General features: G+C 50.2%; 110 protein-coding genes, 6 tRNA genes and 2 pseudogenes (1 of these 118 running past the window's edge). 62 read left to right on the forward strand and 56 right to left on the reverse strand.

Annotated features, from left to right (window positions below):
* The first annotated feature begins 4 nt into the window (after positions 1-4).
* Positions 5-89: transfer RNA gene (locus BZG25_RS04365), tRNA-Tyr, on the forward strand.
* 57 nt (positions 90-146) lie between these two features.
* Here the strand turns inward: BZG25_RS04365 and BZG25_RS04370 are convergent.
* Positions 147-1,124: a glutathione S-transferase family protein gene (locus tag BZG25_RS04370; RefSeq protein ID WP_077578545.1), complete on the reverse strand. Its 978-nt coding sequence runs from the start codon at positions 1,122-1,124 to the stop codon at positions 147-149.
* A gap of 210 nt (positions 1,125-1,334) precedes the next feature.
* Between BZG25_RS04370 and BZG25_RS04375 the strand changes: the two genes are divergently transcribed.
* Positions 1,335-1,688 carry a DUF4168 domain-containing protein gene (locus BZG25_RS04375; protein ID WP_046073635.1) on the forward strand — a complete coding sequence of 118 codons (354 nt, stop codon included), beginning with the start codon at positions 1,335-1,337 and terminating at the stop codon, positions 1,686-1,688.
* A gap of 47 nt (positions 1,689-1,735) precedes the next feature.
* Here BZG25_RS04375 and arsJ read toward each other — a convergent pair whose 3' ends face one another.
* From arsJ to BZG25_RS04400, 5 genes are all read right to left on the reverse strand, one after another.
* Positions 1,736-2,959, reverse strand: a complete 1,224-nt coding sequence (gene arsJ, locus BZG25_RS04380) for an organoarsenical effux MFS transporter ArsJ (RefSeq protein WP_077638637.1) — start codon at positions 2,957-2,959, stop codon at positions 1,736-1,738.
* Between the two features lie 73 nt (positions 2,960-3,032).
* Positions 3,033-4,040 carry an ArsJ-associated glyceraldehyde-3-phosphate dehydrogenase gene (locus tag BZG25_RS04385; protein WP_077638572.1) on the reverse strand — a complete coding sequence of 336 codons (1,008 nt, stop codon included), beginning with the start codon at positions 4,038-4,040 and terminating at the stop codon, positions 3,033-3,035.
* Between the two features lie 11 nt (positions 4,041-4,051).
* Positions 4,052-4,393, reverse strand: coding sequence for a metalloregulator ArsR/SmtB family transcription factor (locus BZG25_RS04390; protein ID WP_077638573.1), 342 nt, complete (start codon positions 4,391-4,393; stop codon positions 4,052-4,054).
* 106 nt (positions 4,394-4,499) lie between these two features.
* Positions 4,500-5,561: an ACR3 family arsenite efflux transporter gene (arsB, locus tag BZG25_RS04395; protein ID WP_077638574.1), complete on the reverse strand. Its 1,062-nt coding sequence runs from the start codon at positions 5,559-5,561 to the stop codon at positions 4,500-4,502.
* Between the two features lie 64 nt (positions 5,562-5,625).
* On the reverse strand, positions 5,626-5,967 hold the full coding sequence (locus BZG25_RS04400) for a metalloregulator ArsR/SmtB family transcription factor (RefSeq protein WP_198535204.1): 342 nt from the start codon (positions 5,965-5,967) through the stop codon (positions 5,626-5,628).
* Between the two features lie 532 nt (positions 5,968-6,499).
* Between BZG25_RS04400 and BZG25_RS04405 the strand changes: the two genes are divergently transcribed.
* Complete coding sequence (locus BZG25_RS04405) at positions 6,500-6,700, forward strand: hypothetical protein (RefSeq protein WP_046073639.1); 201 nt, start codon at positions 6,500-6,502, stop codon at positions 6,698-6,700.
* A 118-nt stretch (positions 6,701-6,818) separates the two neighbouring features.
* Positions 6,819-7,628: an exodeoxyribonuclease III gene (gene xthA / locus BZG25_RS04410; protein ID WP_046073640.1), complete on the forward strand. Its 810-nt coding sequence runs from the start codon at positions 6,819-6,821 to the stop codon at positions 7,626-7,628.
* 93 nt (positions 7,629-7,721) lie between these two features.
* Here the strand turns inward: xthA and BZG25_RS04415 are convergent, their stop codons facing one another.
* The 8 genes from BZG25_RS04415 to BZG25_RS04450 all read right to left on the reverse strand — a co-directional run bounded on the left by BZG25_RS04415 (position 7,722) and on the right by BZG25_RS04450 (position 15,136).
* A complete protein-coding gene (locus BZG25_RS04415; protein ID WP_046073641.1) occupies positions 7,722-8,792 on the reverse strand; it encodes a trans-acting enoyl reductase family protein in 1,071 nt (356 codons plus the stop codon).
* Positions 8,792-9,730, reverse strand: coding sequence for an NAD-dependent epimerase/dehydratase family protein (locus BZG25_RS04420; RefSeq protein WP_046073642.1), 939 nt, complete (start codon positions 9,728-9,730; stop codon positions 8,792-8,794). Before BZG25_RS04420 ends, BZG25_RS04415 begins: the two co-directional genes overlap by 1 nt.
* A gap of 87 nt (positions 9,731-9,817) precedes the next feature.
* Positions 9,818-10,258: a MerR family transcriptional regulator gene (locus BZG25_RS04425; RefSeq protein ID WP_046073643.1), complete on the reverse strand. Its 441-nt coding sequence runs from the start codon at positions 10,256-10,258 to the stop codon at positions 9,818-9,820.
* 121 nt (positions 10,259-10,379) lie between these two features.
* Positions 10,380-11,057, reverse strand: coding sequence for an ABC transporter permease (locus tag BZG25_RS04430; RefSeq protein ID WP_046073644.1), 678 nt, complete (start codon positions 11,055-11,057; stop codon positions 10,380-10,382).
* A gap of 6 nt (positions 11,058-11,063) precedes the next feature.
* Positions 11,064-11,804, reverse strand: a complete 741-nt coding sequence (locus BZG25_RS04435) for an ABC transporter permease (protein WP_046073645.1) — start codon at positions 11,802-11,804, stop codon at positions 11,064-11,066.
* 38 nt (positions 11,805-11,842) lie between these two features.
* Positions 11,843-12,619: an ABC transporter substrate-binding protein gene (locus BZG25_RS04440; RefSeq protein WP_046073646.1), complete on the reverse strand. Its 777-nt coding sequence runs from the start codon at positions 12,617-12,619 to the stop codon at positions 11,843-11,845.
* Positions 12,620-12,703: 84 nt separating this feature from the next.
* Positions 12,704-13,474 (reverse strand): ABC transporter ATP-binding protein, encoded by a 771-nt coding sequence (locus BZG25_RS04445; protein WP_069361038.1) that lies wholly within the window; start codon positions 13,472-13,474, stop codon positions 12,704-12,706.
* A gap of 432 nt (positions 13,475-13,906) precedes the next feature.
* Positions 13,907-15,136: a lipopolysaccharide assembly protein LapB gene (locus BZG25_RS04450; RefSeq protein WP_077638575.1), complete on the reverse strand. Its 1,230-nt coding sequence runs from the start codon at positions 15,134-15,136 to the stop codon at positions 13,907-13,909.
* 427 nt (positions 15,137-15,563) lie between these two features.
* Here BZG25_RS04450 and BZG25_RS04455 point away from each other — a divergent pair, with 427 nt between their 5' ends.
* Together BZG25_RS04455 and pflB are read left to right on the forward strand one after the other, a co-directional pair.
* The gene (locus BZG25_RS04455) at positions 15,564-17,075 is read left to right on the forward strand and encodes a DUF3360 family protein (RefSeq protein WP_046073649.1); all 1,512 of its coding nucleotides are present in this window, start codon (positions 15,564-15,566) and stop codon (positions 17,073-17,075) included.
* 133 nt (positions 17,076-17,208) lie between these two features.
* On the forward strand, positions 17,209-19,485 hold the full coding sequence (pflB, locus tag BZG25_RS04460; RefSeq protein WP_077638576.1) for a formate C-acetyltransferase: 2,277 nt from the start codon (positions 17,209-17,211) through the stop codon (positions 19,483-19,485).
* Between the two features lie 165 nt (positions 19,486-19,650).
* On the opposite strand, the gene BZG25_RS04465 is transcribed toward pflB, so the two are convergent.
* Positions 19,651-21,273 carry a methyl-accepting chemotaxis protein gene (locus BZG25_RS04465; protein WP_241828647.1) on the reverse strand — a complete coding sequence of 541 codons (1,623 nt, stop codon included), beginning with the start codon at positions 21,271-21,273 and terminating at the stop codon, positions 19,651-19,653.
* Positions 21,274-21,604: 331 nt separating this feature from the next.
* Here BZG25_RS04465 and pflA point away from each other — a divergent pair, with 331 nt between their 5' ends.
* Complete coding sequence (gene pflA, locus BZG25_RS04470) at positions 21,605-22,345, forward strand: pyruvate formate lyase 1-activating protein (protein WP_077638577.1); 741 nt, start codon at positions 21,605-21,607, stop codon at positions 22,343-22,345.
* Positions 22,346-22,388: 43 nt separating this feature from the next.
* On the opposite strand, the gene BZG25_RS04475 is transcribed toward pflA, so the two are convergent.
* Positions 22,389-23,294, reverse strand: coding sequence for a LysR substrate-binding domain-containing protein (locus BZG25_RS04475; RefSeq protein ID WP_077638578.1), 906 nt, complete (start codon positions 23,292-23,294; stop codon positions 22,389-22,391).
* A 197-nt stretch (positions 23,295-23,491) separates the two neighbouring features.
* Between BZG25_RS04475 and focA the strand changes: the two genes are divergently transcribed.
* Entirely contained in the window at positions 23,492-24,940 is a 1,449-nt protein-coding gene (gene focA / locus BZG25_RS04480) for a formate transporter FocA (RefSeq protein ID WP_077638579.1), read from the forward strand.
* 110 nt (positions 24,941-25,050) lie between these two features.
* On the opposite strand, the gene BZG25_RS04485 is transcribed toward focA, so the two are convergent.
* Entirely contained in the window at positions 25,051-25,716 is a 666-nt protein-coding gene (locus tag BZG25_RS04485) for an energy-coupling factor ABC transporter permease (RefSeq protein ID WP_077638580.1), read from the reverse strand.
* A 182-nt stretch (positions 25,717-25,898) separates the two neighbouring features.
* On the opposite strand from BZG25_RS04485, the gene BZG25_RS04490 reads away from it, so the two are divergent.
* The 3 genes from BZG25_RS04490 to BZG25_RS04500 all read left to right on the forward strand — a co-directional run bounded on the left by BZG25_RS04490 (position 25,899) and on the right by BZG25_RS04500 (position 28,343).
* Positions 25,899-26,399: a YfbU family protein gene (locus BZG25_RS04490; protein ID WP_077578556.1), complete on the forward strand. Its 501-nt coding sequence runs from the start codon at positions 25,899-25,901 to the stop codon at positions 26,397-26,399.
* Positions 26,400-26,528: 129 nt separating this feature from the next.
* The gene (gene rlmA, locus BZG25_RS04495) at positions 26,529-27,353 is read left to right on the forward strand and encodes a 23S rRNA (guanine(745)-N(1))-methyltransferase (RefSeq protein ID WP_077578557.1); all 825 of its coding nucleotides are present in this window, start codon (positions 26,529-26,531) and stop codon (positions 27,351-27,353) included.
* 18 nt (positions 27,354-27,371) lie between these two features.
* Entirely contained in the window at positions 27,372-28,343 is a 972-nt protein-coding gene (locus BZG25_RS04500; protein WP_077638581.1) for a ChaN family lipoprotein, read from the forward strand.
* 141 nt (positions 28,344-28,484) lie between these two features.
* Here the strand turns inward: BZG25_RS04500 and yfbV are convergent, their stop codons facing one another.
* Entirely contained in the window at positions 28,485-28,934 is a 450-nt protein-coding gene (gene yfbV, locus BZG25_RS04505) for a terminus macrodomain insulation protein YfbV (protein ID WP_077578559.1), read from the reverse strand.
* Positions 28,935-29,290: 356 nt separating this feature from the next.
* Here yfbV and BZG25_RS04510 point away from each other — a divergent pair, with 356 nt between their 5' ends.
* The 3 genes from BZG25_RS04510 (at position 29,291) to BZG25_RS04520 (ending at position 34,008) form a co-directional block, all read left to right on the forward strand.
* Positions 29,291-30,487, forward strand: a complete 1,197-nt coding sequence (locus BZG25_RS04510; RefSeq protein ID WP_046073659.1) for an acetate kinase — start codon at positions 29,291-29,293, stop codon at positions 30,485-30,487.
* A 105-nt stretch (positions 30,488-30,592) separates the two neighbouring features.
* Positions 30,593-32,740, forward strand: coding sequence for a phosphate acetyltransferase (pta, locus tag BZG25_RS04515; protein ID WP_046073660.1), 2,148 nt, complete (start codon positions 30,593-30,595; stop codon positions 32,738-32,740).
* A 128-nt stretch (positions 32,741-32,868) separates the two neighbouring features.
* Positions 32,869-34,008: an amidohydrolase gene (locus tag BZG25_RS04520; RefSeq protein ID WP_077638582.1), complete on the forward strand. Its 1,140-nt coding sequence runs from the start codon at positions 32,869-32,871 to the stop codon at positions 34,006-34,008.
* A 7-nt stretch (positions 34,009-34,015) separates the two neighbouring features.
* Here the strand turns inward: BZG25_RS04520 and BZG25_RS04525 are convergent, their stop codons facing one another.
* Positions 34,016-34,654 carry a LysE family translocator gene (locus tag BZG25_RS04525; protein ID WP_046073662.1) on the reverse strand — a complete coding sequence of 213 codons (639 nt, stop codon included), beginning with the start codon at positions 34,652-34,654 and terminating at the stop codon, positions 34,016-34,018.
* A 247-nt stretch (positions 34,655-34,901) separates the two neighbouring features.
* Here BZG25_RS04525 and metN point away from each other — a divergent pair, with 247 nt between their 5' ends.
* The 10 genes and pseudogenes from metN (at position 34,902) to BZG25_RS04575 (ending at position 44,892) form a co-directional block, all read left to right on the forward strand.
* Positions 34,902-35,936: a methionine ABC transporter ATP-binding protein MetN gene (gene metN / locus BZG25_RS04530; RefSeq protein ID WP_077520233.1), complete on the forward strand. Its 1,035-nt coding sequence runs from the start codon at positions 34,902-34,904 to the stop codon at positions 35,934-35,936.
* Entirely contained in the window at positions 35,926-36,612 is a 687-nt protein-coding gene (locus BZG25_RS04535) for a methionine ABC transporter permease (RefSeq protein ID WP_077638583.1), read from the forward strand. The genes metN and BZG25_RS04535 overlap by 11 nt, the downstream gene beginning before the upstream one ends.
* A 46-nt stretch (positions 36,613-36,658) precedes the next feature.
* Positions 36,659-37,474 (forward strand): methionine ABC transporter substrate-binding lipoprotein MetQ, encoded by an 816-nt coding sequence (metQ, locus tag BZG25_RS04540; RefSeq protein WP_077638584.1) that lies wholly within the window; start codon positions 36,659-36,661, stop codon positions 37,472-37,474.
* 212 nt (positions 37,475-37,686) lie between these two features.
* Positions 37,687-38,625, forward strand: coding sequence for a LysR family transcriptional regulator (locus BZG25_RS04545; protein ID WP_046073666.1), 939 nt, complete (start codon positions 37,687-37,689; stop codon positions 38,623-38,625).
* Positions 38,626-38,755: 130 nt separating this feature from the next.
* Positions 38,756-40,663, forward strand: coding sequence for a TonB-dependent receptor domain-containing protein (locus BZG25_RS04550; protein WP_077638585.1), 1,908 nt, complete (start codon positions 38,756-38,758; stop codon positions 40,661-40,663).
* A 14-nt stretch (positions 40,664-40,677) separates the two neighbouring features.
* Positions 40,678-41,562 (forward strand): alpha/beta hydrolase, encoded by an 885-nt coding sequence (locus tag BZG25_RS04555; RefSeq protein WP_077638586.1) that lies wholly within the window; start codon positions 40,678-40,680, stop codon positions 41,560-41,562.
* Positions 41,563-41,639: 77 nt separating this feature from the next.
* Positions 41,640-41,810 (forward strand): annotated as a pseudogene (locus tag BZG25_RS04560) (MetQ/NlpA family ABC transporter substrate-binding protein); the annotation flags it as partial.
* Positions 41,811-42,209: 399 nt separating this feature from the next.
* A complete protein-coding gene (locus BZG25_RS04565; protein WP_077638587.1) occupies positions 42,210-42,788 on the forward strand; it encodes a LemA family protein in 579 nt (192 codons plus the stop codon).
* Positions 42,789-42,837: 49 nt separating this feature from the next.
* A complete protein-coding gene (locus BZG25_RS04570) occupies positions 42,838-43,755 on the forward strand; it encodes a hypothetical protein (RefSeq protein WP_131826102.1) in 918 nt (305 codons plus the stop codon).
* Positions 43,756-43,920: 165 nt separating this feature from the next.
* Positions 43,921-44,892 carry a GlxA family transcriptional regulator gene (locus tag BZG25_RS04575; protein ID WP_077638589.1) on the forward strand — a complete coding sequence of 324 codons (972 nt, stop codon included), beginning with the start codon at positions 43,921-43,923 and terminating at the stop codon, positions 44,890-44,892.
* Positions 44,893-45,034: 142 nt separating this feature from the next.
* Here BZG25_RS04575 and BZG25_RS04580 read toward each other — a convergent pair whose 3' ends face one another.
* Genes BZG25_RS04580 through BZG25_RS04595 form a run of 4 tightly spaced genes read right to left on the reverse strand, consistent with a single transcriptional unit; the run spans position 45,035 to position 49,144 of the window.
* Positions 45,035-46,789, reverse strand: a complete 1,755-nt coding sequence (locus BZG25_RS04580) for a BCCT family transporter (RefSeq protein WP_077638590.1) — start codon at positions 46,787-46,789, stop codon at positions 45,035-45,037.
* Positions 46,790-46,818: 29 nt separating this feature from the next.
* Positions 46,819-47,280, reverse strand: coding sequence for a thioesterase family protein (locus BZG25_RS04585; protein WP_046073671.1), 462 nt, complete (start codon positions 47,278-47,280; stop codon positions 46,819-46,821).
* Positions 47,280-48,236, reverse strand: coding sequence for an L-carnitine dehydrogenase (locus BZG25_RS04590; protein ID WP_077638591.1), 957 nt, complete (start codon positions 48,234-48,236; stop codon positions 47,280-47,282). The genes BZG25_RS04585 and BZG25_RS04590 overlap by 1 nt, the downstream gene beginning before the upstream one ends.
* Positions 48,233-49,144 carry a 3-keto-5-aminohexanoate cleavage protein gene (locus tag BZG25_RS04595; protein WP_077638592.1) on the reverse strand — a complete coding sequence of 304 codons (912 nt, stop codon included), beginning with the start codon at positions 49,142-49,144 and terminating at the stop codon, positions 48,233-48,235. The genes BZG25_RS04590 and BZG25_RS04595 overlap by 4 nt, the downstream gene beginning before the upstream one ends.
* A 169-nt stretch (positions 49,145-49,313) precedes the next feature.
* Between BZG25_RS04595 and BZG25_RS04600 the strand changes: the two genes are divergently transcribed.
* From BZG25_RS04600 to BZG25_RS04610, 3 genes are all read left to right on the forward strand, one after another.
* Positions 49,314-49,619 carry an addiction module antidote protein gene (locus BZG25_RS04600; protein WP_077638593.1) on the forward strand — a complete coding sequence of 102 codons (306 nt, stop codon included), beginning with the start codon at positions 49,314-49,316 and terminating at the stop codon, positions 49,617-49,619.
* A 611-nt stretch (positions 49,620-50,230) separates the two neighbouring features.
* The gene (locus tag BZG25_RS04605; protein WP_077638594.1) at positions 50,231-52,468 is read left to right on the forward strand and encodes a retron Eco8 family effector endonuclease; all 2,238 of its coding nucleotides are present in this window, start codon (positions 50,231-50,233) and stop codon (positions 52,466-52,468) included.
* Between the two features lie 136 nt (positions 52,469-52,604).
* Positions 52,605-53,780 (forward strand): reverse transcriptase family protein, encoded by a 1,176-nt coding sequence (locus tag BZG25_RS04610; protein ID WP_077638595.1) that lies wholly within the window; start codon positions 52,605-52,607, stop codon positions 53,778-53,780.
* Between the two features lie 426 nt (positions 53,781-54,206).
* On the opposite strand, the gene BZG25_RS04615 is transcribed toward BZG25_RS04610, so the two are convergent.
* Genes BZG25_RS04615 through BZG25_RS04630 form a run of 4 tightly spaced genes read right to left on the reverse strand, consistent with a single transcriptional unit; the run spans position 54,207 to position 56,490 of the window.
* On the reverse strand, positions 54,207-54,629 hold the full coding sequence (locus BZG25_RS04615; protein ID WP_077638596.1) for a CBS domain-containing protein: 423 nt from the start codon (positions 54,627-54,629) through the stop codon (positions 54,207-54,209).
* Positions 54,626-54,976, reverse strand: a complete 351-nt coding sequence (locus tag BZG25_RS04620; RefSeq protein ID WP_025674528.1) for a P-II family nitrogen regulator — start codon at positions 54,974-54,976, stop codon at positions 54,626-54,628. Before BZG25_RS04620 ends, BZG25_RS04615 begins: the two co-directional genes overlap by 4 nt.
* A gap of 9 nt (positions 54,977-54,985) precedes the next feature.
* The gene (locus BZG25_RS04625) at positions 54,986-55,768 is read right to left on the reverse strand and encodes a DUF1538 domain-containing protein (protein ID WP_069361068.1); all 783 of its coding nucleotides are present in this window, start codon (positions 55,766-55,768) and stop codon (positions 54,986-54,988) included.
* Positions 55,765-56,490, reverse strand: coding sequence for a DUF1538 domain-containing protein (locus tag BZG25_RS04630; RefSeq protein WP_077638597.1), 726 nt, complete (start codon positions 56,488-56,490; stop codon positions 55,765-55,767). Before BZG25_RS04630 ends, BZG25_RS04625 begins: the two co-directional genes overlap by 4 nt.
* 226 nt (positions 56,491-56,716) lie before the next feature.
* Here BZG25_RS04630 and BZG25_RS04635 point away from each other — a divergent pair, with 226 nt between their 5' ends.
* Complete coding sequence (locus BZG25_RS04635) at positions 56,717-57,613, forward strand: TIGR01777 family oxidoreductase (protein WP_077638598.1); 897 nt, start codon at positions 56,717-56,719, stop codon at positions 57,611-57,613.
* A 120-nt stretch (positions 57,614-57,733) separates the two neighbouring features.
* Here the strand turns inward: BZG25_RS04635 and BZG25_RS04640 are convergent, their stop codons facing one another.
* Both BZG25_RS04640 and BZG25_RS04645 read right to left on the reverse strand, forming a co-directional pair.
* Positions 57,734-60,175 carry an ABC transporter permease gene (locus tag BZG25_RS04640; protein ID WP_077638599.1) on the reverse strand — a complete coding sequence of 814 codons (2,442 nt, stop codon included), beginning with the start codon at positions 60,173-60,175 and terminating at the stop codon, positions 57,734-57,736.
* The gene (locus BZG25_RS04645; protein WP_077479687.1) at positions 60,165-60,851 is read right to left on the reverse strand and encodes an ABC transporter ATP-binding protein; all 687 of its coding nucleotides are present in this window, start codon (positions 60,849-60,851) and stop codon (positions 60,165-60,167) included. Before BZG25_RS04645 ends, BZG25_RS04640 begins: the two co-directional genes overlap by 11 nt.
* On the opposite strand from BZG25_RS04645, the gene tesA reads away from it, so the two are divergent.
* The 3 genes from tesA to BZG25_RS04660 all read left to right on the forward strand — a co-directional run bounded on the left by tesA (position 60,850) and on the right by BZG25_RS04660 (position 63,608).
* Positions 60,850-61,464, forward strand: coding sequence for a multifunctional acyl-CoA thioesterase I/protease I/lysophospholipase L1 (gene tesA / locus BZG25_RS04650; RefSeq protein WP_077638600.1), 615 nt, complete (start codon positions 60,850-60,852; stop codon positions 61,462-61,464). The genes BZG25_RS04645 and tesA overlap by 2 nt on opposite strands.
* Positions 61,461-62,321 carry an SDR family oxidoreductase gene (locus tag BZG25_RS04655; protein WP_241828649.1) on the forward strand — a complete coding sequence of 287 codons (861 nt, stop codon included), beginning with the start codon at positions 61,461-61,463 and terminating at the stop codon, positions 62,319-62,321. Before tesA ends, BZG25_RS04655 begins: the two co-directional genes overlap by 4 nt.
* Before the next feature lie 432 nt (positions 62,322-62,753).
* A complete protein-coding gene (locus BZG25_RS04660) occupies positions 62,754-63,608 on the forward strand; it encodes a co-chaperone YbbN (protein WP_077638602.1) in 855 nt (284 codons plus the stop codon).
* A gap of 3 nt (positions 63,609-63,611) precedes the next feature.
* Here the strand turns inward: BZG25_RS04660 and cueR are convergent, their stop codons facing one another.
* A complete protein-coding gene (cueR, locus tag BZG25_RS04665; protein ID WP_077638603.1) occupies positions 63,612-64,073 on the reverse strand; it encodes a Cu(I)-responsive transcriptional regulator in 462 nt (153 codons plus the stop codon).
* A 103-nt stretch (positions 64,074-64,176) separates the two neighbouring features.
* Here cueR and BZG25_RS04670 point away from each other — a divergent pair, with 103 nt between their 5' ends.
* Both BZG25_RS04670 and BZG25_RS04675 read left to right on the forward strand, forming a co-directional pair.
* Positions 64,177-66,990 carry a cation transporter gene (locus BZG25_RS04670; RefSeq protein WP_077638604.1) on the forward strand — a complete coding sequence of 938 codons (2,814 nt, stop codon included), beginning with the start codon at positions 64,177-64,179 and terminating at the stop codon, positions 66,988-66,990.
* A gap of 12 nt (positions 66,991-67,002) precedes the next feature.
* Positions 67,003-67,440: a DUF411 domain-containing protein gene (locus tag BZG25_RS04675; RefSeq protein WP_077638605.1), complete on the forward strand. Its 438-nt coding sequence runs from the start codon at positions 67,003-67,005 to the stop codon at positions 67,438-67,440.
* A 126-nt stretch (positions 67,441-67,566) separates the two neighbouring features.
* On the opposite strand, the gene BZG25_RS04680 is transcribed toward BZG25_RS04675, so the two are convergent.
* A tRNA-Pro gene (locus BZG25_RS04680) sits at positions 67,567-67,643 on the reverse strand.
* 127 nt (positions 67,644-67,770) lie between these two features.
* A tRNA-Pro gene (locus tag BZG25_RS04685) sits at positions 67,771-67,847 on the reverse strand.
* A gap of 308 nt (positions 67,848-68,155) precedes the next feature.
* Between BZG25_RS04685 and BZG25_RS04690 the strand changes: the two genes are divergently transcribed.
* Positions 68,156-68,293, forward strand: coding sequence for a DUF3149 domain-containing protein (locus tag BZG25_RS04690; protein ID WP_046073685.1), 138 nt, complete (start codon positions 68,156-68,158; stop codon positions 68,291-68,293).
* A gap of 145 nt (positions 68,294-68,438) precedes the next feature.
* On the forward strand, positions 68,439-69,023 hold the full coding sequence (smrA, locus tag BZG25_RS04695) for a DNA endonuclease SmrA (RefSeq protein ID WP_077638606.1): 585 nt from the start codon (positions 68,439-68,441) through the stop codon (positions 69,021-69,023).
* A 69-nt stretch (positions 69,024-69,092) separates the two neighbouring features.
* On the opposite strand, the gene BZG25_RS04700 is transcribed toward smrA, so the two are convergent.
* From BZG25_RS04700 to hemA, 10 genes are all read right to left on the reverse strand, one after another.
* Positions 69,093-69,710 carry a LysE family translocator gene (locus BZG25_RS04700; protein WP_077605845.1) on the reverse strand — a complete coding sequence of 206 codons (618 nt, stop codon included), beginning with the start codon at positions 69,708-69,710 and terminating at the stop codon, positions 69,093-69,095.
* Positions 69,711-69,727: 17 nt separating this feature from the next.
* Positions 69,728-70,201 carry a Cys-tRNA(Pro) deacylase gene (gene ybaK, locus BZG25_RS04705; RefSeq protein ID WP_077485376.1) on the reverse strand — a complete coding sequence of 158 codons (474 nt, stop codon included), beginning with the start codon at positions 70,199-70,201 and terminating at the stop codon, positions 69,728-69,730.
* Between the two features lie 97 nt (positions 70,202-70,298).
* Positions 70,299-71,972 carry a bifunctional UDP-sugar hydrolase/5'-nucleotidase UshA gene (gene ushA, locus BZG25_RS04710; RefSeq protein WP_077605844.1) on the reverse strand — a complete coding sequence of 558 codons (1,674 nt, stop codon included), beginning with the start codon at positions 71,970-71,972 and terminating at the stop codon, positions 70,299-70,301.
* Between the two features lie 272 nt (positions 71,973-72,244).
* Positions 72,245-73,591, reverse strand: coding sequence for a Na+/H+ antiporter NhaC family protein (locus BZG25_RS04715; protein WP_077638607.1), 1,347 nt, complete (start codon positions 73,589-73,591; stop codon positions 72,245-72,247).
* Positions 73,592-73,848: 257 nt separating this feature from the next.
* Positions 73,849-74,700, reverse strand: coding sequence for a 3-deoxy-8-phosphooctulonate synthase (gene kdsA / locus BZG25_RS04720; RefSeq protein ID WP_077638608.1), 852 nt, complete (start codon positions 74,698-74,700; stop codon positions 73,849-73,851).
* A 31-nt stretch (positions 74,701-74,731) separates the two neighbouring features.
* Positions 74,732-75,541 (reverse strand): SirB1 family protein, encoded by an 810-nt coding sequence (locus tag BZG25_RS04725; protein WP_077605842.1) that lies wholly within the window; start codon positions 75,539-75,541, stop codon positions 74,732-74,734.
* Between the two features lie 2 nt (positions 75,542-75,543).
* Positions 75,544-75,927: a SirB2 family protein gene (locus BZG25_RS04730; protein WP_077606005.1), complete on the reverse strand. Its 384-nt coding sequence runs from the start codon at positions 75,925-75,927 to the stop codon at positions 75,544-75,546.
* A gap of 31 nt (positions 75,928-75,958) precedes the next feature.
* Complete coding sequence (gene prmC / locus BZG25_RS04735) at positions 75,959-76,804, reverse strand: peptide chain release factor N(5)-glutamine methyltransferase (protein WP_077638609.1); 846 nt, start codon at positions 76,802-76,804, stop codon at positions 75,959-75,961.
* Complete coding sequence (prfA, locus tag BZG25_RS04740; protein WP_077605840.1) at positions 76,804-77,892, reverse strand: peptide chain release factor 1; 1,089 nt, start codon at positions 77,890-77,892, stop codon at positions 76,804-76,806. The genes prmC and prfA overlap by 1 nt, the downstream gene beginning before the upstream one ends.
* An 11-nt stretch (positions 77,893-77,903) precedes the next feature.
* On the reverse strand, positions 77,904-79,163 hold the full coding sequence (hemA, locus tag BZG25_RS04745) for a glutamyl-tRNA reductase (protein ID WP_077638610.1): 1,260 nt from the start codon (positions 79,161-79,163) through the stop codon (positions 77,904-77,906).
* A 298-nt stretch (positions 79,164-79,461) separates the two neighbouring features.
* On the opposite strand from hemA, the gene lolB reads away from it, so the two are divergent.
* The 9 genes and pseudogenes from lolB to BZG25_RS04790 all read left to right on the forward strand — a co-directional run.
* The gene (gene lolB / locus BZG25_RS04750) at positions 79,462-80,052 is read left to right on the forward strand and encodes a lipoprotein insertase outer membrane protein LolB (RefSeq protein ID WP_077638611.1); all 591 of its coding nucleotides are present in this window, start codon (positions 79,462-79,464) and stop codon (positions 80,050-80,052) included.
* Positions 80,045-80,902, forward strand: a complete 858-nt coding sequence (gene ispE / locus BZG25_RS04755; RefSeq protein WP_077638612.1) for a 4-(cytidine 5'-diphospho)-2-C-methyl-D-erythritol kinase — start codon at positions 80,045-80,047, stop codon at positions 80,900-80,902. The genes lolB and ispE overlap by 8 nt, the downstream gene beginning before the upstream one ends.
* A gap of 32 nt (positions 80,903-80,934) precedes the next feature.
* Complete coding sequence (locus BZG25_RS04760; protein ID WP_046073862.1) at positions 80,935-81,882, forward strand: ribose-phosphate pyrophosphokinase; 948 nt, start codon at positions 80,935-80,937, stop codon at positions 81,880-81,882.
* A 193-nt stretch (positions 81,883-82,075) separates the two neighbouring features.
* Positions 82,076-82,666 carry an aminoacyl-tRNA hydrolase gene (pth, locus tag BZG25_RS04765; protein ID WP_077638613.1) on the forward strand — a complete coding sequence of 197 codons (591 nt, stop codon included), beginning with the start codon at positions 82,076-82,078 and terminating at the stop codon, positions 82,664-82,666.
* 24 nt (positions 82,667-82,690) lie between these two features.
* Positions 82,691-83,782, forward strand: a complete 1,092-nt coding sequence (ychF, locus tag BZG25_RS04770) for a redox-regulated ATPase YchF (RefSeq protein ID WP_077599572.1) — start codon at positions 82,691-82,693, stop codon at positions 83,780-83,782.
* A 270-nt stretch (positions 83,783-84,052) separates the two neighbouring features.
* Positions 84,053-84,129 (forward strand) — tRNA-Met (locus tag BZG25_RS04775).
* 52 nt (positions 84,130-84,181) lie between these two features.
* A tRNA-Leu gene (locus BZG25_RS04780) sits at positions 84,182-84,268 on the forward strand.
* A 17-nt stretch (positions 84,269-84,285) separates the two neighbouring features.
* Positions 84,286-84,360: transfer RNA gene (locus tag BZG25_RS04785), tRNA-Gln, on the forward strand.
* 477 nt (positions 84,361-84,837) lie between these two features.
* Positions 84,838-85,377, forward strand: a pseudogene (locus tag BZG25_RS04790) (transposase); the annotation flags it as partial.
* A gap of 58 nt (positions 85,378-85,435) precedes the next feature.
* Here BZG25_RS04790 and BZG25_RS04795 read toward each other — a convergent pair.
* The 6 genes from BZG25_RS04795 to BZG25_RS04820 form a co-directional block, all read right to left on the reverse strand.
* Positions 85,436-86,368 (reverse strand): alpha/beta fold hydrolase, encoded by a 933-nt coding sequence (locus BZG25_RS04795; protein WP_077638614.1) that lies wholly within the window; start codon positions 86,366-86,368, stop codon positions 85,436-85,438.
* Positions 86,369-86,372: 4 nt separating this feature from the next.
* Entirely contained in the window at positions 86,373-86,639 is a 267-nt protein-coding gene (locus tag BZG25_RS04800; RefSeq protein WP_077638615.1) for a hypothetical protein, read from the reverse strand.
* Between the two features lie 128 nt (positions 86,640-86,767).
* Complete coding sequence (locus tag BZG25_RS04805; protein ID WP_077638616.1) at positions 86,768-87,112, reverse strand: hypothetical protein; 345 nt, start codon at positions 87,110-87,112, stop codon at positions 86,768-86,770.
* A 1,020-nt stretch (positions 87,113-88,132) separates the two neighbouring features.
* Positions 88,133-88,465: a hypothetical protein gene (locus BZG25_RS04810; protein WP_077638617.1), complete on the reverse strand. Its 333-nt coding sequence runs from the start codon at positions 88,463-88,465 to the stop codon at positions 88,133-88,135.
* A 134-nt stretch (positions 88,466-88,599) separates the two neighbouring features.
* Positions 88,600-89,211: an HAD family phosphatase gene (locus tag BZG25_RS04815; protein ID WP_077638618.1), complete on the reverse strand. Its 612-nt coding sequence runs from the start codon at positions 89,209-89,211 to the stop codon at positions 88,600-88,602.
* A 21-nt stretch (positions 89,212-89,232) separates the two neighbouring features.
* Positions 89,233-90,393, reverse strand: coding sequence for a 2-octaprenyl-3-methyl-6-methoxy-1,4-benzoquinol hydroxylase (locus tag BZG25_RS04820; RefSeq protein ID WP_077638619.1), 1,161 nt, complete (start codon positions 90,391-90,393; stop codon positions 89,233-89,235).
* 283 nt (positions 90,394-90,676) lie between these two features.
* On the opposite strand from BZG25_RS04820, the gene miaB reads away from it, so the two are divergent.
* The 6 genes from miaB to BZG25_RS04850 all read left to right on the forward strand — a co-directional run bounded on the left by miaB (position 90,677) and on the right by BZG25_RS04850 (position 96,804).
* The gene (miaB, locus tag BZG25_RS04825; RefSeq protein ID WP_077599575.1) at positions 90,677-92,101 is read left to right on the forward strand and encodes a tRNA (N6-isopentenyl adenosine(37)-C2)-methylthiotransferase MiaB; all 1,425 of its coding nucleotides are present in this window, start codon (positions 90,677-90,679) and stop codon (positions 92,099-92,101) included.
* Between the two features lie 54 nt (positions 92,102-92,155).
* Positions 92,156-93,241, forward strand: a complete 1,086-nt coding sequence (locus BZG25_RS04830) for a PhoH family protein (RefSeq protein WP_077578592.1) — start codon at positions 92,156-92,158, stop codon at positions 93,239-93,241.
* Positions 93,238-93,708: an rRNA maturation RNase YbeY gene (ybeY, locus tag BZG25_RS04835; RefSeq protein ID WP_077638620.1), complete on the forward strand. Its 471-nt coding sequence runs from the start codon at positions 93,238-93,240 to the stop codon at positions 93,706-93,708. The genes BZG25_RS04830 and ybeY overlap by 4 nt, the downstream gene beginning before the upstream one ends.
* A gap of 18 nt (positions 93,709-93,726) precedes the next feature.
* Positions 93,727-94,599, forward strand: coding sequence for a CNNM family magnesium/cobalt transport protein CorC (gene corC, locus BZG25_RS04840; RefSeq protein WP_046073703.1), 873 nt, complete (start codon positions 93,727-93,729; stop codon positions 94,597-94,599).
* On the forward strand, positions 94,586-96,151 hold the full coding sequence (lnt, locus tag BZG25_RS04845; protein WP_077638621.1) for an apolipoprotein N-acyltransferase: 1,566 nt from the start codon (positions 94,586-94,588) through the stop codon (positions 96,149-96,151). Before corC ends, lnt begins: the two co-directional genes overlap by 14 nt.
* A gap of 74 nt (positions 96,152-96,225) precedes the next feature.
* A complete protein-coding gene (locus BZG25_RS04850; protein WP_077578595.1) occupies positions 96,226-96,804 on the forward strand; it encodes a YSC84-related protein in 579 nt (192 codons plus the stop codon).
* Positions 96,805-96,899: 95 nt separating this feature from the next.
* Here the strand turns inward: BZG25_RS04850 and BZG25_RS04855 are convergent, their stop codons facing one another.
* Positions 96,900-98,069 (reverse strand): DUF2066 domain-containing protein, encoded by a 1,170-nt coding sequence (locus tag BZG25_RS04855; RefSeq protein ID WP_077638622.1) that lies wholly within the window; start codon positions 98,067-98,069, stop codon positions 96,900-96,902.
* Positions 98,070-98,329: 260 nt separating this feature from the next.
* Here BZG25_RS04855 and BZG25_RS04860 point away from each other — a divergent pair, with 260 nt between their 5' ends.
* On the forward strand, positions 98,330-99,580 hold the full coding sequence (locus BZG25_RS04860) for a uracil-xanthine permease family protein (RefSeq protein WP_046073706.1): 1,251 nt from the start codon (positions 98,330-98,332) through the stop codon (positions 99,578-99,580).
* A gap of 71 nt (positions 99,581-99,651) precedes the next feature.
* Here BZG25_RS04860 and gltX read toward each other — a convergent pair whose 3' ends face one another.
* The 3 genes from gltX to zipA form a co-directional block, all read right to left on the reverse strand.
* Positions 99,652-101,076, reverse strand: a complete 1,425-nt coding sequence (gene gltX, locus BZG25_RS04865) for a glutamate--tRNA ligase (protein ID WP_077638623.1) — start codon at positions 101,074-101,076, stop codon at positions 99,652-99,654.
* Positions 101,077-101,244: 168 nt separating this feature from the next.
* Positions 101,245-103,260: an NAD-dependent DNA ligase LigA gene (gene ligA / locus BZG25_RS04870; RefSeq protein ID WP_077638624.1), complete on the reverse strand. Its 2,016-nt coding sequence runs from the start codon at positions 103,258-103,260 to the stop codon at positions 101,245-101,247.
* Between the two features lie 111 nt (positions 103,261-103,371).
* Positions 103,372-104,334, reverse strand: coding sequence for a cell division protein ZipA (zipA, locus tag BZG25_RS04875; RefSeq protein ID WP_077638625.1), 963 nt, complete (start codon positions 104,332-104,334; stop codon positions 103,372-103,374).
* 309 nt (positions 104,335-104,643) lie between these two features.
* Here zipA and cysZ point away from each other — a divergent pair, with 309 nt between their 5' ends.
* From cysZ to crr, 5 genes are all read left to right on the forward strand, one after another.
* A complete protein-coding gene (gene cysZ / locus BZG25_RS04880) occupies positions 104,644-105,402 on the forward strand; it encodes a sulfate transporter CysZ (protein WP_077638626.1) in 759 nt (252 codons plus the stop codon).
* A 171-nt stretch (positions 105,403-105,573) separates the two neighbouring features.
* Complete coding sequence (gene cysK, locus BZG25_RS04885; protein WP_046073711.1) at positions 105,574-106,542, forward strand: cysteine synthase A; 969 nt, start codon at positions 105,574-105,576, stop codon at positions 106,540-106,542.
* A gap of 317 nt (positions 106,543-106,859) precedes the next feature.
* Positions 106,860-107,117, forward strand: coding sequence for a phosphocarrier protein Hpr (ptsH, locus tag BZG25_RS04890; protein ID WP_046073712.1), 258 nt, complete (start codon positions 106,860-106,862; stop codon positions 107,115-107,117).
* Positions 107,118-107,167: 50 nt separating this feature from the next.
* Positions 107,168-108,895 carry a phosphoenolpyruvate-protein phosphotransferase PtsI gene (gene ptsI, locus BZG25_RS04895; RefSeq protein WP_077578600.1) on the forward strand — a complete coding sequence of 576 codons (1,728 nt, stop codon included), beginning with the start codon at positions 107,168-107,170 and terminating at the stop codon, positions 108,893-108,895.
* A 39-nt stretch (positions 108,896-108,934) separates the two neighbouring features.
* On the forward strand, positions 108,935-109,444 hold the full coding sequence (crr, locus tag BZG25_RS04900; protein WP_046073714.1) for a PTS glucose transporter subunit IIA: 510 nt from the start codon (positions 108,935-108,937) through the stop codon (positions 109,442-109,444).
* Between the two features lie 68 nt (positions 109,445-109,512).
* Here crr and BZG25_RS04905 read toward each other — a convergent pair whose 3' ends face one another.
* A complete protein-coding gene (locus BZG25_RS04905; RefSeq protein WP_158010026.1) occupies positions 109,513-109,962 on the reverse strand; it encodes a DUF2919 family protein in 450 nt (149 codons plus the stop codon).
* 121 nt (positions 109,963-110,083) lie between these two features.
* Here BZG25_RS04905 and BZG25_RS04910 point away from each other — a divergent pair, with 121 nt between their 5' ends.
* Together BZG25_RS04910 and BZG25_RS04915 are read left to right on the forward strand one after the other, a co-directional pair.
* Positions 110,084-110,434, forward strand: coding sequence for a DUF2956 domain-containing protein (locus BZG25_RS04910; protein WP_046073715.1), 351 nt, complete (start codon positions 110,084-110,086; stop codon positions 110,432-110,434).
* 65 nt (positions 110,435-110,499) lie between these two features.
* Positions 110,500-110,880, forward strand: coding sequence for a DUF1499 domain-containing protein (locus tag BZG25_RS04915; RefSeq protein WP_158010027.1), 381 nt, complete (start codon positions 110,500-110,502; stop codon positions 110,878-110,880).
* On the opposite strand, the gene BZG25_RS04920 is transcribed toward BZG25_RS04915, so the two are convergent.
* Positions 110,877-111,155 carry a helix-turn-helix domain-containing protein gene (locus BZG25_RS04920; protein ID WP_025740011.1) on the reverse strand — a complete coding sequence of 93 codons (279 nt, stop codon included), beginning with the start codon at positions 111,153-111,155 and terminating at the stop codon, positions 110,877-110,879. The two genes, BZG25_RS04915 and BZG25_RS04920, sit on opposite strands and share 4 nt — an antisense overlap.
* Positions 111,156-111,379: 224 nt before the next feature.
* Here BZG25_RS04920 and BZG25_RS04925 point away from each other — a divergent pair, with 224 nt between their 5' ends.
* The 4 genes from BZG25_RS04925 to BZG25_RS04940 are packed head-to-tail and all read left to right on the forward strand — an operon-like array spanning position 111,380 to position 113,773.
* Positions 111,380-111,724 (forward strand): ArsC family reductase, encoded by a 345-nt coding sequence (locus BZG25_RS04925; protein WP_046073717.1) that lies wholly within the window; start codon positions 111,380-111,382, stop codon positions 111,722-111,724.
* A 38-nt stretch (positions 111,725-111,762) separates the two neighbouring features.
* A complete protein-coding gene (gene dapE / locus BZG25_RS04930) occupies positions 111,763-112,896 on the forward strand; it encodes a succinyl-diaminopimelate desuccinylase (protein ID WP_046073718.1) in 1,134 nt (377 codons plus the stop codon).
* The gene (locus BZG25_RS04935) at positions 112,824-113,591 is read left to right on the forward strand and encodes a M15 family metallopeptidase (protein WP_046073719.1); all 768 of its coding nucleotides are present in this window, start codon (positions 112,824-112,826) and stop codon (positions 113,589-113,591) included. Before dapE ends, BZG25_RS04935 begins: the two co-directional genes overlap by 73 nt.
* Positions 113,579-113,773 (forward strand): DUF2897 family protein, encoded by a 195-nt coding sequence (locus BZG25_RS04940; protein WP_046073720.1) that lies wholly within the window; start codon positions 113,579-113,581, stop codon positions 113,771-113,773. The genes BZG25_RS04935 and BZG25_RS04940 overlap by 13 nt, the downstream gene beginning before the upstream one ends.
* Before the next feature lie 68 nt (positions 113,774-113,841).
* Here the strand turns inward: BZG25_RS04940 and purC are convergent, their stop codons facing one another.
* Positions 113,842-114,555 (reverse strand): phosphoribosylaminoimidazolesuccinocarboxamide synthase, encoded by a 714-nt coding sequence (gene purC / locus BZG25_RS04945; protein WP_077578603.1) that lies wholly within the window; start codon positions 114,553-114,555, stop codon positions 113,842-113,844.
* Positions 114,556-114,613: 58 nt separating this feature from the next.
* Positions 114,614-115,343: the 3' portion of an outer membrane protein assembly factor BamC gene (gene bamC / locus BZG25_RS04950; protein ID WP_046073722.1), read on the reverse strand. 299 nt of this gene lie beyond the right edge of the window; only the last 730 of its 1,029 coding nucleotides appear in the window; its start codon lies beyond the right edge, outside the window; it ends in the stop codon at positions 114,614-114,616.

The raw sequence follows: 115,343 nt of genomic DNA on the forward strand, positions 1-115,343 counted from the left end.
CCATGGTGGAGTTCCCGAGCGGTCAAAGGGATCAGACTGTAAATCTGACGGCTCAGCCTTCGAAGGTTCGAATCCTTCCTCCACCACCATCTTTAAGGGCCAGCATTTGCTGGCCCTTTTTCGTTGCTTTTGCGGTGATAACTTCATCATTCCGCGTGAGATGCGAGTGATGCGCGGCCATGCGGTGACCACAAGTCTTGCTCTGGTCCTTTCGGCACAATGCGCGTCGGGTTAATGTTGCCGTGGCTGTAATAATAATGGGTTTTGATATGGTGCATATCGACTGTCTCTGCCACGCCTGGCACTTGGAATAACTCTTTCATGTAACAGAATAAATTGCAGTAATCGGCAATACGTTGCTTATTACACTTAAAATGGCCCACGTAGACGGGGTCAAAGCGAATTAACGTGGTGAACAGCCGCCAGTCTGCTTCAGTAATCTGATTTCCGGCAAGATAACGATTGCGACTTAAATGATCATCCAACACCGTCAATGCAGTGAATAACTGATCAAAGGCTTCTTCATAAGCCTCTTGTTCGGTGGCAAAGCCACATTTATACACGCCATTATTCACATTGGGGTAAACAAACTCGTTCCACTGATCAATCGCCGCACGCAGGTTGTCTGGGTAATAATCGTCATGATTGCCCGTCATACCATTAAACGCCGAATTGAACATTCGAATAATGTCGGCGGATTCATTACTGACAATCGTCTGAGTTTGCTTATCCCATAAAATCGGAACGGTGACTCGACCGGTGTAATCAGGCTTCGCGTGGGTATAGAGCTGATGGGCATAGTCGTATCCATACAGCGGCTCTGGCTCAGAAAACGTCCAGCCATGTTCTAGCATCTCAGGCGCGACGACCGTAACCGCTATATGAGGCTCAAGTCCTTTTAAATGGCGCATAATCAGGGTGCGATGTGCCCATGGACAAGCAAGAGAAACATACAGATGATAGCGGCCTGATTCAGCGCTAAAGCCCGCATCGCCACTTGGTCCAGCTTGGCCATCAGCGGTCACCCAATGACGAAAGCCCGCGTCTTCACGGACAAATCGACCACCCGACGACTTGGTGTCATACCATACATCATGCCAAATACCGTCTATCAGTTTTCCCATATGTCCTCCTTTTTTACTATCAGCAGTATAAGAAGCGCGCTAAGGAAAGTCGGCAGAGCAACTTGTTGGAGTTATTCGAAAAAGCTGAACAACCCTTACACTATCAACAATGTCATGGTCTTGTGAGAATTTGTCTGATTGCTTGTTCGCGTTTGACCATCACTCTCCATCTCTTTTAGGGTGACCGTGATGAATAAAAGGAGAGTATTGATGAAACGTTTACTAGCGACCCTATCTTTTGCGTTTGTTGTTGCAGCCAGTCTGCCAAGTTTCGCTGCCAACGAAACAAACGAACTGTCAGCGGATCAGCTGACCGACCAAGTGGTAAGCAGCTACGCAGAGGCCGCTGAACAGGTGGTTTCAATCTCAAAAGATTACAAAAGCAAGCTTGAGAGCATTCGCAGTGAAGAAAAGGCGAAAGCGCTAATGGCGGAGACCCAAAAAGAAATGGCGCAAGCGATTGAGGCAACGGGCCTGACGATAGAAGAATATAACGCTGTTTTTCGTCAAGCACGTGAAGATAAAGAGCTGCAGAAGAAAATCAGCAATATGCTCAACGAGTAAACGTAGTTTGAAACAGGGGTAAGCATATCCATGCTACCCCTGTTTATTTAAGCTTGGTCTGTCGAGACAGCCGTGCTGGGTAGCCCTAGCGAAATCACAGTAGTTAGAACTAGAAATGCGAAAGACACCCAAAGACACGCGGCGAGTCCCCATACTTGGAACACCCAACCGGATAACACGGTGCCAATTAAGCGTCCCATGGCGTTTGCCATATAATAGAACCCCACATCCAGGGACACGCCGTCACCTTTGGCATAGCTGACAATCAAGTAGGAATGTAGCGAGGAATTAACGGCAAATATCGCCCCGAACACCATAAGCCCGACGATAATCACCCCTTGCGGATGCCACTGCTCGCCAATTGCATAAGCAATAATGCCCGTCACCACCGCCAGTAAACATGCCCAACCGAGCGCCGCCTTGCCACCCGGCGAATGGCCAGATTGGCGCCCAGTGATTTTCGGCGCAATCCCTTGCACCATGCCGTAGGCAATCACCCAAAGAGCAAGAAAGCCGCCCACAGCACTGTGGCTCCAACCAAATGTGGTGCCAAGATAAATTGGCAAGGCCACCACAAACCAAACATCTCGCGCGCCGAAAAGGAACATCCGTGCCGCTGAGAGGATATTCACACTACGAGACTTAGAAAAAATTTCCGAAAACTTGGGCTTACTTTTGGCTTTCCCCAACTCCGCATTGAGCGACACCACACTGCCGATAAACACGAGGCTCAAGACGCCAGCCATCGCCGCCACCGCGTACTGAAAGCCAATCAGAGAAAGCAACGCGCCACCGACAAAAAAGCCCACGCCTTTGAGTGCATTCTTCGAGCCCGTCAAGATCGCAATCCACTTAAACAGCGCCCCCTCTGCGTTGTCAGGCACCAAGGTTTTAATCGCGCTTTTGGCGCTCATTTTATTCAGATCTTTCGCAATCCCAGACAAGGCTTGAGCAGCCATCACCCATGGAATGGTGAGCCAAACGGCTGGCACGGCTAACATGGCAAGCGCGATAATTTGCATGCCAAGGCCAATATTCATGGTGCGATTGAGGCCCAGTCTAGCCCCTAACCAGCCTCCGATAAGGTTGGTGACCACGCCGAAGAATTCGTAAAACAAAAACAGCGAGGCGATTTCTAACGTGCCGTAGCCCAGCTCATAAAAATACAGCACCACCAGCATCCGCAGTGCACCGTCGGTGATGGTAAAATTCCAATAGTTAAAGGTGACCAGCATATACTGGCGCACGGATTGGCTTAATTGAGCAAACATAGTGGTCATCGATTCACATACAAAAAAGGGCGATGCGGCACTGGGCACGCATCGCTACCCTATAAAAAAGCGATTACTTATCAACGCCGCCGACGTTGCGCACCAACTCTGCGGTGCGCGTGGCATACCCCATTTCGTTGTCATACCACGCATAGATTTTGACCATACGCTTACCCACCACCATGGTGGATAAACCATCGACAATCGTGGAGCGCTGATCGCCACGGTAATCAATCGAGACTAACGGACGCGCCTCAAAGCCAAGAATGCCGTTAAGCTCGCCGTCCGCGGCCTCTTGCAACAGGGCGTTCACCTCATCAGCAGTGGTATCGGTTTCCACATCAAAAATCACATCCGTCAGCGACGCATTGGCGAGGGGGACACGCACTGCATGGCCGTTAATCTTGCCTTTTAGATCCGGGAAAATTTCCACGATGGCGGTCGCCGATCCTGTCGTGGTCGGGATCAAGCTCATACCGCACGCGCGGGCACGACGTAAGTCTTTATGCGGCGCATCTAAAATCGTTTGAGTATTGGTTAAATCATGAATGGTGGTGAAGGTCGACTGCGCAATTCCCAGTTTTTCATGGATCACTTTCACAATCGGAGCCAAGCAGTTCGTGGTACACGACGCCGCAGTGACGATTCGATGTTTGCTGGGATCAAATATCGCGTCATTCACTCCCACCACAATATTCGCCACTCGCTCATCTTTGACTGGCGCAGAGACAACCACACGCTTTACGCCTTGGTCCAAGTATTTTTGCAGCAAACCCGCGTCACGGTGTTTTCCTGTGGCCTCAATCACCACATCGCAGCCTGACCAATCGACTGCATCAATCGCTTTTTCTTGGCTTGTCGTCAGTGTTTGACCGTTAATCTGCACGCGGTTGCCTTCTGCACTCACCGCGTGATGCCAACGCCCTTGTACCGAATCAAACTCCAGCAAATGCGCCAGTGTTTCCGTATCTCCCGCCACGTCATTAATGTGGACAAATTCGAGCTCTGGCCAGTCAAACGCAGCACGCAGAGCCAAACGGCCGATACGGCCAAACCCATTGATCCCGACTTTAATTGTCATTGCTTTCTCCTTTACACACAGCAGGTGGGGCGAGACGCCATCTTGGCAAGCCGCGTGAGATCTTCTTGATAAGTGTCTTTTAGGCAGTTGGAGTCCACCAGCCCTTGAATTTGTTTGCGCATCCAACCGGGTAAGTCAGCGGCTAAGCGATAAAACACCCATTGTCCTTGGCGCGTATCAACCAACAAACCACTGGCCCGCAGTTGCGCCAAATGGCGTGAGATCTTCGGCTGCGAGGTATCTAGCGCTTCAGTCAGTTCGCACACACATAACTGCCCTTCACGGGCAATAAGCAGTAAACACCGCACACGTGTTTCATCGGCCAATAATTTGAAAAACTGGTGAGGCAACATAGGCTCTCTCATAACGCTTTCCCAAATGTACATATGGATATGCATATATTAATAAACCCAAGCATACATGCAACGGTGCCAGGCAGGAATTCATAAAAGCTTCATGTTAAATCGTATAGCGCCGCTTCATCCTTAGCGCGACATTCACCAAGGCAATTAACACGGGCACTTCTACCAGCGGCCCAATTACCCCTGCAAAGGCTTGATCAGAGTGAATACCAAACACCGCGATCGCCACCGCAATGGCTAATTCAAAGTTATTACCGGATGAGGTAAACGCAATTGACGCATTACGGTCATACGGGATCCCCAATTTTTTGCCCACAAAGAAGCTAATAAAGAACATCAACACAAAGTAGGTCACTAGCGGTACAGCGATACGCAGCACATCAAGCGGCAACGCAATAATCGCTTCCCCTTTGAGGCTAAACATCAACACAATGGTCGCCAACAAAGCAATTAACGTCATCGGTGAGATACGTGGCAGAAAGACATCTTCGTACCATTGCTCGCCCTTTTTAGCGACCAACACGGCACGTGATAGGTAACCCGCTAAAAAAGGGATACCCAAGTAAATCAGCACACTTTTCGCGATGTCGCCCATGGTGACATCCACCACAAAACTTTGTAGACCCAGCATGGGGGGTAAAACGGTGATAAATAGCCATGCCATCACACTGTAAGTCAGGATCTGAAATAAACTATTCAGTGCCACTAGGGCTGCGCCATACTCTTTGTTACCGCCACTGATATCGTTCCACACCAAGACCATGGCGATACAACGGGCAAGACCAATCAATATCACTCCCGCCATGTACCCTGGCTCATCACGTAAAAATAGCACCGCCAGCGCGAACATAAGAATAGGACCGACCACCCAGTTCATGATCAGCGACAGCGTGATGGCTTTTTTGTCGCGCGTGACCGAGCCCAATAAACGATAATTCACTTTTGCCAGTGGCGGATACATCATTAAGATCAAGCCAATCGCCAGCGGCACATTGGTGCTGCCGACCGATAAACGCTCACTGAGGGTCGCCACTTCTGGATAAATCCACCCTATGCTGACCCCTATGGCCATAGCGAGGAAAATCCATACCGTTAAATACCGATCAAGCCAACCCATCTTTTGGGCGGCCGACGGCGCACAGGTTTCAGATTGAGACATAATACAAATCCTTGGTGATTACTGACGTTGAATAACAGGCACCCATCATGATGCGAGAGGTTAACTATTGATGATCCTCACACACCGTTTTTCCCTGCATCACTGGAGTGAAAGGCGAGAGAAGTGAAGGGTTGTTGATAGCGGTAGTGTGCAAAATACCGACCATCCAGTCGGGTAATGCAGGATGAAGCTGATAATAGACCCACTTTCCTCGACGCTCTCCGACAACCAATTGGTGCTTACGTAGCTCCGCCAAATGCCGAGAAATCTTTGGTTGGCTTAGGGCTAACGCCTCCATCAGATCACATACACATAACTCACCATGCTGTGAGAGCAACAATAGAGAGGTCAGCCGAGTGGGCTCGGATAAAGCCTTGTAAAAACTAAGCGTTTGACAAATCTGCATTTTCTCTTTTCAATATATACGATAAATCATATATATGAAAAACCATATGTCAAATCAAACAGCAAGTAGAATAGTGGCTAGAATGACAAAAACAGCACTATCGCTATCTCGTTGCGGTCTAAAAAGCCCTTTACATCCGTAAGAAATGCTGTAGTGTGATCAAAGCTCTAGATACGGAGCATCAAAAGACATCAAGTCAAAGTCGAGACAGACCACGCTATTTCCCGCATAGACTCTCTGCAGCAATCCACTTTCGCTTTTTCCTAGATTGATAACCCGTTAACACCCCTTTTGCTATCACTCATTGGTGGGTATCACTGTATTAATGGTGATCGTTCACCCCAAAAGAAACCGACGCATCTGCGCGGCCTATGACGGATAACCACTGAGGGGGCAGAGCAATAATCATTTAACTCATGGAGATAAAATATGGCCGCTACTAACGGCAGACTGCGTCACTGGTATCATTTACGCCGTGCACAAACACAAACTAAAACCGCTAACAACACAACCAAAACAGTAAGGAACGCCATTGATAGTTAACTTTTCACTCCCTAATCTTGCCAACTGGCAGGTCGCGATTCATCAATTTAATGGGGATATTATCCTCAAGCACTTGCTCCATCGCCTACCGACACTATCCCAACCGACGCTACAGTTTGATCCTAGCACCGAGCTTGGCGCCATTTTTAGCCAAGGCGAATGCTTAGGTGAATTCTCTCTTGCGCACTAACGCTTAGACAATATCGCGCGTTTCCATAACCTACAGAGATAGAGGCCGCCTTTCCGTTCATTGAACTAAGCTGGTAAAGTGTCTTGCTATTAACAAGACAACAAAGGCAGCCTCACACGTGAAAATCATTTCATTCAATATCAATGGTATTCGTGCTCGTTTGCATCAATTGCAAGCCTTGATTGAAAAGCATCAACCTGACGTGATCGGGTTACAAGAAACCAAAGTTCATGACGACGCCTTCCCGCTCGCGGATGTCGAAGCGATGGGTTACGAAGTGCACTTTCATGGCCAAAAAGCCCATTATGGCGTGGCAATGCTATGTAAAAAGTCCCCTATCAGCGTGCAAAAAGGCTTTCCTACTGATGATGAGGACGCTCAACGCCGGATGATCATGGCGACCTTTGAAGACGAAAACGGCAAGCCAATCACTGTGCTTAACGGTTACTTCCCGCAAGGGGAAAACCGCAGCCATGAAACCAAATTCCCCGCCAAGCGTAAGTTTTATCAAGACTTAATGACCTATTTAGCTGACCGTGATCCGAGTGAGCAGTTGGTGGTGATGGGCGACATTAATATCAGCCCGAAAGACGATGACATCGGCATTGGTGAGCAAAACGCCAAACGCTGGCTACGCACCGGTAAGTGCTCTTTCTTACCCGAAGAGCGTGAGTGGCTGGGCACTCTAATGGACTGGGGGTTTGTTGACACCTTCCGAGCCCTGCATCCTAGCGTGAACGATCAGTTCTCGTGGTTTGACTACCGCTCACGCGGCTTTGACGATAACCGCGGCCTGCGTATTGACGTGATTCTGGCCACTCCAGATCTGGCGAATCAATGCATCGATGCTGGCATTGACTACGAGCTCCGAGCGATTGAAAAACCGTCAGATCACGCGCCGATTTGGGCGACCTTTAAATCAGCATGATTGATCTGTCGTTGGCGACACGATCAAACGATTAATCTGTCATTCAACGATAAATACCGCAGCATAAGAAGGCTGCGGTATTCGGTTTAGCAATTAGGATAAAATGATGGATTCATCTCCCGATAAACGCTCTATAAAATCGGCCCCCATCAGCTGAGAAGGCGTATAAGTACCACCAACACAACCATTTTCTAGCAGAAAAGAGACAACCTCAATCGCCCCTATCATTGTCAAATGGTAGCCATTTGCCGTTTTAATTCGAGCGGTAGCCGTGTCACCATTAGCGTTAGTCGCTTCACCCCACACATAAGTAGGATAACGCTCCCTCTCTTTATGGCTAGGCCCCTTTACCTTTTTGGATATCCAAAATTTAGCCAAAGACTGTATGATACTCAGCTTAAGTAAAGGACGAATCAGGTTAGCGCGCCGAGCCTGACGAACCATCTTCTCAGAGCTTGGAATATATACATCTATATTCTGTATCCCCGTAGAGTGATAAGCCGTTGATATATCCCCCCAAGGAATAGTCATTGCTAACTTTTCGCCATTGCCAAAGTCAATTTTTTTTACATCGTAGGCCAATGGCACAGTGCGAATAATACCATTTCTTCTAATTTTTCCTCCGTCCGCAAGCCCCTCTATTGAGGTCTTCGCCGTCCCCGGAGAAAAGCCTGAACGCGAATCAAAGCCCAGAGAAAGCTGGGTAGCATCTGGCAAAGCGAACTTCAATATTGCGGCAACACAGTCCGTTGGAATAACATCAAAGCCGACGCCTGGGCAAATCACAGCCCCTGTTTGTCTTGCTTGTTGACTAAAGCTTTGGGCCAGTTCAAATACTGCAATCTCTCCAGTGATATCGAGATAATGCGTACCAAGCTGTGAGCATATATCCATCATGACCTCAGCCGTCGTTGAGAACGGTCCGGCACAATTAAGTAATATATCGATATCTGCAATGTTCTTTTTAACTTCCGCTTTATCAGTTAGGCTAAACGTCCTGCATTCAAGTCCTAGTGCATTCGCCACTTCTATTGTTTTTTGAGGATCTCGGCCGGCTAGGATGGGGGTAAACCCTCTTCTCACTGCCTCTTCCGCAATCAACTGTCCGGTATAACCATAGACGCCATAGATCATCCAGCGCTTTGTCTTTCCTGTCCCAGCCATTATGCCCTCTCCTTTTGACGTTCACTCATTATATTGGCTAAGCCGAGGCGCCACTCTGTCACCCTAAAATCAGGAAAGCGTGCCTTAAACTTATCTGAAACAAACACATTATCTGTCTGGTAACGAGGCAATAGCTCTCTCATATATCTGTAGCGCTTATCAAACCAACTCGCTAAACGTAGTTGAAACGATGTCACCACTCGATAGTGAGGAGATGTGCCAAATACATCCGCCGCTAAGGCAATAAACTCAGAATAAGTTAGTCGGTGATCATCACAAGGCAAGTGCCATGTTTGTCCATACGCATCAGGTGTATTGCCAATCAACGCCATCGCTCGGCTAGCATCTGGCGTATAAATAAGACTTCGTTTCACATCATCACGCAATAATACGGTTGCTCGTTTTCCTTTAAGCAAGTTATCAATGACGGCTGAGTTCGTAATGCTCTGTGTCTTTCCTGGTCCATAAAACTCCGGCGCTCGACAAATGACTGCATTTATTTGTTCTTGTTGCATCGCAGCCAATAGCATTGAGGCTATTTCCGCTCTCACGCGTCCCATCACGCCAATTGGCCGAAAAGGTGTAGATTCGACAAGCGGCGATGCAGTTTGCGGGTACATATAGGTATTATCGAAAAAGACCAAGCTAGCTTTATGAGTGATACAGGCTTGAATAACATTTCGCATTATCACCGGCCACGAAGAAGCCCAAAGCGTCGGGCTCATTGGCAAACCTGCGGTCAAATACACAATACTCGAGCCAGCAACAGCTGCTTTCGTCTGTTCTGAATCAAGTAAGTCAGCAGGAAAGACTTCATCTGTATCGTGAATTTTTTGGGGATGGCGACTAACTAAGCGAATCGACTGGGTATAATCTCGCTTCAAGGCAATTGCCAGTTCACGCCCTATCTGACCGTTAGCACCCATTATTGTTTGCATATATTGACCTCATTCAACACTCCACATTCAGTAGAATTCCTACTCTAAGGTTGAAGTAAGGTTTAAGGTCAAACTCAAATTAGTCGATTATTTTCCTGAATCTTGCTCAGGGTTGGACGATGATAAAACTAATCCTACCCGAGACATCACTCGCTGTGCGTTTTCAGCACAGTCCATGTCATACGGCTTGGCCGCAATATCATTTAACACCGTCTCCAGCTGAGCTTTATTCGCGACTATTTTTCTCTCAAGTTCTGCCAGCTCGGATATTTTGTTTTTTAGCGTGGCTACCAAACTGGCATGATCCCACTGAGAAATATTGCTTGGAAGTAACGTTCTCAGCTCGTCAAGACTAAAGCCAGCTTGCTGCCCCGCAGTGATCATAGACAATACAGTTAGTGCTTCCGGCGGATAACGTCGGTAGCCATTTGACTGACGAGTCACTGTTTTGAGAAGCCCTATGCGTTCATAAAAACGTATACGCGAGGCCGATAATCCTGATCGGCGCGCGAGTTCTCCAATTTTCATGCTGTTATCGCTCTATATAGATCGCAGTACCTCGGCTAACTATAGCATTGAAGATTCGCCAATTTTGCATGTCGGACTAAAGGAGGGATTAATAAGGTGCTAAAAAATAGCACCTTAAATTCTAGCTAAGCGGCCTTAAATGGCGTAGGAAGCGGCGCTCCGCTAAGCGGAACATCCAAAGGATGCTAAATGTCAGCGCCATATAAAACACGCCGGCGGTCAAAAACGACTCGAACGGCGCATAGTAGCGAGAGTTCACTATCCGCGCGGCACCGGTTAAATCGACAATGGTGATAATCCCTGCCACCGCTGAGCCGTGTAGCATAAACACCACTTCGTTACTGTACGCGGGTAACGCACGACGCATCGCGCTCGGCAACACAATGCGCGAAAAGGCTTTATAGGGGCTCATGCCATAAGCGATCGCCGCCTCGACTTCCCCTTTAGGGAGGCCATTAATCGCGCCACGGATGATTTCCGCTGTGTAAGCGGCGGTGTTGAGCACAAAGGCCACCAAGGCGCAGAACCAAGCGTGCTGCCACAAGCTGTTCTCGACATTGATCACTTGGCTCAAGCCGTAATAAATCAGATACAACTGAATTAACAGCGGTGTACCCCGGAAAAAATAAATAAACGCCCACGCTGGGTAGCGCCATAAAGGGAATTGCGCATTACGCGCGACCGCTACCGGCACCGCGACCACTAAGCCAATCACCAACGCAGAGGCGACCAGCCATACGGTGGTCCAAAGGCCTTCTAAGTATATCGGCCAGGTTTCGAGTACGAGAGAAAAATCCATGGTCACCTACCGCGTGTGAATGCTAAAACGACGCTCCATCCAGCGCAGTCCCGTGGTCGAGATACTGGTAAAGAGCAAGAAAATCAGTGCAACGGTAAAGTAAAAAGTAAATGGCATTTGAGTTGAGCCGGCCGCCAACGCGCCTTTTCGCACCATGTCATCAAGACCAATAATCGACACCAGCGCAGTGGTTTTGAGCAGCACCAGCCAGTTGTTACCAAAGCCTGGCAGCGCATGTCGGATCATCTGCGGCAGCAAAATACGGCGGAATGCCAAACTGCTGCTCATGCCATAAGCACGTGCGGCTTCCATTTCCCCAGCGTCCACCGCCATGATAGCGCCACGGAAGGTTTCCGCCATGTAAGCACCAAAGATAAACCCGATGGTTAGGATCCCGGCAATAAATGGGCTCACATCAATATAGTCAGGTAAATAGGATGTCCAGTCGTGATTGGGGTTTTGACCGGCCATGTATTCGTTAAGCCACTCATTGATGCCATACAAGCTGTTGTTCAGCAGCATTTGACCGCCGTAAAAAATCAGCATCATCAGCACCAGATCAGGGATCCCGCGTATGACCGTGGTATAGACCGTCGCTATCCCACGCAGCCAGCCAAATTTGGAGAGTTTCGCCAGTGCGCCCAGCATACCCAGTAGCATGGCAAGACCTAACGAGAGCAGCGCAACCTGAAGGGTCACCCATGCGCCTTCAAGCAGGGACCACTCGTAACCTTTCAAATCAATCATATGAATCGGGCAGCACTTTCATGCTGCCCGCCTGCCTATTACTCGCCGTAAACGTCGTAGTCAAAGTACTTGGCAGCAATCTCGTCATACACGCCTTTTTCACGCAACGAATCGATCGCTTGGTTGAGCTTCTTGGTCAGTTCTTTGTCTTGCTTACGTGTCGCAATCCCAAAGCCTTCACCAAACCACTCAGGGTCAGTCAGTGACGGGCCGATGAACGCAAACTCGTCACCCCCCTCTTTGTCGAGCAGCCCTTGCTGGAGTGCCGACGCATCGCCAAGGATTGACTCAATACGGCCTGCTTTTAGATCCAGGTAGGCTTCATCAAAGGTGCCGTAACGCACGATATCCACCGAGTCACCATAGTTATCAGTCAGGTATTTGTCGTGTGTGGTCGCACGTTGTACACCAATTTTAACGCCCTCTAACCCCTCTTTGGTAAAGGTCAGATCCGTGCCTTTTTCAGCCACAAATTTATTAGGGATCAGCGCGTATTTGTTAGTGAAGTCAACTTTTCGCTTCCGCTCTTCGGTAATGGACATCGCGGCGATAATGGCATCGTATTTACGTGCCAGAAGTGATGGAATAATGCCATCCCAATCCTGGGCCACAATCTTACACTTTGCCTGCATCTCTTCGCAGAGCGCATTGGCCATATCCACATCAAAGCCTTTCAGCTCGCCTTCGTTGGTGGTCCAGCTAAATGGAGGATAGGCCCCTTCGATACCGAAACGTACGACCTTCCAATCCTTGGCTGCTACGGAGGTTGACCCAACCGCGGCCATTACAGCGGCGGCAACTAGCCATTTTTTCATCTTCCTGTCTCCTGTCGTTTTTACGATGTTGTCAGGGCATTGCCCTATTGCATGGTTATGCTATTGATATTTTTAATAAATAGATTAGTAAATCGATGAGATAAACTGCTGCAAACGCTCTGATTCTGGCGAATCAAACAACTCTTTCGGGTTGCCTTGCTCTTCTACTAACCCTTGGTGCAAGAACATCACATGGTTAGAGACATCGCGCGCAAAGCTCATTTCATGGGTAACCACCAGCATGGTGCGTCCTTCCTCAGCCAGTGAGCGCATCACACCCAACACTTCTCCCACTAATTCAGGATCCAGCGCGGAGGTTGGCTCATCAAACAGCAAGACTTCTGGCTCTACCGCGAGTGCGCGTGCAATCGCTGCACGTTGTTGCTGACCACCGGATAAATGGCCTGGGTAGTAATCGCGGCGCTCATAAAGCCCTACGCGGTGCAATAACGCTTCTGCTTCTTCAATCGCTTGTGCCTTAGGCACACCTAGCACATGCACAGGCGCTTCAATAACATTTTGCAGCACCGTCATATGCGACCAAAGATTGAACCCTTGAAACACCATCGCCAGCCGCGAACGAATGCGCTGCACTTGCTTGTCACTGACGGGGACGGGCTCACCGGCACGGTTGTTTTTCATTTTGATCAACTCACCGTTGACCCAAATTTCACCGCCCGTGGGGGTTTCCAGCAGATTGATACAGCGAAGAAAGGTGCTCTTTCCGGAACCGGAAGAGCCGATAATGGAAATCACGTCGCCGCGGTGGGCGTCGAGGGAAATACCTTTGAGCACTTGATGCTGCCCAAAGCTTTTTTTAAGTGATTTTACCTGTAGCGCCACAGCATCCGTCATGCGCTAACTCCTGTCATCCGTGAAATCTGTTGTGTTTGTGGTTAAAGCGCACCAAATGCACTGAGTATGGATTGAAAATATCACCCCTCAACGCAATGAGCAACATTTTGTTAACCTTTAAAGCGCATTCATTATAGTCACTATTACTGCATAAAAAGTCAATCGTAAAATTTACTGCTGAAAAAACCAACAATTGCTTTGTCAGCCATTAGCCGTACTAAACCGGCTTTAACCGAGGTAAGTATAGAAGTTAACTTGAAGAAAGCTGGTTATTTTTATCGTGAAAGCTGACAAAAATTAGCGTTGGAGGGGATAGACGTGCAATTTATTTCATTTCAATGCGATCAGCGGTGCGTAACAAAACTGTGAACACCATAGTTAAACGCCTACTAAAAAAGACAGTGGCGCTTTTAAAGTAGGCAGCCTCTCACCTTATGACAGCCGCGCGTCGCGACGTTTCGCTCGCTTCGCTTTAAGTAGCTCTAAGGTGTCACGCCAGCGCTCGGCAAGGCCGGTAGGATCACGCGCCTCCCACTGTTCTAGCGCATAGTCTGCTAGTGCATAGTCCCCAGCTTTAATCGCACTGATGGATAACCACTGCCACAGCATACGATCATCTTTCAGGCCATAAGAGAGCGCCACTTGCGCGGTATCAATCACTTCCTGCCAATGATTAAGCTGATACGCTAACATCACCTGTAGTTTGAGCGTTTGCTTGTCTGGCTCGCTCAAATTCACTTCACTGATCCGGTTTAACGCCGCCACGCGCTGGTCTGTTTTAATCAAACACTGCACCAGAAATAACTGTTCATCACGAGTGGGTAGCCGGGTCAATTGCTGTAATCCCTGTTGCCAATATAGCAATGCCTGCTGTGAGGCCCCCAGCTCCATTTGCCCGGCGGAGAGAGTCCGGTAAAGGGCAATGTCAGCATTGGCACGCGCTAAATACTGGCGTGCCGCTTGGTGCGAGCCCGCTTTAGCGTGAGCGCGTGCGGCCTGCTCTAACCAACGAGGGGCCACATCGGGTTGATTGACCAACTTATCGAATGTCGCTGCCGCCGCCTTAAAGCGTGATAGCGCCACTTCACTGAGCCCTTTGGTTTGCAGGATAAATGCATCCTCCGCGCCGAGCTTTTTCAGCTGGCGCGCATACTCAATCGCCACGTCGAAACGAGACAGGGCATAAGCAGCCTGCATCGCGAAGCGAGCAGAGGTCGGCTGCAGTGTGTGCTTATCGCGGAGCTGGCGGGCATAGTTCAATACTTCTTCATATTGCTCGACTCGAAACGCCAAGCTAATCACGGCAGTTAACGCATCCGCCTCGCTCTCTTTGCTGAGCGCGTTCAATGCCAATGCAAGACGATAGGCTCGGTAGGCTTCGGCACGCTGACCAAGGTAAAGGTGGGCGATAGCCTGCAAACGTTGCAGCTCCGCACGCTCGGAGGGTGCCAGCGCCTGCTGATCCGATGGAGTCAGCAATGTATCGACCTCGGTGAGCGCATATTGATAGTCGCCGTTTTGAATCGCTGCGCTCACTGTTTCTACCCCCGCGGCCTTGACAACCATAAAAGGGCAAAACAGCAAGACACCCAAGCTCAAACAACGCCACTTTGGCATCAGCATGGGAGAACAAACAAACAGGCGGAACAATCGGCGCACCATAAGGATCCATTTTTAGAGGACAATATATCGACTATAACCTATCTTTTTTATTCACTACAGCGAGCAAGCGGTGGCTGTCTTTATTTATTGACACAGATTCAGGATGCCACCACGTCCGCTTTACATCAGGCGAGTTTATCTTACTGTTTTGTAGCACATATTCGCCGCTTAGATTGGTAATTAAATTACATAAATGCTGGTTTATCGGCGAGACCAGAAGAACACAGGGTCAAAAACCTCGGCACAAGTGGGCGTAGCACGTAAAAAAATTACACGGTAATGATCTAAGTCAACATTCTGCGCCCCCCCTGTTGTTAGCATGCTGATAACGAAACAGAACACGGCCACAAGGCCAGCGTTAACAACACATAAAGACTGGCTAAGCCACTGTTTCGAAAGCGTTTGCTTTCTGTACGACGAGGAAATTATGGCAACACATGCTCAAGACCGCAGTGTGAGTCACGAAGAAAAGAGCGAATATCAAAAGAAGCACAAGCCGGCTTCTTCATTTGCCTCCCGCGCTGACTACCTGAATCACGAACTACAAATTATGCGTCCGCGCCGTTGGGGCTTAAACTTGCCTGGCCGTGACTTCCGTTTTGAAATCGAAGACCTTGTCCCAGCGCTCGCGGGTACCATCGGCATTATCGCCATGTACTCTGCGGTGATGATGTCTTGGGCGGATGGTTTAACCGCCGCTTGGGATCACATCACCTTGGGTAAAGCGTTTGCCGTTGAAGTGGCGCGGGTAGAAATGCTTATCCCAGCGCTTCTGTTCTGTGTCCTGTTGTGCGGGTTTATAAACCCACGCGCCAACTTGGCCGGCAACCATGGTCCAATGATTCCACTGGTCGGGACCATCGCGTTAGCAGGTGCTCACCCATTGGCGTTGGGGATTCTGATTGGTGCCTTTGGCCTGATACTCAGTTACCTCAAAGGTGGCTCCAAATTAGTTAACTTGACCAGTCAAGGGGTCGCCGGTGGCTTGCTGATCTTCCTTGGCTTTGGTGGTGCAAAAGGCCAGATTGAGAGTCTGCTCGCATGGGGCGCGGCGATTGATATGGGCTATATCTCCATTTTAATTCTCGCCGTATCGATTGTGATCTATGCCTTCTTGGCGCGCATCGGTAAACGCTGGCTCGCGATTCCCGTGTGTGCGGTCACCGGCGGACTGATTGCTACCGCGCTCGGTGCTGGCTCTTCACTGGAGTTCGTTACTCAACCAGGTGTGCCTAACCTCAATCCGGTTTACTGGTGGGGCTCAACCGAGCAAGGCTGGCAGCTAGGACTTCCTAACCTGTCGCACTTCCTCGCCTCTTTGCCATTTGCATTGCTCGCGGTAGCGATGTGGTCACCGGACTTTCTTGGTCACCGTATATTCCAGGAACTAAATTATCCTAAGAAAGCCGAAAAAGTATTGATGGACGTGGATGACACCATGACAGGTTGTTCTATCCGTCAAATGGTTGGTGCCTCTGTGGGTGGCGGTAACATCACCTCATCGTGGGGAACCTACATGATTCCGGCGGCGATTGCGCGTCGACCCATTCCTGGCGGTGCCATTGTACTGGGTCTGTTATGTATTGCCGTTGCCTTGATTGGCTACCCTATGGATGTCGCCACTTGGCCACCAGTGATGACCATCGCGCTGCTATCGGGTGTGTTCCTGCCCTTGCTTGAAGCAGGCATGCAGATGGTGAAAGACGCCAAGTCGAGCCAAGCAGCGGGTATTTGTATTTTCGCCTCCATGGCTGTTAACCCAGTCTTTGGTTGGGCAGTCACTATGCTCTTGGACAACAACGGCCTTATCGGTGATAAAGAGCGCCCAACAACGCTCTCTACCGTTGACCGTCTGGTGATTCCAACCGCCACAGTGATCATTTGTATTGCTGCCATGTTGGCAGTCGGAATGATTCCCGGCATTCCATCTTTGTTGTAATAACATTGCCCCGCTTTCGGGCGGGGTATCCGGATAAATCGATGGGTCGCAGGCGTCAGCCATACTGACAAATACGATGACTGAACCTGGTCCCAATACATATCTTTTTGAAAAGAGTACAGGTAGGTGCAACATGTCTGAGCACGTTTCCAATGCATGGGAAGGATTTGTTGAAGGTAACTGGAGCAAAGAAGTTGATGTTCGCGACTTCATCCAGAAAAACTATACCCCTTACGAGGGCGACGAATCATTCCTAGTTTCTGAGCCAACTGACGCCACTCGCAAACTGTGGGCGCGCGTGATGGAAGGCATCAAGCAAGAGAACGCGACGCATGCACCGGTTGATTTTGATACGTCTGTGGTTTCGACCCTGACGTCTCACGACGCCGGCTACATCGAGAAAGATCTGGAACAGATTGTCGGTCTACAGACTGACGCGCCGCTAAAACGCGCGATGCTTCCGTATGGTGGTATCCGCATGGTTCAAGGGTCATGCGACGCCTATGGCCGCGAACTTGACCCACAAGTGAAGAAAATCTTCACCGAATATCGTAAAACCCACAACCAAGGCGTTTTCGATATTTATACCCCAGAAATCATGAAGTGCCGTAAATCTGGCGTGTTGACCGGTTTGCCTGATGCATATGGCCGTGGCCGTATCATCGGTGACTACCGTCGCGTTGCGCTATACGGTATCGACTTCTTGATGAAAGACAAGAAAGCCCAATTCGATTCACTGCAAGAGAAATTCGAAAACGGCGAAGATCTGCAAATGACCATGCAACTGCGTGAAGAAATTGCAGAGCAGCATCGCGCACTGGGTCAATTGAAAGAAATGGCCGCAAGATACGGCTGTGACATTTCTCGTCCTGCAGAAACCGCGCAAGAAGCGATTCAATGGACATACTTCGGTTACTTGGGTGCAGTGAAAACCCAAAACGGTGCCGCCATGTCGCTTGGCCGTACCTCTACCTTCCTCGATATCTATGTAGAGCGCGATATCGCGGCGGGTAAGCTGACTGAAGAGCAAGCCCAAGAGCTGATCGATCACTTCGTGATGAAACTGCGTATGGTGCGTTTCCTACGTACGCCTGAGTATGATGACCTCTTCTCTGGTGACCCAATTTGGGCAACAGAATCTGTTGCCGGTATGGGTGTTGACGGTCGTCCACTGGTTTCACGTACCAGCTTCCGTTTCCTAAACAGCCTATACACCATGGGACCAAGCCCAGAGCCAAACATCACCGTGCTATGGTCTGAGCAGCTGCCTGAAGGCTTCAAAAAGTTCTGTGCCAAAGTCTCTATCGACACCTCGTCTATCCAGTACGAGAACGACGATCTGATGCGCACTGACTTTGACAATGACGACTATGCGATTGCGTGCTGCGTCTCGCCAATGATTGTTGGTAAGCAGATGCAATTCTTTGGTGCCCGTGCCAACTTGGCGAAAACGCTGCTCTATACCATCAACGGTGGTATTGACGAGAAGCTGAAAATCCAAGTTGCGCCTGAACACGCGCCAATGACTGACGAAGTGTTGGACTATGACAAAGTCATGGACCGCATGGATCACCTGATGGATTGGCTGGCTAAACAGTATGTGACTGCCCTAAACAGCATTCACTTCATGCACGACAAGTACAGCTATGAAGCGGCGCTGATGGCTTTCCACGACCGTGATGTGTATCGCACCATGGCATGTGGTATCGCGGGCCTCTCGGTAGCAGCTGACTCATTAGCCGCGATTAAATACGCCAAAGTGAAGCCTGTTCGTGACGAAGACGGTATTGCTATCGACTTTGATATCGAAGGCGAATACCCAGCATTTGGTAACAACGACGAGCGTGTTGACCAAATCGCTTGTGACCTGGTTGAGCGCTTCATGAACAAAATCCGTTCACTGAAGACCTACCGTGACGCGGTGCCTACCCAGTCTATCCTGACTATCACTTCAAACGTGGTATACGGTAAGAAAACGGGTAACACGCCTGACGGTCGTAAAGCCGGCATGCCATTTGGCCCAGGTGCTAACCCGATGCACGGCCGTGATGAAAAAGGCGCGGTTGCGTCACTGACATCTGTCGGTAAACTGCCATTTGCCCACGCCAAAGACGGTATTTCTTATACCTTCTCTATTGTGCCAAATGCACTGGGTAAAGATGAGAACGCACAACGCGCTAACTTGGCAGGCTTGATGGATGGTTACTTCCACCACGAAAGCGGTCAAGAAGGTGGCCAGCACTTGAACGTCAACGTGATGAACCGTGAAATGTTGCTGGACGCGATGGAGCACCCTGAGAACTATCCTCAGCTGACCATCCGTGTTTCTGGTTACGCGGTACGTTTTAACTCGCTGACCAAAGAGCAGCAACAAGACGTGATTACCCGTACCTTTACCTCTTCACTGTAAGAGATAAATAAGGGTTAACGCCTAAAGAAAAACCGCCGGCAATGCTGGCGGTTTTTGTTTGTCTGTCGCTTTACAGCGCTATGTCTTGCTTTGTCCGGGTGCAATTCCAAAGAGCCGACGCCCAGCGAACAGTTGTTTAACCTGCCAGCTAGGCGCAATCAGCCATTACCCCACTTCAAAGCGGTCCAACTTACTGTCCAACTCACGTGCTGAATCGGCAAGCAGCTGGCTTTGCTCGGCAAGGTGCGACGCCGCACCGCTCACTTCGTTGGCCGAGTTGTGAATATTACTCACATTTTGGTTCATCTCTTCCGACACCGTCCCCTGCTCTTCTGCCGCCGCGGCGATTTGTACCACGCGGTCATTCGAGCCATGTAAGGCACTCACCATTTCCTTCAACTGCGCTTGGGTTTCTAGCGCCGTATTGACACTGTCTTCACTGGATTGATGACTTGATGTCATTGCCTCAGCCGCCTCAATCGCATTGTTGGTGAGCGATTCAATCGTGCCTTGAATTTGAGTGGTCGATTTTTGCGTGCCTTGAGCGAGCGAGCGCACTTCATCGGCCACCACCGCAAAGCCACGGCCTTGCTCACCCGCTCGTGCCGCTTCAATCGCCGCATTGAGTGCCAGCAGGTTAGTTTGCTCAGAGATGCCTTGGATCACCGTCGCCACATCACTGATCTCCATCACCCCTTGCTTCACTTGATTCACCAATTTATCCGCTGCGGCAATACGCTCGGCAACGTTGCGGATACTGGCCACCGTGCTATCTAGCTTGTGGTTGCTGTCTTCCGCCATCGACGAAATATCGTTGGTCGCTTGCGCGGTTTGCTCAGCGTGATCGGCAACATCGGCCACGGTAGCCGTCATTTCGTTCATCGCCGTGGCGAGCTGCTCAAGTTGTGCGCGCTGCGATTGAATGCTTTGTGCACTTTCCTCACTGGCTGATGCTATGGAGGAGGCCATGGTCGATGATTGCTTGGCTTCATCATGCGCAACACGCAGCGCCTCGCGGACACTGCTCATCGCGGTATCCATTCGCCGAGCGAGTTTGCCAATTTCGTCATGACGGGTATAACCACACTCGACCCGAAGATCGCCACCGGCAATGCGATCGAATTTTTCCACCAGCTCATCCAAAGGCACCACGATATCGCGGCTGACAAACCCACCCGCTACCAGCAAGATAGCGCCAGATAACAGGGTTAAACCTCCAATTTGCCACGCGGATTGTATCACCCGCTCCTCAATATCACTGACATGGACGCCTGAGCCAATAATCCAATTCCAGCCATCAACGCGTTTCACATAGGAAATTTTCGGCTTCATCTCGCCCTCAGGTGAACGCCAGGTGTAATCGAGCACGCCGCCCTGCGCGCCTTGACTGACTTGTACCATCTCACGCCAGTGGTGCTTGCCGTCACCATCGGTCAGCCCATCCGCACTGGTGCCGTTTAGCTTGGGCTTGATCGGGTGATTCACAATGGTGAGGTCGGGCTTGAGTACCCAAAAGTAATTATTCCCGTCGTAACGCAGTTTATTAAGCTGCGCGATCGCTTGTGCCTTTGCTTCTTCTTCGCCAATTTGTGGTGCCTGCTGGCGATAATAGGCCACCACACTTTGCGCCACCTCAATATTGGCACGCAAGGAAGCCGTCCGTTCAGCATAAGACTGCTCCCGCTCTTTGTTGATGGTGTACGCGCTGATCCCTGCCAGCAACACAACGGCAACCAGCATTAGTGCAACAAGCTTATTTTTCACTCTCAGATCACTGATTTTTCTCATTATAAGTCCTAGCATTTGCTTTGATCCTAGCCTGACACCAAGCATGTCCTTGCTTGCATGCAACCTGGCATAAGCATGTATCGCTTTGGCGACGTGTCGCACGTAAGTTTGGACAAAAAAACGAAAAGTCACAAAATCTGCATGGAATTTATCTGGTTAACGTCTCACTCATTGGGCAATAAAAAACTGGAACTGTGATCAAGCTTGAGTCAGGTATGCAACTAGAGGGCAACACCATGGCGAGAAGTGCGAAAAAACAGGGAATTCCCTTATCTTCAGACTGGGTTTGTAATAAAATAACGGCATAGCCATTTGCAGTCTGGAGACAGCTATGTCGACAATTGGTCGCATCCATTCGTTTGAGTCCTGTGGCACCGTAGACGGCCCAGGTATCCGCTTTATTGTCTTTATGCAAGGCTGTTTGATGCGGTGCAAATACTGTCATAACCGTGATACGTGGGATACCCACGGCGGCAAAGAAGTGACCGTCGATGAGATCATGAAAGACGTGCGCGCCTATCGCCATTTTATCACCGCCTCTGGTGGCGGGGTGACAGCATCCGGCGGTGAGGCCATGTTGCAGCCCGAGTTTGTGCGTGACTTTTTCCGGGCCGCTAACGCGGAAGGGATCCACACCTGTTTAGATACCAACGGCTATATCCGCAAACACACCCCGGTGATTGATGAAGTCCTTGATGCCACCGATTTAGTGATGCTGGATCTGAAGCAACTCAACGATCACGTCCACGAAGACTTGGTCGGCGTATCGAACCGACGAACCCTCGACTTTGCTAAGTACCTGCAAAAAATTGGACAAAAAACCTGGATTCGTTACGTGGTTGTCCCTGGCTACACCGATGATGACGACTCCGCCCATCGTCTCGGCCAATTTATTCAAAACATGGATAACATCGAAAAAGTCGAGTTACTTCCTTACCACCAACTCGGCGCGCACAAATGGGAAGCGCTGGGTCATGACTACGAGCTGCAAGATGTCTCGCCCCCATCAAAAGAAGTGATGGACAGAGTCAAAGAGATTATTGCCAGTTACGGTCACAGTGTCACTTACTAAGCGTTAACGCTATAAAGCCGGCCATGCAGCCGGCTTTTTCGCCTTACATCTCACGTCGCCGCGCCTTGGTCATTCGAATTGCTTCACGGATAATACAGTCACGCAACGGATTATCCGCCGCATCCGCTCGCCAAATAAAAGACAAGGTACGTCGCATGTTTAGCTCAGGCACATTCAGTGCTACCAACTCTTCGCGTGCTAACCACTTCTCGACATCAAGGTATGGTAAGCAGCTAAGATAATTGGAATTCGCTACCAAGGTACGTAATACCGGTACCTGCTCATACTCACGGCGCACATCAAGATCTTCGATAACGCCATGAATGGCACTATCAAAACTATGCCGCGTTCCCGCTCCCGGCTCTCTCAGCACCCATTGGGCTTGCTCCAGCTGCGCGAGGCTGACTTGGTCACGTTGTGCATAAGGATGATGTTTGGCCGCCACCACCACCAAATGGTCATGACACCACACCTGTTGCTTCAACCGGCTGTCGTCACAACGCCCTTCAATAATCCCCAAGTCGTGCTGATAGCGGCGCACACTATCAATCACCTTCTGGGTATTTTTCACCGTAAAGTCGATTCTCAACTCGGGAAAATCACTATCAATAATACTGATAAGGTCTGGAATCAGGTGTTCTGCTGCGGTCTGACTGGCAATTAAGGCAATATCACCACTAATAATGTGCTGCCCATCAAACCCGGCTTCAATTTGTTGCGCGTCAAACAGCAATTGTCGTGCTTTAGGTCGCAACCATGCCCCCCAATAGGTGAGCTGCATTTGCTTGCCTTGACGCTCAAAGAGCGGCCTACCGAGGAGCTTTTCAAGCTGTGAAAGCGCCATGCTGGTCGCCGACTGCGTTAACGCTAAATGGTCGGCAGCACGGCTCACACTGCCCATCGCGGCAATCGCTTCAAACACAGCGAGCTGCTTGAGTGAGTAGCGCATCTAGGATCCTTACTGTCTGACTTTGATGACATCAGACTATCAATTTTTGTGATTATTACCCTAAGAAATATCAATTTTACTCCTGATAACCACAGGCATAGGCTGGATTTATTCACATTCAGTCTAAAAAGGAGTACAACCAGTATGTTTTTTTGTCTTCAAGGTCGGGCACCCATTGCCAAAAGAGGAGGCAGCCGATGGTAACCCCCATTCACACTGACGGCCCCGCTGCACTGCTGGTGCAAGCCGAGCAATACGCTGAGAGCAAGTCGCGCAAATCCACCCGTATGGCCGTCGGACTGGCGATGATGGCAGGCCTATTTATCGGGTTAGCGTTCGTGTTTTACCTCACGGTCACCACAGGCAGTAATGCCGGCTGGGGGCTCACCCGACTGATGGGCGGACTGGCCTTTAGCATGGGGCTGATCCTCGTGGTGCTCGGTGGGGCCGAGTTGTTTACCAGCACGGTGCTATCAATGCTCGCGCGTGCCAACGGCAAAATTAGTACGCGCAGCCTGCTTTATACCTGGGCAAGGGTGTATGTCGGCAACTTATGTGGCGCACTCTTGTTGGTGCTGATCGTGATGGCAGCGGGTTTATATCAGCTTGATGATGGCCAATGGGGGCTCAACGCCCTACACGTTGCGCAGCACAAACTGCATCACAGCTGGCTGCAAGCGTTCTCTCTCGGCGTGCTCTGTAATTTACTGGTTTGTTTAGCGATTTGGATGACATTTACCTCACAAAACCCACTGACTAAAGCCGTCATGGTGATTTTGCCTGTCGCCATGTTTGTCAGCACCGGTTTTGAGCACAGCGTCGCCAATATGTTCATGGTGCCTTTGGGCATGAGTATCGCCACCTTCGCACCAGACAGCTTTTGGCAAGCGGTGGGCAGTTCCCCCGCGGCCTTTAATGACGTCAATCTCATCCAGTTTATCAGTGCCAATTTAATCCCCGTCACCCTTGGCAATATCGTCGGTGGCGCTGGCCTGGTTGGTATGGGCTATTGGCTGATTATCAACCCAGAAAGAGAACACAAAACCGCGCACATTTCTGCATTGACGCTCCCGTCTGCGCCTTATTCTGAGAGACCTATTATGACCCAAGAAACCTTAACTATTAAAAACAACATGCAATCGGCTCAGTGTGCTTTAAAAGCCCAGCAATTTGTGGCGGACGCCCTAGAGCAGCTCAACCGCACCAAACTTCAAGGCGCCCCTGTGGTAGACAGCCAAAATCAACTGGTTGGCTTTTTCTCGGTGCAAGATGTCTTAGTGGATCTATGGTGGAATGACTATCAACCCGACATGGATGCCAAAGTTGAAGATCTGATGCGCACCGAGGTACAAACCGTTGAGGCAGACCAATCGGTGATTGAGCTGGCGCAGTACATGAGCATTGATAACCAAGTGCTCTATCCGGTCAGTGATGCGGGCATTGCCACCCGCTTTACCACCCAATCAGCGTTAGAGCGGGCCAAAACACAGACCTTATCGCGTCCCTATATTTATCCGGTGATGAAAGACGAGCGCTTGGTGGGGGTGATCACGCGCGCCGATGTGATTCGAGCACTCGCGCCACTTTACGGTAATGCAATGGATATCCTTCCCGCCGATGCGAAAGAAGGCTTAGTCACCGCCTAACACTTAGTTACCACCGAACACAGAGATAGCCGTTATCGATCACGCCGCCGGTCAATACTGGCGGCATTTTTCATCGAGATGTTGCCGTCATCGCCGCATTGACACACGGACTAACGCTCAGGTGATAAATACTCACGGTCATAAAAGGTGCGTAGCCAATGAGGCCGATATACCGCCATCACTGTCACCGCCATGCCATTTAATAACGCCTCAGGGAACCACATCAGGAGCGCGATTTGCAGATAGTTATGGACAATGTCTTGCCAGCTATGTCTCTCTGCCAGCCCGTACCACAACGATGTCACGGACAGCTGGAATACCATGGTCAGCGCCGCGCCGATAAAAGCGGCGATAAAAATATAAATAAACAGGTGGCGAGTTAAATAATGATAACTGAGCGCGAAAATGCCATAACTAAAGGTGATAGGTAGCACTGCCGTGGTCAATGCGGTCATGCCCACATCAGCAACGGGGGCAAAACCAAACACCGCCATCAACGCCAATGGCACAGTGGCAATCCAAATGGCTATGCGCCAGCCGTGACACAAGGCTAAGGTAGTCACGCCTAAAAAGTGGATATCCAGCCCTTCTTTGATCCCTGCTTGAAGCGCCCATAAAGCAAACAACACCACCGCGGAGGAAAACGCCAAATGCTGGTAACCGGTTTCTTGACGCAGCTTAGAAAAAAATTCCGGCGGATAGGTTCGATACAGCACAGCTGCCCACAATAACCAGCCACTCCATTGCCAACCGCTCACTTCGGCGAACTCAAACATATTCAATCCCTAGTCACTGACCTTTTCTACCTTTGACTGACACAACAACTAGCGGGTGATAAACGTGCTACGGACATAGCCCAGATCAAGATTTCCCCCTCATAGAGCTGGTAGTCTCTATTTATTCCCTCATCAATTGATGAATGACTATTGTACCTTTGAGAGTTAAGAGGCCAACCGCGATGGATATGACCCCTGCACAACGTCTAATTTTATCTAATCAATACCAATTAATGTGCCACCTCGATCCCTCTAATAGCGAAAAGTATCGCCGCTTACAAACCATTATTGAGCGCGGTTACAGCTTGCAAATGGCAGAAGTGATCAGCCAGTTCGAGGCGCTATGCGAAACCCAGTGTCGTGAGATCATTGATATCATGGAAATGCACCATGCCATGCAGGCCTCATACAACCTCTTGGACGACGCCAACCAAGCCGCCTTATCACCGCGCCGCGTTCAATTCTGGGGCTTCGACGCCGCCACCGAAGGTGCGTTAGTGCATTATGTCCGCTTTCTTGTCGATACGGAGGGACTCTATCCGCAATTCGATCAGGGCGAGCATCGCTTTAACAGCCAAATGCCCATGTTGGACAAATACCGTCGCATGCTGGATGTATGGCGTCATTGCCCGCGCCAATTCCACTTAAGCTTAACCGAGATTGAGCAAATCCTCGCCGCCTAAACCGCAGAGAACGACCATCCCGAATCCCAGCCGCCCGCGAGGCGGCTTTTTATTTGCGCGTCTCGCGCTTGTCGAATCCATCGCAAGCCCGTACCCTTAAGCCCATTCACGCTAACACACCGAACGACCATGATTTATCGATGCCCACTGTGCCAACAGTCTCTGCAAGCCACCTCACGTGGCGCCTATTGCGCGAACAATCACCAATTTGACCGCGCCAAAGAAGGCTACCTCAATTTGCTCCCCGTGCAATTTAAGCGCTCTAAAGATCCGGGCGACAACAAGGCCATGACCCAAGCGCGTCGGGCGTTTTTAAACGCTGGCCACTATGCGCCGATGCGCCAAGCGATGATTGACGCTCTCACCCAAGCGCTCGGTGGCGAGCACAAAACCATCTTGGATGTCGGCTGTGGTGAAGGGTACTACACCCACGCGATTGCCGATCAAACCGCAGAGCAACAATGGTCGGTACACGGATTAGATATTGCCAAAGTGGCGGTGCGTTATGCGGCCAAGTGGTACCCACAGTGTCAGTTCTCGGTCGCCTCTTCCCAGCGCCTGCCGTTTGCCGACAACAGCTTGGATGGTGTGGTACGGATTTATGCGCCCTGTAACGGCGAAGAGTTAGCGCGCGCGATTAAGCCTGGCGGCGTGGTGGTGACGGTCACGCCGGGTCCACGTCATCTATTTCAGCTAAAAGCCGGTATCTATCAAGAGGTGCGTTTACACGAAACGCCACCTGAAGCCCTACCAGGCTTCCAACTTGAAAGTGAGCACTCACTGCATTACTCGATGACATTGGCAGGTGAGCAAGCCCTGACTCTGCTGCAAATGACGCCCTTTGCCTGGCGCGCCTCGGATGAATGGCGTGACACCTTAGCCAACAGCGAGGCCTTTGAGTGTGACGCCGACTTCACCCTGCGCGTGTATCGCCATCACGCCGCCGAGCAATGATAGCCAAGGAGACATCCCATGAAACAAGGTCGCGTATCGGTTCGTATCATCAGCGCCTGGCTCGCCGCAGCCTGCATCGTATTCACCAGTTCGACGCTTCATGCAAAAACCGATGCGCTTGCCACTTTATTTGACTACCAAGTCACTCGCGCAGAGGGCGAATCATTGAGCCTGACCCAAGTGGCCCGCCAAGTGGCGGATGCCGATGTGGTACTCATTGGCGAATGGCACGGCCATCCAGGCGTGCACCGCTTTCAAGCTGAGCTACTCAGCCAGCTCGCCTCAGAACACCCAGTGGCCCTGTCGATGGAGCAATTCAGTCGCGATGCGCAACCCGTCCTTGACCAATATCTTGCCGGCGAGATCGGCGAAGACACGTTAAAGCGGCAAGCCAAAGCCTGGGATAACTATGACGGCAGTTACCGCCCCTTGATTGAACTGGCCAAGCAACGCCAAATCGAGGTGATTGCTGCCAACGCCCCCAAGCGGCTGGTGCGCTGTATTGGTCAGCAAGGCTTGTCGTATCTCGACAGCCTTTCCGAGCAACAGCGTGGCTGGTTTGCCGACACCATCGATACCCAAGACTCCCCCTATAAGCGCAAGTTTAAGGCCAATATGCACCATGGCAGCGCCAGCCAAACAGACGCCCAATATGCGGCTCAGCTTGCGTGGGATGCCACGATGGCCGAAAGCATCGTCGAGTATCATGCTGCCCACCCCAACAGCCAAATTGTGCATATCGCCGGTCGATTTCACGTGGCGGAAGGGTTGGGAACCGCTGCGCAAATTCACGCCCGCGACCCTGAACTGCGCATCGCACTGATCACCGCGGTGAGCGACCAAACCATGCTAAGCGACGACGCACCCGACTTGCGCTTACACGTGCAGCCCATGCCACAGCGTTGGCTGTCGATGGATGAAATGCGTCAAGCGGTGAGCCAAATGAAAGGGCAAGGTGACGCCCAGTGCAAGCGCGCCACCAATAGCTAGTGCTCACGCTTTCCCACATACACTTTCCCACAGACAAAAACGCCGACCAGCTGGTCGGCGTTTTTGTTATCGTTTCTTCTCGTTAGCGCGTCGATAGTCGATGGCCGATATCTGCGCGATAGCGACGACCCCGCGTGTCTGTTAGAACCAGCGCTCTAAGGCGGCACGATCAACTTTAAACGCGCGGCTTAACGCATGCGCAAGCTCTTTGTATCGTGGCTGGTTTTTGATCGGCTGCATCGCATGGCCTTCGCTGGTGATCTTTTGATGCAGCTCACGATACCAACCCGCGAGCGCCGGCGGCAGAGGCGTATCACGACGCTTACCCAACCACCACAATCCTTGCACCGGCAAGCTCAACGCGAACAGGGCCACAATCACCGCTTGCGGTAGCCCTTGCACATTATTGGCCGACATCTGCAGCAATACACTGATTGCCGCCACTGCAGGCATGACTTTAATCGCGAAACGAGTCATGGTGATCACCCGGTTTTCGGGAAAGACCGGTGCCAACTCCTTTCTCATTGGCCATTCCTGCATGTACTTCTGACCGTCTTGCAGGCAGCGCCAGATTGACTTATTCGTTGTCATACCTACCTCACTTACTCAGTGTGACTCGACTCGCTGTCACTCAACTTTTACAATAAAAATTAAACAAACTGTTTAAAAACTTTCAAATTTAACCAGTATTGCTCAAAAAATTTTTGTTATCTGTATCAAGTCCCGCTATCCTTAGCGCACTTTATCATTGTTGCTCGGATTCGATTGTCTCGCAACCTAATCTGGTTGTACTCGACGGAGCGTTCATTTATCCAGGACGGATAAAGATGGTTCTTTCCCCGCGACAACGCATGAGATAATTCTTTTTTTAAAAAGGTAGTGTCTCTGTTTGTCCACTATCCTTTTTGTTCAATACACTTTGTCATACGAAACATAGGTAGTCATACATGTCCAAGCTGGTTCTCGTACTCAATTGCGGAAGCTCCTCTTTGAAGTTCGCCATTGTCGACGCTCAATCAGGCGATGAGCATCTTACCGGTCTAGCCGAATGCCTTCACCTTCCAGAAGCCCGCATTAAGTGGAAGATGGACGGTAAGCATGAAGCCCAACTCGGCGAAGGTGCCGCACACAATGAAGCCCTTAATTTCATTGTCGATACCATTCTTGCCTCAAAGCCTGAGCTTGCCGAGAACCTAGGTGCCATTGGCCACCGCGTTGTTCACGGTGGTGAGCACTTTACCCAGTCAGCATTAATTACGGACGATGTACTGAAAGGGATCCACGATGCAGCCAGCTTTGCACCGCTGCACAACCCTGCCCATATCGTAGGTATCGAAGCGGCGAAAAAAGCCTTCCCTGCGCTGAAAAACGTGGCGGTATTCGATACGGCATACCATCAAACGATGCCAGAAGAAGCCTACCTATATGCACTGCCTTATAACCTTTATAAAGAGCACGGCATCCGTCGCTATGGCATGCACGGTACGTCACACTACTTTATCGCTAACGCCGCCGCTGAGCAGCTTGGCAAGCCTGTAGAAGAAGTGAACATCATTAACTGCCACCTCGGTAACGGCGCGTCAGTTTGTGCGATTAAAAACGGCAAATCCGTCGACACCTCAATGGGTATGACCCCATTGGAAGGTCTGGTCATGGGCACCCGCTCTGGTGATCTAGACCCAGCAATTATCTTCCACCTGCACGATGCACTGGGTTACAGCGTTGAGCAAATCAACACCATGCTGACCAAAGAGTCTGGCCTGCAAGGCTTGACCGAAGTGACCTCTGACTGCCGCTTTGTCGAAGACAACTACGGTGAGAAAGAAGAAGCCACGCGTGCAATGAACGTGTTCTGTCACCGCCTTGCTAAATACGTAGCAAGCTACACCGCGACCCTAGACGGCCGTCTTGATGCGATTGTCTTCACCGGCGGTATCGGTGAGAACTCAGGTCCAATTCGTGAGCTCGTGCTTGAGCGCTTGTCGCTACTGGGTGTTGATGTCGACAAAGAGCGTAACCTGAAAGCGCGCTTTGGTGGCGAAGGCGTGATCACCACAGACGAAAGCCGTGTGCCAGCCATGGTGATTTCAACCAACGAAGAGTTGGTCATTGCGCAAGATACTGCGCGCCTAACTGGCCTGTAAGACCATTCCCAACGGCTGATTCCACTCAGCCGTTTTTATATTTGTGCCGGCCTGTCCGGCACGCCAATCAGATAGTAAGAGGAAGTCAACGTGTCCCGTACTATTATGCTAATTCCAATCGGCTCCGGCGTCGGTCTGACCAGTATCAGCCTCGGCGTAATGCGAGCGATGGAGCGTAAAGGCGTTCGCGTCTCATTTTTTAAACCCATTGCCCAGCCACATCACGGTAGCGACACCGATGTGACAGACCTGACGACAGAAATCATTCACGCCAACAGTGACATGAAAGTCGCCGAGTCGATGTCCATGAACCAGGCCGAAGATCTGCTGCGCTCCGATCAAGAAGACGTGCTGCTTGAAGAAGTGCTTGCACGCTTCACACGCGCCACCCAAAACACCGAAGTGGCGCTGGTTGAAGGCTTGGTCACCACGCGTAACCATCCGTTTGCCAACCAAATCAACTACGAGATCGCCAAGACGCTGGATGCAGAGATTGTCTTTGTCACCACACCAGGTACCGACAACCCAGCCCAGCTAAAAGAGCGTATCGAGTTTGCGTGCACCAACTTTGGTGGCAGCAAAAACGGCAATATCTCTGGCGTGATCATCAACAAGCTCAATGCGCCTGTGGATGATGCTGGCCGCACCCGCCCTGATCTGTCAGAAATCTTTGACGATGCAGACGGCGCGCGTCCAACTAACGTTGAAGTGATGCAGATTTTCAACTCGAGCCCAATCCGTGTACTGGGTTGTGTGCCGTGGAAAATCGACTTAATTGCCACCCGTGCCAGCGATATGGCCAAGCACTTGAATGCCACCATCATCAACGAAGGTGAAATTCACTCACGCCGTATCAAGAGCATTACTTTCTGCGCACGCTCTATTCCTAATATGGTTGAGCACTTCCGTCCTGGCTCACTGCTGGTGACCTCGGCAGACCGTCCAGACGTGATTGTCGCGGCCTGCTTGGCAGCAATGAACGGCGTAGAGATTGGTGCACTGCTGCTGACCGGTGGTTACTCGATCCCTGATCAGCTCAAAGCACTGTGTGATCGTGCCTTTGAAACGGGCCTACCGGTATTCACCACCGCTGGCAACACCTGGCAAACCTCACTCAACCTGCAAAGCTTCAGCCTCGAAGTTCCGGCTGACGACAAAGAGCGCGTTGAGTTTGTGAACGACCATGTAGCCAGCCACATTGATGGTAACTGGATTGAGTCACTAAGCTCTGGCTCTAACCGTGAGCGTCGCCTCAGCCCACCGGCCTTCCGTTATCAGCTCACCGAGTTTGCGCGTAAAGCCGCCAAGCGCATTGTACTGCCAGAAGGTGACGAGCCACGCACCATCAAAGCCGCCGCTATCTGTGCCGAGCGTAAAATTGCTGAGTGTGTGCTTTTGGGTAACCCAGAAGAAATCAAACGTGTTGCTGATCAACAGGGCGTAACCCTGGGCGCAGGCGTTGAAATCATTGACCCAGTGAAAGCGCGTGACAAATATGTTGCCCGTTTGGTTGAGCTGCGTAAGAGCAAAGGCATCACCGAAGTGATTGCGCAAGAGCACCTGGAAGACACAGTAGTACTGGGTACCATGATGCTAGAAGCCAACGAAGTGGACGGTCTGGTTTCTGGTGCCGTGCACACCACGGCTAACACCATTCGCCCACCGCTGCAGATCATCAAGACAGCGCCGAACGCCTCTTTGGTGTCGTCGGTCTTCTTCATGCTGCTGCCTGAGCAAGTGCTGGTTTACGGTGACTGTGCGATCAACCCGGATCCAAACGCGGAACAACTGGCTGAAATTGCAATTCAATCAGCCGACTCTGCCGCCGCATTCGGTATTGAGCCGCGCGTAGCGATGATCTCTTACTCGACCGGTAGTTCGGGTAAAGGGGCTGACGTGGATAAAGTTCGCGAAGCCACCCGCCTTGCCAAAGAGAAGCGCCCTGATCTCGTGATTGATGGCCCACTGCAGTACGACGCGGCCATCATGGAAAACGTGGCTAAGTCAAAAGCACCGGATTCACCGGTTGCCGGTAAAGCGACCGTGTTCGTCTTCCCAGACTTGAACACAGGTAACACCACCTACAAAGCGGTACAACGTTCTGCTGAGCTGGTGTCTATCGGTCCAATGCTGCAAGGCATGCGCAAGCCAGTGAACGACTTGTCGCGTGGCGCACTGGTAGACGACATTGTTTACACAGTGGCCCTGACCGCTATCCAAGCGAAACAAGCTGAAGACAACGGCCAAGTGTAATTTGCACCACGCTCTGTCGGATAAAACAAAAGCCAGCACCTGTTGCTGGCTTTTTTGCGTTTGCGTTCACAACGTGACATGCAAACGCGATCTAGCATGGCGTATCCATTCTGGTTTTGGAGTCGACGATGGCTAACGAATTCGATCCCGTCACACTACGGCATACCCTGCACCAAACCCCTGAGCTTTCTAATCACGAAGCCCTCACCGCCCGCACCATCGCCGCCCAATTGCGGCAATTTGGCTTTCACCCTGCCACTGATATCGGTGGTCACGGGATCCTGGTTACCATTCAAGGCGCGGCACCAGGGCCCACCACCTTACTACGTGCCGATTTCGATGCGCTGCCGATTGAAGAGAGTGGATCACAGGCTTACTGCTCCCAGCACCCAGGCGTGATGCATGCCTGTGGCCACGATGGCCATACCGCGGCGTTGCTGGCCGTCGCCGCCGAGCTTAGCCACATTCCGCCCGCTCGCGGCACTGTGCTGCTCGCCTTTCAGCCTGCCGAAGAAACCGGTGAAGGCGCAGCGCGTATGTGCGAGTCCCCCGAGATTGCCAACGTGCAGATTGATAATGTCTACGCCTTTCACAATCTCCCCGACTTTAATCAGCATCAAATCGTGGTGCGCCCCGGCACCTTTGCCTGCGCATCAACCGGGGTCGCTATTGAGCTGTACGGAAAAACTTCTCATGCCGCCTACCCAGAGCGTGGGATCAGCCCCGCCAGTGCGATGACAGGCGTGATGCATACCCTGACACAACTGCCCGACGCCTACCCAGACGCCAACAGCCTCGTCACCTTGGTTCACGCTCAGTTAGGAGAACCCGCCTACGGCGTCGCGCCCGGCCAGGCGACCGTGATGGCTACCTTGCGCAGTGATGACAACGCCTGCTTTCACGCCATGAAGGCCGACTTAGTCGACAAAGTGAACACGCTCGCGGCTCGGGCAGGATTAACGGTCAATGTTAGCTGGCATGAACCCTTTATCGCGGCCGAGAACAGCACACACCATACGCAGCATGTGGTCAATGCCGCGCAGTCGTTAGGGTTAGCGGTTCACAGGCTCACCGAGCCCATGCGCTGGTCGGAAGATGTGGCCGAATTTCTTGCTCGCTGGCCAGGGGCGTTATTTGGCATTGGCAGTGGTGAGCATCATCCACAGCTACATAACCCCGATTATGATTTTCCCGATGCGATTCTCCCCACCGCCAAAGCGATCTTTACCGCTTTGGTCGCTGAGCATCACGGGCGTGGCACGGATTAATCACGTCCTATCCCAGCGCCAGCCAAACGCCAACGCCTACCATCAAGGTGCCGGCGACACGGTTGAGCAGTTGCACGTTGCCTCTTTGCTGCAAAAATCGACGCAACGTGCGACCACCGCTGGCATAGAGCATCAAGCAGCTAAATTCAGTCAGCAGAATAATCAACACCAGCACACTTAACTGGCTAGGCAGCGCCAATTTAGGATTAATAAATGGCGGCAACAGCGAAATCATAAACGCCCAGCCTTTGGGGTTGGCAATCGCGGTGACAAACCCTTGGGTCGCCAAGGACCACGCTGATGCTTCACTGGGGCTAGCGTCATCATCCTCCGGAATAGCCATTTTCCCGCGAGATCGCCACATTTGCACCCCAAGAAACGCCAGATAGGCACCACCGACGTATTTGAACACCTGAAAGATCGACGGATAGTTAAGCATCATTGCCGCCACCCCAATTACCGAGGCAATCGCTACTAGCCCCACGCCAATTAACTCGCCCCACATCATATGCAGGCTACGCTTAACCCCGATGGTCATTCCCAGCGTCATCGAGAGGGTCATACACATCCCAGGGGTCACGGACACCAGAAAAAAGGTCGGGATGAACAAGGAAAGCATGGTGGTATCAATCAAAGCAGTTGGCATAAAGCGTAATCAGAACAAAGCACTACAGGGGCTCCTAGTAAACGTCCTTTATCGTTTGAGATCAAGCCTACTGTTGAGTTTATAACCAAGCGATTGGACTTATTGCCATTTAGACGTCCAGAAGTAAAAATATCCATTGACTTAATTTTGACTAACTCATAGCATCAATAACCAGAGCGACAGCAAGAATGTGGCACAAGCCGCTGAGTGAGTCTGCTGTGATCAAATTATTCGCCAAGGACATGTGATGATTGAGATAACCAACCTCAACAAGGTATTCGAACTCGGGGAACGCCGAATTCATGCCCTTAATGACATCAACTTATTTATTCCCAAGGGGAAAGTATTTGGTGTGATCGGTGCCTCCGGCGCAGGGAAAAGTACCCTAATCCGGATGGTTAACCTGCTCGAGCGCCCAACCAGCGGCTCAGTCAAAGTGGGTGGCACTAACCTCACGGCGTTACCCAGCCGCCAGTTGACCCAAGCGCGCCGTAAAATCGGGATGATTTTCCAACACTTTAATCTGCTTTCGTCACGCACCGTGTTCGATAATATCGCCCTACCGCTTGAGCTAAGTGGCTCGAGCCGCGATGAGATTGAAACCCGCGTGAGCGAACTGCTCGATCTGGTTGGCTTGGCCGATAAGCGTGATGTGTATCCTGCCAGCCTCAGTGGCGGACAAAAACAACGTGTCGCCATTGCCCGTGCATTGGCGCCAAGCCCCAACGTTCTACTTTGTGATGAAGCCACCAGCGCACTGGATCCGGCCACCACGCAATCCATTCTGTCGCTGCTGCAAACCATCAACCAAAAGCTCAACCTCACCATTTTGCTGATCACCCACGAAATGGATGTGGTCAAACGTATCTGTGACGACGTCGCTATTATTGGCGATGGCGAGCTCGTCGAGTCCGGTCCGGTGGGCGAGATTTTTGCGCACCCCAAATCCGACTTGGCCAAACAATTTATTCGTTCAACCCTCGACTTGTCAGTGCCGCATGATTTTGCCCAGCGCTTACAACAAGAATACTTCGAAGGCAGTTACCCCTTGGTGCGCCTCGAGTTTACCGGCGCGACGGTCGATGACCCATTAATCAGCCAGATCTCGCGTCTGTTTGATATCGACATCAGCATTTTAAGCTCAGATATCGACTACGCCGGCGGCGTGAAATTCGGCCTACTGCTTGCGGAAATCATGGGTCCAAAAGAGGCGGTTGAAAACGCCATCACTTACCTCAACAAGCACCATGTCAACACGGAGGTACTTGGCTATGTTGATTGATCAACTCACTCAATGGGTCAATGAAAACAGCGCCCTTATCAACTTGCTCCTCGAGGCCACCGGCCAAACCCTGTATATGGTGTTTGCCTCCGGCATCATGGGCTTTGTGATTGGTATCCCACTAGGCGTGCTACTGCATGTGACCAAACCCGGTGGTTTGCTGGGTCAGCCACAAGTTAACCAGGTGCTTGGCGCAATAGTGAACATTGGTCGCTCCATCCCCTTTATTATCTTGCTGGTGGCGATTATTCCCTTTACCCGCATGGTGGTTGGCACCTCAATCGGCACCGCGGCGGCGATTGTGCCACTTACCGTCGGCGCGATTCCATTTATTGCCCGCTTGGTTGAAGGGGCGTTACTGGAACTACCGGCAGGGCTAGAAGAAGCGGCCAAAGCGATGGGCGCGAACCCGCTCCAAATTATTTGTAAAGTGCTGATACCTGAAGCACTGCCGGGCATCATCAATGGCGCCACCATTACCTTGGTCACCTTGGTGAGCTACTCAGCCATGGCCGGTGCCGTCGGCGGTGGTGGCCTTGGGGATGTGGGCATCCGCTATGGCTATCAACGCTTTGATACCACCGTCATGCTGATCACCGTTGTGATGCTGGTGGTCTTAGTACAAGCGATTCAATCTTTTGGTGATTACTTGGTGCGACGCGCCGATCACCGCTAAATCAAACACAATAATGACGAATATGTTCCAAACAGGGAGACAGACAATGAAAACCACCATTAAAACGCTACTAGCCACCCTTGGCCTTGCCTCAACCTTGGTGCTGACTGGCTGCGGTGAGAAAGAACAAGCCGCAACCGATAATAACAGCATCACCGTGGGCGTGATGGCGGGCGAAGAGGCACAAGTGGCTGAACATGCGGTGAAAGAAGCGAAAAAGCTCGGTCTTGATGTAGAGCTAGTGACCTTTACCGACTATGTCTCGCCAAACGCGGCACTGGACGATGGCTCAGTTGATGTGAATGCTTTTCAGCACAAACCGTACTTAGACGCACAAATCAAAGACCGTGGTTATGAGTTTGCGATTGCCGGCAACACCTTTGTGTATCCGATTGCAGCGTATTCTTACAAGCTAGATAGCGTCGAGGATCTACCAGAAGGCGGTAAAATTGCGGTGCCAAACAACCCATCGAACCTGGGCCGTTCACTGGTATTGCTTGAGCAGCAAGGCATCATCAAGCTCAAAGAAGGTGCAGGCATCAACGCCACCAAACTGGATATCGTTGAGAATCCGAAAAACGTAGAAATCATCGAGCTAGAAACCCCACAACTGCCTCGCTCATTGGAAGATGTGGACTTGGCTATTATCAACAATACCTTTGCCGCCGGCGTGGGCCTAACGCCAAGCAAAGACGGTATCTTTGTTGAAGACAAAGAGTCACCCTACGTGAACCTGATTGTGGCGCGCAAAGACAACGTCGACGCTGAAAACGTCAAAACCTTTGTAAAAGCCTACCAAACTGATGCGGTTTACAACGCCGCGATGGAAATCTTTGACGGCGCCGTGGTAAAAGGCTGGTAAGCCACTACGCGTAACATACTGAAATGATTAAGCCCGTGCTGAAAAGCGCGGGCTTTTTTTAGTGGTGAGAGGTATCAAAATGTAACTCTCCCCAAAAAACAGACCCTACATACTTGAATAGGAGGGGTGCTGTTCATCTTATACAAGATTCTGGTATGTTGATTCCAACATTACGGCTTCAATGACTGGCATCACTGATTAAATACCCTACTATGCAAATACCCAACATCGATGTGACATCTCTTTATATTCTCAAGTACTTACTCGAGGAAAAGCATGTGTCCAATACCGCACTTCTACTTAATACCAGTCAATCATCTGTCAGCCGAGCACTACAAAAAATGCGGATTTTTTTCGATGACGAGCTCTTGGTGCGTACAAGTTTTGGCTTTGCCCTCACTCCCAAAGCCGAAGATATTAAGCAAGATATCTCTTCTTTAATCATTAATTTAGAGAAGCTTTCGCATAAGAACTCATTTGAACCTGAGAAGGTAGCAGGCACCGTTCGTTTTTACGGATTACAACCACAAATCAACACATTGATGCCAGACGTCGTTGCCGCTATTCGCGAGAGAGCGCCTAACCTCATTGTCAGCATAGACACCTCGCCACAGCAGCATTTTGAAAAGCTTGCTGCGGGTGATATCCACTTTTCTTTATCGTCACACGAGCCACCGACATCTGAGCAAAGTATTCACCGAAAAGCCGTTGCACAACGAGATTTTCGTTTACTGATGAACCGCAACCATCCCTTAGCAAATATGACATTGACGGCAGAAAACTTAAGTCAGTGCAATTTTGGACAAATTTCATTACAAGGTGAAAAGACACTATCGCTTGAGCACAAATTTATTGAGTTGGGGTTAGCGAATAAAAAGCGACGCCTCTCCACACCTATACAAATCACTAACTTCAGCTCTGCGCCAAACATTGCTGCTCAAACCGATATCATTTTCCATTTGCCTACCCCTTTTGCACAAGCAGCCTGTCACGACGAAAGGCTTATCACTCGAGAAGTCCCTGAACTCTTGCAGTTACATTTTTCGAAAGTCTATCTATGCTGGCACAAACGCTTTCACGATGACCCTATGTGTGTCTGGATCCGTGAGCTATTTGATGAGCTATTCGATAGCACTACTACTTACTCCTGACTCAAAGGACCATATTGCAAATAGCGCATAGTGGGTTTTTGTTCTACGAATAAGGTATTGATTGAAAGCATTTGCTAATGAGTATTTAATTGATAACGATTATTAATTACCAAACTGTTAGCTGCCCAATATGTTTAAAACCAATCCTTTTATTTATCGTTTTGCGGTAGGGTTAACCTTAACAATCCCGCTGGTTTCTTTGGCTGATACGCCACGCTCTGAGGCCTCGACGTCCAGTGAAACCATGGTTATTACCGCCACTGGTTATGAACAGTCCACCCTGTCAGCCCCTGCGTCTATTAGTGTGATAAATCGGTCTCAAATTGAAAACCGTGCCTACAAAGATATCACTGATGCTCTTCAAGACGTTCCAGGCGTGGTGATCACAAGTGGCGGTTCACGCCAAGAGATATCACTTCGCGGAATGCCGTCTGACTACACAGTGATTCTCGTTGACGGCCGTAAGCAGTCAGGGCGAGAAACACAAGTTAGCGGCGGTGGTGGCTATGAGCAAGACTGGCTGCCCCCTCTAAACACCATAGAGCGAATTGAAGTGATACGCGGCCCGATGTCCACCCTCTACGGATCCGATGCCATTGGTGGAGTAATAAACATTATTACCCGCAAAGATAACACCGAATGGGCAGGCCAACTGCGTGCTGAATCCGTGCTGCAAGAAAATAATCAATCGGGTGATTATTATCAAGGCGAGCTGTCTTTATCTGGCCCACTAGTCAGCGATCGTCTCAGTGCCAATCTTTCAGCACGATACCAAGAGCGCATTGAAGATGACATTGCGTTCGCCAATGGTGGAAAAACACTCGAAAACTATCGCGCATCACTGCACTTTACTGCCACTGACGACGATACCATCAGTGTAGACTACACCCACCACGACCAAACACGGGAAAACACCGCCGGAAAGACAAGAACCCGCGATTCAGAAACCAACAATAACCGGCAATCTATCGGAATTGGACACGAAGCAAGCTACAGCGATATTAGCGGATCCTCCTATTTTAGTATGGAATCAGTCGAGAACGTGGGTCGCTCGTTAGAGGTAGAGAATATCCGAGCGAAAACGCAGTGGTCCAAAACGCTTAACCTTCATTATGTTTCGGTTGGTACCAACTTTGAGCGTGAAGTGCTCGACAACGGTAGTTTCGAGTTTCGCAATGCACAATGGTCTGTCTTTGCCGAGGATGAGTGGTACGTCAGCGATAATATTGCTCTCACCTTAGGGCTTCGTTACGACAACAATGAACAATTCGGCTCCCATCTTAGTCCTCGGGTTTACGCAGTATGGTCTCCCAGCGCCACCTGGGCGATAAAAGGGGGGGTATCGACAGGCTACCGCGCGCCCAGCCTGACCGAAATGGAAGAAGACTGGGTACAAGAGAGCTGTAATGGACGATGCGACCTATATGGCAACGCTGACCTCAAACCGGAATCCTCAGTCAATACCGAACTTGGTCTGTACTATGAAGATATAGACATGTTAAGTACCAGCGTCACTGTTTTTTATAACGACTTTGAAGACAAAATTGACCGCGTTAACCTTGATCCAAACTGCACCGCGCGTGCCTGTGACGCCACCTATGCCAATATCGAGGAAGCCATCACTTATGGCAGTGAAGCGTCGGTCAAAAAAGCACTGACAAAAAGTCTGGATGTAACCGCGACCTACACCTACACACGCTCAGAAAAACGCGCTGGTGAAGACAAAGGTCAGCCATTAACTCAGGTCCCTACCCACTTGGTCGCGCTCAACACTGATTGGGCTATTCAAGATGACATTGGCTCATGGCTACGCGTTTCCTATCGTAGTGAAGAATCCGATCCGATTAGTATCGATTCAAGAAGTCAGACCGCACCATCCGTTACTTATGTTGACTTTGGCACCAATTGGCAGCTCAACCGCCATTTCAAACTGATGGCCGGCATCTATAACCTTTTAGACAAGCAAACCACTTACGATGAATATGGCTACGTTGAAGATGGCCGTCGTTATTGGTTGGCAGTTGAAACATCATTCTAATACGAGCAATAAATATGAAATTACTCATAAAGTTTTTATCTCTTTCTCTAATTTGTATGTCCTCAGTAAATGCCAGCGAGAGTCATGTAATGCATAAGGATATTGCTTATAAACAGGTCGAAGGGAAAGCAATTGGCTTGGATCTCTACACACCCAGCGCTCAAGCTGATCAACCATACCCGCTCTTGGTTTGGGTACATGGCGGTGCATGGAAGCGAGGAAGCAAAGATGCCATCCCAACTAAGAACCCAACATTACTCAAGGCCGTGTTAGAAAAGGGCTATGCATTGGCTGCTGTCAATTACCGCCTAAGCGGTGAGGCGATATTCCCCGCCCCTTTAACGGACATCAATGATGCGCTTAATTATCTCCACGATCATGCAAATCAATATCATATTAGAGCGGATGAATTAGCGATGATGGGCCGTTCAGCCGGGGGGCATTTAGCCGGGTTAGTGGGAGCCACCAACTCACATAGCAATATCGCTTTTTATACCTCCAATCCTAAATATAGAGTGAAAGCAGTGGTCAGTTTCTTTGGTCCCACAGACTTGATGGCATTGGGCAAGAAACATGGCAAAAAAGCGAGCAAGCGATCATCTGTCGCGCGCTTTTTAGGTGATATACCGAGCAACATACCGGATATTGCACAACGAGCGTCGACCACTCACTACATCAACTCAAATACGCCCCCTTTTATCCAGCTTCATGGTGCAGAAGACAAGCGTGTTCCAGTGTCACAAAGCCAACTGCTTCAATCTAAACTCGACGACTATGGCATTGATAATCGGCTATTTATTGAGCAAGGTGTTGGACACAGCGCGGCTGTGTTTGATACCGATAAATACGTGCCACATGTGATGGCATTCCTTGAACAGCACTTCCCGGCGCAGCGTTAAAGTGAATGTATAAAAACCGTATGCAATCGTGTGGGCTGTTTCGACTAAGGAAATCGGCACAAGATTCAGTAAAATAAGACGGTATCTTTGTTGAAGACAAAGAATCGCCTTATGTGAACCTGATTGTGGCGCGCAAAGACAACGTCGACGCAGAAAACGTCAAAACCTTTGTTAAAGCCTACCAAACTGATGCGGTTTACAACGCCGCGATGGAAATCTTTGACGGCGCAGTCGTAAAAGGCTGGTAAGCTAGCATAACAATGTGTTAGCTCAGACGAACGCATTGATGCTAACCAGTATAAATAGCTAGATAAACGCCACAGTGACTGGTGAAGTAACTGTGGCGTTTTTTAATCATAGTTCTCAACCTTAATTTCCAGCAGCAATACCGCACAGATAACAATAGTGACAATTAGATGCGATAATGTACGAGCTCAAATTAGCATTCTTTGATTTCGGAATACTGTGCTTATGGCCAGAAACACGAGTGGCAAACGTGTTTTGGAATCGCCTTAACGTTTAGCACTTCATACTCCCCTCATTAATTGAATATTTTAAATTTCCTGGTAGTTTTTGCCCTCTTCCATCAAAACACCCATCCCTTCCTAGCAATCAGGGATTAATAAAGCATCAATTTAGGAGATAGCATGGGCCTGATCATCACGGTCATCTTACTGGTCTTATTGACTAGCGCGACCTTTTATCTCATCGGAATTTATAACCGCTTGGTCGCCGTTAAGCACAATGTGAGCAAGGCTTGGTCTAATATCGATGTTTTGCTCAAGCAACGCCACGATGAATTACCCAAGCTAGTCGATACTGCAAAGCAGTATATGAGCTACGAGCAGGAAACGCTTGTCCAAGTGATTAATGCTCGTAATCAAGTTGAGGACGCTCGTCAGGAAGGCGATGCAAAAAAAGTAGGTCACGCCGAAGAGCAATTACGTGGTGGTATGGGTCAACTTTTGGCATTAGCAGAAGAATATCCAGATCTCAAGGCCGATGAGTCTTTCCAGCAACTGCAATCACGCATTTCTGAATTAGAAAACCAGATAGCCGATCGCCGTGAATTCTATAACGCATCAGTTAACACTAACAACATTCGTATTGAGCAATTCCCTGATGTATTGATAGCCAACCTTATGAACTTCAAAGCCTTTGACTTGCTTGAGTTCCAAGAATCTGAAAAACAGGACCACAACCTGTCAGCGCTTTTCGGTAATTAGTCGTGGCCAATAGACACCAGTCATTATTGTTATCAAGGTAAATAAAGACATGGATCATCTGATAATGGAACTCGCTTGGAACATCGAAAAAATGGATTCGATGTTTTTCATTGGGGCGCTTTTTTTCACGGGTACTTTCGCGACCTTTGCGGGTATTATTGCAATCATAAAATTCCGCGCCTACCGAGTGGTTGCTGACACGCCAACATCGCTTGTCCGTAGTGCTCCACAAGGCTATGTAGAACTTAAAGGGCAATTCGAACCGCTTAATCCCGATGAGCCTATCTATGCGCCGTTTACCGGTAAGCCATGCGTCTGGTATCGCGTCTATATGGAAGAAGCGCGAAAGTCCGGCGATGATGTCGAGTGGGTCACCGTCTATAGTGAGAGCGACCCTCGTCCCTTCCGACTGGTTGATGAAACTGGCCAGTGTTTTATTCTACCTAACTGGGCAAACCTGCGTCTGAAAACAGTGAGTGAATACTTCCGTCCGAGGGACTTAGGGCTTCCATCGAGTCAGGTTCGCTATTGTGAGGAACGCATTGAAGCAGGCCCCGGCTACGTTATTGGTCATTTAACAACAACTGACGGCGCTGAGGTCAGTAAGACTGACGAGATCTTAGACGAAAGCTTGAAAATGTGGCGCACCGATTACATGAAAGAGATCGGAGGCAATCTTAAATTATACCACCCAAATACGACCCCAAAAGAATGGGACTATAATTCAACCGCGCAACAAATAGGTCATTGGTTAAACTCACTCGGGAAAATGAACGGACCGTTCCATATTATCGGCCCTTCTCAAGAGCCACGCCGGATGTTTATTGTCGGTAGTGGAGATGAAGAAAATATTGAAAATGGTTTACGTCGGATATTTGTCGTAAGCACCTGTTTTTCAATTGTTTTATCAACATGCTTTTTGTTCTTATTAGTGTCAAGACTTGGTGCTTGGCGCTTTTTAAGTTAAAAAGGCGCCCATAATACATATAGCCCGTACTGAAAAGTGCGGGCTTTGTTTTTGGTGGTGGTGCCACAGTCCCGGTTTCCTCGCTCACCGCAATCAGCATGACTTGACCCCCATACCGGCGGCCAGTCATCATATCCTCCCTATTTTTACGCTTGGTGTGCGGTCATGCGTCTTGAATACACAGGCCCGATGCCGGAATGTATCGGCTTTCTTTTACTGCCCCGCTTCTCGATGATGGCCTTTTTCTCTGCCGTCGAGCCACTGCGTATTGCCAACCAAATCAGTGGCAAGCAGCTATTTGATTGGCAAATGATCAGTGAGGATGGCAAACCGGTGAAGGCGTCTAACGGCATGTCATTGCTGGCAGATAAAGCCATTGATGCGGTGCATGACCTGCCCTCGCTGGCCGTGTGTAGCGGCTTTGATCCTGAAGCTTATTTAAGTCGCCCCTTAATGCGCTGGCTGCACCGTCTTGATGCGGCAGGGTGCGCGCTGGGTGGGCTTGATACCGGTTGCTTTTTGCTGGCCGCTGCCGACTTGCTCAAGGGTGAGCGGGTCACCTTACATTGGGAAAGCCTGCCCTCGTTTCAAGAGCGCTTTCCGGAAGTCAGTACCTCAGATGAGCTATTTGAGCTGGGACCGCGGCGTTTTTCATGCGCAGGGGGCGCAGCGGCGATGGACATGGCGCTGGATGTGATTGCGCGTCGTCACGGCACCCAGTTAGCGATCGACGTCTCTGAGCAGCTGGTGCACGAGCGCATTCGTACTCGGCGCGATCAACAGCGAATGACACTCGCCCGCCGTTTAGGCACCCATCGTCGGCGCCTGGTCGACGCGGTGGATGTGATGGAACGCCATATAGACTCCCCCCTGCCTTTATCGGAAGTGGCTCAGCGCAGTGGTATCTCACTTCGCCATCTGCAACGGCTTTTTGACAGCGAGCTGAACCAGTCACCACGAAGCTGGTATTTGGGGCTGCGGCTAGAGCGTGCCCATTACTTGCTAAAAGAAACCGATCTTGATGTATTATCCGTGGGGTTGGCGTGTGGCTTTAGCTCAAGCTCGAGTTTCTCCCGCGCGTTTCGCACCCACTACGGTGTGTCACCGCGCCAGATGCGAAAAGCCCAAAGCCAGTAAAAGAAGAAAGGCAAGATAGATAAAAAAGCCGCTCACCCCGCCACCTTAATCGTCAACGGAATGAGCAGCTTGTCTCGCGTTTAGCGCGTCTCGGAGCGACGCCTCAAACCGCTATTTTTTCGCGTCCAGCTATTTTTAGCGGCTAGCTTTTTTTAGCCGCCACTAGCGAGCGGCGCGACTCACCAAACAGTGAGATCAGCACCCCGGCGGTCATCACCAGGATCACCACGCTCAGTGGCAAGGCGGCGGCGATCAACGCCGTCTGTAGCGCCTTAAGGCCGCCGGCCATTAGCAGCGTTGCTGCCACCAAGCCAATCACCACGCCCCAAATAATACGGAAACGCTGCGGTGGTTCTTCGTCACCCAGTGATAAGATGGTTGTCAGCACCAAGGTGCCCGAGTCCGACGAGGTCACAAACCAGCTCATCAGCAAGAATACCATCAGAGCCGAGAGTATCCAGCCGAACACCCCGGTGCCGACAATGCCATCAGCTGCCGCAAATAAGGCCGCTGGCAGCTCCCAAGCATTAACCAAGTCGATAATGCCAGCACTGCCCACACCACCACTGGCATACAGCTCTTGATAGATAGCATTGCCGCCAAAAATCACCAACCAGACAAAGATCAGCAAGGTAGGCACAAACAATACCCCCAACACGAACTCACGCAGGGTGCGCCCTTTGGAAATACGCGCAATAAACAACCCTACAAACGGTGCCCAGGCAAGCCACCAGCCCCAATAGAAAATAGTCCAAGCCTGCTGCCAATCTACCGTACCCGGCTCATCAGCAAACCACAGCCCCATTGGGATAAAGTTAATCGCATAGTCGAGTAAGGTTTCACCAAACGCGCCGAACAACCACAGTGTGGGGCCGCCAATTAAAAAGACGCCAACCACAAACACCGACACCCAAATATTCATCTGCGAGATAATACGGATCCCGCGGCGCACACCAGAGACCGCCGAGACAATCGAGATAAACGAAATTACCGCAATCAACACCAGTTGGGTCGATAAGCCAGAGGCGATACCCATCAAGCGCTCCAGCCCCACGGCCATTTGACTCACGCCAAGCCCGAGTGAAGTCGCCACGCCAAACACGCAACCCAGCACCCCGAGGATGTCAAACAGATGGCCCCAGGCGCCGAAAATACGATCGCCGATAAAAGGATAAAGCGCCGAGCGCAGGGCCAAAGGGAGTTGCTTACGGTAGGCAAAATACGCCAGCGACATACCGACAATCACATAGATGGCCCAGCCATGCAGCCCCCAATGGAACACGGTGACCCGCAGCGCATCGATGGCGCGCTCATAGCCAATGGTCGCCGCGCCCGCCATGTCGGCGTGGGGATTGTTGGGGTAACCAAATCCACCGGTGTTATCGAGATAAAAGATAGGTTCGGCCACCCCAAAAAACAGGATGCCGATACCAATGCCGGCAGAGAACAGCATCGAGAACCAGGAGAAATTACTAAACTCTGGACGACTGTCGTCAGGGCCAAGACGCACGTTGCCGTACTTGCTGAAAACGATAAAACCGCACACGGTCAATAACAGCATCACGGTGACCAGGTAGTAGCCACTAAAGGTACTTTCAATCCAGGTGCGCGTGGTGCCAAACAAGACACTGGCCGTCTCTGATTGAAAGCCGGTGAACAGTACAAACGCCAGTACCAATACGGCTGAACAAATGGTCATGCCGCGGTGCATGCCTTGGAAGAAGCCACCTTGCGCAAGCTCGGTGACCATGTAATCGGTCGAGGTAGCAGCCTGCTGGCTGTCACCGCGTTGGGGTGAGTTTGGGGGTGTTGAAGTAGCGATAATGATTCCTCCTTGAGCCGGAAGTCGGGCCGGCGATCCCGTTATCCGCCCAGGCTCTGCTGGGCGGGACCTCATGATGGCTCACCATCTCGGTGACGACGCGCTCACTGCCTACTGGGTAGGCCGATGCGACGCCCAGCAAGCTGGGGCCACTCATTGTCGGATGCGGCAGGCAGCCGCTCAATCAAGCTGGCGACAGCATCCGGAAACGGCGCGGGGCGACCGGTTTGCGTATCGATGCCCATCAGCATCTGCTCGCTGGTGGCCAGCACCTCACCTTGGCTATCACACATTTGCATAAACACGTGCAGGCGCTTTTGATCACGCGCTAACACAGTCACGTCGACTACCAAGGTCTGACCTTGATGCGCCTCACGTCGGTAACACAAATGGGTTTCTAGGGTATAAATGGTATAGCCATGCTGGGTGCGGCCGGCGTCATCCAAGCCAATAGTGGCCATTAGCGCATCGACACCCAGCGAGAACACGCGCGCGTACTCGGCATCGTTCATGTGCCCGTTATAATCGACCCATTCGGGGGCGACGTCTATCGTTAACAGTGCCATTAGATGCGTCCTTCCAAACCTTCAGCCTCTGGCCAGTACTTCTGCGCCAAGTCTAAAAGCTCGACCAAAAACGCATCACGGCGACGGTCTAGCTCAGAAACAGGACGACCCGCGGCTTGGTGTTCACAGCCTTCGACCACTTTATCAATCAGCTCATCGGTGAGCTCAGGCGCTTCGAGTTTGGTCCACGGCAGTTTTAGCGCCGGGCCGAACTGCTCTAGCATATGGCGCATGCCCTGCTCGCCACCGGCCAGATGGAAAGTTAAGAAAGTGCCCATCAGTGACCAACGCAAGCCACAGCCATAAACCACTGCCGCATCAATCTCTTCGGTGGTAGCCACCCCATCGTTAACCAGGTGCAAGGCTTCACGCCACAGCGCTTCCATCAAGCGGTCAGCAATATGCCCCTCGATTTCGCGCTTAACCACCAAGGGACGCATTGCCAGCGCTTGGTAAAGTGCATGGGCGCAGTCAATATGATCCGATTGAGTGGCTTCGCCGCCGACTAGTTCGACTAGCGGCAGCAAGTACACCGGATTGAATGGATGCGCCACCATCACCCGCCCTGGGTGGTTATGGCAATCCGTCTGCAGCTCAGTGGGTTTAAAGCCAGAGGTCGATGAGCCAATAATCGCGCTTGGCGCCGCGGCAGCATCAATTGCCGCCAAGGTCTCACGCTTAATATCGATGCGCTCCGGCACATTCTCTTGAACTAGATCGGCCTCTTTCACCGCCTGCTCAAGGCTATCGACAAAGGTTAACCGGGCAGGATCTGCGCCGTCGGCGAGCCCCAGCTTTTCTAACGATGGCCAGGCATTGGCCACAAAGGCACGGGTGCGAGTGGGCGCTTGTGGGTCAGGGTCATAGGCAACCACGTCCCAACCTTGCGCCAAGGCACGTGCAATCCAACCATTACCAATCACACCGGTGCCGATGACCGCTAACTGCTTGCTCATTGGTCACCTCCTTCAACCGGCTTACCCGTCTTAGGGTCAACCAGTTTCAGCGCGGCGCGCGTTTGTGCGGGTGTCATAATACGACCGCCAAGGTTTTCAATGATGGTGCTTGCCTTTTCTACCAAGCCGCCGTTGGTCGCCATCACTCCTTTTTCTAAATAGAGGTTATCTTCCAAGCCCACGCGCGCATGACCACCCAGCAACATGGCTTGCGCCACCATCGGCATCTGATGGCGACCAATTCCAAACGCCGCCCAGTTGGCGTTTTCAGGCAGCTTATTGCGCATGGCCAACATGGTTTCGGTGTCCGCTTCTGCGCCCCATGGAATGCCTAAGCACAGCTGAAACAGCGGATCGCCCTCGAGCAAGCCTTCTTTTTGTAGCTGACGCGCAAACCACACGTGGCCTAAGTCAAAGCACTCCAGCTCTGCTTTCACGCCCGCGGCCTGCACCATACGGGCTTGCTCACGTAGCCAGTCGGCGGTGTTAATGTACACCATGTCGCCAAAATTCAGGCTGCCGCAATCTAAGGTGCACAGCTCAGGCAATAGCTCGCCCACTGGCGCATGACGCTCGGCTGGGGTTTGCATATCGGTGCCCGGGCCACCACGGCTTGGGTCTTGGGCGTCCGGCATCCAATCACCGCCGCCACCGCCGGTGATGTTCATAACAATATCGACGTCTGATTCGCGAACGCGCTCCATCACCTCACGGAAGTGATCAATGTTGTGGCTAATGCCGCCTGTTTCAGGGTCACGCACGTGAATATGAGCGACACTGGCACCAGCACGCGCCGCTTCAATACAGTTGTCGGCAATCTGTTTTGGCGTGATTGGCACATTAGGGTTTTTGCCCGTGGTATCGCCCGCACCGGTGACGGCGCAGGTAAGAATGACGCTGCGATTCATGTTCGGCCTCTTGTCGCTTGATTAAACTGGCCACAGTGTGTCGGGAATACCGCGTCATAACTTGACACTAGGCGACATAAAAAAAGCAAAAAGAGACATTATGAGTTATTGGCAGGCTGGTGGAATGGCGCAAATCACGGTAGAGCGCTAAACGTGATAGCGGTTACCGATGATAACGGCCCCCCCATTTGACCCAGCAGCATTCTTGAACAACCAAGAAGCACTTCAAGCTTACTTAGACGAAGCGGTGCAAACGGGCGATCCCGCATTTATCGCCGACGCTCTGGGTGTGGTCGCTCGTGCTAAGGGAATTACAGATATCGCTAAGCAAACCGGTCTTTCACGAGAAACGCTCTACCGCACACTCAGCCAAAAAGGCAATCCGAACCTTAAGACACTGATGGCGATTGTGGATGCGTTAGGAGTCGAGTTAAGGCTTGGTGATTTTAAGGCACTAAAGTCACAGTGGCGATAGCGGCGCTGCTGTTGGCAATGGTTGAATTTCACTACGGTCGGTACACAGTTGAAGAAGATCTCCTTACGCTAGATAATGGGGGCTATTCGGAGGACGGTCACCCTCGTAATGCAGCCTTCATCGCCTTGCAGTCGGATAGCTTGGAAGACTGGAAACAATAGAAGGGTTATCGCCGACGCTCTGTCAGAAACAAGCATGCCTCGATATAGAAAACTACTCAGCCCTCAGCTGACACTGCGTGACTACGATGCCCACATTGGCGAAGTATTGGTCAACGTGAGAGCAATGAACAAAGTCAAAAGAATCGGTATACCTACCAGTTACAAAGTTGAAAGACAAAGTTAATTCATCTAATATCACAATATTAGGTTACTAATTTAATCGACAACTCCGCCTCCAGTTGCTAATTTTTTCACTTAGCTTAGCTCGTGATCTGTAACTCGTTTTGAGATCTGTATGGCCGGATCACGACACTAGTGACTAACTCTATGGTTTAAGAAACAATAGCGAGACAACAGTATTTTTTCTGTGCGTAAGTATCAGTTAAAGACAGTGTTTAAACTGTGATTTATTTTCTGTAAGAAAAATTTTAAATATAGGGAAAAGTAAAGGTGGCACTTAAGTCTGTAAGAATTACAAACATACTTTCCTTTGAGGATTGTACTATAACTGATTTTAGTGACTTCAACTGCATTATCGGAAAAAATAATGTTGGCAAGTCAAACTTTCTAAGAATATTAGAGTTTTTTTACTCAAGCTTAAAGAACGAGCCAGTTGTACCATTGCCTCTAAGATCTAATTATTCCAGCACTGGAAAAATAACTATAACATATGACACAACCAGGCTAGAAGAAGTAATAAGAAACACAAAAAATAAAAGTGATTATCAAAAACACATATATAGCTCTCTATTTAAAGATGATAGCTTCTATTTTATTTCTGAAAGAAAAAAAAGAAAAGAGTTCAGACTAACACTTACAATTAATAGCAATGGCTCTATAAACTGGTCGGATAAAGACAAAAATGTAAGAAAGATAATAAACAGGATATATCCATTATTTTCAATAGATGTAAGAAAAATGGACCTGTATGACTGGGAAAAACTTTGGAAAACAGTTAGTCAACTCAAGTTTTTAAATACAAAATCTCTTAAAACAAAACAAATAATAGATTTTTTTGATGAAAAAGTATCCCCAAAAAGCAACGCATATAAAGATTATGTAAAAATCATTGAAGATCTGACTCAAGCTTCTCCGTATAACTATCAAGACATGATTCTTAACTATATAAAAGTTGGGCTGCACGGGCACAAATTTAACATAGATGGCTTTGAATTAAAAACACAATCTGATGGGACAAACTCACATAGATTCATTGAGCTCTTTCTTTCATTAATTATCACTCTTACAAGAAGAGAATACATCACCCCTATTGTATACATTGACGAGCCAGAATTAGGATTACACCCCAAGCTAAATGAAAAACTAATATACAACCTACATAATATATATATCAACCTAAAAAAACAAACAAATAAAAAAACGCTAGGTAAATACGCAACACCTTATCCAACAATATTGATGACCACACACTCACCTAACATTCTTAAGTCCGTCATAAAACAGTTTAAAAATCATAATGAGCATAGTGTTTTTCATTTCGGGCTGGAATCAAGAAAGACCACTATTTCACTATTAAACACAAAATTTAAAGACAAAAGATTTCTAAATGTATTCAGCGATAATGAAGCTAGATTATATTTTAGCGACTTTATATTGTTTGTCGAAGGCGAAACCGAATTAGAATTATTTGGAAATATGAGCCTAATAGAAAAATATAGCTTTTTAAACAAGGTGGATGTTTACAAGACAAATGAAGTAATGCTCCGCGCCATTAGTCCTAGAAAATCCAAAGCTTCCATTCCATACTTAAATATTTATGATGCAGATAAGATGTTGAGCTACAGCTTTAATGATAAAAAAATCAAACTCAACAAGAAAGAAGTCAATCTGCATGAATTAAAAGATAGGTACAAATATATTACATACACCTCCCCACTTTACCCTATAAAAAAGACGTTAAAGTCCATTCTTGCAATCAATGAACGTTCTGTTTCTGTCAACAACAAGGGGACTGATTTTTCTAAATTATCCTACCTTTCACTTATAAAAAAATGCAACAGTGTGTTATTGAAAGCTGATAGAATACATATAGCCCCATCTACAATTGAAGAAACTTTGATCTGTAAAGAGTCTAGGAAAATAGTTATTCGATGGTTAATCAGCCAAACAGAAGAACTAGCCGAAGGCACTCTAATGATTGGTGGTGAAGGAGATATAAATAAAAAGCTGGATGGATTCAGAAAAAGATTTAAAAAAGAAAATATTGATTTTACTTTCAATAATGTTTTCACAGGAAATGAGTACAATGGTGATTTATCAGATAGTAATAAGTGTTTTATCAAAAAACTTCTTATTATCAACTTGAAAAAGGTTCTGAGGCAATTCTACAGTAAACATAACGAACTTAATCAAAACGATCAGGTGGCAGTCCTACGTCTTGCACTAAATGGTAAGACTCACACGTTATGCAGTAAGAAGTCAAAACATTATGAGACTGCTATTAGCCATGAAATCAGACATGCTGTTAATGTTCTCACAGAACAATGTTTAAAAAAACTACCTACACAGTTTGGGAAAACTGGGGGTTGGGTCACATCCTTCTTAAACTTTGCAATAGCAGAGCTTGATAACACGTCAACTTCTGATGATGAGTTTCGTGATAAATTTTCTTGCCACTTTCCACACCTGGATGATATACTGGAAAAGATTTCAGAATCGATAGTTTAGAGAGTGTTTGTTCGCAAATTCGATATTTTTATATCCTAGTCTCAATATTGTCTAAATGGTGTGCACCTTTCAAATGTGTACTTTTAATACACGACAAGTTCGTGAAAAGATGAATTAGTATCTATATGGAATCAAAATGAAAAGTTACACTGTTAACAGTTCTGTTTTGTCCGTTCTTGAGGAGTGTACTCTTTTCGATAAAGGGAGTGGCTTAAAGCCACTCCCTCCTACTCAATTCAAAGAAACCAAAATTGGGAATAAATTTATTTATATCCCTTCAGGATCAGAAAGAAAAACCATTAACTATATACATGAAAGCCTAAATAAAAATTTATTTAGTCGAATACCTATAAATCAATCAGCTACTGCTTATTCCAAAGGGAAATCTTACTTAAACTTTCTTGAGCCTCATCGGAATAACTACTATTTCTTAAGATTAGATCTTAAAAATTTCTTTCATTTCATTAATGGAGATACAATAAAAAATGCCATATCAGAACATGTATCGTCATCTGCAATAATGGATGGATGCATTCAGTCTAATCTAGATTTCATAGTAAAAGCTTTAACGATAACACTACCAAAAGAATCTAAAAACAAAGAGTTTTCAGAAAAAACAATTTTGCCCATTGGTTTTAAATCATCTCCTATCGTTTCTAATATAGTATTTAGAAAGCTAGATATTATAATAGAAAAATTCTGCTCTGAAAACAATATTACTTATACACGTTATGCGGACGATATGTTGTTTTCAAGTTCAACTACTAGAGATGAAAATTATCGTGAAAGGACTCTCGTTGCGAGTTTATTCGAAAAAAAGGATAAAGTTCCATTTTTACATTCAGATAAATTCATTGAGAAAATTTCTTTCATAGTTAACATAGATGGATTTAAGATAAACAGAAGAAAGACAGTGAAATCTAAGAAATATCTTTCACTTAATGGGTATATAATATCAGGCTCAGACTATCCTTACCTAAGCGGCAGCATAAGAGTATCTAATAAGAAAACGAAAATAATATCAAAAATGATACATGAGTGCAATAAGAGCAATGATGATATATTGATATATAAATCCATCTTTGGGTCTGATCCATCAAAAATAAAATTCCAGTATAAGCCCAAAGAGTCTTTTTTAATTAAATATTGTCGCTCCCAGGTACTCAATAAACTAGTTGGTTACCGTTCATATTTAATATCAATATTAAAATTCAACACAGATTACTTATGTATAGATAGAGGATTTATTAAAAAGTGTGAACATTTAATAAGAGAACTAGAGCCTCTGATAGAATCTAGAATTGATAAATAACCAACCATATTTTTTGCATTTTCTTGGTTGAGTCGTTTTTACTGATATATTATTTTATTTGTTCACAACAGAAAAAGCAGTGGCTCTAGATTTAATCACATCCAAACAAATCAATTAACTTACATTATACCTATAGAAAAGAGACATCTCTATTTTATTACACTTAAAATCAGTAAAATGATTGCTTAATTATTTAATTTATACCTAAATTTTCATTACGCTAGTGTTACTATGGGTCAATCATAAGTTCCCCTCCTCCACTCACCATCGGTCAACGTGAAAGCGATCAACAAATTCATAATATTCGGTATGCCTGTTAGTTACCGAGTTGAGCGACGGGAGTAATCCCATTGGGACCAGTGCGTGAAGTGAATTATTTGATCAACAACGCCCCTCCACTCCGTTAAGCCCCCTTTACTCCTATCCCTAATCCTTCCTATCCTGACTCTCTACTTCTTCGGCGAGCATGCCGTAAATGACGATTAGGTTATAACTGACCATGCCGAGGACTTGGCCGTTTTCGATAACAGGAGCGCGGCTGATGCCGAAGCGTTCGAATAAGCGGGCGCAGTATTTCACATTCATATTGGGGGAGACGCTAAGCGCGGGTTTGGTCATAATTTCATAAACATTCACCCGTGATGGGGCGCGGTTTTTGGCGAGCACTTTTTTGGCAATGTCGTTCATTAACACAATGCCGAATTCGTCATGCTCATCGCGTTTATTGACGATAATCGCTTTCACTTCTTGTTCGCGTGCAATGCGGATCGCTTCTTCGACCGTGGTGAGCCCATCAATACACACAGCATGGGCATGCATCACATCTCTTACCGTTTTATGTTGTTTCATAACTCGTCCTTCACCACTTCGGTTAATTCTCGCATTTGGTGGGCCACGCCCACGGCATCTTCCACATCTATTTGCACCGCAATGCCACTGCCGGAGGTGGCATCGAACTCGCCTACATCATTAATGGTTTCGAGTATGGTGCGCGCTAAGTGCTCTTCCACCAGGAAGATAGCTACGTCTCGCTGCACATCCAGCGTCAGCCCTAAAAAGGTTTTCTTTTTCACCAAGCCTTCGCCACGCGCGTTGTTAATAATGGTTGCACCGGTGGCGCCGGCTTGTCTGGCGGCATCGAGCACCGCGTCGGTTTTGGCATCTTCAATAAACGCCATGATTAATTTGAACCGCATAGGCTCTCCTTACGATGAACGCTGTGCGTGCTTTTTCTGTAAATAGGCTGTGATTTGGGCATAGCCCATCACGGTGATCATCGGAAACAAACTGGCAAACGCAATTAAGCCAAACCCATCGAGCATCGGGTTTCTTCCCGGTACGGTAGAGGCTAGCCCCAACCCCAGCGCTGTCACCAAAGGCACGGTCACGGTTGAGGTGGTCACCCCGCCAGAATCATAGGCCAAAGGCACGATAAACGGCGGGGCAAAATAGGTTTGGATCACCACCACCACATAGCCGGTGATGATGTAGTAATGAAGTGGATCGCCCACCACAATGCGATAGCACCCCAAGGCAATCCCCATTGCCACCCCGAGCGCCACCGAGGCCCGCAAGCCGTTCACCCGAATCGCCCCGCCCGAAACTTTGGCCGCTTTGATCGCTACCGCGATTAATGAGGGCTCAGCCACTGTGGTACTAAAACCAATCGCCGCGGCAAACAGATACACCCAGTAGTAGGCTTGCCAGTTAATCTCGCCGCCGGCTTTAAGCGCTGCGCCAACAAAATCGGGAGCGGTCAGCTGCTCGGCCATCGACGAACCGAGCGGGAATAGCGCCAGCTCCAGCCCCATTAAAAACAGGCTTAAGCCCAAGATGACATAGAAAAAACCGAGAAAGATCCGTTTGGGGTTGTTGAGCGCTTTGCGCAATACAAACAGCTGAAAGCCAAAGATGATCGCGATAATCGGGATCACATCGCGCACGGTGGAGAAAAAGGTGTCGAGAAACAAAGTGAGTGGATTGTTCATGCCACCACCATGCCGTAGGCCATCACGAAGATCATCGGTGACAAGGAAGCAAAGGCAATCAAACCAAAGCCATCCACCATGGGGTTGCGCCCTTTAATCACGGTCGCCAGCCCCACGCCGAGCGCGGTGACCAATGGCACTGTAATGGTCGAGGTGGTCACCCCACCCGAGTCATAGGCAATGCCGATAATACTCGGCGGCGCCACCATGGTCATCGCTACCACCAGCAAATAACCGCCAATAATTAAACGGTGGATCGGCCAACCTTTCATAATCCTCACCACACCCAGCACAATCGCAAACCCAACCGAGAGCGCCACCGTGATCCTAAGGCCGTTAGCATAGCTGTCTTTGGCTGCCTCAGTGGTGTTTATCATCCCGCCATTGGCCGCCACATCTGCCGCTTCCGCCGCCACCGCAGTAAGTGCGGGTTCGGCAATGGTGGTGCCAAAGCCGAGCAAAAACGCGAACGCAATCAACCAGCCTAAACTGCCTTTGTGGGCCAGCGAATGCGCCATGGATTCGCCAATCGGGAATAATCCCATGTCTAAGCCATATACAAATAAGGTCAGCCCCACCACCACCAGCACCAAGCCAAAGGTGATGGAGATCCAGTTAGGCAGCGGTTGTTGCAGGACAATCACCTGAAAAAAGCCAATCACTAGGATGATGGGTAACAGATCGCGAAAGCTTCCTAGCAATGATTTGAATAACGCTTGCATGTAGGCGACATGACTCCCTGCGTAGTAAAATGAAAAACACACCTTTTATGTGCCTATTTATGTTAGCACTCCCAATTTGGCGTGCGAGGGGTAGAAGAGAAAACTGCGCGATCAAACCGATTTTGGTTGCGGTACGTAACAGGATACAAAGCAATCACTTGCGCTAAGTCTAAAACCCTCTTAGCGTTATCTATATCACCCATTACTCGACGTTAGGACATCAGGCATGAAACTCTTAATCACTGGCGGCACTGGCCTGATTGGTCAGGCGTTAATTCCTCGCTTGCTGACCGAGCATCAGGTCACTGTGTTATCGCGCTCCAAGCAAAAGGTCACCCAGTGCTTTGGCGATAAAGTCACGCCGTTAGAGCGCCTTGATGACCTCCCTCACCTGAATGATATTGATGCGGTTATTAATTTGGCGGGCGAGCCGATTGCCGACAAACGCTGGAGTGAGCAGCAAAAAGGGATCATCTGCACCAGCCGCTGGGGATTAACGGAAAAACTGGTGGAGAAAATCCATGCCAGCAGCACGCCACCTCACACCTTTATTAGCGGCTCGGCGGTGGGCTATTACGGCGATCAGCAAGATCGCAGCTTTGATGAAACCTTGGTGGTTCATGCCGATGATTTTGCCCAGCATGTGTGTCATCAATGGGAAAAGATTGCCTTGAAAGGCGCCTCGCAACACACACGGGTGTGCTTGCTGCGCACCGGCGTGGTGTTAAGCGGTGAGGGTGGCGCGCTTAAACGGATGATGCTGCCGTATAAACTCGGGCTAGGCGGCCCCATTGGTAAAGGCCAGCAGTATATGCCGTGGATCCATATAGATGATATGGTCGGCGCGATTATCCACCTGCTCAACACTCCTGAGCTCAAAGGGCCGTTTAACTGCACCGCGCCAGAGCCGGTCACCAATAAACGCTTTAGCCAGGCGCTGGCCAGTGCCTTAAAACGCCCACACGTGTTCTTTGTCCCTACTCTGGCGATTAAAACCATGATGGGTGAAGCCTCGCACTTGCTGCTCGATAGCCAACGCGCCCTGCCCCATGCGTTGGAGGACGCGGGCTTTGAGTTCCAGCACCCTAAGGTGGAAGAAGCGATGCAGTCTTTGTTCAAGTAGTGGCTTTTGCCTTTTGCACAAGCGGTGTTGCTAGCTAGACGTTTTACACAAAAAAGCGGGTATCAACTTTCTTGATACCCGCTTTGTTATGTGTGAAACGAGAATGCTTACCGCCTCGTGTTAACGCCGTTGTGGGTCAATCAGTTTGCGCAGCATCGAGGCGACCGTGACAAACACCAGCGCTACCGCCAACACCGGCAATACCGCCCAAAGCTCAGGGTGCAGGCGTACCTCCATTTCAAAGCCCCATTTCAGCAGGCCGACCATCGCCGCTTCTGCGCCCAGCACCGCCATCAGGCCAGACACAAAGGCCATCACGCCATATTCGCTCCATAAGGTGCGCTGAATACGGGTGCGGCTCGCGCCCAAGGTGCGATAGAGGTTTATCTCCTGCTGACGCTCGCTCAAGCTGATACGCAGCAAGGTAAGCAGCAGTAACAGGCCGCTGATCACCGCCAGACCCGCTAATACCGAGAGCGACAAGCCAATTTGACGCAAAATCGATTGAATGCGGCTGCTCATGGTGCGCAAGTCAAGCAGCGTGACGGTCGGGTACTCCCGCGCCAAGCGATTGAGCAACGGCGTTTGCGATTCATCGAGCCTGAAGCTCACCAGCCAGTTAGCCGGTTTGTCGGCGAGCGTCTCGCGGTCGAAAATAAAGTAGAAGTTAGGCCGCATATTGCGCCACTCTACCTCACGAATCGAGTTCACCGTGGCGGTAAAGTCTTGGCCGGTGACGCTAAAGGTCAGGCTGTCGCCTATCTCAATCTCCAAGCGCTCGGCAATGTCGGCCTCCACCGACACACCATTCTCGGTTGGCCAGTCTCCGGCAATCACCTCATTGTGCGACGGCAAACTGTCTCGCCAAGTGAAATTAAGCTCGCGGCGCAAGGCCTCGTCCGCTTCATCACGCTCGGCTTCATCGGTTGGGATCTGGTAACGCTCACCGTTTTTGCCCACCAGCCGGCCACGCACGATTGGGTAGGCATCAGAGCGCATCAAGCTGGCGTCGTCGAGTTCACCCACATAGTCTTGCTGCTCACTCGGGGCGATATTCAGCGCAAACACATTGGGCGCATCGGGCGGCAGCATCCGTCCCCAATCAGCGAGCAAGTCAGTGCGCAGCAGCCAGATAATGGCCAAGAGCATAAAGGAGATCGCCAGCGCCCCTAACTGCACGCTGCTAGCCAGTTTATTGCGGGTAATTCGGCTTAATGCGAGCTTGACCGACGGCGCGCGCACCCGTGATTTCACCAACCTAAGCAGGCCTAACCCTGCCAGTGCCAGCAAGACGATCATCACCGCCATCGCCCCCAGCACTGTCCATAGCAAGGTGTTGTCAAACGCCCACAGCGCAAGCGCCCCTACCGGTATCGCAATCAAGACAGCTGCAGTGCCGCGACGGCGACGTCCGCTGGTAGCCTGCGATTGCACCGCCGCTAACGCGGGGGCATCCAGTAATTTAAGCAGCGGCACACCCAAGGCAGGCAACGCCACCAAAAGCGCGACGCCGGGCGCAAGCACCCAAGGCACCCAGCCATAGCTTGGCAGCGGGGAAGGCAGCACATCGGTCAGCGGTAAGCGCAATAGCACTTCAAGCGTGTACCCCGCAGCCAAGCCCACGGCGGTGGCAAGGACAAACAATAAGGTTAACTGCCGTGCCAGCCAGCGTCGCACCCATTGGTGGCTGGCGCCGAGGCTTTTTAGCATCGCCACCAAATCCGCGCGGCTTTTAGCATAGTGCTGACAGGTTAAGGTTAAGGTGGCCGCGGCCATCACAATCACCAGCACCACGGTTAACGATAGATACTGGCGGCTGCGATCCAGCATATCGCCAGTGCGATCAGAGGTGTTTTCATCCACCCAGCGCTCACCATCTTGCAGCGTGTAGCTGGCTTTAGCCGCGCTTAGGCTGGGCTCGTCACCGGTTAAAAAGTAGCGATAGCGCACCCGACTGCCTTCGCGCACCACGCCCGCAGCCGGCACATCGGCTCGGTGCATCATCACCGCAGGCATTTGGCTAAAGGGGTTAAACGACAGTTCCGGCTCGGCGGCCAAGGTGCCGCTGACATTGAGATCGAGGTTACCAATCGAGACGGTATCGCCGGGTTTGACATCCAGCAAACTAAACACCCGCTCGGAGAGCCATAGCTCACCGGGTTGAATGCGTCGGTCACCGCCAATCGCTTGACCGTTTTGCTCCAACACCAAGTCGCCGCGTAGCGGATAAAGGCTGTCCACCGCTTTCACGCTCACCAGCTGCATGTTTTGCTCGCTGAACGCCATGGTGCCAAAGCGGGTTTGGGCAGATACCGTGGCACCGGCTTGTTTAAACGCCTCAATTTGTTCGGTGTTAAGCGCCTGACGAGTACGCAGCACGGTATCGGCGGCAATCAGATTACGCCCTTGCTGGGTGAGCACGTTTTCAATGCGATCGGCCAATGCCGACAGCGCAAACACACAGGTGATGATCAGTGCCAGCGCCACAGCCACTGGCCAAATTTGCCCGTGTAACAGTTCGCGCCACGCCCAGCGATTGAGTAGTCCGTTTTTACTCGCCATTCACTCGCTCCTGTAGTTTGCCGCTGTCCATCATCAAGGTACGCTGACAACGCTTTGCCAGCGCCGGATCGTGGGTGACCAATACCAAGGTGGTGCCATGCTTTTCGTTCAGTTCAAACAATAAATCGATGATGGTCGCCGCGGTTTTTTGGTCAAGGTTGCCGGTCGGCTCATCGGCAAACAGCACTTGTGGGCGAATAATAAACGCACGCGCCAAGGCCACCCGTTGTTGCTCCCCGCCAGAGAGTTGCGACGGCAAATGGCTTTCGCGCCCTTGCAAACCCACCGAGGCCAGCAGTTGCTTGGCGCGGGTTTCGTCTTCTTCCTCACCGCGAATGGTGAGCGGCAGCATCACGTTCTCAAGCGCGTTCAGTGACGGCACCAGTAAAAAGCTTTGGAACACAAACCCCACCGATTCAGCCCGCAGCGCCGCGCGCGCATCTTCATCCAAGGTGGAAAGCTTGTGGCCGAGGAGATCGACCTCGCCTTCACTGGGCGTATCTAGTCCTGCAAGCAAGGTCATTAAGGTGGATTTTCCTGCGCCGGACACGCCCATCAATGCAATCGACTCGCCTGCCTCGATTTGTAGCGAGACATCCTGCAGAATGGTAAGCGGCTGTTCGCGTGTCACGACATGTTTTGCAATTTTTTCGGCTCGAATAACAGGAGAGGCCATGTTACGCATCCTTACTTTGTTGTGTTTTTTGTGGGTGAGCAGTGCCAATGCACAAACGCTCCTTGTTCTTGGTGACAGCTTAAGCGCTGGCTACCAAATGGCGGCTGAACAAGCCTGGCCTGCTAAGCTACCGCGCGCACTCAACGACCATGATGTCGAGGTTGAAGTGATTAACGCTAGCATTTCCGGCGATACCACCGCCAATGGCCTGCAGCGTCTGCCGCAATTATTAGAACGCCACGAGCCCGAATGGGTGCTGATTGAACTCGGCGGCAATGATGGCCTACGCGGTTGGCCATTTAATCGTATACGAGACAACCTTAAGCAATTGATCACTCAAACCCGCGCAGCCGATGCCACGCCGTTGTTGGTGCAAATTCAAATCCCGCCTAATTATGGTCAGCGCTATGCACAAGGATTTGCTGATATTTATCCTACACTGGCAGAGCAAACACAAACCCCCTTGCTGCCCTTTTTTATGGAGACTGTGATCCAAAAGCCTGAATGGATGCGTGACGATGGCATTCACCCGATGCCCGCCGCACAAGCTTGGATTGCCGATTTTATGGCGGAAAAACTCGCGCCTTATTTGTCTGGTGCGACTCAATCATGAACGGGGATCTTATGGACGCTGCCTCACCGCTCAATAACGCCATTTTAATCACCGGCTGCTCCACCGGCATCGGCTATGCCTGCGCCAAAGCCTTGCATGAGCAAGGGCACACGGTGATCGCCAGTTGCCGAAAGCCTGACGATGTCAGCCGGTTACAGCAAGAAGGCTTAACCTGTATTCAATTGGATGTATCAGACACGACCAGCATCAACCAAGCGGTCAACACAATCGAGCAAATGACAGGTGGCAAACTCTTTGCGCTGTTTAATAACGGTGCTTATGGCCAACCCGGCGCACTGGAAGATTTGCCCACCGATGCCTTACGCGCCCAGTTTGAGACCAATGTGTTTGGTTGGCACCATTTAACCCAAGCCTTGTTGCCGATGCTGCTCAATTACGGCGAGGGACGCATTGTGCAAAATAGCTCGGTGCTGGGTATCGTGGCATTGAAATATCGTGGCGCCTATAACGCCAGCAAGTTTGCGCTCGAAGGCTGGACCGATACCTTGCGTTTAGAGCTGAGCGATACGCCGATTAAGGTGAGTTTGATTGAGCCAGGTCCGATTGAAACCGCGTTTCGTGCCAATGCGCTCAGCGCCTTTAAACACTGGGTCGACCCCAATAAAAGCCGTCATCAGCAGGCCTACCAAGCCCAACTTGACCGCCTCGCGGCGGACGAAGGCGGCAACAAATATACCCTGCCCGCCGACGCGCTTGTCGCACCATTGACGCATGCGTTGTTCTCGCCTCGCCCCAAAATACGTTATCGCGTGACCCAACCGACAGTGTGGATGGCAACCCTCAAACGGCTCCTTCCCAGTCGTTGGCTCGATCGGGTATTGCTCAAAGGCGGGTGATGCAACAGCGAAAAAATCGCCAAAAAAGCGTGGCTGCTGTCGCATTTGTCATACTTTTGTCACAGACGGGCGCTAATCTCATCATCATTGGTGGACAACATCTGTTGGATCAATCCTCACCGATAAAGCAACACCCTCGATAACAATCATAAAGGAGCCGGCTGATGACCTTACATCAATTGAACTGGCTCTGCTTGAGCGTCGCTTTGTGCGTGGTGCTCGTGTTGTAACTCGCACTTGCTTTGTAATGACTTCGCTTGCAGACCGACGAAACAGGCCACTTTCGGGTGGCTTTTTCGTGCCTGTTACGTTTCGCCCCTTTTCGTCTTTAGGTACGATCCACCATCACACGCCCAAATACACGCCCAGTTGCTTGAATTTCTGCACGTTTGCCCCCACCCTTAAGGAAAATCCACTTGGTCAGGATCCATGATGAACGCAAACTATATCGTCGAATTAACCGAGCATAATTTTCAGCAGATTCTCGAGTCGTCGTCTCGCACGCCGGTGCTGGTGTACTTCTGGGCGAACATGATGCCTGAAAGCGTGGAGCTTAAGCCCACGGTTGAACAAATTGCTCACGACAGCCATGGCAGCTTTACGCTGGCTACTATCGACTGTGAAGCGCAGCAGCTTATTGCCGCGCAGTTTGGCGTGCGTGCGCTGCCAACCTTGGCGCTGTTTAAAGACGGTCAACCTGTGGATGGCCTTGCCGGCCCGCAAAATGAAGAGACCGTGCGCGAGATGCTTAACAAGCATTTGCCCAGCCCAGAAGATCAAGCGTTTGAGCAAGCGCGTCAGCTCATGGCCGAAGGCAATTACACCGATGCCTTGGTGATTTTAAAGCCACTGGAAACCAGCCACGGCGATAAAGGCGAGTATAAGTTGGCGATGGCAGAATGCTTGGTCGAGACTCATCAGTTTGATGCGGCGCAAGCGCTGCTGGATACCGTGCTGATGCAAGACCAAGACGCGACCTACAAAAGTTTGGTGGCAAAAATTGAGCTGCATAACCAAGCGGTTGATGCCCCTGAAATTCGCCGTCTGCAGGCCCAACTCGAAGAGAACCCAGACGATGCCAACGTCGCCTATGAATTGGCGGTGCAATTTAATCAGATTAATCGCAGTGAAGAGGCGCTGGAGTTACTGATGAACATTCTTCGCCGCGATATGAACCATGCCGAGGGTGAAGCTAAGAAAACCCTGATGGATATTCTTACCGCACTCGGCCAAGGCAATGAAGTGGCATCGCGTTATCGTCGTCAGCTCTACTCGCTGCTTTACTAATGGTTAGTTTGTCAGGGACGATTCAGTCTCTGACGCGCAACAACTTGAGGAGCTGGGGTCTAACTCACCTAGCTCACTGTCTCCGCGCAGTGCTTCGATGATCGGGCACTGCGCATCTCCATCACCGGGGCACGCTTGGGTGAGCGCTTGAAGGGTGGTTTTCATCGCCGCCAGTTCCGTGATTTTCTCATCAATTTCTACCAGTTTACTTTCGGCGCGCGCTTTGACATCGGCACTGCGTAACGACGGATCGCGCGATAACGCCAATAAATCCGCACTTTCTTCCAAGGTAAACCCCACCAATCGTGCACGGCGGATCATTTGCAGCTCATTGATATGTTGCTCGCGATAATCGCGATAGCCGTTCTCCGCTCGATGCGGTGGCGTGATCAGCCCTTTCTGCTCATAAAAGCGAATGGTTTTGCTGGTTAAGCCGGTTTTCTCTGCCACTTGTTGAATTTTCATTTTACTCGCTTGACCTTCCAGTTGCTATAAGGTTTACAGTTTAGCCTAACTGAAGTTGCGACAATCGCCAACATCGAATGACGTCAGGCGATAAGGAGAGGCAATGACCACCACCGACACTAACATCACCTACTACACACTGCCGCTGAGTGGCTTAAGCTGCCAAGGCTGTGTGAAAAAAGTGACAAAAGCGCTTGAGGATATCGACGGGGTTCGCATTGAGGACATTGATACCCAGTCAGTGTCATTAGAAGCCCTGGGTGAGAGCACTGAGTACCCGCTACGCCAAGCGGTTACCGCGATTGAAGCGCTCGGCTATCAGGTCGGCTACCGTCACTACTTCACCTTAAGTGGGCTAAACTGCGGCCGTTGTGTGGCCAAAGTCGAAGCAGCGCTGGACGAGCAGCCCACGGTGTTTTCTCATTCGGTGAGTAAAACAGAGGCGCACGTCCACACCAGCTTAACTGCTGATACGTTGATTAAAATGGTTGATCAGCTCGGCTATCAGGCTGAGCTTGCCACCAACGATGACCAAAGCGCTCACACTGACCATGACGCAACCTCAGACATGGACAGTGATAAAGAGTCAGACGCCGAGCCCAGTGACAGTTCACACAACCGCTCCGCCGCTTCTGGCTCTGAACAAGCGCATTCATCCAGCGATGACACCGCAAAAACTACCAACCAGACGACCCGTCAGCAATACGTATTATCAGGAATGACCTGTGCTAGCTGTGTAAGCAGTGTCGAAAACGCGATCAACAGCGTTGATGGTGTGGCCAATGTAAGTGTGAATCTGGCCGAGCGCAGTGCGATTGTAAAAGGCAACGCCACACCTGACGCCATCGTTGAGGCCGTGGAAAACGCTGGCTATGGCGCAGAGAAAGTCGAGGATGACAATGATCGTCGCGAGCGCCAGCAGCACCAACAAGCCGCCGAGTTAAAAAACTTTAAACGCAGCACGATCGCTGGCTTGGGCCTGGGTGGCCCGATAATGGCTTGGGGGATATTGGGTGGCAGCATGACCATTCAATCCAACCAAGATCAGTGGGCGTGGGGCGCGGTGGCCATCCTTACCCTCTTGCTGCTCGCCACCGGGGGCCGTCATTTCTTCGCCAATGCCTGGCAAGCACTGAAGCACAAACGTGCCACCATGGATACCTTGGTGGCGCTCGGGACAGGCGCGGCATGGCTGTATTCTACTGCGGTGGTGCTTGCCCCTGCCCTGTTCCCCGAACAGGCTCGTCATGTGTACTTTGAAGCCTCAGCGATGATCATTGGTTTAATCAGCTTAGGCCACGCGATTGAAGCGCGTGCGCGTGCCAATACCTCCAAAGCGCTTGATCAGCTACTTGATTTGCAGCCGCCCACGGCGTTGGTTATCGAGAACGGCCAGGAGACGGAGCGCCCGCTTGATGAAATTAAACAAGGGATGACGCTACGGGTAAAACCGGGGGCGAAAGTGCCGGTAGATGGCGAAGTGGTCGATGGCAACAGCTATATCGATGAGTCGATGCTCACGGGTGAACCCGTGCCGGTCAGCAAACAACAGGGAGACACCCTGCACGCCGGGACAGTCAACCAAAAAGGGAGCTTGACGTTTAAAGCCACCGGCGTCGGTAGCGATACCATGCTGGCGCGTATTATCGATTTGGTGCGCGAAGCTCAAAGCAGTAAACCCGAGCTGGCCAAGCTTGCCGACCGCATTTCCGCGGTGTTTGTACCGATCGTGGTCGCCATTGCGTTGGTCACAGCGGCTATCTGGTATGTTGTCGGCCCCGAGCCGTCGGTCAGCTACATGCTAGTCACCGCCACCACGGTGCTAATTATCGCGTGTCCATGTGCGCTTGGCCTCGCCACGCCTTTATCGGTCACCGCGGCGGTCGGTCGCGCTGCCGAAGTCGGGGTATTAATTCGTGATGCGGATGCGCTACAAACCGCGGCCAAACTCCACACTTTGGTCTTTGATAAAACCGGGACATTGACACGCGGCCAGCCGGAAGTGACCAATGTAAAAGCGATTAACGACGACCAAGCGCGCTTGATGGCGATCGCCGCCTCGCTGGAGCAACACTCCGAGCACCCGCTGGCACAGGCCATTGTTAATTATGCCAAGGCACAGGATCTCTCGCTGCCAACGTCAAACGACTTTAACAGCGAATCTGGCAAAGGGATCCAGGCGCAGATTGATGGTACGCGTTACTTCATTGGCAACCAAGCCTGGATGGACGCACAAGGGATCGAGACTTCCTCCCATCAAAGTGACATTGATGCCATGACTCAGCGTGGCGAGACCGCTATCTATCTTGCCAATGCAGACAGTGTGCAAGCGCTGATTGGCGTCAGTGACCCCATTCGTGACGATGCGATTGACGCTGTGGCTAACCTGCAATCGCAAGGCCTCGAAGTGATCATGCTCTCTGGTGACCACCCTGATACCGCCAATGCCATTGGTCGTCAGCTAGGGATTGATCACGTGATTGCTGGGGTGCTACCCGATGAGAAATCGGAACAGATTCAACAGCTGCAACAGCAAGGCAAGCGCGTCGCTATGGTTGGTGATGGCATTAATGACGCCCCTGCACTTGCACAAGCCGATGTGGGTGTCGCTATGGGCAGTGGCAGTGACATTGCCATAGAAAGTGCGCAAATCACTCTAATGCACCAGCACCTCGGCGCTCTCGCCAACGCGATTGCTTTGTCTCAAGCCGCCGTGCGCAATATGAAGCAGAACCTCTTTGGTGCCTTTATTTATAACACCTTAGGGATCCCAGTCGCTGCCGGCATCCTTTACCCATTCACTGGCATGTTGCTCAGCCCAGTTATCGCAGGGGGCGCAATGGCGCTATCTTCGATTACGGTGGTGACCAACGCCAATCGACTACGTTTTTTCAAAATAAAATCAGACGATAAGTAACAAGGAGCGATAATGAAGCGTTTACAACTACTTGTAGCAACAGTGGGTCTAATGAGCGCCTCGGCAATGGCCGCGAGCGGTGTGGTGTATAAATCTCCCAGCTGTGGCTGTTGCGATGACTGGGTTGAGCATATGGAGCAAGCCGGTTTTGAGCTAGAGGTCAAACCGCATGATGATATGGCATCCATCAAGCAAGAGATGGGTGTGCCTGCCGATATGCAGTCGTGCCACACCGCACGCATCAACGGCTATGTGATTGAAGGGCATGTGCCAGCCAAAGAGGTGAAAAAACTTCTCGCTACCAATACTGGGTTAGAAGGCCTAGCAGTGGCCGGCATGCCGATGGGCTCGCCGGGTATGGAATATGGTGACCGCCACCAGCCTTACACGGTGATGGCGTTTGATGACGAAGGCAACACACAAGCCTTCCAGCATTACCCAAAACCATAAGCTCACCGTCAGCATAACGAAAAAACCCCAGCCTCTCGGCTGGGGTTTCTTATTGGTCGGTGAAGAGGGATTCGATTGGACCGGCTTCCGGACCCCGACTAAATCCGCTCTCCACTACCCGAATAGTGGTCGGTGAAGAGGGATTCGAACCCCCGACCCTCTGGTCCCAAACCAGATGCGCTACCAAACTGCGCTATTCACCGTTAATGCTTTTTACGTCAACCAAGTAACCTTCGATCACTCAGCTTTAAAATAATGGTCGGTGAAGAGGGATTCGATGCGACCGGGCTTCCGGCCCCCGACCCAATACGCTCTCCACTACCTGAATAATGGTCGGTGAAGAGGGATTCGAACCCCCGACCCTCTGGTCCCAAACCAGATGCGCTACCAAACTGCGCTATTCACCGACATCTCTGACAAGTTTTACGAATAGGTATCAAACTTGTCAAGCAGCTCAGTATGCGTTTAAGTGCATCCTGCCTGCTGAGGTCGCCTATCATACTCAAGCATCGCGAAACCTCAAGCCCTAGCGGCGTATTTTTTCATTCAACCACTTTAAACGGTGAAACTCGCATCAGTTGCGCGCAGTTTGTGATCAGATCGTTGTTAACAAATGTTGATAATTTGTTCGCCATTTATCTTGATCCTGATCAGTATTCAACCTGCTTCCTATTGGCATCCTGACCCTACATTAACGGATACGAGGGTACAGACTATGGACTTTTGGCTTGATCTACTTTTCGGCAACGCCGTGGGCTTGTCATCCATGATTGTCATCATCTGTACATTTGGCCTGATCAGCTTTTTCGGCGGCTATTTTGTCTACAAGGTGATGACTTCCAAACCTCAATAACCTGTTTTATTGCCTACCTATCTTTAAGCAAACTTGCTTAACCTAGAGTTGCATGGTTGGTCACAGAGTGTGACTCTAGGTTTCTTTTTTTATTTTCGTTTATACTGTCCCCAAATGACTCCACGACGCACATGGCAATGTAGTGATGAGTGATAAAAACGAATTTGAGCTGTTCCGAGAAATGATGTCAGATGTCGCGCCCATCAAGCAGGACACGGTTGAGGATCAAACAGGATCGCACCAGCCTACTGAAGCCCAGCTTGCACGCCAACAGGCCGCGCAAAAATTGGCAAACAGCGACCCTGAATATCTGTCACTCGAGTACGCGCACATGGTAAAACCCGACGAGGTAATGGCCTACAAGCGTGATGGTGTTCAAGATGGGGTGTTTCGCAAGCTGCGACTCGGCAAATATGACATCAACGCACGGCTGGATCTGCACAAGATGTCATTAGAAAAAGCCCGCGATGAAATTTTACGCTTTTTAAAACAAAGCCAGCGCATGGATGTGCGCACCGTGATCATTGTGCATGGAAAAGGCGAGCGCAGTAACCCACCGGCAATGATGAAAAGCTATGTCTGTCAGTGGCTACAACAAATTTCAGACGTGCTCTGCTACCATTCGGCTCTGCGTCACCAAGGCGGTACCGGCGCGTTGTATGTGATGCTCAAAAAAAGCCAAGAGAAGAAGCTAGAAACCCGCGAGCGCCACTTAAGCCACCGCCCCTAAATGCAAAAAGACTGGCTAGCTGCCAGTCTTTTTAATAACGCGTCCGTCTGCATCCCTTGCAGCATCTCGCTATTGCAGCGTAACCACCACACGCACGGCTAATGCAATCAATACCACGCCCGAGAGCTTATCCACCCACGCGCCATGGTGACGTAGCTTGTCAACAATGGCTGGGCTGGATAACAAAAAGGCAATCAGGGTGTACCAAAGCCCATCAATCAATAATGGCGTCAACACAATCACACTACGGCTAAATAAATCCGTGCCCACCGCAACAAACTGGCTAAACAAGGCAATAAAAAACAGGGCCAGTTTGGGGTTGAGCATTGAGATCATCGCCCCATCGCGTGCCGCCTCACCTAAACTGGCGGGTTGTCCCGCTTCTAATTTAGCCGCAACCCCACCTTTACTCAGCAAGGACTTCACCCCTAACCAAGCAAGGTAGCCAGCGCCGGCATAGGCAATAATGGTGAAGAGCAACGGGGACTGCTTAAAAATAACCGCCAACCCTAGCATGGTAATGAGCGCATAGAGGCCTACCCCCAATGCATGCGCCCATGAAGCGACAATGCCATGTAAGCGACTATTGGCAAGACTATGCTTTGCCATTACCACCAAGCTAGGACCTGGCGACATCGCCCCTAGCATACAAACCAACGCGAGCGACGCCCAAATGGTAAGTGTCATCTGTGTATCCTTCTTATTTATTCGCCAATCGCGGCATAATGCCCTGCAGTTAAAGACAGCAGATCATCCGGTGAGAGTTCGATTTCCAGTCCACGCCGCCCAGCACTGACGCAAATGGTCTCAAACTGCTGTGCGGAGCTGTCGACAAATGTCGGTAACCGCTTTTTCTGGCCTAGGGGGCTGATCCCGCCCACCAGATAGCCTGTTGTGCGCTGTGCCACTTGCGGATCGGCCATGGTCGCTTTCTTGCCACCCGCCGCTTTGGCAGCGGCTTTTAGATTGAGGCTGCCCTTCACTGGGACAACCGCCACCGCCAACTGCTTGCTGTCACCATTAATACAAAACAACAGTGTTTTGAATACCCGAGCAGGGTCTTGCCCTAACGCTTGGACAGCTTCTTCTCCAAAATTAAGGTTATTCGGATCGTGCTGGTACTGGTGAACTTCAAACGCAATGCTTTGTTTTTCTGCTAATTTGATTGCAGGCGTCATCGTCTTCCCACTTGTTTGTAAACCAGCCACTAATAATTACATAAAAAAAGCGGCACCGCATCGGTACCGCTTTTTATTCTGACAATCTTGCAGCCGTTTATTTGTAAACGATCTCGCCTTGTGGCGCATAGTCGTTGACATCGATTGGGCTGTTGTCTTCCAGATAGTCTTTCAGTACTTCTGCATCAACAAAGCCAGTGTTGACGTTACCAGGGTGGTTAGTCAGTTTTGGATAGCCATCGCCGCCCGCAGCATTAAAGCTTGGCACGGTGAAGCGATAGGTTTTATCCATATCAATTGGCTCACCGCCAATCTTCACGTCATGGACTTTACCGTCTTCAACGACCATCGACAGACCCGCAAATTGCGCATAGGCACCCGAATCAACTGGCTTGGTTCCTACCACATTCAGGTAATCCATCACTTCTTTACCACTCATGTCGGTATAGGTGACCATATTGCCAAATGGTTGCACTTTGAGCACGTCTTTGTAGGTGATGTCGCCGGCAATGATTGAATCACGCACACCGCCTGAGTTCATGACCGCAAAGTCGGCTTTGGCGCGCTCCATGTGAGCGGTTGCAATCAGACGACCTAAGTTCGTCTGCTGGAAGCGCACAATGTTGCGATCGCCCACTAACTTGCCGTTGCTCTCGGCAATTTTCACGCTTAGTTTCTCTTGGCCTTTGTCTTGGTAAGGCTTCAAGAAATCATACAGCGCTTGGTCTTTTTCAATTTCATCTTGAATAAAGACGCGTTTTTTCTCGCCATCAACCTTAATTTTCTTCTTCAGGTTAACTGGGATCAGGTCATAGCTAACCAGGCTAAGGTCGCCGTTTTGGAATTCAAATTCCGCTTTACCGACGTACTTACCCCACTCGTGGGCTTGCATAATCCACGCGCCATTTTGTTGGTCCGGCGTACAGGCATCACCAGGCTCGAAGCTCTTGTTATACATGTTCGGGCCTTCCATACACACCGGCTCTTGTGAGTGGCCGCCGATGATAAGGTCTAGATCACCCTCATCCATGTAACGTGCTAGCGCCACATCGCCTGGGGCGTTAACACCACTTTTACCGTCTGCGTAGTGACCCATGTGGGTCGCCGCAATAATGATGTCAGGCTTCTCGGTTTCTTTGAGCTTGGCGATCACTTTTTTCGCTTCCGCTTTCGGGTCTCGGAAGTCGAGCGAGCCAATGTATTCTGGGTTACCGATTTTGGCCGTATCTTCGGTGGTCAGACCCACAACCGCAATTTTCAACCCATTGCGCTCAAACATCTCGTAAGCTTGATACTTACGTTCACCGGTTTCTTTGTCGTAAATGTTGGCAGAAAGCATCGGGAAGTCCGCCCACTGCATTTGCTGTTCAAGCACGCTAAGCGGGTTATCGAACTCATGGTTACCGATAGCCATCGCATCGTAACCAATTTGGGTCATGCCTTTAAAATCAGGCTCCGCTTGCAGCAAATCTGACTCTGGTACACCGGTATTGATGTCGCCGCCCGACAGTAGCAGTACTTGGCTGCCTTCCGCTTTGGCTTCTGCGCGCAGATCATCAATCAAGGTTTTACGTGCTGCCATGCCGTATTCGCCATAGCGGTTGTGCCAGAAACGACCGTGGTGATCGTTAGTATGAAGAATGGTGAGTTTATACGTGGTATCTGGCGCCCAGCCTTGCTCTTGTGTCTCTGAACCAGAGTTGGCACAGCCTGCCAATGATGCAATTAACGCAGCGCTGACCGCTGCCTTTAAACAAAGACGTTCCTTCATGATCATAGACCTTTTTAGCGATGGATAAACCACCATCGACATCATTGTCGGTGGTTATAAAACGCTATCTAGTCTAAAAGAATTGATGCTATGGTGCTGAGTGATTTCATATTTTTGTTGCTGCGATCACCTTACAACGCCTAGCTAAGGCGACTTTGGTGATCGAGACAAAATTTCTAGAGCCTGCACTCTAGACGGATCAAAAACGGCGCAGCCTTTGCTTACCTCTCTAGGCAAGAAAAGGCTGCACCGTTAGGTGCCCACAACCGCAATTAAGCGCGACGCGCTTGCCACCATCGGCGGCTAATCACCGCAATCACTGCGGACGCTGCGAGGAAGAAACAGTAGTAAGAGTGACTAACAATCACCAACGGCGACAAACCAAAGCTGGCACCAAGTAGCAGGATTTGTGCGCCATAAGGGATCAGGCCTTGTACCACGCAGGAAAAGATATCCAGCAAGCTGGCACTGCGTTTGGCCGGCACCGCGTGCTCACTGGCAATGTTTTTCGCCACTTGCCCAGAGACCACTATCGCGACCGTGTTGTTGGCGGTACACAAGTTGGAAAAAGACACTAACAAGGCAATACCAAATTCACTCGCGCGGGAGTGATGCGAGCCACGTTTTTTCTCAAAGCGGGCGATCACTCGATTGACCGCTTGGGTCAAAAAGCTCAGCCCGCCTTGGCAGCGCATAAGCTCGGCTATTCCGCCAATCATCAGCGACAGGACAAAGATTTCTTGCATGCTGGCAAAACCTGCTTTGACCTCTTGGCTGAAAGTCAGCAGCGTGAAGTCTGGGGTGCTCATTAACCCCACACACAGCGCCAATGCAATCCCAGCGGTGAGCACCACAAACACGTTTAATCCCGCCAGCGCCAATACAATGATCGACAAATAGGGTAATACCGCCAGATAGTTAATACTCTCTGGTGCGTCAACGGGTGCGCTTTGGTTGTTAAACACAAACAGAATAATCGCGGCAACCGCGGCGGGAATGGCTATCCCCACGTTCTCTTTGAATTTGTCACGCATGCTACAGCCTTGTGAGCGCGTTGCAGCGATGGTGGTGTCAGAGATAAAAGAAAGGTTATCACCAAACATTGCCCCGCTTAGCAGCACACCGGCCATTACGGCTGGTGCCTGCCCCGTGGCTGTCGCCATGTTCAATGCAAACGGTGCTAATGCGGCAATGGTGCCCATTGAGGTGCCCATTGCCGTTGAGATAAACGCCGCAATCACAAATAGCCCGGGTAAAATCAAGCTTTCTGGGATCAGGGTCAGTCCGAGGTTAACCGTGGCCTCTACCCCACCCGTGGCATCGGCGACCGCGGAAAAAGCACCGGCGAGCAAATAAATCAAGCACATGGCAATAATATCGCCGTGCCCCATACCGCGAATAAATTGTTCAATGGCGGTGTTCAGACGCTCACGGCTCAAGCCAATGGCCAAAATCACTGCTGGCAGAATAGCAACGTGCGCAGGAAGCTGATAAAACGCGTAGTCCGCACCTTCTAGGGTAAAATACACGCCCGCCCCGATAAAAAGGGTTAAAAATAAAAGGAGGGGGAGGAGTGCGAGCGCTGAGGGTCGCGGTGTGGTGTTTGCTGATGTTGTCATGGCAGTTTTTGTAATACCTCTTTTAAAACTGTGATCAAGGTTACAGACCTCTAGCCGTCCAGTCAACAAATGGACGTCTAAACATCTAAATATCTTGATTGCTTGTCTAGATTGCTGACGGATTGCTCAGTTAATAACTCTGAATTCGTGCTTGGGTGCACGCGATCACTTCGTCATGCCTGCCATATCGTGTGTACGCAGATACAAAAAAAGCTGCCATTTCGGCAGCTTTAGTATCGGTATCGATCGACCGTCAATTAGCGGATATCGATCTCTTCAAAGTTTTTAATCACATCATCCAGCGCTTTCATTTGTGCCAGGAACGGCTCAAGCTTGTCCAGTGGCAGCGCTGACGGCCCATCACAACGCGCATTGTCTGGGTCTGGGTGCGCTTCGATAAACAAGCCGGCAATTTTGGTGCCTAAACCCGCACGAGCCAGATCAACCGTTTGTTGACGGCGTCCACCCGATGCCGCGCCTTGTGGATCACGGCACTGCAGCGCATGGGTAACATCAAAAATGATCGGGCTGCCGTTAGAGGCTTTTTTCATCACATCAAAGCCCAGCATATCCACCACCAAGTTATCGTAACCGTGGCAGCTACCACGCTCACACAAGATCACCTTCTCGTTATCGCACTCGGCAAATTTGTCGACGATGTTGCCCACTTGTCCAGGGCTCATAAACTGGGGTTTTTTAACGTTGATCACCGCATCCGTTTTGGCCATGGCCTCAACCAAGTCAGTCTGACGTGCGAGGAAGGCCGGCAGTTGGATCACATCTGCCACTTCTGCTACGGGTGCTGCTTGATATTGCTCGTGGATGTCAGTAATCACTTTGACGCCGAAGGTGCTTTTTAGCTCTTCAAAGATCTTAAGCCCCTCTTCCATGCCAGGGCCACGGTAAGAGTGCACTGACGAGCGGTTCGCTTTGTCGAATGAAGCTTTAAACACATAGGGAATGCCAAGCTTATCGGTGACCTTGACGTAATGCTCACATATTTGCATGGCCAAATCGCGTGACTCCAGCACATTCATGCCAGCAAACAAGGTAAACGGGCGATCATTGGCAACCGGTGTATCGCCAATGTGGACGGTTTTTTGCGTCATACAGGTATCCTTAGTCATGCGTCATCACGCATCAATGTAACGTCGGTTGCTCTTCGTTAAGCGCTTTTACTTGCATTTTTAGCAGCTCTGCTGCCGGGTCATCCGGGCATTGCTCAATAAAATACTCGTAATCAGTCGCCGCCACACGATCACAATCCAATTGTTGGAAAATATAGCCGCGGTCGCGAATTTCGTAAGGATCATCAGGGCTAAAGGTCAGCGCCAGCTCACTACAACGCAGCGCCATGGCATACTTTTCTTCCCGTAACAAAGCACTTTTCGCCACGGTCAGCCAACGGCCGATAATGGTTGGGTTGTCACTGGACTGCAAGTGCGACGCTTCAAGCTCGGCAAGTGGCCCTTGGCTCCCTTTGAGCCAGCCACGCAAAATACGCTCGTTAACACGCTCGCCGTTAAACGGGTTGATGAAAACGGGGGCGTCCTCTAATTCATCAATACGCAGTACGAGCTGGCTGGGAAACGCCATTGGTTTAACGGGCAACGACAAGCGCTCGCACAGGTATAAGAAGACGGCGCCCAACGAGGCTGGGATCCCAGTTTTACGCTCTAACACCTTATTAATAAAAACATTGTCAGATGAAAAATACTGCTCAATGTCTCCTTTAAATTGCCACTGGTGATAAAACAGACGACACAGGCCATCTAGGCGTAACGCCATATCAGGCTCGGCACCAAGCTGATGCTCTGCTTCGTCGGCAAGACGGTCCAGTGACGCTTTCACTTGATGCACATCGACAGACGGGTCGATGGCATGGTTGAGGGTTGCAGCCCCTTCAGCCAGTGTCAGCGCGTCTAGTTGTTGATCGGTTAATGGCATCATGCTTATCCCATTAAGTGAGGAACTTTCATAAGGGCAAGGTTAGCCGCAGCATACGCCCACCCCAGCGCACCCAAGAAGGCCACGGTGCGGAATAGCTTGCCTCGGCTGTAGTGTAAGGCGACAAAGCCCAAAGCAATGTAAGCTAAGACACAGGTCAGCTTTTCAGTCAGCCACGCGCCAGATTCGGTGAAGGGAATAAACCCGGTCACAAAAATCAGCGCAACACCGGTGCTTAGTAATAGGGTATCGACCACGTGCGGGGTGACCTTAACCCATTTTTTATTCATCATCTCACTGCCACGCATCACCCAGATAAATCGGATCACGAATAACGAAAGGCTTAACACCACGGTCAATAAGTGGGTGTGCTTGAGGGCCATGTAGATCATAACGATTCCTGCTTCCTATCAGTGTCAGTTAAAGTCGCTGTGCCAAGGTGACTCTATCGAGCCCAGCGTAGTCTTGTTGTGTTTTGGCATCGGGCCAGCCGGCGTCTTTCCATGCCGCCCGGACCGCTTCGCCTTGATTGTAACCATGCTCGACCATCAACCAGCCCCCATCGACCAGGTACGTGGGCGCAATTTTACCGATATGACGAATCGCGGCTAAGCCACTTTCTTCGGCTACCAAGGCACTGGCAGGCTCAAAGCGGACATCGCCTTGCTGAAGGTGTGGATCATCGCCATCAATGTACGGTGGGTTACTCACAATCACGTCAAACCGATTCATATCACTGAGTGCGCTGAACCAGTCGCTTTGAATAAAATGTGCGTTTGAGAGGTGGTTGTCGTGCGCATTTCGGCTTGCCAAGGCCACCGCTTCAGGCATCAAGTCAACCCCCACGACAGTGATATCGGGGCGCTCGCTGGCAATGGCTAAGGCCACGGCGCCCGTCCCTGTACCTAAATCCAGTACACGACAAGGCGTCGGAGGTAGCACGGCCAGCGCTTGCTCCACCAGCAGCTCGGTTTCCGGGCGCGGGATCAAGGTCGCCGGTGAGACACTGAGTCGTAGCGTCCAAAAATCGCGATAGCCCAAAATATACGCCACGGGTTCACCTTGGAGGCGACGAGCAAACAACTGACGAAATTGCGCCAATTGTGCTGCAGTGAGTTTGCGCTCTGGCCAGGTGTAAAGGTAACTGCTTGGCTGGCCTAACACATGGCAGAGCAACGCCCTGACGTCGACGCCTGCAGAGCCTCCCGATAAGGCGGTCAGCTCTGTGGTGCTATCGGCCAGTAATGCGCTGATCGTTGCTGTCATTACTGCTGCTCAGACAAAGCGGCAAGTTGGTCGGCTTGGTGCTCTTGAATCACCGGGTCGACCAAGCTATCCAGGTCACCTTGCATCACATCGTCGAGGCGATACAAAGTCAGGTTGATTCGGTGATCCGACACCCGCCCTTGCGGATAGTTGTAGGTGCGAATCCGGTCTGAGCGGTCGCCCGAGCCCAACAGGTTGCGGCGCGTTGACGCCTCTTCTGCGGCGCGCTTTTCTTCTTCCGCCTTAATCAAACGTGCCGCCAATACCGACATCGCTTTGGCGCGGTTTTTGTGTTGTGAGCGCTCATCCTGACATTCCACCACTGTACCAGTCGGCAAGTGAGTAATACGAATGGCAGAATCTGTGGTGTTGACGTGCTGACCACCGGCACCGGATGCACGGAAGGTGTCAACTTTCAGATCGGCTGGATTAATCTCCGGCGCTTCCGCTTCTGGGATTTCTGGCAAAATCGCTACAGTACAGGCCGAGGTATGCACGCGCCCTTGTGACTCCGTGGCTGGCACGCGTTGTACACGATGGCCGCCAGATTCAAACTTCAGCACACCATACGCGCCTTCACCGGCAACACGGGCAATCACTTCTTTAAAGCCGCCGTGCTCCCCTTCACTGGCACTAATAATTTCCAGTTTCCAGCCGCGTTGCTCAGCATAACGGCTATACATGCGGAATAAATCCCCAGCAAAAATCCCAGCTTCATCTCCACCGGCACCGGCACGAATTTCCAGGAAGCAGTTGCGGTCATCGTTCGGATCTTTTGGCAGCAGCAGGATCTGGAGCTGATCGGTCAGTGATGCAATGGTTTGTTCAGCCTGCGCCACTTCTTCTTGCGCCATTTCACGCATCTCTGCGTCATCTTCGTTGGCCATCTCTTTTGCAGCCGCTAAGTCTTCTTGCGCTTGCTTGAACTCAGTGAAGCACTTGATCACCTCTTCCAGCTGCGAATACTCTTTCGACAACGCGCGGAATTTGTTCTGATCATTAATGATGTCTGGGGTGCCGAGCAGGTGCTGGACTTCTTCGTAACGCTCAGATAGCGACTCTAGCTTGGCTAATATTGATGCTTTCATATGTCTCTTCGTTAGTTGTCACTGTCCAGCCCCAGACAAACACGCATCACCGCCAGTTTATCTGGTTCACCATTTTGTGCAGCTTGCTGCATCGCCTGCGTGGGGGGGTGGATCAGTTTATTGGTCAGACGGTTACTCAGCTGGCGTAATACGCTTTCTGCGTCAGCGCCATTGGCTAGAGCCTGAATACTTTGCTCCAATTCCGCCTGTTTAATGTGTTCAGACTGTGTACGATACTGCTTGATACTGTCTACCGCTTCGCGTGAGCGCAGCCAGCGCATAAAATCAGCACTCTCTTCGGTCACAATCACTTCGGCTTGAATCGCCGCTAACTTTCGCTGCTCGCGGTTGTGCTCCACAATCGACTGTAAGTCATCCACGCTGTATAGGTACGCGTCAGCAAGATTGCCTACACCCTCATCAATATCACGCGGCACGGCTATATCAATCAGCAACATGGGTTGGTGTCGCCGCTGTTTCAAGGCTTTTTCTACCATCGCTTTTTCAATCAATGGCATGGGCGCGGCCGTTGAGCTAATCACAATGTCGGCGTGGCAGAGTTGCTCCGGGAGAGCCTCAAGCCCCGCTACCTTAGCATCAAATTGCTCGGCGAGTGCCTGCGCACGAGATTGCGTGCGGTTAGCAAAAATAATCTGACTACATTGGTGCTCTTTTAAATGCCTGGCCACCAGCTCAATGGTCTCGCCAGCGCCCACGAGCAAGGTGGTTACGTCGGATAACGACTCAAAAATCTGGCGCGCCAATGTGCACGCGGCAAAGGCCACTGATACCGCATTACCGCCAATCTCGGTCTCGGTACGGACCCGCTTCGCCACCGCAAACGCTTTATGAAACAATTTCTCCAATGAGCCAGAAATCATTCCCGCCTCACCCGCACTGGCATACGCTTGCTTGACCTGCCCCAGTATTTGCGGCTCGCCTAACACCAAGGAGTCTAACCCGCACGCTACCCGCATCAGGTGCTTCACCGCGGACTGCTCTTCATGGTAATAAATGCTGGCCATCAGGCTGTCGCTACTGAGCTGATGAAAGCGCGTCAGCCACTCAACCAATACCCCAACACCCGGCTGGTTTAGCTCCGCATAAATCTCAGTACGGTTGCAGGTTGAAACGATCACGCAACTGCGCACCTGTGGATGCTCGGAAAGCTGCCCTAACGCCTGCTCAAGTTGTTGCGGCGAAAAGGCGACCTTTTCCCGCAGCTCGACGGGGGCCGTTTTGTGATTAATTCCGAGAACTAACAGGCTCATGAAGCGTTGTTACCGACAGCACCAGTAAGGATTGGAGCGGAGGATTTTACTTGATGCCCCCCGCGAATTAAAGCGAACATTGTATCGCAGCATTTTCGTGGCACGGAAATGTGAAGCCTCGCGAGATCGATGTAAAGGTATACAACAGCTAACATGGCTTTATTTCCTCCACACAACCAAGCGCTTGACTGGCTTCTCTCCGTCCGGCGCTTGTGGCAAAGTAGCGTTACACAGCGATTGGGGTCGACTAACGACAACAACCGGTCGGTTGACGAAAACAAAAAGGATACTCGGTTTGATGTTCTCCTCTGTACGCGTGAGCGTCTTGGCACTGTTTTTAGCGCTACTCGCGGGGTGTGCCACCGCGCCAGCCCCGACCACGGAATGGCAAAGCCATCACGATGCCCTTGCGTCGATAGATAGCTATACGGCACGGGGTAAGGTCGCATTTATTGCCCCTAGCACGCGCTTTTCCGCCAATCTCTATTGGCAGCATACCCCCGAGCAGTCTCAACTGCGCCTGACCAATTTTCTCGGGACTACCTTGCTGTCGTTAACCATGAATGAACAAGGTGCGGTCTTGATTGATGACCAAGGTAAGCACTATCAAGATACCGATCCGGCCCGTTTGGTCGCCTATTTGACCGGTGCCCATTTACCCATCGACGCGCTTGCACCTTGGCTGATTGGGCTGCCGCGCGCTCAAGATAGTTTTTCGCTGGGGCCAGACAACCGTGTCGCGATCCTCAAAGGGTCGCAAGGCTGGGACATTGACTATCAAGATTACCGTGCTGATACGCAGCCTGCGCTACCCACACGTATTACCCTAACCCGAGACCAGCAAACCGTTAAGTTGATGATTTCTGATTGGACGCTCGATAATGACTAAACCCACCTTTTGGCCCGCGCCAGCCAAACTTAACTTATTTCTCTACATCACTGGCCGTCGTGACAATGGCTATCATGAGCTGCAAACCCTGTTTCAGTTTCTCGACCATGGCGACACACTGGCTATTACGCCAAACGCAAGTGGTAAGATCAGCCTCAGCACCGCAATAGAGGGAGTCAGTGAAAACGACAACTTGATTGTCAAAGCCGCGAAAGCGTTGCAGCAGCATACCGGGTGCCAACAAGGCGCACACATTGACGTGGAAAAACGCCTTCCCATGGGCGGCGGTCTGGGCGGTGGATCATCCGATGCCGCCACCACACTGGTTGCACTCAATCATTTATGGCAAACCCAAGTCAGTCAACAAACGCTGGCGCAACTGGGCCTGACGCTGGGCGCTGATGTACCGATTTTCATTTATGGCCAGGCGGCAGTGGCTGAAGGCATTGGAGAGGTCTTTACGCCAGTTGCGCCACGCGAGAAATACTACTTGGTGGTAAAACCTGACGTGTCTATTTCCACCGCTGCAATTTTCACTCACCCTCAGTTGCAACGAAACACGCCAAAGCGCACAGTTTCTGCGCTAATGGCACAAAATTACGAAAACGATTGCGAAAAGATAGCCCGGAAACAATTCCCCGAGGTTGATAAGGCTGTTTCGTGGCTGCTAGAATACGCGCCGTCTAGGATGACTGGGACAGGCGCGTGCGTGTTTGCCGAGTTTGACACCGCACAAGATGCCCAGGCCACACTCGACACTATACCTAACTGGCTGACAGGGTTTGTTGCACGTGGGTTGAATCGTTCACCCCTACTCGATGCGCTGCAGCAACAAACCGTCGGTCAGTGACTACTAAATGGATGCAACCCGAGGTTTCCACCGTGCCTGATATGAAGCTGTTCGCTGGTAACGCGACACCCGTTCTCGCCCAACGTATCGCAAACCGTCTTTACATGTCACTGGGTGACGCCACTGTAGGCCGTTTTTCTGACGGTGAAGTGTGCGTTCAGATTAACGAGAATGTGCGCGGTAGTGACGTGTTCGTCCTCCAGTCCACCTGCGCCCCGACCAATGACAACTTAATGGAACTGGTCGTGATGATAGACGCGTTTCGACGTGCATCGGCTGGCCGCATAACCGCTGTTATCCCTTACTTTGGTTATGCCCGTCAAGACCGCCGCGTACGCTCCTCTCGTGTTCCTATCACCGCAAAAGTCATTGCAGATTTCCTTTCTAACGTGGGTGTTGACCGCGTCCTTACTGTCGATCTCCACGCTGAACAAATCCAAGGCTTCTTCGACGTGCCTGTCGATAACATCTTTGGTACCCCTGTTCTGCTTGAAGACATGCTGGCGAAGAACCTGGAAGATCCCGTGGTTGTGTCTCCTGACATTGGCGGCGTGGTGCGCGCACGCGCCACTGCGAAACTGCTGGATGACACTGACATCGCGATTATCGACAAGCGCCGTCCACGTGCCAACGTCTCACAAGTGATGCACTTGATTGGCGACGTTGAAGGCCGTGACTGCATCATCGTTGATGACATGATTGATACCGGTGGCACCCTGTGTAAAGCCGCCGAAGCGTTGAAAAACCGCGGCGCTAAGCGTGTCTTCGCGTACGCGACTCACCCCGTTTTCTCTGGCGATGCCCCGAAGAATATCGCTGAGTCTGTGATTGATGAAATCGTGGTAACTGACTCTACCCCACTGAGCGCCGAGATCCAGGCCACTGGCCGCGTATCGCAATTAACGCTCTCTGGCATGCTGGCCGAAGCGATTCGCCGCATCAGCAACGAAGAGTCTATCTCTGCGATGTTTAACTCGTAAGCTAGCCACCAGGCATTGAGTTAACCACAGCAACAGCGCCTAAGCGCCCTGCCCTTGTGCAGGGTGTTTTTTTATCTGCCATTTGCCGGTGCTGGCTCGACCCTTTAGTCACAACAATGGTAGGATATGTCGCCTTTTTGCGTGGGCGCGATGCTCACCGGCTACGATGAGTAGACAGATAGCGAGAAACGTCGTGAGTAATCAGATCCGCTTACTAGTTGGATTGGCCAATCCAGGGCCAGAATATGCCCAAACACGCCATAACGCGGGCGCTTGGGTCGTGCAAGAGCTTGCGCGGATCCACAATGCGCCGTTGAAAGAAGAAAAAAAATTCTTTGGTTTGACGGGCCGTATCAATGTCCACGGACACGATCTACGTTTGTTGATCCCAACCACGTACATGAATTTGTCCGGGAAAGCCGTGCAAGCACTGGCGAATTTTTACAATATTCCCGTCGACGCCATCATGGTGGCGCATGACGAACTAGACTTACCACCCGGTGTGGCCAAGTTTAAACAAGGTGGTGGGCACGGTGGCCATAATGGCCTGCGTGACATCATCAGCAAACTGGCAAATGATAAATCATTTTATCGACTCCGGATTGGTGTTGGCCATCCGGGTCACAAGGATAAGGTGGCGGGATATGTGCTTACCAAAGCCCCCGCCAATGAGCAAAGCCTGTTAGAACAGGCCACTGACGAGGCTGTTCGCAGTCTTGACATACTGCTCGAAGACGATCTTGCTAAAGCGCAAAATCGTTTACATACCTTCAAAGCACAGTAATTTTGATTAAAGGGTTACCATCTCATGGGTTTTAAATGTGGCATCGTGGGCCTACCAAACGTAGGTAAATCCACACTATTTAACGCACTGACCAAAGCGGGCATTGACGCCGCTAACTTTCCATTTTGTACCATCGAGCCAAACACAGGCGTGGTGCCTGTGCCTGACTTACGCTTGGATGCGTTAGCCAAGATTGTGAACCCACAAAAAGTGCTACCGACCACCATGGAGTTTGTCGATATCGCCGGCTTGGTCGCGGGTGCATCACGCGGTGAAGGCCTGGGTAACAAATTCCTGGCTAACATCCGTGAAACCGACGCCATTGGCCATGTGGTGCGCTGTTTTGAGAATGACAATATTGTCCATGTATCAGGCAAAGTCGACCCTGCTGATGACATTGCCGTGATTAACACCGAACTGGCGCTCGCCGATTTAGAAAGCTGTGAGCGCGCGATGCAGCGCAACGCTAAAAAAGCCAAAGGCGGCGATAAAGACGCCAAGTTTGAGCTGACGGTATTGGAAAAACTGCTGCCCGTGCTGGAAGAAGGCAACATGTTGCGCTCGGTCGAGTTGAGCAAAGAAGAAGCCGCCGCGGTGCAGTATCTTAACTTCTTGACGCTCAAACCCACCATGTACATTGCCAACGTTAACGACGATGGCTTTGAAAACAACCCTTACCTGGACAAAGTACGTGAGATTGCCGCGCAAGAAGGTGCCACTGTGGTAGCCGTGTGTGCGGAAATTGAGGGCGAAATTGCCGAGCTGGACGCTGAAGAAGCGGCCGCGTTCCTGGATGAAATGGGCCTTGAAGAGCCAGGCCTTAATCGCGTTATTCGCGCCGGTTACGAGCTGCTTACCTTGCATACCTATTTCACCGCTGGTGTCAAAGAAGTACGTGCGTGGACGGTGCCGATCGGCTCTACCGCGCCACAAGCGGCAGGTAAAATCCACACCGACTTTGAAAAAGGCTTTATCCGTGCCGAAGTGGTTGGCTATGATGATTACATTGCTAACAATGGCGAAAGTGGTGCCAAAGATGCCGGTAAGTGGCGTCTGGAAGGCAAAGAGTACATTGTTAAAGACGGCGATGTCATTCACTTCCGTTTCAACGTTTAACGCGCAAGCGTTAAACCCCTCTGGGTGTGTTGTCGAGACCCCACCCTATTGATTTTGAGCCAGCCTGCGGGCTGGCTTTTTTTTATTTGAATCGCGCTAGCCACAGGCTAAACGTAAGCCTTGGACGCATATTGTTGGCAAAACCAGCACAAACTGGTGATTATTACAGCCAACGAGATGAAAATCATAAAAAAATGGGTAGCCATACTTGACGCTCAGGCTCTCGATCCGCATAATCCGTTCCGTCTTAAGGCTTTCGCCTTACAGCGTGGCTACGTAGCTCAGTTGGTTAGAGCACATCACTCATAATGATGGGGTCACAGGTTCGAATCCCGTCGTAGCCACCATTTATTTTTGTAATTTGGCAGCGTTTTTTTATTGCCGAGTTACCCACCTTTTGCGGAGGTGGCGGAATTGGTAGACGCGCTAGCTTCAGGTGCTAGTGTCCGAAAGGACGTGAGGGTTCAAGTCCCTCTCTCCGCACCAAGTTAGGCAACGCCTACTGGGGTATCGCCAAGCGGTAAGGCAACGGGTTTTGATCTCGTCATTCCCAGGTTCGAATCCTGGTACCCCAGCCATATAAAAAAGCCCACACCTTGTGGGCTTTTTGCGTTTAGCGCCATCAAAATGACTTCCCACTATTTCCCAGCTTGTTGATGTTCATTCCGAGCCAACTCATCCTAACAACGTTTCTTTCCGTCTACTTACGAATAGGGCAATAGGTATTCCACTACTAAGGCCACGCAATAGCGCGCAGAGCATTGTCTGGCTCTCTTATATCATTGTAATTGCCATGAAGGGCTCAGAGTGGCATCGATGATGCTCAACATCTGCGACACATGCGCGTCTATCGGTGTGCCTTTGCCGTAGAAGCCGTGCACCGAGCAAGAGATGTTTACTGCGATATGCTCGAGGAGCGCTTTGAGGCGGTTACAAGTTTGGCCACGCAGCTATATCATTGGTAGTGTTCAGAATTCTGTGTCATTTTATTAGACTGTAAAAAAAGGGATGACACATGACCAAACCAACATTCGATATGGATGCCGCCTTGCAAGCTTTGCGTGCTGATCGACCTGCACAGCCGTGGTGTACAAGATATCGTTATTGCGTGCGTTAATGGCCTTTAGGGCTTCCCTGAAGCGATTGAAAGTATCTATCCGAAGACGGAGGTACAGGCCAGCAAGCACCGAAAAGCCTTCATGGCCGACTTGAAGTGCGTGTATGAGGCAGTCACATTATCCGCCGCAGAGAGCGCGCTGGATGACTTAGAAGCCAAGTGGGGTGACAAATACCCCATCGTTATTAAGTCCTGGCGCAATAGATGGTTAACACTCTCTACTTACTTCAAATATCCGGAATACTTGCGTACCGCCATTCATACGAAGAACGCCGTTGAGGCCGTGCACCGCCAGCTCCGCAAACTTACCAAAACCAAAGGCGGTTTTACGAACGAGAACAGCTTGGTCAAGCTGCTCCACGCGGGTATGTTAAAGGCGTCTGAGCGTTGGTCTCACCCGGTGCAGAACTGGATCCTGACGGTATCGCAGCTGACCATTCACTTCGAAGGCCGACTGGATGATCACATAGACCTATGAGAATTGGCTGACACAGAATATTGAACACCCTCCCCTCAGCTGAAAGGCTGGTCCTACTCTATTTATTTTTTTGATACCAATTATTAATTACTCTTTGCACAGATTTGAGCTGCTGATTTTCTCCCTTTTCATCAATAAATCGATAATTTAAACCTGGCATAATCTTAAAAGTAAAATTATCTTTTTTAGAAAACTTATCTGCCAAATATTCTACTCCCTCTGGTGGAGTAAGTTGACTTTTGGCTCCAATAACATATAAAACTGGAATTTCTAAGTTTTTTAAATAAGGTTCAGACTCATAATCTAAAAGACTAGCAAAGTGCTTATGAGTAATGTTTAACCACTTAGCATCTGGAACTGGATAGTCTCTAATAATATCAAATTTAGCAGAAAGCTCTTTTTGAGTATCTATCTTTACCCTATTGAAAAACTTACCTTCATTTACTGGATCCTTAATTTTTTTAGCCAATAAAATTTTTAGTTCTTTTTCGAGTGAATAACCACCAGCTGATAAAGAAATTAAATGAGTTATTTCTGGTATTTCAGCTGCGATTTGAGGAGAAATTTTGCCTCCTTCTAATCTACCAGCTAAAATGATATTTTTTAAATCATTGTGATAAACAGAATCTAGAACATAATTTATAACAAACTTAGCATCTTTAATTCTTCGGTTAATATTATTTGTTTGATCAAAAAGTTCTGGGTCTTTAAAAGCATACTTTTCTATTAATAATAAATCAGTATTTGGAGGCAGATAATTTTCCCAGATTTTAAGATTAGTATAAGGTCTTCTAGCAGATCCCTCCAAAGCAATAAATAGATTTTCATTTAATTTATTTGGAGTTCTACTACCTAAATGATAGGTTAATTTTTCAGCTTCTAAATTAACTATTTCCTCTGATATAAAACTAATAACCCTCTCTTCAGCCGCTGCCTTAAAAGTAAAGACTAAACTAAAAACCACCAATAAATTAAATATTTTTTTAAACATTAAATCATCCTTTCTCAGTTATCTTTATTTTTTGATTAGTATAATCTATTTTATACACTCTTTGATAAAAATTTAATTTATGACCTAAAAAATCAGAAGTAACTATTTTATCATTTTTAATATTTTCTGATTTTAAAAAGTTATTTACTTCAAAGTTGCGAAAATATCCTCTTTTTATTTCACCAGCAAAATATTGTTTGTATATTTTGGGGAGCACTAAAATATTAGTATCTAGGTTTTTAGTTAAATATAACTCTGCTTTTTCTAACAATTCTTGATCTTTATTGACTGTAAATAGTTTTTCTTTTGCAAAAACAATTATCTGATATCCTCCTGAAGAATGAGACTTAACAAAGAAATCTCTATTTGATATTTTTTTAAACTTTTTAGTTTGATTTTTTAATTTATTAGCAAATGATAAAGCAGATAACTTTGAGTGTCTAACATTTTTTTGATTGTCAGAGGGGAATCTATAAGACCTAGTTGGTCTTTTTTATAAGTATGACCAATCACGAAATTTATATCTTCTTTTTTATCATGAAGATATACTGTACTATAACCTACAGTTTTTGGTAAAAACTTATTTGACCAATCATATTCTTTCCTATATCCCACAATCTCGATCTGATTATCAAACTCTTCTTTTAAAACTTTTTCTACTTCTCTTTTTGGAATTGTAAGGATAAAAAAATTTATTGACCCAACCGTAATCACTAAGACTAATAAAACAGCGATAATTTTCATTTTTTATCTTCTCCTATTATCTCTTGTTTTTTTTATGCTAATGATCTATAAATTGATTATAAAGAAAGTCATGTTTTATAAATCTAATTTTCAGATATTTTTTTTGGTTAATTATACTATCATAAATTTCAAATTCAAAACGATTTTTTATCCCAAACCAAAAAGAGCCTATAAAATAAATATATAAATTATTACTGTATTTTTTGATATAATTTTTAATTAATTATTCAATTTTAAGAAACAAACTAATATATAAATTACTACCTTTATTTAGTAAATATAAATAATTTTTAAAAACTCTCCTCTAACTTCTTTTACTTTTGAGCCGTGATAGCGACCCAGGGCGAAATCGCGAACGTTTTTTTAAAATCAAAAAATAGATTAAACATGAACAATACCATTTTTTCTTTCTTTGTTGAAAATTAACATTGGAAGAAAGCTCACGAAAATCACCACCATTTACTTACTTTACTGATCAGTCTTTCTTTTTTAGATGCGTAATTTATGTAAGTTATGCGCTATTTTCTCCGGTGAACTAAGCGTTATTACTTCCCGCTTACTGGTTTAAAAAAATAGGTACCCAGTGGTAAATCCAACCACTATCAAGATAATAGTGGTAATCGTCATATTGTTAGAGACCCACTCGTCCATAACCTGCTCCTCATGTATTTTTTTGACTGCATAAAACTATACCAGAGAAACGCCGTCCTTTTGTTGTATCACATTGCCTCTCCACTCTGTACGTAATCAGTGCTTGCCAGACACATCAGTCGGTAATAGTTTCGTGCGTATGAAAAAATATAGGCGTTTGGGGTGAGTGCAGGATTCGCAATGTGCTGGCATTTGGTACCAATTTTTCATGTGAGCCTAAATGACATCTCCGTCAATCACAGAAACACGCACACTTATCCACTGAAACTGTAGTTAAGTCACTGGCAGGCCAAAAGCTCGTTATTGATGTTATGCTACTTATGTCGTTACCGATGCATTACGCGTCTTTCAACGAACGAACAAAGGTAGTTAGGCCTTCTTTGGTGAGGAGATGTAGGCCAAAATCCAGATCAAAAAAGTAGACGTATCCTTGGTTCTCTTCGCCAATACCAAGACAAAATACGGTGTTACCGTACTGGCCATAAACGGAAGGATCGCTTCGTTATCGAGATATAGGACAAAGTTCCGGTATATCTCTTCTAACTCATCTTCGGCAAACACTTCTTCAATTGATAGTGTGTCGTCGGGAATAGCTTGGTTGACAGCATCATAATCGGCAAGATCGACAACCTTATCTAAAAGCTCGTCTTCTTGCTCCCAAATAGGTGCCAGCATGTTTTTTGTTGTGGTGATGACTTTCATCGATGTTTCATCGTCTGCATTCTCAAGAAAAGAGAACTCTCAAGTGTACACAACTAACACTCAGCGCTATGTCCGCTAGAGGTTCATCTTTATTTCTCAATAAGATAATTCAATAGCGACTGGCTTTGAGTCCACTACACCACGATTCCCAGCTTGGCCAGTTCTGCGCGACCTTGCTGTGCATCGGTAAAGGGGATGCCCGCCATGCCTAGCGCTTTCGCACCTTCTACGTTCGCGATCCTGTCATCCAAAAACACACAAGAAGCTGGGTCGAGATGGTAATCATCCAACAAGCATTGATAAATAGCAGGTTCGGGTTTTAAGTACCCTACTTCGGCTGACACAATCGCACCATCAAACAGTGACCAAAACGCGTAGCGCTGTTTTAAGAACGCCACGATTTCGCGCACATTATCGGTTAACGCATAAACCCCGTATCCGGCCTCTTTGGCCGAACGAAGCAAATCGACACTGCCGTAAAGACAAATTTGAGTCTGTTTAATGTAATAAAACAATGCCTCAAGTTGCGCGGGGCTAAGCGCCGTGTCATCGGCAAAACGTTGCTTGGCTTGCGCCTCGGTGAGCGTGCCACGATTCAGCGCTTGCCAGATATCACTTTGGAAGATTTGATTGGCATGCGCGTGGGCATCCGCCGCGTCCCCCAAAGTTAAGCGGATAATTTCTTCTGGTGACCAACGCACGATCACATTGCCAATATCAAAAATAATATTCTGGTAGCCAGTCATTTCACCTCCTTGTCGCGAAGACTAGAGCCCAAGTGCATATTTCAACACCTGCGTTTTCACTGGGCCACTGTGTTCAGCCAGTTTAAACACCGCATTACGGGCTAATTTTAGCGGCGTAAACTGATTGCTGAACGCGGTATAAAACACATCCATTCCGGTTTGCATCATCATGTTATCCGTACGGCGTGCTTTTTCGTATGCCTTTAACGTTGACGCCGCTTGCCATTGTGCGCCCGCATCGGCACACGCATCCAGCAGTGCAGCGACGTCTTTAAAGCCTAAGTTCACCCCTTGCCCTGCCAGCGGGTTAATGGTGTGGGCGGCATCACCAATCACTACGACCCCATTACGATGGTACTGCTGAGCATGACGGCGTGTCAGCGGGAATGCCCCCCAATTGATGGGAGTGACGTCGCCCACTTCCGGTGGGAAATGGCTCACGATCTCGGCTTTGAGCTGTTCGGCATTGAGCTGGCACAACTGTTGAATACGCGCTGGGCTGTCGTACCATACTAGCGAGGCATTGTGGCCACAAAGCGGCAACAGCGAGCGCGGCCCGGTGGGGAAAAACTGCTGCCAGGTAATGTCTTGTTGGGGGGCGGCCGTTTCGACATGGATGAGCATGCAGTGCTGGCGATAATCCCAGCTGGTAAGGCCGATTTGCGCGTAATCTCTCACTTTGGAGTGGGCACCGTCTGCGCCGATAAGCCAAGGAGCACTCAAGGTGTCACCACTCTCTAATTGGACTTGATGCAGATCGCCCGCCTGCGTCATACGCGTGATCGAGGCCGGTGAGACGAGGTACAAATTGTCAAAACGAGCAAACTGCTGCCACAAGCCGAGTTGAATCAAGCGGTTCTCGACCATATATCCTAATTGTGGCAAGTCGAGTTGGTCGGCACTGAAACATACTCGGCTGTCTTCCGCTTCCCAGGTTTCTAGGCGGCGGTAGGGGCAAACACGCATGGCTTCAACACTCGCCCACGCACCGAGATCCTTGAGCAGGCTCACCGATGCTTGAGAAATCGCGGACACTCGCAGGTCCATCGGTTGTGAAGGTTCAAAAGGCTCAGGGGGCTGGCGCTCGATTAACGCCACCTGGTGGCCTTGGCGAGCAAGCCCGAGTGCGGCCGCGGCGCCAACCATGCCACCACCGACTATAATAACTTCAAATTGATTCATGACCGTCTCTTTGTGCCGTTGATGCAAGCATTCTACTGAAGGTAAACGAGAATTCGATATCAATCCGATCAAAGTGAGGGCAAATTCGCTTTTCCGAGTTGGCCTTTGTCGCATCCGCTCAAACGTTTAGCCGGATCGACACGATTTCTCCGAGCCTGTGATCTGGTCAGCGATATTGGAAAGCAGTACAATACGCGGCTTGCCAAGCTGATTGACTGATTAAAAACCATACAGCTTGAAAGGGTAATGTCGTCCATAAGATTAACAATGAGCGTGAAGTTACATGGCTAAGAAACTGCTGATCAAAACCTGGGGTTGCCAAATGAATGAGTATGACTCATCCAAAATGGCAGATCTGCTCAATTCTGCCGGTGGCTATGAGCTGACCGAACAACCAGAAGACGCAGATGTTCTCCTTCTCAATACTTGCTCGATTCGAGAAAAGGCACAAGAAAAGGTATTCCATCAACTCGGGCGTTGGAAAACCCTCAAAGATAAAAACCCAGAGCTGGTGATCGGTGTCGGTGGCTGTGTGGCAACCCAAGAAGGCGATCATATTCGTGAGCGTGCGCCTTTTGTAGATGTGATTTTTGGCCCACAGACCTTGCACCGTCTGCCAGAGATGATCAAGCAGTCACGCTCGGATCATGCGCCAGTGATGGACATTACGTTCCCAGAGATCGAAAAATTCGATCGTCTGCCAGAGCCCCGCGCAGAAGGACCAACCGCCTTCGTCTCGATCATGGAAGGCTGTTCAAAATACTGTACGTTCTGCGTAGTCCCTTACACCCGTGGCGAAGAAGTCAGCCGCCCGCTGGATGACGTATTGTTCGAAATTGCACAGCTGGCCGAACAAGGTGTGCGTGAAGTTAACCTGTTGGGACAAAACGTGAACGCCTACCGTGGCGACACCCATGACGGTGATGTATGCACGTTTGCGGAGCTGCTGCGTTATGTCGCGGCCATTGATGGTATTGACCGTATCCGTTACACCACCAGCCATCCGGTTGAATTTACCGATGATATTATTGAGGTGTATCGTGATACCCCTGAGGTTGCAAGCTTCTTGCACCTGCCGGTACAAAGCGGCTCAGATCGGATTTTGACCATGATGAAACGCCCGCACACGGCGATTGAGTACAAATCAAAAATCCGTAAGTTGCGTCAGGCGCGCCCTGATATCACTATCAGTTCTGACTTTATCGTCGGCTTTCCTGGCGAAACCGAGCAAGATTTTGAAGCGACCATGAAATTGATTAAAGATGTCGATTTCGATATGAGCTTTAGCTTTGTTTACTCATCTCGTCCAGGCACACCGGCTGCCGATATGCCTGACGATACGCCAGAGCAAGTGAAAAAAGAGCGCTTGTACCGCTTGCAACAACAAGTGAATAGCCAAGCCATGCGCTACTCGCGCATGATGCTAGATACCGAACAACGTATCTTGGTTGAAGGCCCATCACGCAAAAACCTGATGGAGTTGCGTGGTCGTACCGAGAACAACCGAGTGGTCAACTTTGAAGGCTCTGTCGATTTGATTGGCCAATTTGTTGACGTCAAAATAACTGAAGTGATGCCAAACTCGCTGCGCGGCGAGCTGGTTCGTACCGAAAAAGATATGGACTTGCGGGTCGCCGTCTCGCCAACCGAAATCATGGCGAAGACGCGCAATGAAAACGAGCTTGGTGTTGGTGTTTTCACGCCATAACGCGTTCATCAATTCAACGGCGCCGGATAGCCGGCGCCGAAAGCGAGGATAATCTTGTCTAAAATCATCTCTCTTGACCTGAACCTAGAACCTGCCGACAACACCCGTCTTGCCAACTTATGTGGCCCGTTTGACGATAATATCAAACAGCTTGAGCGCCGCTTGGGGGTGGAAATTAGTCACCGCCATAATGCATTTACTGTGATGGGTAAGCCCCATACAGCCAATGCCGCGGTTGATATTTTAAAACGCTTATACGTTGACACCGCCCCGGTGCGAGGCAGCTCTCCAGACATTGAGCCAGAAGCGATTCATTTGGCGATCAAAGAGTCGGGGGTGTTGGAGCAAAACACCGAGTCGAGCATTCCTTACGGTAAAGAAATCAACATTAAGACCAAAAAAGGGGTGATAAAACCGCGCACGCCCAACCAAGCGCAGTACATCGCCAATATGGTCAATCATGATATCACCTTTGGTATTGGCCCAGCGGGGACGGGTAAAACCTATCTTGCTGTCGCCGCCGCGGTGGATGCACTTGAGCGTCAAGAGATCCGTCGTATCTTGCTCACGCGCCCAGCGGTTGAAGCCGGCGAAAAGCTGGGCTTTTTGCCCGGTGATTTAAGCCAAAAGGTCGACCCCTATTTACGTCCACTTTACGATGCACTGTTTGAAATGCTCGGCTTTGAGCGGGTCGAGAAACTGATCGATCGTAACGTGATCGAGGTGGCACCTCTGGCTTATATGCGTGGCCGAACCTTGAACGATGCCTTTATTATCTTGGATGAGAGCCAGAACACCACGGTCGAGCAGATGAAAATGTTCTTGACGCGGATTGGCTTTAATTCACGGGCCGTGATCACCGGTGACGTGACCCAGGTCGACTTACCGAGAAATGCACGCTCAGGCCTGCGCCATGCGATTGAGGTGCTCGCCGACGTTAACGAAATTAGCTTCCACTTTTTCCAAGCGGATGATGTCGTCCGCCACCATGTGGTGACGCGCATCGTCCAAGCCTATGATAAGTGGGAAGCGGAAGACGCCAAAGCGCGAAAAGAAGCAGAGGCTCGTCGTCGAGAAGCACGTGAAGCCCAGCAAGTTGCAGCGCAACCTGCCGTGCCAGGCTCACAGGAGCCGTCATGAGCTACTATGTCGATGTCCAAATTGCCTGTGAGAACGAACAAGGCTTGCCCAGTCACGATCAGCTCCAAGCTTGGTTTGAGCAGGCAGTGCGTGCCGCTCGCCCTCAAGCGGAAGTGACGATTCGTATTGTCGACGAAGGTGAGAGCCAAAGCCTAAATCGCGACTATCGCGGCAAAGATAAGCCTACAAACGTGTTATCTTTTCCGTTTGATGCCCCTCCTGGAGTGGAAATTGATTTGCTTGGTGATCTCATCGTGTGCCGTCAAGTTGTTGAACAAGAAGCCCAACAACAAGGCAAAGCACTGATGGATCATTGGGCACATATGGTTGTTCATGGTAGCTTACACTTACTGGGTTACGACCATATTGAGGATGATGAAGCCGAGCAAATGGAGGCATTGGAGCGAGAGCTTCTCGCCGCCATGGGGGTCAGTGACCCTTATGCTAACGACTTCATCGAGCGTTAACTAACTGAATGAAACTGAATGAACGACGATAATTCGCAAAACTCAGACGGTCCGAGTAGGAAGACCTTCTTCGAGCGGCTGGGTCAGTTTTTCCAAGCTGATCCAAAAGACAGACAAGAGCTGGTGGACGTGTTCCGAGACTCAGAGCAAAACGCCCTGATCGATCACGACACACGGGACATGCTGGAAGGTGTGATGCAAATCTCTGACATGCGTGTGAGAGATATCATGATACCCCGCTCGCAGATGGTAATCGTTGAACGATCGCAGTCATTGGAAGCGATCATTAATATTATTATTGATGCCCAACACTCTCGTTATCCTGTGATCAGTGATGACAAAGACCATGTTGAAGGCATTTTGCTTGCGAAAGATTTGTTGCGCTACCTGCGCCCAGATGCCGAAGACTTTGACATCGAAAAAGTGTTACGCCCTGTTGTGGTGGTACCTGAGAGTAAACGGGTTGACCGCCTACTCAAAGAGTTCCAAGAAGAGCGCTACCACATGGCGATTGTCATTGACGAGTTCGGGGGCGTGTCAGGGGTAGTGACCATTGAAGATATCTTAGAAGAGATCGTCGGTGAAATCGAAGACGAGTACGACGACGAAGAGGAGCAGGAAATCCGCCAGCTCAGCCGTCATACGTTCTCGGTCAAAGCCCTGACGACCTTGGAAGACTTTAATGAACACTTTGGCGCTCAGTTCCAAGACGATGTGGTCGATACCATCGGTGGTCTGGTAATGACCAGCTTTGGCCATCTCCCTGATCGCGGTGAAGAAGTCGATATTGGTGATTATCACTTTAAAGTGACGGCCGCCGATAGTCGTCGTATCATTCAGCTACAAGTCACCGTCCCAGACAGTAGCGAAACAAACAGTGAAAACGCCTAACCGTTTACGCCAAAGCGGGCAGTCATTACTGGCTGCCGCTTTTGGTGCCAGCGCCACCCTCGCCTTTTCTCCCTTCTCGTACTGGCCATTGATGCTGGTTGCCTTGTGGGGCTTATTCACCCTGCTACAAAACGCCTCGCCCAAGCGCAGTGCGTGGTTGGGATTTTGCTGGGGGCTGGGCCAATTTACTACCGGCGTTAGCTGGGTTTACGTGAGCATTGACCATTTTGGTGGCATGCCGGCCATTGCTGGCTTGTCATTAATGGGCCTGCTGATTGCCTATCTCTCCCTCTATCCGGCATTGTTCGGCGCATTGGTCAACAAACTGCCCAGTCGCCAGCCGGGTATTAAGTGGTTAATCCTCGCACCCGCCTTATGGCTTGTGATTGATTGGCTTAGAGGCTGGGTATTTACCGGCTTTCCTTGGCTTTGGCCTGGCTACAGCCAAATCGACAGTCCACTGGCTGGCATTGCCCCTGTGCTCGGCGTGCAGGGGATCACGCTTGTCTTGGCTATACTGACTGGCCTACTCGCGCTCATCACACCTCGCTGGGGCCAGTGGCAAGGACAAGCACGCTATGGTGCCGTCGCCGCCGGGTTAGGGCTTATCGCGGTTAGCTATGGCCTCGGTACGATTCAATGGGTCACAAAAACCGACCAACAGCAGCAGATTTCGTTAATTCAAGGCAATGTGCCGCAAGCGCTGAAATGGCGTCCCGATCAGCGCTGGCCAACGCTGATGAAGTACCTAGATTTAACCCGCCAGCATTGGGACAGTGATGTCATTATTTGGCCAGAAGCCGCCGTCCCGGCCCTGGAGCGCGAACTGCCCCGCTTTTTCTCTCAGCTTGATCAAGCCGCCAAGCATAACCAAACCACGGTGATCACAGGCGCGCTCGACCAAAATGAACAGGGCGCGTATTTTAACAATGTACTGGCACTGGGTGCAGGGACCCCCAAGTATCGCTATCCGGCCCCCACCCAGTACAGCAAACATCATTTGCTACCATTTGGCGAGTTTGTGCCATTTGAGGCATTATTACGCCCGCTCGCCCCGCTGTTTAACCTGCCGATGTCGTCATTTTCACCGGGCGAGCCGGTTCAACCTGCCCTGCCCGCCAACGGCTGGGACTATATCACCGCGCTTTGCTATGAAATTGCCTTTCCCGCGCAGATCCGCGACAACTTGAATGCCGACAGTGATGCCATCATTACACTGTCGAATGACGCATGGTTTGGTCGCTCGATTGGCCCTTGGCAACACCTTGAAATTGCACGCATGCGCGCACTCGAGTTTGGCTTGCCAGTGATACGCGCGACCAATAACGGTGTGACAGCCTTGATGGACGAGCTCGGCCAGATTCAAACTACCTTGCCGCAATTTGAAACCCAGGTGCTCACCACGCGAGTCACCCGCACCCGAGGGGAAACGCCTTACCGCCAATGGGGCAATGCCCCGCTATGGCTTTGGATACTGATAAGCGGGTGTATCGGTTTCATTGCGTGGCGTCGCGATCCCAGCCGGCAAGCGAAAATATCGACAAACCTCTGACATTATCCGCGAGAAACTGACGTAATCTGATTGCGCTTTTGGTCATTTTCATTGACGCTATAAGGAGATCAAACATGTTACGTCTTTCTCATCGCTGGTTAGCGTTGGTCATTGTCGCATTGACGGCATTAACCGGTTGTGCGGCTAGCTCGCAGCAAGATCAGGTTCGTCAAGCCAACCTCGCGCGCGAACAATTTAAGCAGTACCCACAAACACAACCCTTTTTTGATAACGCCTACGGCTATGCCGTCTTCCCTTCTGTCGGCAAAGGGGGTTTTTGGGTAGGCGGTGCCTATGGTAAGGGCGTCGTTTATCGTCAAGGCTCCCCAGTGAGTGCCGCGGAGCTCAAACAGGTATCGGTCGGGCTGACCTTTGGTGGTCAAGCGTTCAGTGAAATTGTTTTCTTTAAAGACAAAACAGCGTATGACCGCTTTATGCAAGGACAAGTGGAGCTCGGCGCGCAAGCGTCTGCCACCGCATTGACCGAGGGGGCATCGGCGCAAACTGGTACCTCTGGCACCTCAGCCTCCGCCAGTAACCGTCAGTCGAAAGCTTATTACGTCAATGGCCTGACTGTCTTTACCCATGCAAAGGGAGGACTGATGGTAGAAGCTGCCCTCGCCGGTCAACAGTTTAGTCCTGCCAACTGGTAGTCACTGACGCGTACAGAGCGTAAACGCCTCATCTGCCCATCAAAAAGGCTAGCCGTGTTGGCTAGCCTTTTTTAAATTGGGTTGTCACTGCACCGTTACGGCTGCCAAACAAACCACAGACGCTTTTCCGCCGACGGTTGTGGGTCGGGAACAAGCGTTTGTGTGCTATCGCTCTCCCCCTGTTCGCCCGCCTTCTCACCTTGTTCCAGCTCAACAGCCGGCTGTGTGGTATGTTGCGCATCGCTGGCAGTTGGCGATGTGTTCGCCGTATAAGCCTCTTGCTCCTGAGAAGTCATTAAACGCACTTCTCGGTTGGCAGTTAGCTCTTTAATCAGTGCTTGCTGTGACGCGGCCAACTGCGCATCGAATACCAGGGTGTCATCATTAAGCTTGCGTAAATGTACACCTTGTACCGCATTTAAGTTTGCCAGTGTTTTCTCGAGTGCGACATAATCATTGCCGTTATTAATACCACCGACCGCGATCACGACAGACGCACTGTCATCGTTTTGATCGAGGATCACACCGGTTTGCTGCGCGTAATAATCAGCAAGTGAATGAATCATTGCGGCTGCGTCACGCGCCTGACCACGGGTTTGATTGGTTTGCATTTGGTTTGCTTCAGGGAAAAGCTGCCAACGAATGCCTTGGTCGGTCAGTTTGGCAATCACGATACCGTCTGGCTGGTAACGCTCACTGGCCTGTTCAACGGGCTGAATAAACCCGCCCCACAAATCACTGCTCGAAATCGCCATCAGATCATCAAAATCGCCCACAGGGATCAGAACAGGCAACCCACGCAATGCCGCCGCTTGACGCAGCTTATCAATCACGGGACGCTCACTTTGCTCCCAAATAATTTGTCGCTCAAGGCCTCGGTCATCCACCAGCCACACCAGTACCGACGGGCGTGGGCTTCCCCACAAAGGTAGCCCCGCTTGACGCAATATTTCCCGTACTTGTTGACTGTCAAACCCAACTTCTAACGTACGCGTCGGTGCCCCACCTGCCGTATCACTCTCGCCGTACCCAAGCTGGGTAATCAAGCTATCTACCTCTTGTAGCGCTTGTTTAACTGCCGGATTGTCGGACAGATTCCGCTGACCGGATACCTTGGTCAGTACCGCGCTTAACCCTTGTTTTTTGGCTGCTTGTTGCGAGGTTTGCGCGCCATTCTCGAGCGGAATGCTGGCGTGATAAAGATCGTTTGCCAGCGCACTGGGCAACCATAGACAGGCAATTAAGGCCAACACAAATCGATTCATAGTCTTTCCACATGGATAAATGGGCGTGGAGCGATCATAAGCTGACAGCTCTAGGTTCAGCAATCCTCATTTGTAAAAAAGATAGGGCAAACGCGATAAAGTGATAGTCGTCTCTGCAAAAAGGCGTATTTCACAATTACCCCTTGCCAATGAAATCCGTTACATCATTTATTTGCTACCGGTCTCACATTTAAAAACATGACAGGAATCACAGAAACGCTTTGTGCTAGCATTGCGCGATTTTTTTTGGAGGTGAGATCATGATGCAAGTTTTACAAGGGGCACAAATGCTGTTCGTCGCATTTGGAGCCTTGGTGTTGGTGCCGCTGTTAACCGGGCTTGACCCCAACGTCGCCCTCTTCGGGGCCGGGATAGGTACGCTAATCTTTCAAGTTATTACCCGCCGCTCTGTTCCTATTTTTCTCGCCTCTTCGTTTGCCTTCATTGCCCCCATTCTGTACGGCGTTAACAATTTCGGTATTCCTGCCACCATGGGTGGACTGATGGCCGCCGGGGTTATCTACCTCATTATGGGAGGCATCATTCGCCTCAAAGGTGTCGACATTATTCACAAGCTACTTCCACCCGTGGTGGTTGGCCCTGTGATTATGGTGATTGGACTTGGTCTAGCCCCCACCGCCGTCAATATGGCGCTGGGTAAAAGTGGCGACGGCAGTGAGCAACTCATCGCCGGTGATATCGCTATCTGGATTTCCCTGCTTTCATTACTGACCACCATCGCGGTCAGCGTCTTCGCCAAAGGCTTTTTCAAGCTGGTTCCGATTATGGCTGGCATTGCAATTGGCTATGTGGCGAGCCTAGTGATGGGGATTGTCGACTTTACTCAGGTGACAAATGCCAGCTGGTTGATGATGCCCGCCTTTACCTTGCCAGAATTTAACATTAACGCCATTTTATTTATGATCCCCGTGGCGATAGCGCCCGCGGTGGAGCATGTGGGCGATATGCTGGCCATTTCCAACGTCACTCGCAAAGACTACCTTAAAAAGCCTGGCCTTCATCGCACCATGGCAGGTGACGGCGCGGCCACTATCGCCGCATCAATGTTTGGAGCCCCGCCCAATACCACCTACAGTGAGGTCACCGGGGCGGTGATGCTTACCAAAGCATTTAATCCTAAGATTATGACCTACGCGGCGATCACTGCCATCGTGCTCGCCTTTGTGGGTAAACTGGGGGCACTGCTATTAACCATTCCTTTGCCGGTGATGGGCGGTATCATGATCCTACTGTTTGGTTCTATCGCCACCGTGGGCCTCAATACCTTGATTCGCAATCAAGTTGATCTCCACGACTCGCGCAACCTCGCGATTGTCGGCGTCACCTTGGTCTTTGGGATTGGCGGGATGGCCTTCGGCATTGGTGATTTCAGCTTACAAGGCATCAGCTTGTGTGGTTTAGTGGCCATCGTGCTCAATCTTGTCCTACCGCGAAAAATGGGCGAGAACCACATTGTTGATAGTGCGCAGATGGAAGAAGAGTCACATTAAGACAGGCGATGACAAACTAAAAAAGGGCGCCGCAGCGCCCTTTTTTGATTGTGCCGCGGTGTCGCAACTTTTTAGCTTTGTGCGGCTCGAGCTTCAACCACTTTGATAGCTTGATCGATACGCGCCACCACACGGTCTTTACCAATCAGGTGCATCACCGCATCCACCGACGGAGATTGACCGCCGCCTGTAACCGCAACACGCAATGGCATCCCGACTTTGCCCATGCCCACGTCTAGCTCTGCACAGGTATCCGCAATCACCGCTTTCAGAGCATCAATCGTCCACTCGTCCAGCGCTTCAATCTTGCCTTTTGCCACTTGCAGTGGTTCAAGCGCCACTGGGCGAAGGTGTTTCTTGGCGGCGGTTGCCTCAATCTCATCAAAGTCTTGATAGAAATAACGGCTTTGCTCGGCCAGCTCAACCAGGGTGTCACAACGCTCACCCACCAGCTGGATAACCTGGGTCAAAGCAGGTCCTGTCGAGGCATCAATGCCTTGCTGATCCAGGTGCCATTGCAAGTGTGACGCGACCTCAGCTGGATCACCGTTTTTGATGTAATGGTTGTTCAGCCAACGCAACTTCTCCGTATTGAAGGCAGAGGCTGATTTACTGATCGCCTCTAGGGAGAAGAAATCAATCATTTCTTCCATCGAGAAGATTTCTTGGTCGCCGTGAGACCAGCCCAAGCGCACTAAGTAGTTACGCAGTGCTTGTGGCAAGAAACCTTGATCGCGATATTGCATCACACTCACCGCACCATGACGCTTAGACAGCTTGGCACCATCGTCGCCAAGGATCATCGAGCAGTGAGCAAACTCAGGCACAGGCGCACCCAAGGCTTCATAAATATTGATTTGACGCGGGGTGTTGTTAATGTGGTCTTCCCCACGCACAACTTGGGTGATCCCCATATCCCAATCATCAACCACCACACAGAAGTTGTAGGTTGGGCTACCGTCAGTGCGGCGGATGATCAAATCATCCAGTTCGCTGTTGGCGATTTCAATCCGACCGCGGATCTTATCGTCAAACACCACCTTGCCCTCTTTGGGGTTACGGAAACGAATGACGTGTGGGTCGTCAGCGTTTGCTTGGCTGTTGGCCGCTATCACCTTGGGGTGATTGGCATCATAACGTGCTTTTAGGCCATTCGCTTTCTGCTCTTCGCGAATCTCTTCTAGCAGCTCTTTGGGGGCATAACACTTGTAGGCTTTGTCTTCTGCCAACAGCTGATCGACTAGCGCGTTGTAGCGGTCAAAGCGTTTCGTTTGGTAGTACGGCCCTTCATCCCAATTAAGGCCCAGCCATTCCATGCCTTCTAAAATGGCATCAATCGCTTCTTGGGTTGAACGTTCAATATCTGTATCTTCAATACGCAATACAAATTGACCACCTTGGCTGCGTGCTGCAAGCCAAGAATAAAGTGCTGTACGCGCGCCACCAACATGCAAAAAGCCGGTTGGGCTGGGGGCAAAGCGGGTTTTAATCGTCATTAGGATCCCTATCCCAGTGCTGAGAATAATATGTAACGGTTAGTTTACCAGTACAGGTAAATTCCACAATCAGGCCATGCCCAGACACGGTACATGGCCATGTAAACTATTGCACCTGTGCGCGGTTATTCGCTTACACGGCGAAGCGCACAGCGTGATGGGTACAAGCTACTGATTGAGCATGGCAATCATCTGATCTTCATCGAGCACAGTAACGCCCAAATCTTGCGCTTTGGTCAGTTTGGAGCCTGCCGCCTCTCCCGCCACTAACATGTCGGTTTTTGCCGAGACACTGCCGGTTACTTTTGCGCCCAACGCCTGTAGCGCCGCTTTGGCATCACTGCGAGACATTTGCGATAAGGTGCCAGTCAGGACAATGGTTTTACCGGCTAACGGTTGCGCATCTGGCTCAGAAGGCGCACTGATTTCCGGCCAGTGGATCCCAGTATCCAGCAAGGCTTCTAGCACACTCTGGTTGTGCGGCTCGGCAAAGAAGCGGACGATGTGACCCGCGACGATCGCACCGACATCCGGCACGTTAATGAGTGCGTCTTCATCGGCCGCGCGCAACGCCTCAAGGGTGTGAAAATGCAAAGCGAGATTTTGCGCAGTTGCCTCGCCTACCTCACGAATCCCCAAGGCATAAATAAAGCGTGGCAAGGTGGTGGCTTTGGCTTTTTCCAATGCATCAACCAAGTTTTGGGCTGACTTTGGCCCCATTCTATCTAGCTGCGTCACCCGACCTGGCGTCAAGGTAAAGAGATCAGCAGGGGTTTCTATCAGCTCTTTTTCGATTAGCTGCTCGACGATTTTATCGCCCAAACCGTCAATATCCATTGCCTTACGTGACGCAAAGTGTTTGATCGCTTCTTTGCGCTGCGCCAGACAAATCAAACCACCGGTGCACCGTGCCACTGCTTCTCCCTCGATGCGAGTGACCGCTGAATCACAAACGGGGCACGCATGGGGAAACACAATCGGTTTCGCCTGCTCTGGGCGTCGACTTTCCACCACACCCACCACTTGCGGGATCACATCACCGGCACGGCGGATCACCACGGTGTCACCAATATGAACGCCTAATCGTTCGATTTCATCACCGTTGTGCAAGGTGGCGTTACTGACCGTCACGCCGCCTACAAATACCGGCTCAAGCTTAGCGACGGGCGTAATCGCCCCGGTACGGCCCACTTGGAATTCCACATCGTTAAGCGTGGTGATTTCTTCTTGTGCCGGGAATTTGTAAGCAATGGCCCAACGCGGTGCCCGCGCCACAAAACCTAATCGTTCTTGGCTGGTAATGCTATCAACCTTGATCACCACCCCATCAATTTCGTAGGGCAGCGCATCACGACGCGCCATAATGTCTTGGTAATAGGCTTTCACGCCGTCTAGCCCTTCCACCCGTTTCACTTCCGGACTGAGCGCTAGGCCCCATTTTTTCAGCTTTTGTAAGCGCTCACTTTGCCCTTGCCCAAACGGGGTCGACATGACACCCACCGCATAGGCATAGAAACTCAATGGTCGGTTGGCGGCAATTTTGGGGTCAAGTTGACGCAGGCTGCCTGCCGCCGCATTGCGCGGATTGGCAAAGGTTTTATCGCCTCGTTTCAATGCCGCTTCGTTGAGTGCCTCAAAGCCCGCTTTCGGCATGAAGACTTCACCGCGCACTTCGAGCCGCGTTGGCCAATCCCCTTTTTGTAGCGTGAGGGGAACATTGCGAATGGTTTTGACGTTGTGGGTGATGTTCTCGCCGGTAGTGCCATCTCCCCGCGTCGCCGCTTGCACCAGCTCACCGTTTTCATAAATCAGGCTCACCGCTAAGCCATCGAGCTTGGGTTCACAGGTGTAGGTCACCGCTTGCTCAGCGTCTAGCGATAGGCGCTCTTTCAAACGACGTTCAAACGCATCCAAATCAGCGGGTTCAAAGGCATTATCAAGTGAAAGCATCGCCAGCTCGTGAGTCACGGTTTCAAATGCACTCAGGGGCGCGCCCCCTACCCGTTGGCTTGGCGAGTCACTGGTTACCCATTCGGGATGCTCGGCCTCGATGGCCAATAGGGTTTGCATCAGGCGGTCGTATTCAGCGTCGGGCAGCTCTGGGCTGTCTTCTACATAGTAGCGATAGGCATGATAGTTGAGCTGATACTTTAAATCATCGAGTTGTTGTTTGCTGTAAGCCATGTTTGATTCGTCGTCTGAGCAGAGTCGGTTGCGGGCAAGTATATCTATAAATCACATACAGCGGGAGCCATGTCCCGCTGTATGCTTAAACCGTGGTCGCGTTAGCGCAGGCTATTTGGCCATGAAGGCTTTAACGCGCTCGCGATATTCATCCAATCGTGATGGCGTCATCATCGTGCGTGAGTCATCCAGCACTAATCCACCTAACTCATCCGCGATTTGCTGGGCCGTTTGCAGCATAAGCTTAAAGTTTTGCTCTGGCTCACCGTAACACGGCAGCGTCATAAAAAAGCTAATGCCAGGCGTTTCAAAGCTTTCGCTATGACTGACATCGAACGTGCCGGGTTTGACCATATTGGCCACACTGAACAAGACTTTTCCGCTCCCCGATAGATCAGAGTGACGGTGATAAATGCCCATATCACCAAAACGGAGGCCATATTGCTCAAGGGTCGGGATCAGCTCAAGACCACTGAACACGTCGCTATTGTTCGCATGCACATGCAACACAAGTACTTCGGTCTCATCCGCGGGCTCATCTGCCTTTGGTGGTTCATCACTGGGTTGCGGCTCACCCTGTTCAGCCGTCTCCGTATCACCTTGATGCACGCTTGGCGCAGGCTCTGATGGCTCATCATCGGCCACCGTAGCGTGTGCCTGCGGCGCCTCTGGTTCTTCGTGAGCTTGACCGGTTACGTGCGGAGTGGCGGCTGAAAGCGAAGGCTCATCATCAGTCGCAGACATTGAAGGATACAGGGTCTGTTCAGATTCAGACACGGTGCCAGTTTGCCCTGCGAACAAGGGATCCACATCAGGTTTATCACCAAAGTTCATCGCGGGCTCTTGGCGCGCAGGCTTATCGCTCTCGCTTTTAGCGCGACTGACAACTCTGACGGCACCAATACCATCTTGGTCAAACTTTTGTTCGTCACTGTCGTCATCCAGTTTTCCCAACGGCTTTTCACCAAACTTGGTCGTCTTTTCTTTCTTGTTTGTCCAGAGGCCATGCAAAAGCAAAGCTGCGATTGCTAGTGCTCCCAACACAATCAGTACAAGGCGCAATTCCTGCATCATCGATTCTCAAATCTATCTATGTTCAGCGTTTTGATTCGCTTATGTCACAACGCCAACCAGTTTGCAAAGGTTTGTGTGATCATAAGCGGGGCCCGTTGGCTGACGCAATGCGTTAATGGTCAACTTAGTTAACTGTATCAAAAGTTGGGGAGAATTTAACGAATCAAGACACACAAATCGTTAAACTTTCCCATTATTGGGTCGTTGTCATCGCAAGGATTCCCCCCGTAATATAGCGCACACCGTTATTTTTGTATCGACCGCATGCATGCGGATTGTTGTGACCTACATTGTTCTCAAGGAGATATCATGGCGAATAATGCTCGCCCCCGTCCCCAAAGTGGTGCTGGCTACCTGTTCCAAGGCTTTTCTCTGATGATGGCCCCCGGCTTACGCCGGTTTGTGATCATTCCTATTTTGATCAATGTGTTGCTGCTTGGCGGCGCATTCATCTATTTGCTTTCACAAGTTGGTGACTGGATCGATCATTGGATGGCCAGCTTACCTGAGTGGTTGTCCTGGCTCTCTTTTTTGATTTGGCCTTTGGTGGTGGTTGCTATCTTGGTCGTGTTCTCCTATGTGTTCAGCACGTTGGCCAACTGGATAGCGGCGCCGTTCAATGGTCTATTGGCCGAACACGTGGAGGCAAAGCTGTCGGGAACGCGTGCGCCTGATGATGGCTTGGCTGGCATCCTTAAAGATATCCCGCGGGTGATGAAACGAGAATGGCAAAAGCTCGCTTACTACATCCCCAGAGCATTAGGCTTTTTACTGCTGCTATGGATACCCGCGGTTGGACAAACCGTGGGGCCAGTGATCTGGTTTTTGTTTAGCGCGTGGATGATGGCGATTCAATACTGTGATTACCCGTTTGACAATCACAAGGTGTCGTTTCCCGCCATGCGCCAGACCTTAAATCAACAGCGGGGCGCATCGCTTGGCTTTGGCGCCGTGGTGATGCTATTTACCATGACCCCTTTTCTCAATCTACTGGTGATGCCTGCGGCCGTATGCGGCGCGACCGCCATGTGGGTGGATAAGCACAAAGCGTCATTGGGACGCAATTAGTCTGTGATCGTCTACGCGAACGTTCACATCATCGGTGTGGGCTTTTTTCGGTTAACCAATCAGTTATTGGTTAATGTCACAATAAGATATAACCAACCGATCCTTTCAAAACCAAGCAGCAGAGATATGCTTGGAGTGTGATTAAAATCGGTGTCATGAAGGAACGATACAATGGGCAAGATTTACGAAGACAATACACAAACCATCGGAAACACACCGCTAGTTCGCCTAAACCGCGTGGCGAAGCCAAACGTGTTAGCCAAAGTTGAAGCACGCAACCCAAGCTTCAGCGTCAAGTGCCGTATCGGCGCCAATATGATCTGGGATGCAGAGAAAAAAGGCACCCTCAAACCCGGTATCGAATTGATTGAGCCAACCAGTGGTAACACGGGGATCGCACTCGCCTATGTCGCGGCGGCACGTGGTTATAAGCTGACCCTTACCATGCCGGAGTCAATGAGCCTTGAGCGCCGTAAACTGCTTAAAGCCATGGGCGCCAAGCTGGTGCTCACCGAAGCGCCAAAAGGCATGAAAGGGGCGATTGCCAAAGCCGAAGAAATCATGGCAGCAGAGCCAGGCAAATACCTGATGCTGCAACAGTTTGATAACCCCGCCAACCCTGAGATCCATGAAAAAACCACAGGGCCTGAAATCTGGGAAGACACCGACGGTGAAATCGATGTATTTGTTGCCGGTGTTGGCACAGGTGGCACCCTAACCGGTGTTAGCCGCTATATCAAAAACACCAAAGGCAAAGCCATCACCACGGTCGCGGTCGAACCTGCTGAATCACCAGTGATTGCACAAACGATCGCGGGCCAAGACGTGCAGCCTGCCCCTCATAAAATTCAAGGTATTGGCGCGGGCTTTGTGCCAAAAAACTTGGATGTCACGCTTGTTGACCAGGTGGTCTCTGTCAGCTCAGACGAAGCCATTGCGATGGCTCGCCGTTTGATGGAAGAAGAAGGCATCTTGGGCGGGATTTCTTCAGGTGCAGCCGTGGTTGCGGCAAACAAAATTGCCGAGCTTCCCGAGTTCGCAAATAAGAAGATCGTCACAATTTTGCCAAGTGCAGCAGAGCGTTATCTCAGCTCGCCACTGTTTGCTGGGATGTTCACCGAGCTGGAAACCGAGCAGTAACAGCAGGTTAGCCAACCAGCCTCCATAACCCCCTATTCGCAAAGGCCCAAATTGGGCCTTTTTTGTTTGATTTTTATATTAAGCTTTAGTAAAACACGTCTGCCTTTTTATTTTCCGCATCAAAATAAAAGCCCTCGCGCCTAATGAGTGGAAGGTCAAAAATGGCAAAAAGATGACACGAAATTGACATGGATTAAGCTATCGGGTCGATTTCTTGGTTAGGTTAGCGTCAACGGATAGCGAAGTCGCCCGTTAGCGGTTAAGCTAACCTTATATTTAATACATAGATTTAAAAAAATAGAGAAACGGGGTGAATCATGTATCAGAAGCAAGTTGAGATTACTGCAGAAAACGGCCTACACACTCGTCCAGCGGCGCAGTTCGTCAAAGAAGCGAAAAGCTACGACGCTGACATCACTGTTGAATCTAACGGTAAGAGCGCGAGCGCAAAAAGCCTATTTAAACTTCAAACCCTTGGCTTGACCAAAGGCACTAAGGTGACTATCTCTGCTGAAGGTGCGCAAGCACAACAGGCCGTTGATCACCTAGTAAAACTGATGGACGAGCTGGAGTAATCCGGCTCTTTTTCTATCGGTTTTAAGTTGGATAAACGTAAGGTAAAGCTATGATTTCAGGCATCCTGGCATCACCTGGTATTGCTTTTGGTAAAGCACTGCTGCTGCAAGAAGAAGACGTTGTTATCAATAAAGATAAGATTGCTGCGTCTCAAATCGACAAAGAAATTCAGCGCGTATTGGATGCTCGCGAACAGTCTAAGACGCAACTTGAAGCGATCAAAGACAAAGCAAGGGAGACCTTTGGCGAAGAGAAAGAAGCTATCTTCGAAGGTCACATCATGCTGCTTGAAGATGAAGAGCTCGAAGAAGAGATCGTCAGCTTCATTAAGTCAAACCTAGCAACCGCTGATCACGCAATCTACAGCGTTATCGAAGAACAAGCGGTGACGCTTGAGTCACTCGACGACGATTATCTGAAAGAGCGTGCCGCGGATATCCGTGATATCGGTTCACGCTTCGTCAAAAACGCACTTGGCATCAACATGGTGTCGTTGAGCGCTATCAACGAAGAAGTGATCCTGGTTGCAAACGATCTGACGCCTTCAGAAACAGCACAGGTTGACCTGAATTATGTGCTTGGTTTCATCACCGACATTGGTGGTCGCACTTCACACTCTTCAATCATGGCGCGCTCGCTTGAGCTACCAGCGATTGTAGGCACCAATGATGCAACCAGCAAAGTAAAAAACGGCGACATGCTGGTGCTTGATGCGATTAACAACCAAATCGTTATCAACCCATCAGACCAAGAGCTCAGCAAGTTCAAAGCGATTCGCGATCAACATATCGCCGAAAAAGCGGAACTGGCTAAGCTTAAAGATCTGCCAGCCATCACGCTGGACGGTCACCAAGTCGAAGTGTGCGGTAACGTGGGTACAGTCAAAGACTGTGACGGCGTGAACCGTAACGGCGGTGAAGGTGTCGGTCTTTATCGCACCGAATTCCTGTTTATGGATCGCGACTCGCTTCCTACCGAAGAAGAGCAATACCAAGCTTATAAAGCGGTAGCGAAAGCGATTGATGGTCACCCAGTGATCATCCGCACCATGGATATCGGCGGTGACAAAGATCTGCCTTATATGGACTTGCCGGAAGAAATGAACCCATTCTTGGGTTGGCGTGCAGTCCGTATTAGCCTCGATCGTCGCGAAATTCTCCGCGATCAGCTTCGTGCCATTCTTCGCGCATCGGCACACGGTAAAATCCGTGTGATGTTCCCGATGATTATTTCTGTGGAAGAAATCCGAGAGCTGAAAGAAGCGATCGAGACCTATAAAGCAGAATTGCGCCAAGAAGGTCACGACTTCGACGCTGATCTGGAAATCGGTGTGATGGTTGAGACGCCAGCCGCGGCTGCGATCGCTCACCACCTCGCAAAAGAAGTGGAATTCTTCAGCATTGGCACCAACGATTTGACCCAGTACACCTTGGCGGTCGATCGTGGTAACGAGCTGATTTCGCACCTGTATAACCCACTGTCTCCTGCTGTATTGACGGTTATCAAGCAAGTGATTGATGCCTCACATGCGGAAGGTAAATGGACGGGTATGTGCGGAGAGCTTGCAGGTGACGAGAAAGCAACGTTACTATTGATGGGAATGGGTTTGGATGAGTTTAGTATGAGTGCCATCTCTATCCCTCGCATCAAGAAGATTATCCGTAATGCCAACTTTGCTGATGTGAAAGCGATGGCCGACAAAGCACTCACTCTGCCAACTGCGGCAGAAATCGAGGCCTATGTCGAAAAATTTATTGCGGAAAAAACCGCTTGCTAATATACAATCAGCAAAGAATCACTGCTTAGGAGCAACACTATGGGTCTGTTCGACAAACTGAAGAAGTTGGTGTCTGAAGACAGCAACGACGCTAGTGCCATTGAAATTATCGCCCCATTGTCGGGTGAGATCGTCAACATCGAAGACGTGCCTGACGTTGTGTTTGCTGAGAAAATCGTCGGTGATGGTGTTGCGATTAAACCATCGGGCGACAAGATGGTTGCGCCAGTTAACGGCACAATCGGTAAGATTTTCGAAACCAACCACGCTTTTTCAATTGAGTCTGATGACGGCGTAGAGCTGTTCGTGCACTTTGGCATCGACACTGTCGAGCTGAAAGGCGAAGGCTTTAAGCGCATTGCGGAAGAAGGTCAAACGGTGAAAGCCGGTGATACCGTGATCGAATTTGATTTAGGCATGCTCGAAGAGAAAGCCAAATCAACGCTAACGCCGGTTGTTATCTCTAACATGGACGAAATCAAAGAGCTGACTAAGCTCTCTGGTGCCGTCACTGTGGGTGAAACATCTGTATTGCGCGTTACTAAGTAATTAGGTTTACTTAGTGAGGAAAAAACGCAGCCTCGTGCTGCGTTTTTTTATGCCCGGCGTTGCCCAGTCTATGTGAACTGATAAAAAAAGCGCTTTACGCGCTGGCTTCTCAGCCAATAAAGGCTCGCCCACACTAACCAAAGCCCGTGCAAGGCAAGCAACCAATCAAACCGTCCCCCCGTCATCGTGAGCGTATGCACCACTTGATAGGCTTCCCACGTCCACAATAGCCACACCCACCAATAACCTAAGTGCCAATGCTGTGTTAACCATTCAGGCGCCTTGTCGCAGCTCCCCACCAACAGTAATAGCCCAAGCGGCACCAGGCCAATCCCTAAACTGAGATAAAACGCAGCGGTGTCCGGATAAACCAGCGCAAGCAGCTCGCTGCCCTGCTCTCGGCTGACACCGGCCATCGCCAGTAGCCACCATGCGCGACTTAACAGTAGCAGGCACAGTACGGCGATCTGGGGGGCCTTGATATACCCTTTGTCGTCGAAATGATGAAACGTGTCCATAAGATTTTTGATTGAGAAGTCACGCATTTACCATGGCGACATGCGATAAAAACTGCAAGCGCAAAAGCAAAATTTGTTATCCTAGGGACGAGCCATTTATTTAGCGTTACATGGAGCCCTCATGGCCAAAACAAAAGCCAAAGCAACGATTTCGCCAGAGACGCAACAAGACGCCATGCGCGTTGCCAAAGCCACGCAAAAGCCTGGACAAACCAAGGCTCAGACGAAACTGATCGCTCAAGGGATTGAGAAAGGGATTGCGCAGTACAAAAAAGAACAAAAAGCAAAGGCGCGGGCGCAGGACAAAGCGCGCAAAAAACAGCAAAAACCGACACCGGCTGTCGACCAACTCAGCGAGCCTGCCTCTTCACCGCAGCCTACTGCACAAGATAAAGGGCACAGCCGTTTACCTTGGCTTTTACTCGTCGTAAGCTGGATAGGGTTTATTGGTTACACGCTCGTGGGGGCATAATGGGAAAAAATCTGCTCGGCCTCATTGTACTTTTTACACTGTTCGGCTGCTCGAAAGGAGGCCCCATGGCAAAACAACCGCCTGTCACTGCCTGTGGTGACAGCCCTAATTGTGTTTCAACAGAAGACACGCGCGCGACATTTCAGTTAGCGCCCTTACCGCTGGCTAACACCGATGTTGCCTTGGCGACCATTGTTGAGAAAGTTGCCTCAATGCCAGGTGCTCAAGTGGTTTCAGCCCAAGAAAACTACGCACACTTGCGCTTCACCACCCGGGTGCTGCGCTTTGTCGATGATGTTGAAGTCTCACTCAGTGATAACCAGCTCGCGCTTCGCTCTGCCTCTCGTATTGGCTATTACGACTTTGGCGCAAACCGTCGGCGTGCTGATGCCATTCGACGCACACTGGTCGAGGCGAAACTGGTCCGTCCCTTAGGCGATCACTAGTTGATATACGAGCGAATGTCTCGCTTTTTATCCTCGACCCAATCGCGACGAAACGGGCCCCAGTCTTTTAGCTGGTAATAACCATCGTTGTGGCGCTTGCCATCTTGGATAAATGTCATATCAATGCCTAGCCCTGACAAAGATTTGAGCACATCCTGGATAGTGCGACGCGGCCAGCCTGTTGCCTCAATCAAACGCGGAACATTTGGGCGCTCCATCTCTTCTACCAGTGCGGCGAGATACAAGCGCCGAGCGAATACCGGGTTGAGTTCCATACGAACCTCCAACAATTACGAATGATCCCATTATTCATGGCGCCTGCTAAGAGGTTTTGCGTTTGATCAAAACGCCATCAAATCGACGTGCTGCAGGCGCATTTACCCACGCATTTCACACGGTTTTGCGCCATCACATGGCGTACATCCCTGCCGCGCCAAGTATTGCGTTCATTAACCAGTGGTGTCACTCTTAAACCTTTGCCAACAATCACGATAAGACCATGACAACTGTATTTGGGATTAAAAACTGCGACACCCTAAAAAAAGCCCTAAAGTGGTTGGATAACCAAGGTATCGACTACCAATATCACGACTACCGGAAAGATGGCTTAGACGCACAAATGCTGCAAACTTTCGTTGCCGAACTGGGCTGGGAAGCGTTAATCAACAAACGTGGCACCACCTACCGCCAACTAAGCGATGAGCAAAAAGCCCATTTAGACCAAGCCAGCGCTATCGCAATCATGCTCGACAACCCAGCGATCATTAAACGCCCATTGCTCGTACACAAAGGTAGCTATTACCTCGGCTTTAAAGAGAACCAATACGCTGATATTTTCGCGTAATGTGATAGTCGATTCATTTTTGTTGTAAGGAAACCCCGATGACTGACTCTGCCACGCTGGCTTTAGCGAAAGATCTGATAAACCGAGAATCGGTCACGCCGGAAGATGCCGGCTGCCAAGATCAAATGATTGCGCGGTTAGAAGCCTTGGGCTTCACCATTGAGACCATGGTGTTTGAAGATACCACTAACCTTTGGGCCAGGCGGGGGACGGAAGGCCCTCTGTTTGCTTTTGCCGGCCACACTGACGTGGTTCCCTCAGGGCCGCGCGAACAATGGCATACACCGCCGTTTGAAGCGACAGTGATTGACGATCACCTCCATGGACGTGGCGCCGCGGATATGAAAGGCTCATTGGCCGCCATGGTTGTCGCGGTTGAGCGTTTTATTGCCCAGCACCCTGACCACTCTGGCTCTCTCGCGTTTTTAATCACCTCAGATGAAGAAGGCCCGTTTATTAACGGCACTACCCGCGTCGTCGATACCCTAATGTCGCGCGGCGAGAAGATCGATATGTGTATTGTTGGCGAACCGTCTAGCACACACCATGTCGGTGATGTGGTGAAAAACGGCCGTCGCGGGTCAATCACCGGGGATCTCTACGTCAAAGGGACACAAGGCCATGTCGCCTATCCGCATCTTGCCAACAACCCAGTGCATCAGGCGATGCCAGCGCTCACCGAGCTTGCGCAAACACTCTGGGACAAAGGCAATGCGTTTTTCCCCCCCACAAGCTTCCAAATCCCCAATATCGAGGCTGGCACAGGCGCGGCCAATGTCATCCCAGGGGAATGCCATGCGCAGTTTAACTTCCGCTTCAGCACCGAGCTGGACAGTGAAACCATCAAAAAGCGGGTTTACTCTATTTTAGACGCCCATGGGCTCGACTATACCCTTGAGTGGACGCACAGTGGTGACCCTTTCTTAACCGATAAAGGTACGTTGCTGGACGCGGTGGTGGCGGCGGTGGAAGAGGTGAATCATCAAACACCGGAACTGCTGACCACTGGCGGCACCTCCGACGGACGTTTTATTGCGCAAATGGGTGCGCAAGTGATTGAGCTGGGCCCGGTGAATGCCACTATCCACAAGGTGAATGAATGTGTCAGTATCCCGGATTTAGAAAAGCTGACGGACATGTATCAAAAGGTGTTGGAGAAAGCACTCCCTTGACCCCAACGTCCGCACAGCTCACTGGCCAAGACGGCTCAGTGCTCGCACCGATCAACAACCAACCTAATGCACCATGCTTGCATCAGGCTGTACTGGCTGATTTTGCCGCCTTACAACAGGCGGCATCACAAGCGGGCTTTACCCTAATGGTCGCCAGCGGCTATCGCTCGTTTGCCCGTCAGTTGGCTATCTGGAATGGTAAATTTAATGGCGAAAAACCGGTGCTAGATGCCGACAGCCAGCCACTGGATATCACGCAACTGTCTGATGATGCGCGCGTCAAGGCAATATTGCGTTGGTCAGCTTTGCCTGGGGCAAGCCGCCATCATTGGGGAACAGATTTAGACGTGTATGACAAGCGTGCACTGGCTCCACATCAAAGGTTGGCGCTCACCCCACCGGAATATGATGATGGCCCTCAGGCCGCGTTTTCTCAGTGGCTTAAAACCCACGCCCCGCAATGGGGGTTCTTCCTTCCTTATGCCGAGGATAAGGGCGGTGTTGCGAGGGAGCCTTGGCATATCAGCCATATCGCCACCAGCGCCACCCTTTTGTCAGCATTTAGCCAAGACATGCTTGCCAACGCGATCGGCAATGCCCCTATTTGTGGTAAACGTACTATTCTTGACCAATTGGATTGGATATATTCAACCTACGTCACCAATCTCTGCGAGGTGGAACAATGGAATGGCTAACCAACCCTTATGTCATTATTGCCATCGTGGTTGCCGTGGTGGTCAGTAATATCATGGCACTCAAGTACACCGCCAACGCAAAGTTTGGCCTTAAGTACAAAGAGAAGCCGGATAAACAGTCGTCATCCAAAGAAAGCGATGCGGGGAATGATCAAGCGCAATCAGACGAGCATAAAGAATAAATAGCGCCATATTGATGGCGCTATTTTTCGCGCGCAAAAAGCAAACGTTTGCTTTTTAAAACCAAAAATTACAAGGTAAGGCCGATACGCTTTGCCACCTCGATGTAAGCATCCACAACACCACCTAGGCCTTGACGGAAACGGTCTTTATCCAGTTTTTCTCGGGTATTGGCATCCCACAATCGGCAACCGTCAGGACTAAACTCGTCACCCAGAACAATATTACCTTGATGATCAACACCAAACTCAAGTTTATAATCGACCAACAACAGCTCTCCTTCCGCAAACAGCGCTTTGAGGACATCGTTCACCTTGTAGGTCAGTGATTTCATCGTCGCCAATTGCGCTTGCGTGGCGTAGCCCAAAGACTCACACAAGGGTTCATTGACCATGGGATCGTGTAGCGCGTCGTTTTTTAAAAACAACTCAAAGGTGGGTGGCGTCAGTGCCGTCCCTTCCTCGACGCCAAGGCGACGGCAAAGTGAACCGGCTGCAATATTGCGCACCACACACTCTACAGGGATCATATCTAGCTTTTTCACCACACACTCGGTATCGGACAACAATTGGTCCATTTGGGTGGGGATGCCCGCCTGCTCAAGCTTTTGCATGATGAAGTGATTAAATTTGTTATTCACTTCGCCTTTTCGCTCAAGCTGCTCAACACGCTCGCCATCAAAAGCCGACGTGTCATTGCGAAAGTGCAGAACAAAGCGGTGCTCATCATCTGTGGCATAGACAGATTTTGCCTTACCGCGATACAACTCAGCACGTTTTTCCATTACCTATACTCTCCATTAGGCGCTAAAAGTAAGGGACGCTCACCGCGTCCCTATAAAATTACTCTGATGCTTGGTTCACTTGGGCAATGACCGCTTTGAGCGCTGGGCTCAGCGCTTCTAACGTCGCCTCATCGACAGGCTTACCATCGCTGTTGGTCACGTTAAGTGACGTGCGGTTGCCTAGATCGCCCAGCAACAAGGTATAGCTGTTGTCCGGGAACGAAATCGGATCAACACCAAGGGATTGCCAACGCTCATCATTTGGCGCGACGTGACGGGTTTTCACCGTGCCTTGCGACTGGTTACGACTTTCTACCGTGAACCCTAAAGGCTTGATGATAGCAGGCAGCTTTTCCCAAACCACATCATATGGGGCGCGCGCGATGATGACCGGCAACCCACTGCGATCGGTACCAAAGCTAATCGGAATATCAGACTGGCGCTGCTCCGCCAAACGGCGCGCTTCGGCACGCAATGCCGCATCGTGACTCACCGTGATAAGGTTAGTCATCAGGGTGTTGTAGCGCTCACGCAACGCAGGGGTGAGCGGTTCATCGCTGGCTTTCGCACGCGAGTCAATCATATTAACCCCTAACGCAAAGCGGCGACCTTGCTCAAGGCGCGATAAACGGAAGCGTGCTTGATGGGCGCTGTCTTCTTTTTCCCAAGCAATCCAACCGGTTTCTACTTGGTCTGCCGTTTGCGACGACACTGGGATGGTCTGCTCGCTGACCAAACGCTCTACCGTTTGCCATACTTTATCGAGTTGCTTTTCATTGGCAACGGCA

It is taken from the genome of Salinivibrio sp. ML198 (genome assembly GCF_001996015.1).
Classification (GTDB): domain Bacteria; phylum Pseudomonadota; class Gammaproteobacteria; order Enterobacterales; family Vibrionaceae; genus Salinivibrio; species Salinivibrio siamensis.

Coding starts and splice junctions, on each gene's coding strand:
- BZG25_RS04625 (WP_069361068.1), bottom strand. CDS start 55,768: ATGAACAATCCACTCACTTTGTTTCTCGACACCTTTTTCTCCACCGTG.
- kdsA (WP_077638608.1), bottom strand. CDS start 74,700: ATGACGCAAAAAACCGTCCACATTGGCGATACACCGGTTGCCAATGAT.
- prmC (WP_077638609.1), bottom strand. CDS start 76,804: ATGACAGCAACGATCAGCGCATTACTGGCCGATAGCACCACAGAGCTG.
- BZG25_RS04445 (WP_069361038.1), bottom strand. CDS start 13,474: ATGACGGATGCTGTGGCGCTACAGGTAAAATCACTTAAAAAAAGCTTT.
- BZG25_RS04430 (WP_046073644.1), bottom strand. CDS start 11,057: ATGGATTTTTCTCTCGTACTCGAAACCTGGCCGATATACTTAGAAGGC.
- BZG25_RS04485 (WP_077638580.1), bottom strand. CDS start 25,716: ATGTTTGAGTTCGCCGAAGTGAGCGGTTGGCAATGGAGTGGCTGGTTA.
- smrA (WP_077638606.1), top strand. CDS start 68,439: ATGAGTGATAAAAACGAATTTGAGCTGTTCCGAGAAATGATGTCAGAT.
- BZG25_RS04655 (WP_241828649.1), top strand. CDS start 61,461: ATGAACGGGGATCTTATGGACGCTGCCTCACCGCTCAATAACGCCATT.
- BZG25_RS04565 (WP_077638587.1), top strand. CDS start 42,210: ATGGGCCTGATCATCACGGTCATCTTACTGGTCTTATTGACTAGCGCG.
- ushA (WP_077605844.1), bottom strand. CDS start 71,972: ATGAAGGAACGTCTTTGTTTAAAGGCAGCGGTCAGCGCTGCGTTAATT.
- BZG25_RS04690 (WP_046073685.1), top strand. CDS start 68,156: ATGGACTTTTGGCTTGATCTACTTTTCGGCAACGCCGTGGGCTTGTCA.
- BZG25_RS04910 (WP_046073715.1), top strand. CDS start 110,084: ATGGCCAAAACAAAAGCCAAAGCAACGATTTCGCCAGAGACGCAACAA.
- BZG25_RS04520 (WP_077638582.1), top strand. CDS start 32,869: ATGGCTAACGAATTCGATCCCGTCACACTACGGCATACCCTGCACCAA.
- BZG25_RS04670 (WP_077638604.1), top strand. CDS start 64,177: ATGACCACCACCGACACTAACATCACCTACTACACACTGCCGCTGAGT.
- pflA (WP_077638577.1), top strand. CDS start 21,605: ATGTCGACAATTGGTCGCATCCATTCGTTTGAGTCCTGTGGCACCGTA.
- BZG25_RS04600 (WP_077638593.1), top strand. CDS start 49,314: ATGATAACGGCCCCCCCATTTGACCCAGCAGCATTCTTGAACAACCAA.
- ybaK (WP_077485376.1), bottom strand. CDS start 70,201: ATGACGCCTGCAATCAAATTAGCAGAAAAACAAAGCATTGCGTTTGAA.
- BZG25_RS04575 (WP_077638589.1), top strand. CDS start 43,921: ATGCGTCTTGAATACACAGGCCCGATGCCGGAATGTATCGGCTTTCTT.
- crr (WP_046073714.1), top strand. CDS start 108,935: ATGGGTCTGTTCGACAAACTGAAGAAGTTGGTGTCTGAAGACAGCAAC.
- rlmA (WP_077578557.1), top strand. CDS start 26,529: ATGATTTATCGATGCCCACTGTGCCAACAGTCTCTGCAAGCCACCTCA.
- BZG25_RS04700 (WP_077605845.1), bottom strand. CDS start 69,710: ATGACACTTACCATTTGGGCGTCGCTCGCGTTGGTTTGTATGCTAGGG.
- BZG25_RS04375 (WP_046073635.1), top strand. CDS start 1,335: ATGAAACGTTTACTAGCGACCCTATCTTTTGCGTTTGTTGTTGCAGCC.
- BZG25_RS04935 (WP_046073719.1), top strand. CDS start 112,824: ATGTGTCAGTATCCCGGATTTAGAAAAGCTGACGGACATGTATCAAAA.
- BZG25_RS04535 (WP_077638583.1), top strand. CDS start 35,926: ATGTTGATTGATCAACTCACTCAATGGGTCAATGAAAACAGCGCCCTT.
- BZG25_RS04850 (WP_077578595.1), top strand. CDS start 96,226: ATGTTACGTCTTTCTCATCGCTGGTTAGCGTTGGTCATTGTCGCATTG.
- BZG25_RS04675 (WP_077638605.1), top strand. CDS start 67,003: ATGAAGCGTTTACAACTACTTGTAGCAACAGTGGGTCTAATGAGCGCC.
- BZG25_RS04660 (WP_077638602.1), top strand. CDS start 62,754: ATGAACGCAAACTATATCGTCGAATTAACCGAGCATAATTTTCAGCAG.
- BZG25_RS04490 (WP_077578556.1), top strand. CDS start 25,899: ATGGATATGACCCCTGCACAACGTCTAATTTTATCTAATCAATACCAA.
- BZG25_RS04795 (WP_077638614.1), bottom strand. CDS start 86,368: ATGTTTAAAAAAATATTTAATTTATTGGTGGTTTTTAGTTTAGTCTTT.
- BZG25_RS04925 (WP_046073717.1), top strand. CDS start 111,380: ATGACAACTGTATTTGGGATTAAAAACTGCGACACCCTAAAAAAAGCC.
- miaB (WP_077599575.1), top strand. CDS start 90,677: ATGGCTAAGAAACTGCTGATCAAAACCTGGGGTTGCCAAATGAATGAG.
- BZG25_RS04615 (WP_077638596.1), bottom strand. CDS start 54,629: ATGAAACAACATAAAACGGTAAGAGATGTGATGCATGCCCATGCTGTG.
- yfbV (WP_077578559.1), bottom strand. CDS start 28,934: ATGACAACGAATAAGTCAATCTGGCGCTGCCTGCAAGACGGTCAGAAG.
- BZG25_RS04645 (WP_077479687.1), bottom strand. CDS start 60,851: ATGGCCTCTCCTGTTATTCGAGCCGAAAAAATTGCAAAACATGTCGTG.
- BZG25_RS04635 (WP_077638598.1), top strand. CDS start 56,717: ATGAAACTCTTAATCACTGGCGGCACTGGCCTGATTGGTCAGGCGTTA.
- cysZ (WP_077638626.1), top strand. CDS start 104,644: ATGGCGAATAATGCTCGCCCCCGTCCCCAAAGTGGTGCTGGCTACCTG.
- BZG25_RS04820 (WP_077638619.1), bottom strand. CDS start 90,393: ATGAATCAATTTGAAGTTATTATAGTCGGTGGTGGCATGGTTGGCGCC.
- BZG25_RS04425 (WP_046073643.1), bottom strand. CDS start 10,258: ATGAAAATTGGAGAACTCGCGCGCCGATCAGGATTATCGGCCTCGCGT.
- hemA (WP_077638610.1), bottom strand. CDS start 79,163: ATGAGCCTGTTAGTTCTCGGAATTAATCACAAAACGGCCCCCGTCGAG.
- BZG25_RS04855 (WP_077638622.1), bottom strand. CDS start 98,069: ATGAATCGATTTGTGTTGGCCTTAATTGCCTGTCTATGGTTGCCCAGT.
- BZG25_RS04400 (WP_198535204.1), bottom strand. CDS start 5,967: ATGCAGATTTGTCAAACGCTTAGTTTTTACAAGGCTTTATCCGAGCCC.
- BZG25_RS04590 (WP_077638591.1), bottom strand. CDS start 48,236: ATGAGCAAGCAGTTAGCGGTCATCGGCACCGGTGTGATTGGTAATGGT.
- ispE (WP_077638612.1), top strand. CDS start 80,045: ATGACTAAACCCACCTTTTGGCCCGCGCCAGCCAAACTTAACTTATTT.
- BZG25_RS04510 (WP_046073659.1), top strand. CDS start 29,291: ATGTCCAAGCTGGTTCTCGTACTCAATTGCGGAAGCTCCTCTTTGAAG.
- BZG25_RS04550 (WP_077638585.1), top strand. CDS start 38,756: ATGTTTAAAACCAATCCTTTTATTTATCGTTTTGCGGTAGGGTTAACC.
- BZG25_RS04420 (WP_046073642.1), bottom strand. CDS start 9,730: ATGCAAACAATAATGGGTGCTAACGGTCAGATAGGGCGTGAACTGGCA.
- zipA (WP_077638625.1), bottom strand. CDS start 104,334: ATGATGCAGGAATTGCGCCTTGTACTGATTGTGTTGGGAGCACTAGCA.
- dapE (WP_046073718.1), top strand. CDS start 111,763: ATGACTGACTCTGCCACGCTGGCTTTAGCGAAAGATCTGATAAACCGA.
- BZG25_RS04810 (WP_077638617.1), bottom strand. CDS start 88,465: ATGAAAGTCATCACCACAACAAAAAACATGCTGGCACCTATTTGGGAG.
- BZG25_RS04815 (WP_077638618.1), bottom strand. CDS start 89,211: ATGACTGGCTACCAGAATATTATTTTTGATATTGGCAATGTGATCGTG.
- cysK (WP_046073711.1), top strand. CDS start 105,574: ATGGGCAAGATTTACGAAGACAATACACAAACCATCGGAAACACACCG.
- BZG25_RS04465 (WP_241828647.1), bottom strand. CDS start 21,273: ATGAGAAAAATCAGTGATCTGAGAGTGAAAAATAAGCTTGTTGCACTA.
- BZG25_RS04860 (WP_046073706.1), top strand. CDS start 98,330: ATGATGCAAGTTTTACAAGGGGCACAAATGCTGTTCGTCGCATTTGGA.
- lolB (WP_077638611.1), top strand. CDS start 79,462: ATGTTCTCCTCTGTACGCGTGAGCGTCTTGGCACTGTTTTTAGCGCTA.
- BZG25_RS04715 (WP_077638607.1), bottom strand. CDS start 73,591: ATGACAACATCAGCAAACACCACACCGCGACCCTCAGCGCTCGCACTC.
- BZG25_RS04570 (WP_131826102.1), top strand. CDS start 42,838: ATGGATCATCTGATAATGGAACTCGCTTGGAACATCGAAAAAATGGAT.
- metQ (WP_077638584.1), top strand. CDS start 36,659: ATGAAAACCACCATTAAAACGCTACTAGCCACCCTTGGCCTTGCCTCA.
- BZG25_RS04525 (WP_046073662.1), bottom strand. CDS start 34,654: ATGCCAACTGCTTTGATTGATACCACCATGCTTTCCTTGTTCATCCCG.
- BZG25_RS04475 (WP_077638578.1), bottom strand. CDS start 23,294: ATGCGCTACTCACTCAAGCAGCTCGCTGTGTTTGAAGCGATTGCCGCG.
- BZG25_RS04385 (WP_077638572.1), bottom strand. CDS start 4,040: ATGACAATTAAAGTCGGGATCAATGGGTTTGGCCGTATCGGCCGTTTG.
- ybeY (WP_077638620.1), top strand. CDS start 93,238: ATGAGCTACTATGTCGATGTCCAAATTGCCTGTGAGAACGAACAAGGC.
- prfA (WP_077605840.1), bottom strand. CDS start 77,892: ATGAAAGCATCAATATTAGCCAAGCTAGAGTCGCTATCTGAGCGTTAC.
- BZG25_RS04440 (WP_046073646.1), bottom strand. CDS start 12,619: ATGAAAAAATGGCTAGTTGCCGCCGCTGTAATGGCCGCGGTTGGGTCA.
- pta (WP_046073660.1), top strand. CDS start 30,593: ATGCTAATTCCAATCGGCTCCGGCGTCGGTCTGACCAGTATCAGCCTC.
- arsB (WP_077638574.1), bottom strand. CDS start 5,561: ATGTCTCAATCTGAAACCTGTGCGCCGTCGGCCGCCCAAAAGATGGGT.
- pflB (WP_077638576.1), top strand. CDS start 17,209: ATGTCTGAGCACGTTTCCAATGCATGGGAAGGATTTGTTGAAGGTAAC.
- BZG25_RS04370 (WP_077578545.1), bottom strand. CDS start 1,124: ATGGGAAAACTGATAGACGGTATTTGGCATGATGTATGGTATGACACC.
- BZG25_RS04415 (WP_046073641.1), bottom strand. CDS start 8,792: ATGGCTGGGACAGGAAAGACAAAGCGCTGGATGATCTATGGCGTCTAT.
- BZG25_RS04725 (WP_077605842.1), bottom strand. CDS start 75,541: ATGATGCCATTAACCGATCAACAACTAGACGCGCTGACACTGGCTGAA.
- focA (WP_077638579.1), top strand. CDS start 23,492: ATGGTAACCCCCATTCACACTGACGGCCCCGCTGCACTGCTGGTGCAA.
- purC (WP_077578603.1), bottom strand. CDS start 114,555: ATGGAAAAACGTGCTGAGTTGTATCGCGGTAAGGCAAAATCTGTCTAT.
- BZG25_RS04390 (WP_077638573.1), bottom strand. CDS start 4,393: ATGTTGCCTCACCAGTTTTTCAAATTATTGGCCGATGAAACACGTGTG.
- tesA (WP_077638600.1), top strand. CDS start 60,850: ATGTTACGCATCCTTACTTTGTTGTGTTTTTTGTGGGTGAGCAGTGCC.
- BZG25_RS04640 (WP_077638599.1), bottom strand. CDS start 60,175: ATGGCGAGTAAAAACGGACTACTCAATCGCTGGGCGTGGCGCGAACTG.
- corC (WP_046073703.1), top strand. CDS start 93,727: ATGAACGACGATAATTCGCAAAACTCAGACGGTCCGAGTAGGAAGACC.
- cueR (WP_077638603.1), bottom strand. CDS start 64,073: ATGAAAATTCAACAAGTGGCAGAGAAAACCGGCTTAACCAGCAAAACC.
- ychF (WP_077599572.1), top strand. CDS start 82,691: ATGGGTTTTAAATGTGGCATCGTGGGCCTACCAAACGTAGGTAAATCC.
- BZG25_RS04610 (WP_077638595.1), top strand. CDS start 52,605: ATGAAAAGTTACACTGTTAACAGTTCTGTTTTGTCCGTTCTTGAGGAG.
- BZG25_RS04555 (WP_077638586.1), top strand. CDS start 40,678: ATGAAATTACTCATAAAGTTTTTATCTCTTTCTCTAATTTGTATGTCC.
- BZG25_RS04915 (WP_158010027.1), top strand. CDS start 110,500: ATGGCAAAACAACCGCCTGTCACTGCCTGTGGTGACAGCCCTAATTGT.
- metN (WP_077520233.1), top strand. CDS start 34,902: ATGATTGAGATAACCAACCTCAACAAGGTATTCGAACTCGGGGAACGC.
- ptsH (WP_046073712.1), top strand. CDS start 106,860: ATGTATCAGAAGCAAGTTGAGATTACTGCAGAAAACGGCCTACACACT.
- BZG25_RS04580 (WP_077638590.1), bottom strand. CDS start 46,789: ATGAGGTCCCGCCCAGCAGAGCCTGGGCGGATAACGGGATCGCCGGCC.
- BZG25_RS04500 (WP_077638581.1), top strand. CDS start 27,372: ATGAAACAAGGTCGCGTATCGGTTCGTATCATCAGCGCCTGGCTCGCC.
- BZG25_RS04805 (WP_077638616.1), bottom strand. CDS start 87,112: ATGAAAATTATCGCTGTTTTATTAGTCTTAGTGATTACGGTTGGGTCA.
- BZG25_RS04630 (WP_077638597.1), bottom strand. CDS start 56,490: ATGCAAGCGTTATTCAAATCATTGCTAGGAAGCTTTCGCGATCTGTTA.
- BZG25_RS04905 (WP_158010026.1), bottom strand. CDS start 109,962: ATGGACACGTTTCATCATTTCGACGACAAAGGGTATATCAAGGCCCCC.
- gltX (WP_077638623.1), bottom strand. CDS start 101,076: ATGACGATTAAAACCCGCTTTGCCCCCAGCCCAACCGGCTTTTTGCAT.
- BZG25_RS04920 (WP_025740011.1), bottom strand. CDS start 111,155: ATGGAACTCAACCCGGTATTCGCTCGGCGCTTGTATCTCGCCGCACTG.
- BZG25_RS04545 (WP_046073666.1), top strand. CDS start 37,687: ATGCAAATACCCAACATCGATGTGACATCTCTTTATATTCTCAAGTAC.
- BZG25_RS04940 (WP_046073720.1), top strand. CDS start 113,579: ATGGAATGGCTAACCAACCCTTATGTCATTATTGCCATCGTGGTTGCC.
- BZG25_RS04620 (WP_025674528.1), bottom strand. CDS start 54,976: ATGCGGTTCAAATTAATCATGGCGTTTATTGAAGATGCCAAAACCGAC.
- arsJ (WP_077638637.1), bottom strand. CDS start 2,959: ATGTTTGCTCAATTAAGCCAATCCGTGCGCCAGTATATGCTGGTCACC.
- BZG25_RS04435 (WP_046073645.1), bottom strand. CDS start 11,804: ATGATTGATTTGAAAGGTTACGAGTGGTCCCTGCTTGAAGGCGCATGG.
- ligA (WP_077638624.1), bottom strand. CDS start 103,260: ATGGCTTACAGCAAACAACAACTCGATGATTTAAAGTATCAGCTCAAC.
- BZG25_RS04595 (WP_077638592.1), bottom strand. CDS start 49,144: ATGAATCGCAGCGTCATTCTTACCTGCGCCGTCACCGGTGCGGGCGAT.
- BZG25_RS04585 (WP_046073671.1), bottom strand. CDS start 47,280: ATGGCACTGTTAACGATAGACGTCGCCCCCGAATGGGTCGATTATAAC.
- ptsI (WP_077578600.1), top strand. CDS start 107,168: ATGATTTCAGGCATCCTGGCATCACCTGGTATTGCTTTTGGTAAAGCA.
- BZG25_RS04450 (WP_077638575.1), bottom strand. CDS start 15,136: ATGGTGCGCCGATTGTTCCGCCTGTTTGTTTGTTCTCCCATGCTGATG.
- BZG25_RS04455 (WP_046073649.1), top strand. CDS start 15,564: ATGGCAACACATGCTCAAGACCGCAGTGTGAGTCACGAAGAAAAGAGC.